The 85,545-nt window shown below is 42.4% G+C and carries 72 protein-coding genes, 3 tRNA genes, 2 pseudogenes and 1 riboswitch; of the genes and pseudogenes, 51 read left to right on the top strand and 26 right to left on the bottom strand.

Annotation, left to right across the window (positions count from 1 at the left end):
* Positions 1–348 precede the first annotated feature (348 nt).
* The 3 genes from I2I13_RS12255 to I2I13_RS12245 form a co-directional block, all read right to left on the bottom strand.
* The gene (locus I2I13_RS12255) at positions 349–777 is read right to left on the bottom strand and encodes an N-acetylmuramoyl-L-alanine amidase (protein WP_195401583.1); all 429 of its coding nucleotides are present in this window, start codon (positions 775–777) and stop codon (positions 349–351) included.
* A 3-nt stretch (positions 778–780) separates the two neighbouring features.
* Complete coding sequence (locus I2I13_RS12250; RefSeq protein WP_004303578.1) at positions 781–888, bottom strand: smalltalk protein; 108 nt, start codon at positions 886–888, stop codon at positions 781–783.
* A 176-nt stretch (positions 889–1,064) separates the two neighbouring features.
* The gene (locus I2I13_RS12245) at positions 1,065–1,553 is read right to left on the bottom strand and encodes a DNA-binding protein (RefSeq protein WP_004303576.1); all 489 of its coding nucleotides are present in this window, start codon (positions 1,551–1,553) and stop codon (positions 1,065–1,067) included.
* 219 nt (positions 1,554–1,772) lie between these two features.
* On the opposite strand from I2I13_RS12245, the gene I2I13_RS12240 reads away from it, so the two are divergent.
* Positions 1,773–1,991, top strand: a complete 219-nt coding sequence (locus I2I13_RS12240; RefSeq protein WP_004297475.1) for a DUF4248 domain-containing protein — start codon at positions 1,773–1,775, stop codon at positions 1,989–1,991.
* Positions 1,992–2,123: 132 nt separating this feature from the next.
* Here I2I13_RS12240 and I2I13_RS12235 read toward each other — a convergent pair whose 3' ends face one another.
* Positions 2,124–3,998, bottom strand: a complete 1,875-nt coding sequence (locus tag I2I13_RS12235) for a DUF3987 domain-containing protein (protein WP_195649612.1) — start codon at positions 3,996–3,998, stop codon at positions 2,124–2,126.
* A gap of 20 nt (positions 3,999–4,018) precedes the next feature.
* Positions 4,019–4,648: a BT4734/BF3469 family protein gene (locus I2I13_RS12230; protein ID WP_008022718.1), complete on the bottom strand. Its 630-nt coding sequence runs from the start codon at positions 4,646–4,648 to the stop codon at positions 4,019–4,021.
* Positions 4,649–4,814: 166 nt separating this feature from the next.
* On the opposite strand from I2I13_RS12230, the gene I2I13_RS12225 reads away from it, so the two are divergent.
* The 12 genes from I2I13_RS12225 to I2I13_RS12170 all read left to right on the top strand — a co-directional run bounded on the left by I2I13_RS12225 (position 4,815) and on the right by I2I13_RS12170 (position 14,856).
* Positions 4,815–4,967 (top strand): hypothetical protein, encoded by a 153-nt coding sequence (locus I2I13_RS12225; RefSeq protein ID WP_008022717.1) that lies wholly within the window; start codon positions 4,815–4,817, stop codon positions 4,965–4,967.
* 231 nt (positions 4,968–5,198) lie between these two features.
* The gene (locus I2I13_RS12220; protein ID WP_074557060.1) at positions 5,199–6,764 is read left to right on the top strand and encodes an ATP-binding protein; all 1,566 of its coding nucleotides are present in this window, start codon (positions 5,199–5,201) and stop codon (positions 6,762–6,764) included.
* 233 nt (positions 6,765–6,997) lie between these two features.
* Positions 6,998–7,423, top strand: a complete 426-nt coding sequence (locus I2I13_RS12215) for a SoxR reducing system RseC family protein (protein ID WP_004303573.1) — start codon at positions 6,998–7,000, stop codon at positions 7,421–7,423.
* A 7-nt stretch (positions 7,424–7,430) separates the two neighbouring features.
* Positions 7,431–8,312 (top strand): Fe-S cluster domain-containing protein, encoded by an 882-nt coding sequence (locus I2I13_RS12210; RefSeq protein ID WP_074636129.1) that lies wholly within the window; start codon positions 7,431–7,433, stop codon positions 8,310–8,312.
* 24 nt (positions 8,313–8,336) lie between these two features.
* A complete protein-coding gene (rsxC, locus tag I2I13_RS12205; RefSeq protein WP_195649611.1) occupies positions 8,337–9,674 on the top strand; it encodes an electron transport complex subunit RsxC in 1,338 nt (445 codons plus the stop codon).
* A 5-nt stretch (positions 9,675–9,679) separates the two neighbouring features.
* Positions 9,680–10,672 carry an RnfABCDGE type electron transport complex subunit D gene (locus I2I13_RS12200; RefSeq protein WP_074636126.1) on the top strand — a complete coding sequence of 331 codons (993 nt, stop codon included), beginning with the start codon at positions 9,680–9,682 and terminating at the stop codon, positions 10,670–10,672.
* Positions 10,669–11,415, top strand: coding sequence for an RnfABCDGE type electron transport complex subunit G (locus I2I13_RS12195; protein ID WP_004309218.1), 747 nt, complete (start codon positions 10,669–10,671; stop codon positions 11,413–11,415). Before I2I13_RS12200 ends, I2I13_RS12195 begins: the two co-directional genes overlap by 4 nt.
* 14 nt (positions 11,416–11,429) lie before the next feature.
* Positions 11,430–12,014, top strand: a complete 585-nt coding sequence (rsxE, locus tag I2I13_RS12190; RefSeq protein ID WP_004295586.1) for an electron transport complex subunit RsxE — start codon at positions 11,430–11,432, stop codon at positions 12,012–12,014.
* A 22-nt stretch (positions 12,015–12,036) separates the two neighbouring features.
* The gene (gene rsxA / locus I2I13_RS12185; RefSeq protein WP_004295587.1) at positions 12,037–12,609 is read left to right on the top strand and encodes an electron transport complex subunit RsxA; all 573 of its coding nucleotides are present in this window, start codon (positions 12,037–12,039) and stop codon (positions 12,607–12,609) included.
* A gap of 224 nt (positions 12,610–12,833) precedes the next feature.
* On the top strand, positions 12,834–13,868 hold the full coding sequence (gene galE, locus I2I13_RS12180) for a UDP-glucose 4-epimerase GalE (protein WP_004325755.1): 1,035 nt from the start codon (positions 12,834–12,836) through the stop codon (positions 13,866–13,868).
* A 326-nt stretch (positions 13,869–14,194) separates the two neighbouring features.
* A complete protein-coding gene (locus tag I2I13_RS12175; protein ID WP_049702616.1) occupies positions 14,195–14,488 on the top strand; it encodes a type II toxin-antitoxin system HigB family toxin in 294 nt (97 codons plus the stop codon).
* A 2-nt stretch (positions 14,489–14,490) separates the two neighbouring features.
* Entirely contained in the window at positions 14,491–14,856 is a 366-nt protein-coding gene (locus I2I13_RS12170) for a type II toxin-antitoxin system HigA family antitoxin (protein ID WP_049702617.1), read from the top strand.
* A gap of 8 nt (positions 14,857–14,864) precedes the next feature.
* Here the strand turns inward: I2I13_RS12170 and ispE are convergent, their stop codons facing one another.
* Entirely contained in the window at positions 14,865–15,689 is an 825-nt protein-coding gene (ispE, locus tag I2I13_RS12165; protein WP_195401578.1) for a 4-(cytidine 5'-diphospho)-2-C-methyl-D-erythritol kinase, read from the bottom strand.
* A 234-nt stretch (positions 15,690–15,923) separates the two neighbouring features.
* Between ispE and dnaB the strand changes: the two genes are divergently transcribed.
* Positions 15,924–17,504: a replicative DNA helicase gene (gene dnaB / locus I2I13_RS12160; RefSeq protein WP_195401577.1), complete on the top strand. Its 1,581-nt coding sequence runs from the start codon at positions 15,924–15,926 to the stop codon at positions 17,502–17,504.
* A 2-nt stretch (positions 17,505–17,506) separates the two neighbouring features.
* Here dnaB and I2I13_RS12155 read toward each other — a convergent pair whose 3' ends face one another.
* Together I2I13_RS12155 and I2I13_RS12150 are read right to left on the bottom strand one after the other, a co-directional pair.
* The gene (locus tag I2I13_RS12155; RefSeq protein ID WP_074557040.1) at positions 17,507–19,279 is read right to left on the bottom strand and encodes a glycoside hydrolase family 15 protein; all 1,773 of its coding nucleotides are present in this window, start codon (positions 19,277–19,279) and stop codon (positions 17,507–17,509) included.
* Between the two features lie 55 nt (positions 19,280–19,334).
* On the bottom strand, positions 19,335–21,500 hold the full coding sequence (locus I2I13_RS12150) for a bifunctional alpha,alpha-trehalose-phosphate synthase (UDP-forming)/trehalose-phosphatase (protein ID WP_195649610.1): 2,166 nt from the start codon (positions 21,498–21,500) through the stop codon (positions 19,335–19,337).
* Between the two features lie 346 nt (positions 21,501–21,846).
* Between I2I13_RS12150 and pheT the strand changes: the two genes are divergently transcribed.
* The 9 genes from pheT (at position 21,847) to I2I13_RS12105 (ending at position 31,625) form a co-directional block, all read left to right on the top strand.
* A complete protein-coding gene (pheT, locus tag I2I13_RS12145; RefSeq protein WP_195649609.1) occupies positions 21,847–24,309 on the top strand; it encodes a phenylalanine--tRNA ligase subunit beta in 2,463 nt (820 codons plus the stop codon).
* Positions 24,310–24,340: 31 nt separating this feature from the next.
* Entirely contained in the window at positions 24,341–25,075 is a 735-nt protein-coding gene (locus I2I13_RS12140; RefSeq protein ID WP_004295595.1) for a YebC/PmpR family DNA-binding transcriptional regulator, read from the top strand.
* Positions 25,076–25,084: 9 nt separating this feature from the next.
* Positions 25,085–25,330 (top strand): TIGR03905 family TSCPD domain-containing protein, encoded by a 246-nt coding sequence (locus tag I2I13_RS12135; RefSeq protein ID WP_004295596.1) that lies wholly within the window; start codon positions 25,085–25,087, stop codon positions 25,328–25,330.
* A gap of 199 nt (positions 25,331–25,529) precedes the next feature.
* Positions 25,530–26,783 (top strand): Nramp family divalent metal transporter, encoded by a 1,254-nt coding sequence (locus I2I13_RS12130; protein WP_004295597.1) that lies wholly within the window; start codon positions 25,530–25,532, stop codon positions 26,781–26,783.
* 29 nt (positions 26,784–26,812) lie between these two features.
* Positions 26,813–27,574, top strand: coding sequence for an exodeoxyribonuclease III (locus I2I13_RS12125; protein ID WP_195649608.1), 762 nt, complete (start codon positions 26,813–26,815; stop codon positions 27,572–27,574).
* Between the two features lie 64 nt (positions 27,575–27,638).
* Complete coding sequence (locus I2I13_RS12120; RefSeq protein ID WP_004295601.1) at positions 27,639–28,097, top strand: C-GCAxxG-C-C family protein; 459 nt, start codon at positions 27,639–27,641, stop codon at positions 28,095–28,097.
* Positions 28,098–28,251: 154 nt separating this feature from the next.
* Positions 28,252–28,452, top strand: coding sequence for a winged helix-turn-helix domain-containing protein (locus tag I2I13_RS12115; RefSeq protein WP_004295603.1), 201 nt, complete (start codon positions 28,252–28,254; stop codon positions 28,450–28,452).
* Positions 28,453–28,580: 128 nt separating this feature from the next.
* A complete protein-coding gene (lepA, locus tag I2I13_RS12110) occupies positions 28,581–30,362 on the top strand; it encodes a translation elongation factor 4 (RefSeq protein ID WP_195649607.1) in 1,782 nt (593 codons plus the stop codon).
* 84 nt (positions 30,363–30,446) lie between these two features.
* Positions 30,447–31,625, top strand: coding sequence for a sodium:proton antiporter (locus tag I2I13_RS12105; RefSeq protein WP_195649606.1), 1,179 nt, complete (start codon positions 30,447–30,449; stop codon positions 31,623–31,625).
* Positions 31,626–31,749: 124 nt separating this feature from the next.
* On the opposite strand, the gene I2I13_RS12100 is transcribed toward I2I13_RS12105, so the two are convergent.
* From I2I13_RS12100 to I2I13_RS12085, 4 genes and pseudogenes are all read right to left on the bottom strand, one after another.
* On the bottom strand, positions 31,750–32,985 hold the full coding sequence (locus I2I13_RS12100; protein WP_195649605.1) for a DNA recombination protein RmuC: 1,236 nt from the start codon (positions 32,983–32,985) through the stop codon (positions 31,750–31,752).
* Complete coding sequence (gene map, locus I2I13_RS12095; protein ID WP_195649604.1) at positions 32,985–33,839, bottom strand: type I methionyl aminopeptidase; 855 nt, start codon at positions 33,837–33,839, stop codon at positions 32,985–32,987. The genes I2I13_RS12100 and map overlap by 1 nt, the downstream gene beginning before the upstream one ends.
* A gap of 144 nt (positions 33,840–33,983) precedes the next feature.
* Positions 33,984–34,140, bottom strand: a pseudogene (locus I2I13_RS12090) (DUF4858 domain-containing protein); the annotation flags it as partial.
* Positions 34,141–34,254: 114 nt separating this feature from the next.
* Positions 34,255–35,895, bottom strand: a complete 1,641-nt coding sequence (locus tag I2I13_RS12085) for a B12-binding domain-containing radical SAM protein (RefSeq protein ID WP_195649603.1) — start codon at positions 35,893–35,895, stop codon at positions 34,255–34,257.
* 111 nt (positions 35,896–36,006) lie between these two features.
* Between I2I13_RS12085 and I2I13_RS12080 the strand changes: the two genes are divergently transcribed.
* Positions 36,007–36,405, top strand: coding sequence for a hypothetical protein (locus I2I13_RS12080; protein WP_148366982.1), 399 nt, complete (start codon positions 36,007–36,009; stop codon positions 36,403–36,405).
* An 81-nt stretch (positions 36,406–36,486) separates the two neighbouring features.
* On the opposite strand, the gene I2I13_RS12075 is transcribed toward I2I13_RS12080, so the two are convergent.
* Entirely contained in the window at positions 36,487–37,407 is a 921-nt protein-coding gene (locus tag I2I13_RS12075; protein WP_099145921.1) for an RluA family pseudouridine synthase, read from the bottom strand.
* 104 nt (positions 37,408–37,511) lie between these two features.
* Entirely contained in the window at positions 37,512–38,882 is a 1,371-nt protein-coding gene (gene rlmD, locus I2I13_RS12070) for a 23S rRNA (uracil(1939)-C(5))-methyltransferase RlmD (RefSeq protein WP_229128628.1), read from the bottom strand.
* Between the two features lie 247 nt (positions 38,883–39,129).
* Here rlmD and ppdK point away from each other — a divergent pair, with 247 nt between their 5' ends.
* From ppdK to I2I13_RS12055, 3 genes are all read left to right on the top strand, one after another.
* On the top strand, positions 39,130–41,850 hold the full coding sequence (gene ppdK / locus I2I13_RS12065) for a pyruvate, phosphate dikinase (protein WP_195649602.1): 2,721 nt from the start codon (positions 39,130–39,132) through the stop codon (positions 41,848–41,850).
* 244 nt (positions 41,851–42,094) lie between these two features.
* A complete protein-coding gene (locus I2I13_RS12060) occupies positions 42,095–42,610 on the top strand; it encodes an outer membrane beta-barrel protein (RefSeq protein ID WP_148366979.1) in 516 nt (171 codons plus the stop codon).
* A gap of 196 nt (positions 42,611–42,806) precedes the next feature.
* A complete protein-coding gene (locus I2I13_RS12055; RefSeq protein WP_148366978.1) occupies positions 42,807–43,379 on the top strand; it encodes a porin family protein in 573 nt (190 codons plus the stop codon).
* Positions 43,380–43,516: 137 nt separating this feature from the next.
* Here the strand turns inward: I2I13_RS12055 and I2I13_RS12050 are convergent, their stop codons facing one another.
* The 10 genes from I2I13_RS12050 to I2I13_RS12005 form a co-directional block, all read right to left on the bottom strand.
* Positions 43,517–44,125, bottom strand: coding sequence for a thiamine phosphate synthase (locus I2I13_RS12050; protein ID WP_148366977.1), 609 nt, complete (start codon positions 44,123–44,125; stop codon positions 43,517–43,519).
* A gap of 62 nt (positions 44,126–44,187) precedes the next feature.
* Positions 44,188–44,880, bottom strand: coding sequence for a HesA/MoeB/ThiF family protein (locus I2I13_RS12045; RefSeq protein WP_148366976.1), 693 nt, complete (start codon positions 44,878–44,880; stop codon positions 44,188–44,190).
* A gap of 4 nt (positions 44,881–44,884) precedes the next feature.
* On the bottom strand, positions 44,885–46,009 hold the full coding sequence (gene thiH / locus I2I13_RS12040) for a 2-iminoacetate synthase ThiH (protein WP_148366975.1): 1,125 nt from the start codon (positions 46,007–46,009) through the stop codon (positions 44,885–44,887).
* Between the two features lie 90 nt (positions 46,010–46,099).
* Positions 46,100–47,797, bottom strand: coding sequence for a phosphomethylpyrimidine synthase ThiC (thiC, locus tag I2I13_RS12035; RefSeq protein WP_195649601.1), 1,698 nt, complete (start codon positions 47,795–47,797; stop codon positions 46,100–46,102).
* A gap of 13 nt (positions 47,798–47,810) precedes the next feature.
* Positions 47,811–48,584: a thiazole synthase gene (locus I2I13_RS12030; RefSeq protein WP_004295706.1), complete on the bottom strand. Its 774-nt coding sequence runs from the start codon at positions 48,582–48,584 to the stop codon at positions 47,811–47,813.
* A 121-nt stretch (positions 48,585–48,705) separates the two neighbouring features.
* Complete coding sequence (locus tag I2I13_RS12025; protein WP_195649600.1) at positions 48,706–49,362, bottom strand: thiamine phosphate synthase; 657 nt, start codon at positions 49,360–49,362, stop codon at positions 48,706–48,708.
* A gap of 4 nt (positions 49,363–49,366) precedes the next feature.
* Positions 49,367–49,567, bottom strand: a complete 201-nt coding sequence (gene thiS / locus I2I13_RS12020; RefSeq protein WP_148366972.1) for a sulfur carrier protein ThiS — start codon at positions 49,565–49,567, stop codon at positions 49,367–49,369.
* 61 nt (positions 49,568–49,628) lie between these two features.
* A riboswitch (TPP riboswitch) is annotated at positions 49,629–49,722 on the bottom strand.
* Positions 49,723–49,777: 55 nt separating this feature from the next.
* Positions 49,778–51,757, bottom strand: coding sequence for a HAMP domain-containing sensor histidine kinase (locus tag I2I13_RS12015; protein WP_195649599.1), 1,980 nt, complete (start codon positions 51,755–51,757; stop codon positions 49,778–49,780).
* Positions 51,758–51,907: 150 nt separating this feature from the next.
* Positions 51,908–52,525, bottom strand: a complete 618-nt coding sequence (locus tag I2I13_RS12010) for a superoxide dismutase (protein ID WP_148366970.1) — start codon at positions 52,523–52,525, stop codon at positions 51,908–51,910.
* Positions 52,526–52,600: 75 nt separating this feature from the next.
* Positions 52,601–54,340, bottom strand: a complete 1,740-nt coding sequence (locus tag I2I13_RS12005) for an RHS repeat domain-containing protein (protein ID WP_148366969.1) — start codon at positions 54,338–54,340, stop codon at positions 52,601–52,603.
* A 146-nt stretch (positions 54,341–54,486) separates the two neighbouring features.
* On the opposite strand from I2I13_RS12005, the gene I2I13_RS12000 reads away from it, so the two are divergent.
* A complete protein-coding gene (locus tag I2I13_RS12000) occupies positions 54,487–56,799 on the top strand; it encodes an ATP-dependent helicase (RefSeq protein ID WP_195649598.1) in 2,313 nt (770 codons plus the stop codon).
* A gap of 25 nt (positions 56,800–56,824) precedes the next feature.
* Positions 56,825–57,517 (top strand): glycine zipper family protein, encoded by a 693-nt coding sequence (locus I2I13_RS11995; protein WP_148366967.1) that lies wholly within the window; start codon positions 56,825–56,827, stop codon positions 57,515–57,517.
* Positions 57,518–57,622: 105 nt separating this feature from the next.
* Here I2I13_RS11995 and I2I13_RS11990 read toward each other — a convergent pair whose 3' ends face one another.
* Positions 57,623–58,864 carry an ATP-binding protein gene (locus tag I2I13_RS11990; protein ID WP_195649597.1) on the bottom strand — a complete coding sequence of 414 codons (1,242 nt, stop codon included), beginning with the start codon at positions 58,862–58,864 and terminating at the stop codon, positions 57,623–57,625.
* Positions 58,865–59,112: 248 nt separating this feature from the next.
* On the opposite strand from I2I13_RS11990, the pseudogene I2I13_RS11985 reads away from it, so the two are divergent.
* The 18 genes and pseudogenes from I2I13_RS11985 to I2I13_RS11905 all read left to right on the top strand — a co-directional run bounded on the left by I2I13_RS11985 (position 59,113) and on the right by I2I13_RS11905 (position 83,119).
* Positions 59,113–60,681 (top strand): annotated as a pseudogene (locus I2I13_RS11985) (ATP-binding protein).
* Complete coding sequence (locus I2I13_RS11980; RefSeq protein ID WP_195649617.1) at positions 60,668–60,817, top strand: hypothetical protein; 150 nt, start codon at positions 60,668–60,670, stop codon at positions 60,815–60,817. Before I2I13_RS11985 ends, I2I13_RS11980 begins: the two are co-directional and overlap by 14 nt.
* A gap of 755 nt (positions 60,818–61,572) precedes the next feature.
* Positions 61,573–62,634 (top strand): helix-turn-helix domain-containing protein, encoded by a 1,062-nt coding sequence (locus I2I13_RS11975; RefSeq protein ID WP_195649596.1) that lies wholly within the window; start codon positions 61,573–61,575, stop codon positions 62,632–62,634.
* 174 nt (positions 62,635–62,808) lie between these two features.
* A complete protein-coding gene (locus I2I13_RS11970; protein WP_195649595.1) occupies positions 62,809–63,039 on the top strand; it encodes an NVEALA domain-containing protein in 231 nt (76 codons plus the stop codon).
* Positions 63,008–64,093: a BF3164 family lipoprotein gene (locus tag I2I13_RS11965; RefSeq protein WP_195649594.1), complete on the top strand. Its 1,086-nt coding sequence runs from the start codon at positions 63,008–63,010 to the stop codon at positions 64,091–64,093. Before I2I13_RS11970 ends, I2I13_RS11965 begins: the two co-directional genes overlap by 32 nt.
* Positions 64,094–64,294: 201 nt before the next feature.
* Positions 64,295–64,558, top strand: coding sequence for an NVEALA domain-containing protein (locus I2I13_RS11960; RefSeq protein WP_195649593.1), 264 nt, complete (start codon positions 64,295–64,297; stop codon positions 64,556–64,558).
* A 77-nt stretch (positions 64,559–64,635) separates the two neighbouring features.
* Positions 64,636–65,316: a hypothetical protein gene (locus tag I2I13_RS11955; protein ID WP_229128627.1), complete on the top strand. Its 681-nt coding sequence runs from the start codon at positions 64,636–64,638 to the stop codon at positions 65,314–65,316.
* Between the two features lie 76 nt (positions 65,317–65,392).
* Positions 65,393–65,638, top strand: a complete 246-nt coding sequence (locus I2I13_RS24510; protein WP_164727382.1) for a hypothetical protein — start codon at positions 65,393–65,395, stop codon at positions 65,636–65,638.
* Positions 65,635–66,639, top strand: a complete 1,005-nt coding sequence (locus I2I13_RS11950; RefSeq protein WP_195649592.1) for a hypothetical protein — start codon at positions 65,635–65,637, stop codon at positions 66,637–66,639. The genes I2I13_RS24510 and I2I13_RS11950 overlap by 4 nt, the downstream gene beginning before the upstream one ends.
* Before the next feature lie 2 nt (positions 66,640–66,641).
* The gene (locus I2I13_RS11945) at positions 66,642–67,517 is read left to right on the top strand and encodes a DUF1573 domain-containing protein (RefSeq protein WP_195649591.1); all 876 of its coding nucleotides are present in this window, start codon (positions 66,642–66,644) and stop codon (positions 67,515–67,517) included.
* Between the two features lie 51 nt (positions 67,518–67,568).
* Positions 67,569–69,524: a transglutaminase domain-containing protein gene (locus I2I13_RS11940; protein ID WP_370540827.1), complete on the top strand. Its 1,956-nt coding sequence runs from the start codon at positions 67,569–67,571 to the stop codon at positions 69,522–69,524.
* On the top strand, positions 69,515–71,395 hold the full coding sequence (locus tag I2I13_RS11935; protein ID WP_195649589.1) for a glutaminase domain-containing protein: 1,881 nt from the start codon (positions 69,515–69,517) through the stop codon (positions 71,393–71,395). The genes I2I13_RS11940 and I2I13_RS11935 overlap by 10 nt, the downstream gene beginning before the upstream one ends.
* Entirely contained in the window at positions 71,392–72,267 is an 876-nt protein-coding gene (gene lepB, locus I2I13_RS11930) for a signal peptidase I (RefSeq protein ID WP_195649588.1), read from the top strand. The genes I2I13_RS11935 and lepB overlap by 4 nt, the downstream gene beginning before the upstream one ends.
* Before the next feature lie 24 nt (positions 72,268–72,291).
* Positions 72,292–73,917: an O-antigen ligase family protein gene (locus I2I13_RS11925; RefSeq protein ID WP_195649587.1), complete on the top strand. Its 1,626-nt coding sequence runs from the start codon at positions 72,292–72,294 to the stop codon at positions 73,915–73,917.
* Positions 73,918–73,931: 14 nt separating this feature from the next.
* On the top strand, positions 73,932–75,023 hold the full coding sequence (locus I2I13_RS11920; RefSeq protein WP_195649586.1) for an efflux RND transporter periplasmic adaptor subunit: 1,092 nt from the start codon (positions 73,932–73,934) through the stop codon (positions 75,021–75,023).
* A gap of 100 nt (positions 75,024–75,123) precedes the next feature.
* Positions 75,124–78,216 carry an efflux RND transporter permease subunit gene (locus I2I13_RS11915; RefSeq protein ID WP_195649585.1) on the top strand — a complete coding sequence of 1,031 codons (3,093 nt, stop codon included), beginning with the start codon at positions 75,124–75,126 and terminating at the stop codon, positions 78,214–78,216.
* A gap of 30 nt (positions 78,217–78,246) precedes the next feature.
* Complete coding sequence (locus tag I2I13_RS11910; RefSeq protein WP_195649584.1) at positions 78,247–79,755, top strand: TolC family protein; 1,509 nt, start codon at positions 78,247–78,249, stop codon at positions 79,753–79,755.
* 118 nt (positions 79,756–79,873) lie between these two features.
* On the top strand, positions 79,874–83,119 hold the full coding sequence (locus I2I13_RS11905) for an efflux RND transporter permease subunit (RefSeq protein WP_195649583.1): 3,246 nt from the start codon (positions 79,874–79,876) through the stop codon (positions 83,117–83,119).
* 50 nt (positions 83,120–83,169) lie between these two features.
* Here I2I13_RS11905 and I2I13_RS11900 read toward each other — a convergent pair whose 3' ends face one another.
* Positions 83,170–83,727 (bottom strand): NAD(P)H-dependent oxidoreductase, encoded by a 558-nt coding sequence (locus I2I13_RS11900; protein WP_148366951.1) that lies wholly within the window; start codon positions 83,725–83,727, stop codon positions 83,170–83,172.
* 176 nt (positions 83,728–83,903) lie between these two features.
* Here I2I13_RS11900 and nspC point away from each other — a divergent pair, with 176 nt between their 5' ends.
* The 4 genes from nspC (at position 83,904) to I2I13_RS11880 (ending at position 85,457) form a co-directional block, all read left to right on the top strand.
* Positions 83,904–85,043 carry a carboxynorspermidine decarboxylase gene (nspC, locus tag I2I13_RS11895; protein WP_195649582.1) on the top strand — a complete coding sequence of 380 codons (1,140 nt, stop codon included), beginning with the start codon at positions 83,904–83,906 and terminating at the stop codon, positions 85,041–85,043.
* A gap of 118 nt (positions 85,044–85,161) precedes the next feature.
* Positions 85,162–85,234: transfer RNA gene (locus tag I2I13_RS11890), tRNA-Gly, on the top strand.
* A 34-nt stretch (positions 85,235–85,268) separates the two neighbouring features.
* Positions 85,269–85,350, top strand: a tRNA-Leu gene (locus tag I2I13_RS11885).
* Between the two features lie 23 nt (positions 85,351–85,373).
* Positions 85,374–85,457 (top strand) — tRNA-Leu (locus I2I13_RS11880).
* Positions 85,458–85,545 lie beyond the last annotated feature (88 nt).

The following is an 85,545-nucleotide window of genomic DNA, read 5'->3' as shown; positions in this document are numbered from 1 at the left end:
ATTTGTTACCCTTGACAATCGGACTGGAGTAATAACAAATATTAAAAATCAGTATCTTTTTTGACGTTATTTATGAGGGAACCGCCTTGTGGCGGCTTTCCTTGGGGTACACGTCAAAATTGGACGCTAACGAACATTTACAATGAGATGGAAAAATGTAGGTCCCTAGATTCATGTGACAAACATGAATCCCTACATTTAGTAGATTAGGAGCAATACAGTGGTATTGTCCTAATCTCGCTCTTCATATAAGTGTTAACACTTATATGATTTCCAAAAATACCAACTGTCTGTGAAGATCGTTGATATTTTTTATATAATAAGGCTGTGGTGAAAATCTAAAAGGAGCTACTTTTGATAAGAAATTACTTGAGAATACTCTTTCACCGCATCAAAGCACGGACATCCTTTCATTGGATTCAAGTCCCGGTGTCCCACAATCAACGCTTTCGGAAACTGTCTTTTCAACTCCCTCAACAAAGCAAGCAAAGCTCCTTTTTGCTCCAATGTACGCGTATCTTTCGGTTTCCCGTTCGCATCCAGTCCTCCCTCATAACAAACACCAACCGAATGGGCATTATGATTACGGCAGTGTGCCCCGACCTTTTCTAACGCACGTCCCCGGTGGATCTCCCCATCGCGAGTGATGTAGAAATGATAGCCAATATCACGGAAACCACGGTGCAAGATATGATCCTGTCGGCAAGCCTCCGCCGAAAGGGACTTTCCTTCCGGCGTGGCACTGCAATGAATGATAATTAATGTAATAGTCCGCATGGGTTACATGCAACTTTGTATTCCGAACACACCTCCGATGGCGGTGGCTACAGTGATAACGATTTTGAGGACTAAGCTCCATACAGAGCGGGGAGATGATGATTTACTCATACAATAACAGGTTTTAAATAAATTAATAATAGTTTTCTTTTACCACAGATTTACCGTAGATTTGTCATAGATTTACCACAGATCTACACAGACTCACACAGATAAATAATCGACTACTCAAGTAACTACCAATTCAATATAATCTGTGAAAATCCGTGTCCTCTGTGGTGAACCTTTTAGGCAGCCGGGTCAGGCGCTTCGCCGCCACCATCCGGTTTTGGATCAGGGTTATCACCCGAATCAGAACCTCCTCCGGCAGTTGTCGGTTTCTGATATTCCGCCTGCTGCTTCAACTGACTGTCGAGTTTCAGATTATTGGTCGACAGATTACCGGTAGCACGAGCTTTCAGACGCATACCGCTAATATTCTTTTCCAACGAGAACTCTTCCAGCGTATCGGCTGCCTTACTACGAATACCCACACCGAAAATGGCAAGATCATCAATTTTCACACATTTGCCGTCCAGCAACAATTCCTTGATGCAATCTACCATATCCGAAAGCACACCTTTGATGACCCCACCGGAATATGGTGAATTGTGCTTCGACATATGTTCGGCAAGCTTAGCCAAATCAAACGTCTCATCGCTTACTGCACGGGCGAACCACTTACCCGCATTCAAACCTTTCTTCTGCTGGTTCTGATAAATTTTGTAACGAATCATAAAACAATAAATTAAAGGGTTAAACAGATTGTCCGGGGATTCTTTTCCCTTTCGACGATACAAAGATACCACCCTCAAACTCTGGAAAATCAATAGTACACAGTTGCGTACGATTGTTGTCGGTTGTGTGCAATTATGATCGATTATTCAATGAAAAGGCGTTGGCTATGTAGAAATATTTTGCTATTTTTGTAACTGTAAATCAGAAATTTATCCATTATGAACGAATTCAAAATACGTGCCTACGGGCGCATGGAGCTGGCGCAACTCTATTCTCCGGAACTTACCGATATTGCTGCCTATCGAAAAATGAAGAAATGGATCTCTTTGTGTCCCGGACTTCTGCAACGCCTGTACGACTTAGGCTACGAATCAAAGCGACGCTCATTCACACCGTTGGAGGTGAGAGTCATTGTGGATGCTTTAGGAGAGCCTTAAATAAAGCGTCGCTTTATGGTGTCTAAAGCACCGCTTTACGATGTCTAAAGCTTAGCTTTACACCTTCTAAAGCGATGCTTTATACAGTAAAAACGGATGCGGTAATCAAAATGAGTGTACCAGTCCAAACGATTACAGTAAGTAAGGCGGGGACAGTGGGGACACTTTCCCTGTTTCACTCATACACACACACGCACGCGCGTAACTTCCTTTGCCGTCTACACTGATTAGCTTGCCTTGTCGGGTGAGACGTTTCAGCCAGGTGATGGCGGTGCTTTTGTTGATACCCAGAGCTGTTGCTTTTTCCAGCAACTCCGTGCGGGTAAATTCCTTACCCAGTTGCTGGAAGAGGAAATCCCGGTCGGCATTGGGCCGGTGGCTGACTTCCGTGTTGGGGAGGAATGACAGGATATGCATGGCGTGACAGTAGAGAGGTTCCGCCAAATTTAATACGGCGTGGAAGTCTTCCGCCGAGATGGATACGTTCCAGCGGGTGACGATGCCGTCCTTGCGGTTGTCCGAAGGAATAGACTTGTCGGGTGTGAAGGGGGAGGAGGAGGAAATTTGGAGGCTGTAGGGATTCGGGTGTTCGAGCGCGCGCAACACGGCTACTTCCGACATGATCCTGCACAAATTGATAGCCATACGCGCCACAAAGCTATACATTTCTCTGTCGTTGGCTATGCTCGAACGATCGAACAACTCCGAAAAGACGGCGTCAATTTCGTTTTTCTGCTCGTTCGTGAGCTGCAGCGTGTGGATACCATTCTTCTTTATCATGTCCAGTTGATTTTTCCATTCCAGTCCCAGAGCGTTGAATACCTCTTCCCAGTCTGTTTCGTCGTCTACAAACTGGCTGACCCATTTGTCGATTCCGTACATGTAGTAGTACAACTGGCGGGAGGATCCTCCGTCTTCTGTTGTCGGGATGAAAGCTTTCACCTGAAGTGGGGTGCCCGACATCAGGAGCGAAAGGCAGACTTTTTTTGTTTCCCGATATTCTTGGTTACCGCGACGGTTGTAGGACAAAAAGTCGTGGTCGAACGCTTTGCGCAGCGTGTCGCTCCAATGGCCGTGCTCCGATCCGATGGCGGTGGACAGTGTGTCGGCTTCCGACTCGAAGATAAGTCCTGTACCTTCGGAGTCCATAATGTTTTGTAGGATGCCTGTGCCGGTGTTGTTGCCCGAAATCAAGAACATTTTGTTAGGGGGCATTTGCGGGACTTCCATTTTCGACCGCTCTTTTCCCATCGCGTCGTATTCGGCTTTTTCTTTTTTATAGATCTTCATTTGCGCCGCCACTTTCGCGCGAATCTCGTCATGGATGGGTTGCACGAGCAGGCGGAGGTAGGAGAGGATGCCTTTGCCGGAAGCAGAGGGCGCCACGATGAAACATTGGAGGCTGGGATAATAGTATTTGCCGCCATAGAGGCATCGCACGTGGCGCGACATGCAAGCTCCCAGTGCGGTGAATGCTCCCATCAGCATGATGTCGCGTTGAATCTCATTTTTCGCAACTTTGATGATACGCTGCAGGAGTTTCGGCCAGTTTGCTTCCGGCAGAGTGGGGAGCGGGTGTTGCGGATCGCTACCGGATAGCAGTTGTTCTTCTTTTTCTTCCGTGATCGTTTCTTCGTCTGTTTCCTCATTTGCCACCTTATTATGCGCGCGTGCCTGTGTGAGAGTTTGAGGGGCTGTCCTCACTGTCCCCACTGTCTCCACATAGCTGATGGCGACTCCTGTCGCTTCGGCAAGATGGAAAGCGGTGCCCAGGTGCACTTCTCCACGTTGGGTGTGGAGTGCGTTGGAGAATACCCGTTCGGCATGTTCGCGCTGATACTTGGGAGAGACCCGGCATAGGCGGTGAAAAAACTCACGTCCTGCTTCACCGCAATCCGTTGCGATGGCGAATGACAATTGTACGTATTCAAGATAAGTGGGAGCAATGTCTGCTCCTGCCGTTTCGACTGCTTCGGTGAGACGGCATAAAGATTCAATATCAGTCATTTGGATTTATGATTTTTGATTTATTCGTTGGTGGTTCTGAACAATGCTTCCGGGTCGTAACTAAGGAAACAGGATCTCACGAGGTCTTTGCCGGAGAAATCTACTTTGGATTTCGTTTCGGAAGAAACTGCTGTTATCGTATTGTATGCCGTCTCTACGTACCGCATCGCCCAACTCATGTTGTCTGTGATATTTCTGGCATCATCTGTCGTGGGGGAATAATGGCAAGGAACAAATGCCTTTACACCTAGTCCGCTGGGGCTGACAAAGGTGAGTACAGGTTGTAGGAGAGGATCGTCATAGAGCATACGTCGCATTTCCATTGCTTCCTGATAAGAGTGGAGACCGTCCACATCTACTATCACCAGGTGAGACGGGGAGACGAAATCCTTACTGCTACGGCGGGTGAATGTGCCGCAGGGGGTCACATACGGTAGTAATGACGCTTTGGCGGTTCGTATATCTTCGGAGTTGCGTACTTGTTCGGTCAGGGCTTTGAGATTCTCGTTGCAAGTAATCATTTGGAAAACTTGTTCGATGGAGACTTCGCAGAAGGGGATAAGTGTGGGAGGAGTCATCAGTCGGCCTTGTTTGTCTTTGATAGGAGCGATAGGTGGCATGAAATAGGACATTCTGTAGTTGTTTGACATCATTTTCTTTTTATTTCAAGTTAAAATATTTATTTTTGCAAAAAATATGGGTGTGTTTCAAAACACGGCGTAAAATTAGTAAATGCAAAATAGACATCGTCCCGACATGTTGGGATGAAAGTGAAAATAATTAACCGTTACGGTTTAATTTTAACAATAAAAAAGAATGGAAAATGAAAAAGGTTTTTATGTAGCTTTAGGAGTTTACATAGGAGAGTTGCAAAAGCGTGCGGATTTGAAAAATGACGAAATATGCAAGAGCGTACACATCGGCCACTCTACTTTTAATGATTTAAAAAAGGGGCAAAACGCCCATTGAGTGATTACGTAAAAGTGGTGGAGTGCTGTCTGGATGCCTTCAATGAAGAGGAAGCCGGGGTTATCTGGGATGAATGGAGGAGAATGTATTTTCGATACAGGAGAAGAAAAGAGGAGGAGAGAGGAGAACGGTGAAAAACAGATAAAGTAAAAGCTGCAGGCGGGAAAAAGTTTCCCGCCTGCGGTCTTTATGAATGAATTTTTTTGTAGCTTTGTGAAAAATAAGATTGATATGGAAGATTTGCAAAGATTATATCCTATCGGGATACAGACTTTCTTTAAGATACGTGAGGGGAATTTTCTCTATATTGACAAGACGGAATATGTGTACCGGATGACGCATTCGGCTTCCAGCTATCTGTTTCTAAGCCGTCCCCGACGTTTCGGAAAATCATTGCTTACCAGTACCATTCACTGTTATTTCGAGGGACGGAAGGATTTGTTTGAGGGACTGGCCATGGAGACATTGGAGAAGGAATGGATACAACACCCGGTGTTGCACTTCGACATGAGTACCGCTAAACATGTGGACAGGGAGCAACTGAACGCGGAACTGGAATTGAAACTCATGGCATACGAGGAGATTTATGGACGTGTAGAAGAGGAACTGTATGTGAATCAGCGTCTGGAGGGACTTATAAAACGTGCTTATAAGCAGACCGGTAAAAAAGTGGTTGTCTTGATAGACGAATATGACGCTCCTCTGCTCGATGTGGTTCATGAGGAGAAAAATCTGCCGCAGTTGCGTAATGTGATGCGCAATTTTTACAGTCCGTTGAAGGCGTGTGATCCTTATTTACGCTTTGTCTTTCTTACGGGTATAACCAAGTTTTCGCAACTTAGCGTGTTCAGTGAACTTAATAATATCACCAATGTGAGTATGCTGCCTGATTATGCTGCCATTTGCGGTATCACTGCTGAAGAACTCCGTACTCAAATGGCTCCCGATGTAAAGCATCTGGCTACCCGGTTGGGAATTACTGCAGAGGAGATGTTGGACAAACTGAAGGAAAATTATGACGGTTATCATTTTTCGTGGCCGTCGCCCGACGTTTTCAATCCTTTCAGTTTGCTGAAGGCGATGGCTTTGGGAGAGATCGGCTCTTATTGGTTTGAGAGTGGCACGCCCACTTATATCATAGAGATGCTGCGTAAATATGCTGTGTTGCCATCAGAAATTGGTGGCGAGGAAGCGTCTCCCAGTGATTTTAACGTGCCTTTGGAGTTGGCGACTAATTATATGCCGTTGCTTTATCAGGCCGGTTACCTTACGATAAAGGGTGCGGATTTGGAATTTGACGCGTATATGCTTGATATTCCAAACAAAGAGGTGCGTGTCGGTCTGATGAAAAGCCTGATTCCCTCTTATGTGACGAGTGACAGTCATGAGGTGAATAGTGTGGTGCGTAACTTAGCGCGTAACATTGTGCGGGGAGATATGGACGAGGCTTTGAAGCTGCTTCAGGCTTTTCTTTCCACTGTGCCTTATTGCGACAACACGGATTATGAGGGACATTACCAGCAGATGCTATATGTGATATTCTCATTGCTGGGCATTTATACCGATGTGGAGGTGCACACGCTGAAAGGACGTGTGGACATGGTGCTTCGCACCCGGACTACTCTCTATCTGGTAGAACTAAAACTGAATCAAAGCGCGGAGGCTGCCATGAAGCAAATTGACTTGCAGCAATATTCTGATCGTTTTGCTCTCTGCGGGCTTCCTGTGGTGAAGGTTGCGATAAATTTCAGTGCGGAGACCCGGACGATTGCAGATTGGGAGATTTCAATTAAATAATGATGTAACGAATGCATTTTTTATACTAGCAGTTTGATTTATTGGCAGGCGGGAAACATTTTCCCGCCTGCTTTTTTAGTATAATATATCAAATAGTAGCCATATCTTTCCCGTGTGCGATAACGAAAACACAAAAAATAACAATTTATTATGTATAAAAAATAAGAGAGAATGCTTCGTAGTTCACAAATAATGATTAAATTTGCCGCGATTTGTAATGCGGAGTTTGCAAAATGACGAATAATACTATAAAGCATCTAGGTATTGTGGAAAACATACAGGGTTCTCATCTGTCGGTGAGGATTGTCCAGACATCGGCTTGTGCGGCATGTAGCGCAAAGGGGCATTGTTCCTCGGCGGATAGTAAGGACAAAATCATAGATATCATAGATACCGCAGCTTCTTCCTATCAGGTGGGAGAGAAGGTGATGGTGGTCGGCGAAACGTCGATGGGCATGATGGCGGTAGTGTTGGCTTTCGTACTTCCTTTCGTACTTCTTATATTTTCGTTGTTTCTTTTGATGGCATTGATAGAGAATGAACTGTATGCGGCTCTTCTTTCTCTGGCTGTCCTTATACCTTATTATTTCGTTTTATGGCTTAACAAAACGCGACTCAAACAACAATTTTCATTTACTATAAAACCAATAAATAACTAAAAACATTATGAATTTGATTCTGATTGCAGTGATTTCATTGGGAGCTATAGCGCTCGTGCTGGCCGCTATTCTTTATGTGGCTTCCAAGAAATTTGCCGTGTATGAAGACCCGCGGATTGCCCAGGTGGGAGAAGTGCTTCCCCAGGCTAATTGTGGTGGATGTGGCTATCCCGGTTGTAGCGGCTTTGCCGACGCTTGCGTCAAAGCCGGTTCGCTGGATGGTAAATTCTGCCCCGTAGGCGGACAGCCTGTCATGGCACAAATTGCTGATATCCTCGGACTTGCAGCCGGAGAAGCTGAACCGATGGTAGCAGTGGTAAGATGTAACGGAACGTGTATGAATCGTCCGCGTATTAATCAGTACGACGGTGCGAAGAGTTGCGCTATTGCCGCTTCGCTCTATGGTGGGGAAACGGGTTGTAGTTACGGATGTCTGGGGTGTGGTGACTGTGTGGCTGCCTGCCAGTTCGATGCCATCCACATGAATCCTGAAACAGGACTTCCGGAAGTGGATGAAGCGAAATGTACCGCTTGCGGTGCCTGTGTGAAGGCTTGTCCGAAGGCGATCATCGAAATCCGTCCGCAAGGAAAGAAATCACGCCGTGTGTATATCTCTTGTGTGAATAAAGACAAGGGAGCTGTGGCACGCAAGGCTTGTACGGTGAGTTGTATCGGCTGTGGCAAATGCGTGAAGACTTGTCCGTTCGAAGCTATCACGTTGGAGAACAACTTGGCTTACATCGATCCGCACAAGTGCAAATCTTGCCGGAAATGTGTGGAAGTCTGTCCGCAGAATACCATTATCGAGTTGAATTTCCCGCCGCGGAAACCGAAAGAAGAAGCTCCGGCTGCTCCGAAGGCTACAGAAGCTCCGAAAGTAACAGAATAATAACAGAATAAAATACAGAACTGTATGTTAAAGACATTTTCAATTGGTGGAGTTCATCCACACGAAAATAAATTGTCGGCACATCAACCTATTATCACAGCGGAAGTTCCTGCAAAGGCTGTTATTTTGCTGGGGCAGCACATTGGTGCGCCTGCAAAACCGGTTGTAGCGAAAGGGGATGTGGTAAAGGTAGGCACTAAGATTGCTGAACCTGCCGGCTTTGTTTCGGCGGCAATTCACTCTTCGGTCAGTGGTAAAGTGGCGAAGATTGATACTATTGTCGATGCCAGCGGTTATGCGAAACCTGCTATCTTTATCGATGTGGAAGGCGACGAATGGGAAGAAACAATCGACCGTAGCGCCACACTGGTGAAGGAATGTGAGCTTTCCGCAGAAGAGATCGTGAAGAAAATTGCCGATGCCGGAATCGTTGGTCTGGGCGGTGCTTGTTTCCCTACACAGGTGAAACTTTGTCCTCCTCCTTCTTTTAAAGCTGAATGTGTGATTATCAATGCCGTAGAATGTGAACCTTATTTGACTGCCGACCATCAGCTGATGCTGGAACACGCGGAAGAAATCATGGTAGGCGTTTCTATCCTGATGAAAGCGGTGAAAGTGAACAAGGCATTTATCGGAATCGAAAATAATAAGCCCGATGCTATCGAACTGATGGCTAAAGTAGCTTCCAGCTATGCAGGCATCGAAGTCGTTCCCTTGAAGGTGAAATATCCGCAAGGAGGTGAAAAGCAGCTGATCGATGCGATCACCAAACGTCAGGTGGCGAGCGGTGCGTTGCCTATCTCTACGGGAGCAGTCGTGCAGAACGTGGGAACGGCGTTTGCCGTTTATGAAGCTGTGCAGAAGAATAAACCGTTGTTTGAACGGGTGATTACCGTGACGGGAAAGTCGGTTGCGAAGCCGTCCAACTTCCTGGCTCGTATCGGTACACCGATGAAACAGTTGATTGACGCTTGCGGTGGTCTGCCCGAAGATACGGGTAAGGTGATTGGTGGCGGTCCGATGATGGGTAAGGCGTTGGTAAATATCGAGGTTCCTACTGCGAAGGGCAGTTCCGGCATCCTGATTATGAACCGGAAGGAAGCCAAACGTGGTGAAGCTCAAACCTGCATCCGTTGCGCGAAGTGCGTGAGTGCCTGTCCGATGGGACTGGAACCGTACTTGCTCGGAGCCTTGTCTGAAAACGGAGATTTTGAAACAATGGAAAAAGAAAGAATCATGGATTGTATTGAGTGCGGCTCTTGCCAGTTCACTTGTCCTGCCAACCGTCCGCTGCTCGACTATTGTCGTCTGGGTAAAGGCAAAGTGGGAGCTATGATTCGTGCACGTCAAGCTAAAAAATAACGAATATGGAAAATAAATTAATCGTATCACTATCACCCCACGTCCATGGCGGAGACAGCGTACAGAAAAATATGTATGGCGTGCTGATCGCACTGATTCCGGCTTTTCTGGTGTCTCTCTATTTCTTCGGACTGGGTGCCCTGATTGTCACGGCTACTTCCGTTGCGGCTTGTTTGTTCTTCGAATGGGCGATCGGAAAATATTTAATGAAGAAACCGACCACCACCATCTGCGACGGCTCTGCCATCATCACAGGTGTGTTGCTGGCATTTAATTTACCGTCTAACCTGCCTGTCTGGATTATCATCCTCGGTGCACTGTTTGCTATCGGTGTAGGTAAGATGTCTTTCGGCGGATTAGGCTGCAATCCTTTCAACCCGGCATTGGCAGGCCGCGTATTCCTGCTGCTTTCTTTCCCGGTGCAGATGACCAGCTGGCCGGTAGTCGGACAGTTGACCGCTTATACGGATGCTACCACCGGTGCCACTCCGCTGGCCTTGATGAAGCAAGCCATTTACGGTGACACTGCCGCTTTAAGCCAGATTCCGGACGCATTGACCTTGTTGATCGGACAGAATGGCGGATGCTTGGGTGAAGTGAGTGCGCTGGCTCTACTGATCGGACTCGTTTATATGCTCTGGAAGAAAATCATCACCTGGCATATTCCAGTGTCTATCCTGGCTACTGTGTTTGTCTTTGCAGGCATCATGCACCTGGCAGATCCGGAAAAATACGTTTCTCCGGTATTGCAGTTGCTTTCCGGTGGTCTGATGCTGGGTGCTGTCTTTATGGCAACCGACTATGTGACTTCTCCGATGAGTAAGAAAGGGATGCTGATCTATGGTGTATGTATAGGTCTGCTGACGGTAGTTATCCGTCTGTTCGGCGCCTATCCCGAAGGTATGTCGTTCGCCATCCTGATTATGAATGCGTTCACTCCGCTGATTAACACCTATTGTAAACCAAAACGCTTTGGGGAGGTAGCGAAGAAGAAATGAAAAAGTTAGAATCATCTTTAAAGAATATGTTGCTGGTACTTACGGGAGTGACTGCTATTTCCGTTGCGTTGCTGGCTTATGTAAATGAACTGACAAAAGGCCCCATTGCCGAAGCGAACGCGAAGACACTGAACGAGGCCTTGAAAAAGGTTCTTCCCGAATTTACCAATAATCCGGTAGCGGAAAGCGATACGATCTTCAGCGAGAAAGACGGAAAGAAGAATGTTGACTTTATCGTTTATCCGGCTAAGAACGGTGAAGAACTTGTAGGAACCGCTGTCGAAGCTAAATCAATGGGATTTGGCGGTGAACTGAAAGTGCTGGTAGGCTTTAATGCCGAAGGAAAAATCTATAACTACTCTCTGTTGGCTCACACGGAAACTCCGGGATTGGGCTCTAAAGCCGACAAATGGTTCGGAGCGTATGATCCTGCGAAAGGAGAAAAGGCAGTATCTCACGAAGAGAGTACGAAATCTATTTTGGGTATGAATCCGGGTGAAGCTCCGTTGACCGTCAGCAAAGATGGGGGAGCAGTGGATGCCATCACAGCTTCTACCATTACTTCACGCGCTTTCTTGAATGCCGTGAATGCTGCTTATCAAGCCTATAAGGCCGAAGGCGGGGAAGTGAATGGTGTAACCGGTGCTTCTCAAAAAGCGAAAGGCGCGGACGCAGATGCTGCTGACGCTGCTACGGGAGCTACGATCAAAGTTGAACTAACTGATTCAGTCAGTGCTAAATAAGAAAGGAGACAGATATGAATAACTTTAAAGTAATGATGAACGGGATTATCAAAGAGAATCCTACGTTTGTACTCCTGCTCGGTATGTGTCCTACATTGGGTACTACATCATCGGCTATCAATGGTATGGGTATGGGACTGGCTACCATGTTCGTATTGATCTGCTCGAATGTGGTGATCTCTTTAATAAAGAACCTGATTCCGGACATGGTGCGTATCCCATCGTTTATTGTGGTGATCGCATCCTTCGTGACCTTGCTTCAAATGGTGATGCAGGCTTACGTGCCGGGACTGTATGCTACACTCGGTCTTTTCATTCCGTTGATTGTAGTGAACTGTATTGTACTGGGACGTGCCGAAGCCTTCGCTGCCAAGAATAACGCAGTTGCTTCTATGTTCGACGGTATCGGTATGGGGCTTGGCTTTACCATCGCCCTAACCTTGCTGGGTGCTGTCCGCGAGTTTTTGGGAACCGGTAAAATCTTCGATTTGACCATCATGCCGGAAGAATATGGAATGTTGGTGTTTGTATTGGCTCCGGGCGCTTTCATCGCTTTGGGATACCTCATTGCGTTGATTAACAGTTTCAAGAAAGCCTAATTCAATTAAATAAGAAAAGAATATGGAATATATATTGATATTTATTTCGGCAATCTTTGTAAACAACATCGTGTTGTCGCAGTTCCTGGGTATCTGTCCGTTCCTGGGCGTATCCAAGAAGGTGGAAACTGCGATGGGTATGAGCGCTGCGGTTGCTTTCGTGTTGACCATCGCTACCATCGTCACTTTCCTGATTCAGAAATTTGTACTGGATGTTTTCGGACTGGGATACTTGCAGACGATTACATTCATCCTGGTGATTGCCGGATTGGTGCAGATGGTGGAAATCATCCTGAAAAAGGTGTCTCCGGCCCTGTATCAGGCGTTGGGTGTGTTCTTGCCGCTGATTACAACGAACTGTTGTATTCTTGGTGTCGCTATCCTGGTGATTCAGAAAGACTATGACCTGCTGACAGGTGTTGTGTACGCGTTTTCTACAGCTATCGGCTTCGGTCTGGCACTGGTGCTTTTTGCCGGATTGCGCGAACAGATGAGCCTTGTGAAAATTCCGAAAGGAATGCAAGGAACTCCGATTGCTTTGATTACCGCCGGTTTGCTTGCTATGGCATTCATGGGATTCTCCGGCGTGGTGTAAGGATTTACAGTTGATAATTAAATAGGGGATTGGAAGCTCTGCTGTGTGGCGACATACAGGTTAGAGTTTCCAATTCTTTTTTATACCTAAATGCTACCAAATCGTACCTTAATTATTTTTCAGCAAATAAATTTGTGGCAGATTATTGCAATTCCATTTTATTTCCATATATTTGTAACTCAAACAATAATAAGCCGAGAAACTAACCATTTTTTATAAAGTATATGAAAGAAAGAATTTTAGTAACAGGCGGGACAGGATACATCGGGTCTCATACTGTTGTAGAACTACAAAACAGTGGATATGAAGTAATCATCATCGATAATTTATCAAATTCAAGTGCCGACGTTGTTGACAATATAGAGAAAGTTTCCGGTATTCGCCCAGTTTTTGAAAAGCTGGACTGTTTGGACTTTGCCGGTTTGGATGCAGTATTTGCAAAATATAAAGGAATTAAGGCAATCATTCACTTTGCAGCTAGCAAAGCAGTAGGAGAGTCGGTACAAAAACCGTTGCTTTACTACCGTAATAACCTGGTTTCTTTGATTAACCTTCTCGAACTGATGCCAAAACATGGAGTAGAAGGTATTGTGTTCTCTTCTTCTTGTACAGTATACGGTCAGCCGGACGAGCTGCCGGTAACGGAAAAGGCTCCGATCAAGAAAGCGGAATCACCTTATGGAAATACCAAACAGATCAATGAAGAGATTATTCGTGATACGGTAGCTTCAGGTGCTCCGATCAATGCGATCATGTTGCGCTATTTCAACCCGATTGGCGCGCATCCTACTGCATTGCTGGGTGAACTGCCTAACGGGGTTCCTCAAAACCTGATTCCATATCTGACCCAGACAGCCATCGGTATCCGTGAGAAACTTAGCGTGTTTGGTGACGATTATGATACACCGGACGGTTCTTGTATCCGTGACTTTATCAATGTCGTTGACTTGGCTAAAGCACACGTGATTGCTATCCGTCGTATCTTGGAAAAGACACAAAAAGAAAAAGTAGAAGTATTTAATATTGGTACAGGACGTGGTGTTTCTGTATTGGAATTAATAAATGGCTTTGAAAAAGCCACTGGCGTAAAATTGAATTATCAGATTGTCGGACGTCGTGCAGGTGACATTGAAAAAGTTTGGGCTAACCCGGATTTTGCTAATAAAGAGCTGGGTTGGAAAGCCGTAGAAACTTTAGAAGATACTTTACGCTCTGCATGGAACTGGCAGCTGAAACTCCGTGAAAGAGGGATTCAATAAAAGAGAAACTTGTTTTAAATAACATAAAAGTTTAAACAAATCGTGCATGCGATTTGTTTAATTGATGCTAATCGACCTGAAGCTGTTTATGAGTATGTGAATATACGTAGATAGTACTTATGCCTCCCCGGCATAGACAGGAAAGATTGCATAGTAGTTTTGTCGTGTTTTATTTTGTGTTTGTGTTGTGACGGTACTACGACGTGAGTCGTGGTACCGTTTTTTGTGTTTATGCTTGGTGAATATTTCAAGTGCTTTTTGTTGAAAAATAATAGAATGTTTTGTATTTCAAAACCAAATAGCTACATTTGCATAAACTAAAGTACATGAGAATAATAGCCAGGAGTAAAATAATAGATTATTATACTGATAATCCGGATGCTGAAGTAGCACTTGAAGAGTGGTATCATAAAACAAAAAGAGCGGAATGGACTTGCTTTGCTGACATGAAAAAAACATTCAATAGTGTTGATAACGTAGGTAACCAACATTATGTGTTTAATATTAGAGGTAACAATTATCGGTTAGTAGTTGTTATTAAGTTCACTATAAAAACAGTGCTAATTCGCTTTATTGGTACTCATGCTGATTATGATAAGTTAGATGTTAAAAATGCATAGTTATGGCAAAGATTCAAAATGAAATAGCTTATATGGCTGCAATGGAAAGAATAGAAGAACTTCTTCCATTGGTAGATGATGATACTCCTTTGACGGACAGAAATCTTATAGAATTAGATTTATTGTCAGGACTTGTAGAGGAGTATGAAAAAGAACATTATCCTATCAAGTCTCCATCTTTGGTTGATGTCATGAAACTACGAATGTACGAGATGGGAATAAACCAAGCTAAGTTGTCGGAACTGCTTGGCGTAAGTCCTTCTCGTGTTAGTGATTATCTTACAGGAAGATGTGAGCCTACATTGAAAGTAGCTCGTGAAATGAGCCGGAAACTGAATATTGACGCTAATATAATACTGGGGATATAAGGTTATTCTTATAATGTGCCTTTGAAGCAGAACATGTCAGTTCCCCAATCAATTTCCGGTAAGACGAATCCGGGAGCAAACAGCCCGAATACGGATGAGCCGGAGCCGCTCATGGATGCGTAGATTGCTCCTTGATGATAGAGTTCTTCTTTGATTTCTCCAATGACGGGATGTTGCGGGAATACACTTGCTTCGAAATCATTGATTAACGTATCCTTCCATTCTTGTACAGGACGCTGGATTGCCTCCCTAACCGGATATTTCGGACGATGGGGATGAATGTTTGAAAAGGCTTCCCGGGTGGAAACAAAAACATTCGGTTTTATAATCATGATTTGGTAGCCGTTTAATGAAAGTTCGACCGGGGAGAAGATGTTTCCAATTCCCTCGGCAAATATCGGTCTGTTTTTGATAAAGAAAGCGCAGTCTGCTCCCAAAGTGGCAGCGTATACTTCCAATTGTTCTTCGGATACTCCCAGCTGATAATGATCGTTGAGCAACTTTAGCATGAAAGCGGCATCCGATGATCCTCCTCCCAGTCCGGCTCCTGAAGGGATGTGCTTGTATAAGTGGATTTCGATAGGAGGGAGATGAAATTCCTTATCCATCAATAAATAGGCTTTTACTACCAGATTGTCTTCAGGGTTACCGGCTATTTCCATTCCATGTTGGTGGAGAGTGAATTTTCGGTCAGCGTTAGGGGAGGTACGGATTTCCAGTGCGTCTTCCAGAGCCACCGGATAGAAAACTGTTTCCAGATTGTGGTATCCGTCCGGGCGTTTTTCCGTGATGGAAAGTCCCAGGTTTATTTTGATATTGGGAAAAGCGAGCATAAGGTTATTTACTATTTTACAATTTACGATTTACTATTTGCAGTGCCGCACATGACAATTAATCATGTGTTGAATGTAATTCGGGAGCAAAGTTAGTAAAATCTTCATTTTTCCTTATCCATTCTTCATGATTATATTCTATCTTTGTCGTCCCGACTGGAAAAACTCTGTTATAAAGGAGTTTGTCCGGTCGCAAAATAGTAAATAGTAAATCGTAAAATAGTAAATATCTCGATGGCCGAACAGAAAAGAAATACCCGCAATTCAAAGTCTACTAAAATACAACCGGTAAATGATTATGGTCGTATTCAGCCGCAGGCGCCTGAACTGGAAGAAGCAGTTTTGGGAGCTTTAATGATTGAAAAGGACGCTTATTCATTGGTGAGTGAAATTCTTCGTCCCGAATCATTTTACGAACGCCGGCATCAGTTGATTTATTCTGCTATCGTCGACCTTGCGGTGAACCAGAAACCGGTGGATATTCTGACTGTAAAGGAACAACTTAGTAAACGCGGAGACTTGGAAGAGGTGGGAGGTCCCTTCTATATTACTCAATTGAGTAGTAAGGTGGCTTCATCCGCACATATTGAATACCATGCCCGTATTATTGCACAGAAATCGCTGGCGCGTGAGTTGATAACGTTCACGAGCAATATTCAGAGTAAAGCGTTTGACGAGACCTTGGACGTGGACGACTTGATGCAGGAAGCGGAAGGTAAGCTTTTTGAGATCTCACAGCAGAATATGAAAAAAGATTATACGCAGATCAATCCGGTGATTGACGAAGCCTATAAACTAATTCAGAAAGCTGCGGCTCGAACCGATGGTTTGAGTGGTCTGGAGAGTGGTTTCACGAAACTTGATAAGATGACTTCGGGTTGGCAGAATTCCGACCTTATTATTATAGCTGCCCGTCCTGCTATGGGTAAGACTGCTTTCGTTCTTTCAATGGCTAAGAATATTGCGGTGGATTACCGGAACCCGGTGGCGTTGTTCTCTCTTGAAATGAGTAACGTTCAGTTGGTGAACCGTTTGATTGCGAATGTCTGCGAGATTCCGAGCGAGAAAATCAAAAGCGGGCAGTTGGCAAATTATGAATGGCAACAACTGGACTATAAACTGAAGAATCTGATGGATGCACCGCTTTACGTGGATGATACGCCGTCTCTGTCTGTGTTTGAACTTCGAACCAAAGCGCGTCGTTTGGTACGCGAACATGGGGTGCGAATCATCATCATTGACTACCTTCAGTTGATGAATGCGAGTGGGATGGCGTTTGGTAGCCGTCAGGAAGAGGTTAGTACCATTTCCCGTTCGTTGAAAGGATTGGCGAAAGAGTTGAGTATTCCGATTATCGCACTGTCACAGTTGAATCGTGGTGTGGAAAGTCGTGAAGGTATTGACGGTAAACGACCGCAGTTGAGTGACCTTCGTGAATCGGGAGCCATCGAGCAGGATGCCGATATGGTGTGCTTTATCCATCGTCCGGAATACTATAAGATATTTCAGGATGATCGTGGTAATGACCTGCGCGGTATGGCGGAAATTGTAATCGCCAAGCATCGTAATGGTGCGGTAGGCGAGGTGTTGCTCCGGTTTAAGGGAGAATTTACCCGTTTCTCCAATCCGGAGGACGATATGGTGATCCCGATGCCGGGTGAGCCTGCCGGGGCTATGTTAGGATCGAAAATGAATACAGGTAATGCAGGTAATGCGGGGAATACAGGAAACGGTGCCCCACTGCCCGAACCGGACTTTGTGCCTCAAAGCGGCAACCCATTCGGTGGACCTGGGGACGGACCATTACCTTTCTAAAATCAATCGTCATCTTCTTCAAAGATGCGGGCTGTATTGATGAGCGCCAAATGGGAATAGGCCTGAGGGAAATTTCCAAGTAGGCGCTTTGTTTTGAAGTCGAGGTCTTCACTGAACAACCCCACATGATTGGCATGTGAAAGGAGTTCGTCGAAGATCTCTTTTGCTTCTTCCTTATCTCCAATCTCATGGAGAGCTTGAATTAACCAAAACGTGCAAATGGTGAAAGCGGAAGTGGGGTGACCAAAGTCATCGCGATTGCGATAGCGATACATCAACCCTTCGTGATAGAGCTCTTTCCGAATGCGGTGTACAGTGTTGATGAACCGCAGATCCGTGGGCTCAATGAAACCGTATTGCGCCATGAGTAGTAGCGAAGAGTCGGCATGCGTGCTATCATACGACTGCGTGAAGCTCTGAATCTCCTCGTTCCATCCATTGAGCATAATATCTTCTTTTATCTTATCCGCTTCTTTTCGCCACGCCACCTCATAATCGGGCTGCTTGAGGTAGGAAGCTACTCTCACTCCACGATCGAGCGCCACCCAGCACATCACCTTAGAAAAGACGAAATGCTTCTCTTCATTCCTGATCTCCCAAATGCCCCTATCGGGTAGGCGCCAGATGCCATAGACCGTTTTCACAATGATCCGGACCACTTCCCACATCTCTTCTTTCTCGCCCACAGTGCCGGGGAAATTGAGGAAATAGTAATCGATGATATTCATCAAATAGCCGAAGATGTCGTTCTGCTTCTGATCATAGGCCGCATTGCCTACGCGCACCGGAAGCGAACCTTCGTAGCCCGCCAAATGCGGAAGAATCTCCTCGGTGAGTTTGCGTTCGCCATTGATGCCATACATGATTTGGAAGGAGTCTCCCTTAGAGCGGAGACATCGCTTGATGAAGGTGAGAAAACGGCAAGCGGTGTATTTATGCCCCATCTTGGAGAGGGTTTCGATGGACATGGAAGCATCGCGAATCCAGCAGAAACGGTAGTCCCAGTTGCGTACCTCACCGATGGTTTCGGGCAGACTGGTGGTAAGCGCTGCCAAGACGGCACCGGAATATTCGTAGCACATGAGTTTGAGTGTGAGCAAGCTACGCGCCACTAGGTTAGAGTAGTTGTTCAGTTTCAGCGAAGAACTGTTCCAGTCGAGCCAGTAGACCTTAGTGCGCTGATATTCCACGTACATCCGCTTGATGTCTACCACCTCCAACTTCTGGAAGTAGGAGAGTAGCAAGAACTCCTCCTGAACCAACTCCACCTCCCGACTCTCGAGAATCTGGTTGAAATCGAGGCTCGAATAGAGATACATATTATTGTTGCCATCTTCCTGCGAGAAGCTGCGGATATAGTCTTTAAAGATAAGGTGATTCACCTTCTCCTTTCCGTAGTTCATCACCGGATTATATTGCACCCTGAAGCGCGGTGTGCCCGCAATGGGGCGAATGTATCGGCAAAGCTCCGGGGGCGAATGATGTCCGAAATTAATGGTACGATAGCGAGGCATGAAGTCGAAAACCTCGAAGCTTCCCTCTTCCGATTCGAATAACGTGCGAAGAATGTTCGTCTCTTTCACATAGGTCTGCTTGCAGCGATAGTCCGCCGAAACGAGAAGGGTGAAACTACCTCCATGCTCATCGTCAATGAGTTTGGAAAACACAGAAGGGGAATCGAAAGAGGGAAAGCACAACCAGTCGATGCTTCCTCCCTCTGATATGAGTGCGGCCGTGCGGCAATTACCTACAACGCCGTAATTTAAATTGTTCATAAGGCTATATTGAATCGTTTATAAATTGATGTAATTAAATAATGAACGGTTCGGCTCAACCATTTAGGCGACTAAGGAACGGAACCACTCGCGACTGTTCGGGAAGATTGTAGCGTGCCACCTGCGAGGTTTTGCCCACCTTAATGGTGAAGGCCGTTGCCGGCAAGGCATTGAACATATCTTCATCCGTGGTATCGTCTCCGATGGCCAATACAAAGTCGTATTTATCTTCTTCCATCAAGCGCGAAGCTTCACTTCCTTTATTGCAATCGCTATGCTTCACTTCGACAATCTTGTTGCCTTTCATGATTTGCAAGTTCGAACGCATGCAAGGAAGCACCAAGGCATTGATCAACTGATTGGCACGCATCTCTGCCAACCACACGTCTACGTCGCGATAGTGCCAAACGAGCGCAGTCTCCTTGCTCTCCAGCTTGGAGTGCGGTGTCTTCTCCTGGGTGCGTTGCATGATCTCCATAATCTCGCTGTCCCATTCGTCATTATGGGCCTTGCTGTGCCATTCTCCATTCGTTTTATAGAACGTGCCATGCTCGGCCGATAAACCAATGGGAAGATCGCCAAACCATTCGTCGAGTGTCTGGCGGTCTCTACCACTACAAATCACCACTTTATTCAGCGGATCACTTGAGAGGTTGCGCAAGAGTTGAAGCACCTCGGGAGTAGGTGATGCAGCCGCTGGATCACTGAAGAACGCAGAAAGCGTGCCGTCATAATCGAGAATAAGCAATCGCTTCTTCGCCCAGCGATAAGCCTGCTTGACCGGGTTGGAACGAAAATCCTTGATGATCTTTGCCTGCAAACGCAGGTTCTTATCTCTCACCTCAAAGAGCTCTTGCACAAAGTCCTTGGCCCACTTGCCCACATTCTGCTTAGCGATGACGGCTTGCATCTTTTCAAGGTTTTTCGCCTGAAGAGATTCGGGCATCTCGAGCGCTTCCACAAAGGCTTCTTTTAGCTCGTTGATGTTGTTAGGGTTGACAATGATGGCATCGTGCAGTTCAATGGCGGCACCGGCCATCTCACTGAGAATGAGTACCCCTTGTTTGCCTTGCTTAGAAGCTACGTATTCCTTGGCCACGAGATTCATCCCGTCGCGATAGGAGGTGACGAGCCCAATGTCGGCTATATTGTACAAAGCGGCTAGTTCTTCGAACTTGAAGGAGCGGTAGAAGTAATAGACCGGTCGCCAACCCAATGTGGAATATTGTCCGTTGATGGAACCCACAGCTTTGTCTATTTCTTCTTTGAGATGGGCATAGCGTTCAACACTATCTCGAGAAGGAGAGACAATCATGGCTAACGACACTTTCTCCCGATATTGTGGGCAGTCGGCTAATAGCTTGTCGAAACTTTGTAGCCGTGTCAAAATGCCTTTTGTATAGTCGAGCCGATCTACCGACAAGATGAGTTTTCCAGCACCGAAGTTCTCTCTAAATTTATCTGCCTTTCGTTTGATACTAACTTCTTGTATAGCGTCATGGAATTGTTGGTAATTGATCCCCATCGGGAAAGCATCGACATTGATGACCCGATTTTCTACATAAATTTCGTCGAACACACAGTCGAGTTTAAGAATACGATAGATCGCACTAATAAAGTGACGCATGTAACTATGAGTGTGGAAAGCGATGAGATCGGCACCCAACAGTCCTTTGAGAATTTCTGAACGTTCGGGAAGGCAGCGGAATAACTCGTAGGAAGGGAAAGGAATGTGATGGAAATAACCGATACAGGCGTTGGGAATGACTTTGCGAATCAGGCCGGGGAGTAACATTAATTGATAGTCCTGCACCCAGATGATGTCGCCGGGTTCGAATATTTCGAGGGTTTTTTCGCAGAACAACTGGTTCACTTCTTTGTAGGCTTCCCAATATTCATCTTTGTGCTGCACATAACTAAAAAAATAGTGAGAGGAGGGCCAGATGATGCTGTTGCTGTAACCTTCGTAATAGTTTTCAACGAGATCCGGAGTAAGATAAACCGGATGGAATTGATGCTTCCTGAATTGAGATTCTATTCTGATTTGGGCAATATCATTCTCAAAATGTATGCCGGGCCAACCGACCCAATGCTTTTCCATCTTAGTTTCCAGTGAATGAAGTCCGGTAGTCAATCCGCCCGCGCTCGGGGTAATTTTATATTTATCATTTTTCTGGGTTACTGTCAATGGTAGTCTGTTCGATACAATAATCAATTTCATAGGCATATTTTATGATGAGTTTTATAAAAATAGATGATAATGAGGAGGTAATATGTGAAAGATTCTCCTCGAGTGATGATCCGGGGTAACAAACTTTTTGCAAGGTTACGCCGATACCGGATTTAACAAATATAAGGATTTTGGACTGGATACGCAACTTGTGTTAGAGGATTTAACATTTTAATGGAATAATTTTGTTTCACTTACGTAAATTCTGTCTCTTTGTACCCTTTTGTCAAGGGTTGTTTAGCCTCTCTTCACATTTTTATCTTAAATCGTTCTCCGCCAAACGAAAAATCTTATTAACTTTGCGAATCTTTTTGAGAAACAATAAAAAATTAAATATATGAATATTTCTTATAACTGGCTGAAAGAGTATGTCAACTTCGACCTGACGCCCGATGAAACGGCTGCTGCGTTGACGTCTATTGGCTTGGAAACAGGTGGTGTAGAAGAAGTGCAAACCATTAAAGGTGGTTTGGAAGGACTGGTGATCGGTGAAGTGTTGACCTGCACGGAACATCCTAATTCTGACCATTTGCATATTACTACTGTCAATCTGGGAGACGGTGAACCGGTACAGATTGTTTGTGGTGCCCCGAATGTGGCTGCCGGACAGAAAGTGGTGGTGGCTACTTTAGGTACAAAACTTTATGACGGTGACGAATGTTTTACCATCAAGAAATCAAAAATCCGTGGGGTGGAATCTACTGGTATGATTTGTGCCGAAGACGAAATCGGTATCGGTACGGATCATGCAGGTATTATCGTATTGCCGGAAAATGCTGTTCCGGGTACGCTTGCCAAGGATTATTATAATATCAAGAGCGACTATGTGCTTGAAGTGGACATCACGCCTAACCGTGCGGATGCTTGCTCTCACTATGGGGTGGCTCGTGACTTGTATGCTTATCTGATTCAGAACGGCAAACAGGCTACTTTGCAACGTCCGTCGGTAGACGGCTTTAAAGTGGAAAACCATGACTTGAATATTGAAGTGAAGGTGGAAAACAGCGAAGCTTGTCCGCATTATGCCGGTGTTACGGTGAAAGGTGTCACTGTGAAGGAAAGCCCGGAATGGCTGCAAAACAAATTGCGTCTGATCGGGGTGCGTCCTATTAATAATGTAGTGGATATTACTAATTATATCGTTCATGCTTTCGGTCAGCCGTTGCATTGCTTCGATGCCGGAAAGATAAAAGGCAATGAAGTAATTGTAAAGACAATGCCGGAAGGAACCCCGTTCGTTACGCTGGATGAGGTGGAACGTAAATTGAACGAACGCGACCTGATGATTTGTAACAAGGAAGAGGCCATGTGTATTGCCGGTGTATTCGGCGGACTGGACTCCGGTTCTACGGAAGCTACGACAGATGTATTCATTGAAAGTGCTTATTTCCATCCTACATGGGTGCGTAAGACAGCCCGCCGTCATGGCTTGAATACGGATGCTTCTTTCCGTTTCGAACGCGGTATCGATCCGAACAGTGTGATATATTGCTTGAAACTGGCTGCTTTGATGGTTAAAGAACTGGCCGGCGGTACGATTTCTTCTGAAATAAAAGACGTGTTCACTACTCCTGCACCCGATTTTATAGTTGATCTGGCTTATGAGAAAGTACATTCTTTGGTAGGAAAAGTAATTCCGGTAGAGACGATCAAGAGCATTGTGACCAGCCTGGAAATGAAGATCACTAATGAAACGGCGGAAGGGCTGACATTAGCTGTTCCTCCTTATCGTGTAGACGTGCAGCGTGATTGTGACGTGATTGAAGATATTCTTCGTATCTACGGATATAACAATGTTGAAATCCCGACTACACTGAACTCCAGCCTGACTACCAAAGGTGAACATGATAAATCGAATAAATTGCAGAACCTGATTGCAGAGCAATTGGTGGGCTGCGGATTTAATGAGATCCTGAACAACTCATTGACGCGTGCTGCTTATTATGATGGTATGGAGACTTATCCGTCCAACCACCTGGTGATGTTATTGAATCCGTTGAGTGCGGATTTGAACGCTATGCGTCAGACTTTGCTGTTCGGTGGACTGGAAAGTATTGCTCATAATGCAAATCGTAAGAATGCTGATTTGAAGTTCTTCGAATTCGGTAATTGCTATCATTTCGATGCTGACAAGAAGAATGAAGAGAAGGTATTGGCTCCTTACTCGGAAGATTATCACTTGGGCTTGTGGGTAACCGGTAAGAAGGTTTCCAATTCATGGGCACATGCAGATGAGAACAGTTCGGTATATGAATTGAAGGCTTATGTAGAAAATATATTGAAGCGTCTGGGACTGGATTTGCACAATCTGGTTGTCGGTAATCTGACGGACGATATTTTTGCTGCCGCACTTTCTATCAATACGAAGGGTGGTAAGCGTCTTGCTTCCTTCGGTATCGTGACTAAGAAGCTGTTGAAAGCATTTGATATTGACAATGAAGTGTATTTTGCCGACTTGAACTGGAAGGAACTGATGAAGGTTATCCGTTCTGTGAAGATCAGCTACAAGGAAATCTCCAAGTTCCCTGCTGTGAAACGTGACCTGGCATTGTTGCTTGACAAGAATGTGCAGTTTGCCGAAATCGAAAAGATTGCTTACGAAACAGAGAAGAAGCTGTTGAAAGAAGTGGAACTCTTCGACGTGTACGAAGGTAAGAATCTGGAAGCAGGCAAGAAGTCGTATGCGGTGAGCTTCCTGCTTCAGGATGAGAGCCAGACTTTGAATGATAAGATGATTGATAAGATCATGTCGAAACTGGTGAAGAACTTGGAAGATAAGCTGGGTGCCAAACTTAGATAAACTTAAAATTTCAATCTAAAAATATAAACCAATGGGAAGAGCATTTGAATATAGAAAGGCCGCTAAACTGAAAAGATGGGGCCACATGGCTAAAACATTTACAAGACTGGGTAAACAAATCGCGATAGCTGTAAAGGCAGGCGGTCCGGAACCTGAAAATAACCCGACTTTGCGTTCGGTGATCGCTACTTGTAAGCGTGAAAATATGCCGAAGGATAATATTGAACGTGCTATCAAAAACGCAATGGGTAAAGACCAGAGCGACTACAAGAGCATGACTTACGAAGGATACGGTCCTCACGGTATTGCTGTATTTGTGGATACGCTGACAGATAACACAACCCGTACGGTGGCTGACGTTCGTTCGGTATTTAATAAGTTTGGCGGTAATCTCGGTACAATGGGATCTCTCGCGTTCCTGTTCGACCACAAATGTGTATTCACTTTCAAGAAGAAAGACGGATTGGATATGGAAGAACTGATTCTGGATCTGATCGATTATGATGTGGAAGATGAATACGAAGAGGATGATGAAGAGGGAACAATCACTATCTATGGTAATCCCAAGAGCTATGCCGCTATTCAGAAACACCTGGAGGAGTGTGGCTTTGAAGATGTCGGTGGAGACTTCACTTATATCCCGAACGACATGAAAGAGGTGACTCCGGAACAGCGCGAAACATTGGATAAGATGATCGAACGTTTGGAAGAATTTGACGACGTGCAGACTGTTTATACCAATATGCAGCCGGAAGAGGGAGAATAAGACAAGGTTATGGAATATGTGTATAGAACCCAGGGAACTTGCAGCACCAACATCGAACTGAATGTGGAAGATGGAGTGGTGAAAGAAGTTGCTTTCTGGGGAGGATGTAATGGTAACCTTCAAGGTATTTCCCGCCTTGTGAGAGGAATGAAGGTAGCGGATGTTATCGCAAAACTTGAAGGAGTGCATTGTGGTGGCAGACCGACTTCATGTCCTGACCAATTGTGTCGTGCATTACATGAGATGGGATATTAATCGACTTCTTTTATTTTTGTAAAATTTGATATTTTTCAAGACCTTCGGCAATTTATTTTGTCGAGGGTCTTTTTTTTGTGGGAATCCATAGGGGGGGGGATCCGGGTGTTGTTTACTTACTTGTCGGTATTTTGAACTAAAATTGACCTTCACTCGTTATTTATAAGTATATTTGTAAGGTTAAAACTATTATGCAAAAATGAAGAATATTTTTCAAGACTTAAAACGCAAAGATCATAAACGCTATCTGGGTGGACTGGATGTTTTTAAATATATTGGTCCGGGGCTTCTGGTTACGGTAGGATTTATTGATCCGGGAAACTGGGCTTCTAACTTCGCCGCCGGTTCCGAATTTGGCTATTCCTTACTTTGGGTGGTTACATTGTCCACTATTATGCTGATTGTGCTTCAGCACAACGTTGCCCACCTGGGGATTGTTACCGGACTTTGCCTTTCGGAGGCGGCCACTAAATACACTCCCAAATGGGTGTCGCGACCTATTCTTGGTACGGCGGTATTGGCGTCGATTTCTACTTCTTTAGCGGAAATTCTGGGAGGTGCCATTGCGTTGGAAATGCTCTTTGATATTCCTATTATATGGGGAGCTGTGTTGACTACGCTTTTTGTCTCTATCATGCTTTTCACTAATTCGTATAAAAAGATAGAGCGTTCCATCATTGCATTTGTCTCCGTTATCGGGCTTTCGTTTATCTACGAACTGTTTCTGGTGGAAATAGACTGGCCGGCTGCGACAGCAGGGTGGGTGACTCCTTCTTTTCCGAAAGGAAGTATGCTGATTATCATGAGTGTGTTGGGAGCGGTAGTGATGCCTCATAATCTGTTTCTTCATTCGGAGGTGATTCAGAGTCACGAATATAATAAGAAAGATGATGCTTCTATTAAGAAGGTCTTGAAATATGAGTTGTTTGATACTCTTTTCTCTATGATTGTCGGCTGGGCGATTAACAGTGCCATGATTCTTCTGGCTGCCGCTACTTTCTTTAAAAGCGGTATTCAGGTAGAGGAACTGCAACAGGCTAAGTCATTGCTCGAACCTTTGTTGGGAAGTAATGCTGCCATCGTATTTGCACTGGCATTGCTGATGGCGGGTATTTCATCCACCATTACGAGCGGAATGGCGGCGGGTTCCATCTTTGCGGGTATTTTCGGTGAATCGTATCATATCAAAGACAGCCATTCGCAGGTAGGAGTCCTTTTATCTCTGGGAATTGCCTTATTGCTGATTTTCTTTATTGGAGATCCTTTCAAAGGATTGATTATTTCGCAGATGATACTTAGTATTCAATTACCTTTCACGGTATTTTTGCAGGTGGGACTGACGTCTTCCCGAAAGGTGATGGGAGATTATGTCAACAGTCGTTGGAGCACGTTTGTGTTGTATTCGATTGCCATTATTGTTTCGGTACTGAATATCATGCTTTTGTTTTCATAAAATGAATATAAATCAATACATATAGATCGATGAAGATTATTACTTATAATGTGAACGGACTACGTGCTGCCGTATCTAAAGGTTTGCCGGAATGGCTGGCGCAGGAGAATCCTGATATTCTTTGTCTGCAAGAGACGAAACTGCAACCGGACCAGTATCCGGGAGAGGTGTTTGAAGCGTTGGGTTACAAGTCTTATTTGTATTCGGCGCAGAAGAAAGGATACAGTGGAGTGGCCATACTTACCAAGCAGGAACCGGACCATGTGGAATATGGGATGGGAATGGAGGCTTATGATAATGAAGGACGTTTTATCCGGGCGGATTTCGGAGACTTATCGGTAGTCAGTGTTTATCACCCTTCGGGGACGAGTGGGGACGAACGCCAGGCTTTTAAAATGGTGTGGCTGGAAGATTTTCAAAAGTATGTGATGGAGTTGCAGAAGTCCCGTCCCAATTTGATTCTTTGTGGCGATTATAATATCTGCCATGAGCCGATCGACATTCATGATCCTGTCCGGAATGCAACAAACAGTGGTTTCCTTCCTGAAGAACGGGAGTGGATGACACGTTTCCTGTCTGCGGGGTATGTTGATTCTTTCCGTACGCTTTGTCCCGAAAAACAGGAATATACCTGGTGGAGCTATCGTTTTAATTCTCGTGCCAAAAATAAGGGTTGGAGAATTGACTATTGTATGGTCAGTGAGCCGGTACGCCCGCTGTTGAAACGGGCGTATATCCTGAATGAGGCCGTACATTCCGACCATTGTCCGATGGTGTTGGAAATATTATAGGATAGTAATACTCAATTTACGGGCGTCTTATATTTTTGTGCGAAATAAAAATGCAAAATAGTTTATGGAAGATAGAATACAGAAAGCAGTGGAGCTTTTTAAGAGCGGATATAACTGTTCGCAGTCGGTGGTAGCAGCCTTTGCAGATATGTATGGATTTACACAGGAACAGGCGTTACGTATGGGTGCTTCCTTTGGCGGGGGAATAGGACGAATGCGCGAAACGTGTGGAGCTGCCTGCGGCATGTTTTTGGTGGCGGGCTTGGAAACCGGCGCTACGGAAGCGACAGACCGGGAAGGAAAAGCTGCCAATTATGCGGTGGTGCAAGAACTGGCGGCTGAATTTAAGAAGCGTAACGGCTCGCTGATTTGTGGCGAATTGTTGGGATTAAAGAAAAAAGATCCCGTTTCAACGATTCCGGAAGAGCGTACTGCTCAATATTATAGCAAGCGTCCTTGCGCTAAAATGGTGGAAGAAGCGGCAAGAATTTGGTCTGAATATCTCGAAAAGCATCCTAAATGAGGTTCTAAAATGCTTTTTTATTACAAAAACGATAAAAAAGTGCTCAATAAAGTGTTATATAACATAAAAATAACTATCTTTGTCTCCGAAATAAAATCTGAAAGTCTTTTTGACCGGATGATTTTAAGCATGTCTAACTAAAATTGCAAAGCAAATGTTGAAAGAAAAAGCTGGTGTAATTGCAGGTACTATCTGGAATGCACTGAACGAAACAGAAGGAATGACTGCCAAGCAGCTTAAAAAAGCAACTAAATTGGTTGACAAAGATCTGTTCCTCGGCCTTGGCTGGTTATTGAGAGAAGACAAAGTCTCTGTGGAAGAAGTTGAAGGTGAACTCTTCATCAAATTGATCTAAGCGAGTAACTCACTTAAGCAATAAAAAAATGCGTTGGTACATGATCATAATGTTATCAACGCATTTTTTTTTATTCCGCCATTTACGTATCTTTGCACACCAAAAAGATAAAATAATAAGAATTCAGAATGAAGAATATTCGCAACTTTTGCATTATTGCTCATATTGACCACGGTAAGTCAACGTTGGCCGACCGTCTGTTGGAGTTTACTAACACCATTCAGGTGACTTCAGGGCAGATGCTTGATAATATGGATCTGGAAAAAGAAAGAGGGATCACTATCAAGAGCCATGCGATCCAGATGGAATATACTTATCAGGGGGAGAAGTATGTCCTTAACCTGATTGATACTCCGGGACACGTGGACTTTTCGTATGAGGTGTCACGTTCTATCGCTGCATGTGAAGGGGCATTGCTGATTGTCGATGCTTCGCAGGGAGTGCAGGCGCAGACTATCTCGAATCTGTACATGGCAATTGAGCACGACCTTGAGATTATTCCGGTGATTAATAAATGCGATATGGCGAGTGCCAATCCCGAAGAAGTGGAGGACGAGATCATTGAATTGCTGGGCTGCAAGCGGGAGGAAGTGATCCGTGCATCCGGCAAAACGGGTATGGGAGTGGAAGAAATACTGGCGGCCGTGATCGAGCGTATTCCTCATCCGGAAGGAGATGAAGAGGCTCCGTTGCAAGCTTTGATTTTCGACTCTGTATTCAACTCTTTCCGTGGAATTATTGCTTATTTCAAGATTGAAAACGGTATGATTCGCAAGGGGGATAAGGTGAAATTCTTCAATACGGGAAAAGAGTATGATGCCGATGAAGTGGGAGTGCTGAAAATGGATATGGTACCTCGCAACGAACTTCGTACGGGGGATGTGGGATATATTATTTCCGGTATCAAGACTTCTAAAGAGGTGAAGGTGGGAGATACCATTACGCATATTGCCCGTCCGTGTGACAAGGCTATTGCCGGTTTTGAGGAAGTGAAGCCGATGGTGTTTGCCGGGGTTTATCCGATTGAGGCGGAGGATTTCGAAGATCTTCGCGCGTCTTTGGAAAAGTTGCAGCTGAATGATGCGTCGTTGACTTTCCAGCCGGAGTCTTCGCTGGCTTTGGGTTTTGGTTTCCGTTGTGGTTTCCTCGGATTGCTCCACATGGAGATTGTGCAGGAGCGTCTGGATCGTGAGTTTGACATGAATGTGATTACTACGGTACCGAACGTGTCCTACCATATCTATGACAAGCAAGGTAATATGAAGGAGGTGCACAACCCCGGTGGTATGCCCGACCCGACGATGATTGACCATATCGAGGAACCGTATATCAAAGCATCTATTATTACAACCACCGATTATATCGGTCCTATTATGACGCTTTGCCTGGGTAAACGTGGTGAATTGATTAAACAGGAATATATCTCCGGTAATCGTGTGGAAATCTATTACAATATGCCTTTGGGAGAGATTGTGATTGATTTCTACGATAAGTTGAAGAGTATTTCCAAAGGGTATGCGTCGTTTGATTATCATCCGAATGGTTTCCGTACTTCCAAACTGGTGAAGCTGGATATCTTGTTGAACGGTGAGCCTGTGGATGCACTTTCTACTTTGACACATATTGACAATGCTTACGATATGGGACGACGGATGTGTGAGAAGCTGAAAGAGCTCATTCCGCGCCAGCAGTTTGATATTGCCATTCAGGCGGCTATCGGAGCGAAGATTATTTCGCGTGAAACCATTAAGGCGGTCCGTAAGGATGTGACAGCGAAGTGTTACGGGGGTGACGTGAGCCGTAAACGTAAACTGCTTGAGAAGCAGAAAAAAGGTAAGAAACGAATGAAACAAATCGGTAACGTGGAGGTGCCGCAAAAAGCCTTCCTCGCTGTACTGAAACTAGATTAAAATACTGCCGCAAGCAATTTTTCAGAGATATGTTCTGAACAAATTGACTTGCGGTTAGTTTTTAATACACAAACAACTATAAATATGAGAAAAGTTCTGTCTTTTTCGGGCTTCCTGATGTTGGGGCTCATCGTTTCGCAATTCCTGCCGGTGATGGCAGGAGATGGGTATGGAGCTGTTAAATCCATATCGAATGTACTGCTCTATGTATGCCTTAGTTTTATAATGATTAATGTAGGCCGTGAGTTTGTCCTTGATAAAACGAGGTGGAAAAGTTACGCTCAAGATTATTTTATTGCGATGGCGACGGCTGCTTTACCGTGGTTTATGATTGCTATTTATTATGTGTTTATTTTGCTTCCGCCCGATTTCTGGAATAGTTGGGAAGCATGGAAGGAGAATTTGCTGCTAAGCCGTTTTGCCGCACCTACATCGGCCGGTATTCTGTTTACAATGTTGGCGGCTATCGGACTGAAGTCCAGTTGGATTTATAAGAAAATACAGGTATTGGCAATTTTCGATGATTTGGATACGATTCTTTTGATGATTCCTCTTCAGATTATGATGATCGGACTGCGCTGGCAGTTGATTATTGTGGTGGTGATTGTATTCTTGTTATTGTCGATCGGCTGGCAAAGATTGAATAAGTATGATTGGCGTCAGGACTGGAAGGCTATCCTCTTTTATTCAGTGATTATATTTCTGGCTACTCAAATACTGTATCTGGGGAGTAAAGAATTGTATGGGGACGAGGGAAGTATTCATATTGAAGTCCTGTTGCCGGCATTTGTTTTGGGTATGATCATGAAACATAAGGAACATGATACACCGGTGGAACGAAAGGTGTCTACCGGAATTTCATTTTTCTTCATGTTTCTGGTGGGAATGAGCATGCCGCATTTTATTGGAGTGAACTTTGCGGAGACTCATGCAGGTTCTTATTCCGTAACCGGTTCGCAGGAGATGATGTCGTGGGGAATGATTCTGTTTCATGTGGTGATTGTCTCTTTATTGTCGAATATAGGAAAGCTTTGTCCGATGTTCTTCTATCGTGACCGGAAATTAAGTGAGCGGCTGGCTCTTTCCATCGGTATGTTTACCCGTGGCGAGGTAGGGGCCGGAATCATTTTCATTGCATTGGGATATAACTTGGGTGGCCCTGCATTGGTTATTTCAGTGCTTACTCTGGTATTGAATCTGATTCTGACGGGTATCTTCGTTCTTTGGGTGAAGAATCTGGCTTTGCGGAGTTATGCGGATTGACGTGATATGGAAATGTTGTGGAGTATTTTTTTAGGCACGGATTACACGGATTTCACGGTTTTTAGAAATACGATTGCATAAAGCAACAGCGTAATCCGTGTAATCCGTGCCTGAATAATATCAGTTAGTAATCTGTCGAATCGTCCTCTACGTCAATGGGGAGAATCTTTTGGCTTTCTTCATGCGGCAACTGTTCCACTTGCCGCAGTTTGCGTTCGATGGCACGTGTCCGTTTTCCCATGACTTCTTCGAGTTGGTCACCGGCGCTTTGCAGGTTCTTTTGTACTTTTTCAAGCAACCCTCCGAATTTACTGAATTCTGTTTTGACAGCTCCCAATACGGTCCAGACTTCTCCGGTACGTTTTTGGATAGCGAGCGTGCGGAATCCCATCTGAAGACTGTTGAGAATGGCGCCTAATGTTGTCGGTCCCGTAACTACAATCTTATACTCCTTTTGGAGTGTTTCGATGAGACTGGTACGACGGATTACTTCGGCATATATGCTTTCAAACGGCAGGAACATAATGGCAAAGTCTGTGGTAAACGGCGGGTCTACATATTTATCATGGATGTCTTTTGCCATCTTTTTGATTGTATTTTCCAATTGCTTGCCGCACGATTCCATCAATGCTGTGTCTCCCGCTTCGAATGCGTCGTAGTATTGTTCGTATACATCTTTGGGGAATTTGGCGTCGATGGGGAGGTAGACGGTGCTGTTGGCGTCATCTTTTCCCGGAAGTTTGATGGCAAACTCCACAAATTCGGTTCCGCTCTTTTTCGTTTTGACATTGGCGTCGTACTGTTCGGGGCTCATCATTTGTTCTAAGAGTGCACCCAATTGGACTTCGCCGAACGTGCCTCTCATCTTTACGTTGCTCAATACCTTTTTCAGCCCACCGACATCTTGGGCGAGAGATTTCATTTCTCCCAGTCCTTTTTGTACGTTTTCAAGTTGCGAACGGACGATTTCGAATGATTGGCCGATACGTTCGTTAAGTGTTTTTTGTAACTTTTCCTCTACCATCAAACGCATATCGTCGAGACGTTTTTCGGTGGATTTCAGCAATGCTTCCTGCTGGCGGGCCATCATGTCGAATTTCTGTCGTTGCAGTTCTCCGGTGGTCATCATATTCTTGTGCAGAACATCTTGAAGCTGTTGCATATTCTGGTTCAGCGTTTGCGTCATTTCCATGCGAAGTTCCCGGATGCTGCGGTTCAGTTCTTCCCGGTTTTCCTGCATTTGCTGGCGCAAGGCTATTTGTAATTGTTCTGCTTGAGTTTGATTGTTGCCTTTGGTTAGTGATAATACAAGTAGGACTATCACTAACACGGCAATAACAATAAGTAGAATCAGTTCCATCAATATGTCAGAATTTCGTTTCCGGTTTCCGTTATCAGAATCATATTTTCCCATTGGGCGGAAGGCAGTCCGTCGTCGGTGCAGACAGTCCATCCGTCGGCTTCGTCTATGAATACTTCATAGGTTCCCATATTAATCATAGGTTCGATGGTGAAGGTCATGCCCGGCACAATCATCATGCCCGTACCCCGGCGTCCGAAATGTTCTACGTCCGGTTCTTCGTGGAATTGCATTCCTACGCCATGTCCGCAGAGATCACGGACTACGCTGAATCCGTTCTTTTCGGCATGTTCCTGAATGGCAGCGCCTACATCACCCAGCTGTTTCCAAGGTTGGGCGGCGGCAATGCCTATTTCCATACATTCTTTGGTTACCTGTACCAACTTTTGCATTTCAGGGCTGACGTCACCGATCATAAACATACGGGATGCATCGGAGAAATACCCTTTGTAAATGGTGGAAACATCCACATTGATGATATCTCCGCTTTTCAGAATCTCATTTTTATTGGGTATTCCGTGGCACACTACATCGTTGATGCTGGTGCAGACGCTTTTGGGAAATCCTTCGTAGTTGAGTGGGGCAGGGATAGCACCATGACTGGTAGTATAATCATATACGAGCACATCAATTTCTTCGGTGGACATGCCTTCCCGGATATTTTCCGAAATATAGTCCAGCAGTGCAGTATTGATTTTGGCACTTTCACGGATGCCTTCCAGTTGTTCGGGAGTACGGAGTACTTTGCGCGGTGGGAGTTTGTAACCTTGCTTTCTGTATTTCTGTATTTTTGCTTCTACTTCAGCCGGATAATTAGAGGGAGTAAACCGGAATCCCTTGATAAAGTTCTTCATTATGATAGCATATTTAATCGTATGACAAAGGTACGAGAATAAATGGAAAATATGCTTCCTTGTTTTCTAAAACTTTTCGATTCCTGATTATCGGCAGGTTTTTACCATTCGTATGAAACGCTAACTTGAGGTATCCATTCCCGTCTTTTTCGATGAACTTTCTATTTATATTGATCTCCTGATCGGATTCCAGCATTTGCTGAAGTTTCAATGAATCTTGTTGGTTCCATTCTTGTCCTGCTGCGGATAAGGGGAACAATAATAAACAAAGAATATTCAATTGATATTTTCGAATGTCCATACTGCGTTGTGCTAGTAGAGTTTATTGTATGGACGATGGAAAACAGGAAATGCTGCTCTAAACGATCAATGAATAGTAATTATTTCACATAATATGGGAATACTTCTCTTTTATTTATGATAGTTTTTTAGCTTTGAAAACCGGTTGTATCTTCTGAATCTCCGATTCAAAACCAAACCAGTAACCATGTCCTTCTTCATCGGTGGGAAGGAAACATAATCGTAGATTCTCGCGATATGCTCCATATTCTATTTCCCAGCTTTCAGGTGGTAGCTGTCTTTTGGTCCTTACTTTTTCTGCCGGAGCCTTTTTTAATGACATACCCGCTTCTATCCATGCAATGCTGACTTGTGCCAGGTAGTCGGGATAATGATTCTTGCAGAAATCATAGAGGATTAATCCTCTTTTTTCCAGACTAAGAGGGGTGTCAATGACATCAGTTTGAACTAAATGGTCGAGTAACTCATGTATAAAATGAGGGTTTTCCAGAATGAGTATCCGTGTGATGCTTCGCCAAGTGGGAGTATTATAGAAACCGTCTAACAGGCGGGACAGATAATGTGCTGTCTGTAGTTCATCTACGGTGATTTCACGAGTTTGAAGAACTTCGTATGGAGGGAGTGGGGAGTACTGTATGCCTAACTCGTCCGCTCTTCTTTTCATTTCGGTGCCCGGAAGTAATTTGAGGGATTCCAGTTGAATTTCTCCTGCGCCATACTCTGCTAAAGTACGGACATCATCGAAAATCTCTGATAGATGGTAGAGTGGGAGTCCTGCTATCAAGTCGGCATGAGTTTCCATATTTTTAAGTGAACATAGATATTTAAGTCCGGCCAGAGCGTCGGAGAGTTTTCCTATTCTCCGGCTTTGTTCAAGCACGTTTTCCCGTAGGCTTTGGATTCCGGCTTCCAGATGCAGCAGTCCTTTAGGGAGGGTGGCTAATTCCTGTTGGAGTTCATCGGAAAGGAGTGCGGGATGAATTTCCAGATGGAAACAGATATCCGGGTATTCGCGGAATAGATTTAGTAATTCTTTTGCCCGTTTGTTGTTGTAATTGAACGTGCGGTCCAGTACCCTCACGTTCTTGATTCCGTGTTGGTGTATTACGTCGAGACGTTTCCGGGTTGCTTCAAGAGATAGGGTGCGAACTGGCTTTTCACCTCCACTGACACAAAAGGCACAGGTGTTAAAACATCCGCGGGTGGTTTCTAACTGTACAAAAGGTTTGCTCCAGTTGAAGAAACGGCTCTTTTCGGGGGGAACCAATTCGGAAAACTTCATAACGCGGGCGAGTCCGTTGTCATGATATCCTCCCGATTCGTCCAGATAACAGAGTCCTGTGATTGATTTCCATTCTTTTCTTGGCTGATTCCACACTTTTAACCATAAAGGAAATACTTCTTCGCCTTCTCCGCGAAACACTCCGCTTACAAATTTGTTCTTATATAAGAAAGCTTCATTATCTCCTAAAAATTCGGGGCCTCCGAGTATGGCACAACAGTGGGGTAGTAATGCTTTTGCGCGTGAAACGATGTGTAGGAGTTGCTCGTGATTAAATAGCCAGTTGGTAGCTGCGATGATGTCCGGTTGATGACGGTAGATTTGATTGACGACACTGCCCGTATTTTCATTGATAGTGGCGGAGACTACGCACCATTCAATAGTGGTATCGTCTGCTATTTGAGCATGGAGTGCAGGGAGTGCCAATGAGGAGTGTGCGTACGAACTATTTAAATCAAGCCAAAGAAGTTTCATGTGGAAAATTTAATATTATCTTTGCAAAGGTACAAAAAACTTGTGGCTTGTGATGTATAGTAAATATAAAATGCTAATTTTGTATTAATAAACGCAATAAACTAGAGAATTATGAAAATGATAAAAAGATATGCAGGTATCTTGATGATGCTGACTTTATTGGTTGGCTTTACTTCGTGTGAAGACGATGAAGATATTTATGACGATTTGATGGGACGCACCTGGGTGGGTGATTTGTGGTTCGGTTCTGATTATAATCCGATAGAAAGTGGTATTCGCTTGGATAATAATGGGCTGGGAATAGACTATCAGGTTTATGATTATAATGGTAAATCTGCAGGTGATTTGCCTTTCCGGTGGTGGGTTGATTATGGCACATTGTACCTTGATTATGGACGTGATTTTGCTTTACGTGAGATAAGGGGCGTTCGTGTCAGAGGGCGTTATTTGCAAGGTGACCTGTATCTTGATGGAGGATATATTGATTATATTGAGTTGCAAATGCAATAGAATAAGATCTGATTTTAATAGAAAAAGGAGTTAAATCAAAATCAATTGATCTAACTCCTTCTCTTTTTTTTGAGTATAGTTTTATTTTTTCAAAAATAGCTTCTTGAACTCTGCCGGATAAGGCGTCTCGAACTCCATCAAATCTCCCGTTACCGGATGATAGAAACAAAGTTTGAAAGCATGGAGTGCCAGACGTCCGATAGGATTGGGGGAATCTTCTCTTCCATATCTTCCGTCACCGATAATGGGATGACCTAAATCCTGCATATGCACACGAATCTGGTTCTTCCGGCCGGTTTCCAGATCGAGCTCCAACAGGGAATATCCGTTGGCACGTTTGATTGTCCTGTAGTGGGTTATAGATTTTGAGCCGCCGTCATCATACTCGCTGGAACTTACATAAAGCGTTTTATCAGTCAGCCAGGAAACGACTGTATCATAATCTTTCTCCATATTACCTTCCACTACAGCTACATATCGGCGGTCGGTCACTATATCATGCCAGTTGTCGCGCAGGGTCCGCTGTGTTTTTTCGTCTTTGGCAAACATCATCAGACCGGAAGTGTCCCTGTCCAGGCGATGAACGATAAACACACGGAATTGACGTCCGGAGCGTTGCACATATTCATTGAGTATCGTGTAGGCCGTGCGCTCTTTCTGGCGTTCCGTATTGACTGATAAAAGTCCCTGCATCTTTTCGACAACAATGATATAGGCATCTTCATACACGATTTTCAGCAGTCTGTTATTAAATTCTTTCTTTCCTTTCTCTTTGCTGATTTGTACCTTCATGCCCGGTTCCAACGGGAAGTTGAATTGCGTGGTTATCACATTATCAACAAACACCACCCGCTTGCTTAGCAACGATTTCAATTTGGTGCGACTTGCGTCCGGCATCTTGGCAGCGAGGAACTCCATTAGTTCCATAGGTTCTTTCACTGCATAATTTGTATATTGAGCGCGTGCTTTTTCAGCAGGAGTTCTTCTGGGTCTTTTTTTCATTTCTTTTTCTTCTTTTGAGATTTTATTTTTCACCACAGATTACACACATTATAATAATCAATAATAAAAATCTGTGTTAACCTGTGTAATCTGCGGTGAACTTTTTATCGAAGTTCCAGTAACACAACATTTTCTACATGATGAGTGTGAGGGAACATATCTACCGGTTGGACGGCTTTCACTTTATACTTCTCATCAAGCAACTGCAGATCCCGTGCTTGAGTGGCAGGGTTGCAGCTTACATAAACAATCCGTTTCGGTTCAGCAAACAAAATGACGTCAACCACATCCTGATGCATGCCGGCACGGGGAGGGTCTGTGATAATTACATCCGGACGTCCATGCTGATTGATGAAATCCTGTGTCAGCATATCTTTCATGTCGCCGGCATAAAACAGTGCATTCTTGATATCATTGATTTCTGCATTTACCTTTGCGTCTTCAATAGCTTCCGGCACGTATTCGATACCGATCACCTGACGGGCTTGGCGTGAGACGAAGTTGGCGATTGTTCCTGTTCCTGTATAGAGGTCGTATACCAATTCGTTTCCTGTTAGTCCGGCAAAGTCACGGGCTACTTTATATAAATTATAAGCCTGTTCCGAGTTGGTCTGATAGAATGATTTCGGACCGACCTTGAAACGCAGTCCTTCCATCTCTTCAAAGATATGATCTTTCCCTTTAAATACGTGCACATCCAAATCATTGATGGTATCGTTGCACTTATTATTAATAATGTATAGAAGGGACGTGATTTCAGGGAAAGAGTCCGCTACAAATTGGAGTAACTGCTTGAACAGTTCCATTTCGTGCTCTTCCGTAATCTTACAAATAACGATCACCATCAGTTCCCCGGTTGAGGATGTGCGTACGATCATATTCCGCAGCATACCTTCCTGCGTGCGCAGATTGATGAAAGAGTAATCATTCTCGTAAGCATAGTCACGTATTGCATTCCGGATGCGGTTGGATATATCATCCTGCAACCAGCATTTCTCGATGGCCAGCACTTTGTCAAAGGCTCCCGGAATGTGGAAACCCACCGCATTCATCTGGTCATATTTCACATCCTGACGGACTTCCTCATTAGTCAGCCAGCGTTTGTTTGAAAAGGTGAACTCCAGTTTGTTTCTGTAGAATTCCGTTTTGGCAGAACCGAGAATCGGGGAAATTTCGGGAAGTTCGATCTTTCCGATACGTCTCAAATTATCTTCCACTTGCTTTTGCTTATACCTGATTTGCTCCGAATAGGGGAGCACTTGCCACTTGCAGCCACCGCATACGCCATAGTGTTGGCAGAAAGGAACAGCGCGATTGGGTGACAGCTCGTGAAACTTCACCGCTTCAGCTTCGGCATATTTATTCTTTTTACGCTTGATTTGCAGGTCTACCACATCACCCGGCACTACATAGGGAACAAAAATCACCAGGTCGTTTACTTTTGCGATGGCTTTTCCTTCGGCAGCCACATCCATGATTGTTACCTTCTCCAATAAGGGAAGCTCTTTTTTCTTTCTTGCCACTTTTACACCAGTCTAATAATTACTTTGCAAAAGTAGGTATTTTTTTTGGAAAAAATTCGGGTATATAGAAATATTCCGGATTGTAATGTCGAAATTGCATTTTGATAGAAAGTTTTTTCGCAAAAAGTTTTCAAGTTTGCGAAATATCCTTAGATTTGCGAAAAGATAATAGTCATAATGTAACTTTAAACACAATATTATGGATAAAAAAAGAGTTTATACCTTTGGTAATGGTCAGGCAGAAGGAAAAGCTGACATGAAGAATTTGCTCGGTGGTAAGGGAGCCAACCTTGCTGAAATGAATTTAATCGGAATTCCTGTCCCTCCCGGATTCACAATAACTACAGATGTTTGTACGGAATATAATACGCTAGGGCGTGATAAAGTGGTTGAGCTGCTGAAAGATGAAGTAGTAAAAGCGATCGCCCATGTGGAAGCGTTGATGAAATCTAAATTCGGTGACATTGAAAATCCTTTGTTGGTGTCTGTACGTTCCGGTGCACGCGCATCTATGCCGGGTATGATGGATACGATTTTGAATTTGGGATTGAATGATGAAGTGGTAGAAGGAATTATCCGTAAGACTGGTAATGCACGCTTTGCATGGGACTCTTATCGTCGTTTTGTACAGATGTACGGTGATGTGGTTCTGGGCATGAAGCCTACCAATAAAGATGATATCGACCCGTTTGAAGCCATCATCGAAGAGGTGAAGAAAGCGAAAGGGGTGGAACTGGATAACGAGCTGAAAGTGGAAGACTTGCAGGAACTCGTAAAGAAATTTAAAGCTGCCGTGAAGGAACAGACGGGAAAAGATTTCCCGACTTGTGCATATGAACAACTGTGGGGAGCTATCTGTGCCGTATTTGATTCATGGATGAATGAACGCGCTATTCTTTACCGTAAGATGGAAAGTATACCTGATGAATGGGGTACGGCTGTCAATGTACAGGCTATGGTATTCGGTAATATGGGTGATACTTCGGCTACAGGTGTGTGTTTCTCACGTGATGCCGGTACAGGTGAAGATCTTTTCAACGGTGAATACCTGATCAACGCGCAAGGTGAAGACGTTGTGGCCGGTATTCGTACTCCGCAACAGATCACCAAGATCGGTTCTCAACGTTGGGCTGTGTTGGCTGGCGTTACCGAAGATGTTCGCGCGGCGAAGTTCCCTTCCATGGAAGAGGCAATGCCGGAAATTTATAAAGAACTGGATGCTCTTCAGACCAAACTGGAAAATCACTATAAAGATATGCAGGACATGGAGTTCACTGTACAGGAAGGTAAACTTTGGTTCCTTCAGACGCGTAACGGTAAACGTACGGGTGCTGCCATGGTGAAGATTGCTATGGATTTGCTCCGTCAGGGCATGATTGACGAAAAGACTGCTTTGATGCGTGTGGAGCCGAATAAACTGGACGAACTGCTTCATCCTGTATTTGATAAAGATGCTTTGAAGAAAGCCAAAGTGCTGACTCGTGGTCTTCCGGCTTCTCCGGGTGCCGCAACCGGCCAGATTGTATTCTTCGCCGATGACGCTGCTGAATGGCATGCTGCCGGTAAACGCGTGGTGATGGTTCGCATCGAGACTTCTCCGGAAGACTTGGCGGGTATGGCAGTTGCCGAAGGTATTCTGACGGCTCGTGGCGGTATGACTTCTCATGCTGCTGTGGTGGCTCGTGGCATGGGTAAGTGCTGTGTATCGGGTGCGGGTGCATTGAATATTGATTATAAGAACCGTACTGTAGAAATCGACGGCGTTGTTTTGAAAGAAGGAGATTATATTTCTTTGAACGGGAGTACAGGTGTGGTATATAATGGCAAGGTGGAAACGAAAGCTGCAGAACTTTCCGGTGACTTTGCAGAATTGATGACATTGGCTGATAAATATACCCGTTTGCAGGTACGTACGAATGCGGATACTCCTCATGATGCGGAAGTCGCCCGTAACTTCGGTGCGGTAGGTATCGGTCTTTGCCGTACGGAGCATATGTTCTTCGAGGGTGAAAAGATCAAGGCAATGCGTGAAATGATTCTGGCAGAAAATGCAGAAGGACGTCGGAAAGCATTGGCTAAGATTCTTCCATACCAACAGGAAGATTTTAAGGGTATCTTTAAAGCAATGGCAGGTTGTCCGGTAACTGTCCGTTTGCTCGATCCTCCTTTGCACGAGTTCGTTCCTCACGATTTGAAAGGACAGCAGGAAATGGCAGATACTATGGGGGTGAGCTTGCAATATATCCAGCAGCGTGTAGAATCACTGTGTGAGCATAACCCGATGTTGGGTCACCGTGGTTGCCGTCTGGGAAATACTTATCCTGAAATTACACAGATGCAGACACGTGCCATCTTAGGTGCTGCATTGGAACTGAAGAAAGAAGGAGTGGAAACTCATCCGGAAATCATGGTTCCGTTGACTGGTATCCTGTATGAATTCAAGGAGCAGGAAAATGTAATCCGCTCGGAAGCAAAGAAGTTGTTTGAGGAAGTGGGAGATAGTATCGACTTCAAAGTTGGTACAATGATCGAAATCCCGCGTGCAGCTTTGACTGCCGACCGTATCGCTTCTTCTGCCGAGTTCTTCTCATTCGGTACAAATGACTTGACGCAGATGACTTTCGGTTATTCTCGTGATGATATAGCTTCTTTCCTTCCTGTTTATCTGGAAAAGAAGATTTTAAAAGTGGATCCGTTCCAGGTTCTCGACCAGAATGGTGTGGGACAATTGGTACGTATGGCTACAGAAAAGGGCCGTGCTATCCGTCCGGATCTGAAATGTGGTATTTGTGGTGAACATGGTGGTGAGCCTTCTTCTGTGAAGTTCTGCCACCGGGTAGGTTTGAACTACGTTAGTTGTTCTCCGTTCAGAGTGCCGATTGCCAGACTGGCGGCGGCGCAGGCAGCAATAGAAGGATAGTCAAATACGCTGGTTAGGTACTTAACTATCTGATAAATAGACTGTAAATACTTGTGAAAGTATTTGCAGTCTATTTTTTATTGTCCGCTTTGTCTTGGGCATTCGTTCTCTTGGTTAAATAAATATTTGGTATTTATTATAAAAAACTAACCAAATGTTTGTTTAATCGTAAAAACAGCTTTACATTTGCACCCCAGAAATCGACCGAATTGGGGTCTAACGTTTAATTTAAAAAACAAAGAAGATGAAAAAGGGTTTATTATTGGTAGTTGTAATGTTGGCAACTATCGCTGTAAAAGCACAAGACATTTACGTAGGCGGATCTTTGAATCTGTGGCGTAACAGTACAGGCAACACTACCTCTTTTAAAATTGCTCCGGAAATCGGATACAACTTTAATGAGACATGGGCATTGGGTGCTGAATTGGACTATTCACACAATTATGTTACAGGACAAACTGCAAACTCTGTATTTGTAGCTCCGTACATTCGTTGGTCTTATTGTGAAACCGGTGCTGTCCGTCTGTTTCTGGACGGAACTGCTGCTATCGGCTTCGTGAAAATTAAAGATGGAGACACTACCAAGGCTGGACAAGTGGGACTTAGACCGGGTATTGCCGTTAAATTGAACGATCACTTTTCTTTTATTGCCAAGTATGGTTTCTTGGGATATCGTAGAAATGTAAATACGCTTGGAGATTCTTTTGGTCTTGAACTTACCAGTGAAGATCTTTCAATTGGTTTCCATTACGCTTTCTGATAAGAGGAAAACAGTTTAATCAAATAGGAAAGGGAGTTCTCAAAAATAGGGAATTCCCTTTTTCTATGTATAAACTCTATAAATTACGCACTTGTTAACGAAAAAGTTGTTTAATACGAATTACAATTATACATTTGTATTGTTAAATAGGGAGGGGTAATAAAATCCCTTAGTATTAATTTAAAACTTTAAAATTATGAAGAAGAGTGTTTTGTTTGTTTTATTTGCACTGATTTCAGTGGCAGGTTTCTCTCAAATTACAGGTTGGAATGCCAAAGTAGGTATGAACTTTAGTAATTACACCGGTGATCTTGACCTGAATGCAAAGGTTGGATTCAAACTTGGTGGAGGTTTTGAATATGCTTTTGATGATACATGGTCACTGCAACCTTCATTATTCCTGACTAGCAAGGGGGCAAAGAAAGACGGAAGTAGCATTAATGCAATGTATTTGGAATTGCCGGTAATGGCTGCTGCGCGTTTCAATGTAGCAGATAATACTAATCTGGTGGTTAATGCAGGTCCTTATTTTGCTTGTGGTATTGCCGGTAAGACAAAGTTTGACTTAGGAAACAATACGGAACATAAAGAGAATACTTTCGGTGATGATGGTTTGAAACGTTTTGATGCTGGTCTTGGTGTGGGAGTCGCATTGGAGTTTGGTAAGATCATTGCAGGTTTGGATGGTCAATTCGGTTTAGTTGACGTACAAAAAGTTGGCAATCCTAAAAATATGAACTTCTCTATTATCGTGGGATATAAGTTCTGATAAGAAAACACTGAAAATACAGAAAGCCGTTGCAGAAGATAATTTGCAGCGGCTTTTTTTAGTTCATGATTGAGAAAGTCATTTCTTTTATTGTGGGTATAATGGGAATGCACAGTCAGTTTACCATCGGCTTTTCATTAATCTGATAACTTCTTCAACTTTTTAAAGTGCTCGATTACGGCTAAATAGTTCTGATCCTGACAGGCATCGAATTTGTTCCAAAGATCTCCTAATACGACAGCCCCTCCAAAACCGAAATCTTTAATCTCCAGTAAATTATCTTCATTAATGCCTCCCAATGCCATTACTTTAGAGTCGATGATTTTCGCTCTTTGTGCTTCGCGCAATTCTTCGGCAGTATAGGTTGAATAGTAATTCACTTTAGAGATACTGTCATAGATAGGACTCATAAAAACATAATCATAAAAATGCTTTCTGTTTTTCACCTCTTCCACTGAATGGCACGAACAACTGATATGGCCATAATAGTCATGCGGCTCTTTGGGATTACGGGCATTCAGGTGGATTCCCATCAGATTGAATTCCTCTTTTAGATAAAAATGCTCATGCGTGACAATGCGGCGGTGATATTTCTCCGGAATAAGAGTCAGCAGCCGTTCTGAATACATAGCCGGAGTCTCCGGTTTCCTAAGATGTAGGACATCCAGCCCCTCTTCGAAAAGAGCGGTAATTATCTTATCTTCTTCGACAAAGAAGGTAGGGGTGGTAACTACAATTAGTTTCATTTCTTTCGTTAAAATTGGATTGTCTAGCAAAGTTACTAATTAACTATGTCAGAAACCAACCTTTATAGTGAAAATTTGTTAGATTGCAATGTCCGCAGGTCGATTGTCCATAGTTTACCGGCTAAAACATCACCAAAATCACAGATAATTTTCAACACTTCCGTAGCTTCCACACTCCCGACAATAGCAGGAGTAACTCCCATTACACCTTTAGGCGGAGGAGGCATCCGCTGCATTTCTTCTTCGTCAGGATAAAGATCCCGGTAGTTTTTCTTCTGATTTCCGTAATTGAACACAGAAACCTGTCCTTCAAAACCACAGATGGCTCCATATACGTAGGGTTTTTCCTGTTTAATGCAGATGTCGTTAATCAGGTAGCGGGTGGCAAAATTGTCGCAGCCGTCGACCACTATGTCGTATTTCTGAATAATATCATACGCATTATCTTTCGTCAGCCGGGTAGAGTAGGGATAGATCCTGATCCCACTGTTGAGAGCGGAGAGTCGTCCGGCTGCACACAAGGCTTTCGGTTTACCCAATTCCTTTTCGGAATAGAGAACTTGCCGTTGCAGGTTAGTGATGCTTACCAGATCATCATCTACCAGTCCGAGACAGCCCACACCCGCACCTGTCAGGTAAAGGGCGATGGGAGAGCCTAACCCTCCCACGCCTACAATAAGCACTTTGGCTTCCTGCAGTTTCTTCTGACCTTCTTCTCCGATTTCGGGAAGTATGATTTGTCTGTCGTACCGCATCTGCTTATCTTTTAAAGTCAAAAGACTGGTCCCAATCCTTCCAGACCGGTTCACGGCCTAATCTCTTTAAATCACGTTCCACTTCAACCGCTTTCCGTTCGTCACTTACATGAAATTGTTCCAGCGTTTGAGGATAACTGTAATATCCTCCCGGTTCTGTTTTACTCTCTGCACTCATGGTTGTGACGCCGAGTGTTGCCATGTGATTTCGAATTTCTGCACTCTCACGGGTGGAATAGGAGATATCTACGTCATGGTCGAAGATTCGCATAGCGAATGTAAGTTGAGCCAGTTCCCGGTCGTTCATGACTACATTCGGCTGGAATCCGCCATTTTCAGACGGGCGCATACGCGGGAAATTTACGCTGTACTTTGTTTTCCAGTAATGCTTCTGCAGATAACGCAGATGATAAGCCATCATCGTAACGTCTGTCCGCCATTCTTCCAGACCGATCAGGACACCCATGCCAATTTTGTGTACACCTGCCTGTCCCATACGGTCGAAGCCGTTTACACGCCATTCGAATTTGGATTTCATGCCTCTCGGATGGTACGTTTTGTAATTTGCTCTGTTGTAAGTCTCTTGAAAACAGATCACTCCGTTCAGGCCATGATTTGTCAGTTCCTTGTATTCCTCCGCTTTAAGAGGCATTACTTCAATTTGCAGATTGCTGAAGTAAGGCTTCGCTAAATCCAGTGCCTTGGCAATGTACGGAACGCCTGCTGCGGCAGGATTCTCACCAGTTACAAGCAGCAGGTTTTCAAAGGGAGCCAACCGTTTGATGGCTTTGTATTCGTTGACAATCTCTTCCTCTGTCAGTATTGTTCTCTTCATCGGATTGCTGATGTGGAAACCGCAATAGACACAGGAGTTGGTACATGAATTAGTCAGGTAGAGCGGTACGAACATGGAGATAGTCTTACCGAACCGTTCCATCGTATATTTCTGACTAAGGCGTGCCATCACTTCCAGATAAGGAGTGGCGGCAGGTGAAATCAGCGCCATAAAGTCGTTGACATCCAGATGCTCTTTTTTACCCAATGCACGGCGTACGTCGGCATCTGTTTTGGAATAGATGGCTTTTGTCGTCTCTTCCCAGGATATTTTTTCTAATTCGTCGGAGAACATTCTTATTAAATTGATAATTGAAAATTAAAAATTAAAATGAGGGGAGGGCAGGTTCGGTCAGTGGGCTGACTTTTTGTTTCTCCCCACTCATTATTTGTTGGTTTTAGCGCTTTTCTTTAAATCGCGTGACAGTCTCATTGCACAGAAATTGGGTCCGCACATCGTACAATATTCTCCGTCGATATGATGTCCTGCACGGAAATAGGTCTGTGCCCGTTCCGGGTCGAGAGACAGGTCGAACTGATCTTTCCAGCGGAACTCATAGCGGGCTTTACTCAATGCGTTGTCCCGTACCTGTGCACCCGGATGACCTTTTGCCAGGTCAGCGGCATGAGCGGCTATCTTGTAGGTAATGACTCCTACACGTACGTCCTCCTTGTCGGGTAAGGCAAGGTGTTCTTTCGGAGTGACATAACAAAGCATGGCCGTACCCAGCCATCCGATTTGTGCGGCACCGATAGCAGAAGTGATATGGTCGTATCCGGGAGCAATGTCCGTCACCAACGGGCCGAGCGTATAGAATGGGGCGTCATGGCATTTCTCAATCTGACGTTCCATGTTCTCTTTAATTTTATGCATCGGAACATGGCCGGGTCCCTCGATAAATGCCTGAACATTCTTGTTCCAGGCACGAAGCACTAATTCTCCCATGGTATCCAGTTCGGCAAACTGCGCTTCGTCGTTCGCATCATAGATGGAGCCCGGGCGAAGTCCGTCTCCTAAGGAAACGGCTACGTCATATTGTGCCAGAATATCACAAATATCATCAAAGTGATCGTATAAGAAGCTTTCCTGATCGTGTACGAGACACCATTTGCTCATAATACTTCCTCCACGGCTGACGATACCGCACAACCGCTTGTCGGCAAGATGAACATTATGGCGGCGGATACCTGCATGGATGGTGAAGTAATCTACGCCTTGTTCACATTGTTCGATCAATGTATCCCGGTAGATTTCCCAGGTGAGGTCTTCTACTATGCCGTTCACTTTTTCAAGTGCCTGATAGATGGGAACAGTACCGACCGGTACGGGACAATTGCGGATGATCCATTCACGTGTTTCATGAATATTTTCTCCGGTGGAAAGATCCATCAAAGTATCTCCCCCCCATTTACAGCTCCACAATGCTTTCTCCACTTCTTCATCTATGCTTGAAGTAGTAGCTGAATTTCCGATATTTGTATTGATTTTCACAAGGAAGTTGCGTCCGATAATCATCGGTTCGGCCTCCGGGTGGTTGATATTGGCTGGTAATACGGCACGTCCCTCTGCAATCTCCTGACGGACAAATTCAGGAGTAATATGAGTGTTAATTCCCAGTTCCTCGCAATTCATGTTTTCGCGGATCGCTACATATTCCATTTCAGGAGTGATCATCCCTCTTTTGGCATACGCCATTTGAGTGATTGCCTCTCCTTTTTTAGCGCGATAGGGCAGGGCGATGTGCTCGAAGCGTAAGTGATCGAGACTTTTATCATCCCTTCTCATACGTCCGTATTCCGAAGTGATTTCAGGGAGTTGTTCCACATCGCCACGACTCACAATCCATTCTTCGCGCATACGGGGCAGCCCTTTTTTAAGATCGATGCTCATATTTGCATCGCTGAACGGTCCGCTGGTATCATATACATATATCTCCGGATTGGGTGTTGCTATCTTTTCTTCGCCTTCAAAGCTGACACTGGGCACTTGTTCCACTTTCCGCATGGCTACACGGATATTCGGATAAAGTTTACCGGGTAAATAGACTTTCTGTGAGCGGGGAAATTTTATTTTTTGTTCCATAGTTTATTCGTTTTTAATCAAGAAAAGCCGTTAGAGGTGAACTTGCTTCTGCCACGAAGTCTACGGCTTGTAATCCTAATCCTGCTTCGTAAGCCTGTCTTCCGGCTTCTGTAGCCGCTTTGAATGCTTTTGCCATTTCTACCGGATTTCCGGCAACGGCTATTGCAGTATTTACTAATACAGCGGAAGCTCCCAGTTCCATTGCTTCGGCAGCATGACTGGGTGCACCGATACCCGCATCTACGACCACCGGGATACCTGCCTGTTCGATTATGATTTGCAGGAATTCTTTGGTCTGCAATCCTTTATTAGTACCGATTGGTGCACCGAGTGGCATAACGGTAGCTGCGCCCGCCTCTTCCAGACGTTTGCAGAGTACGGGGTCAGCCTGACAATAAGGCAACACGATAAAACCTAGTTTTACCAGTTCTTCCGTAGCTTTCAGTGTCTCGATAGAGTCAGGGAGCAGATAACGCGGGTCCGGGTGAATTTCCAGTTTCAGCCAGTTTGTTCCAAAGGCTTCGCGAGCCAACTGTGCGGCAAAAACAGCCTCTTCTGCATTACGTACACCGGAAGTATTGGGCAATAGCTGAATATTCGGATGGATAATATGTTTCAGCATGTCATCCTCTTTGTTGTCCATGTCGATTCGTTTCATGGCAACAGTAACCATTTCCGTGCCTGAAGCCAGAATAGCTTGTTCCATTACTTCATTGGAATTGAATTTTCCTGTTCCCAGGAAAAGACGGGAGTTAAATTCGCGTCCCGCAATTACTAACTTTTCCATTTTATGTATTTTAGTTGATTATTTAAATGCTAATTTATGAGTTCACCACAGAGGACGCAGAGGACACGGAGGTCTGATGATTTCTTATTCATTATGGAGTTACACAGAGTATATGTGTTTATCATTCTGTTTTAGGAAAGAACGAAAAACTCTGTGTACTCTGTGGTGAATCAATGATTCTACGTGTCTCTTCTACCGGATTGTCCGCTCCGAGAATGGTTCCCGACAGGGCTATCCCGTTGACTCCTGTATGAAGTATGGCAGGGATATCCTCATAAGTGATTCCTCCAATCGCTACTACGGGGATTTCGATATTCGCCTTTTTCATCTGTGAAAGGATGGAGGAATAACCTTCCAATCCCAGTACAGGGCTTAAATTCTTTTTAGTGGTGGTAAACCGGAAAGGACCGATGCCGAGATAATCGGCTCCGGCACGGTAGTGCTGTACGACATCTTCGAATGTATTTGCGGTGCCGCCGATAATGAAGGCTTCTCCAAGTATCTGGCGAGCTTGGTCGATAGGCATATCTTTTTTACCCAGATGCACACCGTCCACTTCCAGCTTTTGCGCCAGTTCGACGTGGTCGTCCAGAATCAAGATCGCTTCGTGTTCTTTGCAGAGCGGTTTCAGTTGCAAGGCTACTGCCTCCACTTCTTCGGGAGAAGCGTCTTTCATGCGTAGCTGGATCCATTTGCACCCTCCTTCGAGTGCCATACGTGCCGATTCGAGGTACGAATACCGTTCGGTCTGATGCGTGATAAATTGTAGACTGACCATTCCCTTATCCTCCGCAAGCAGCTTTGATAATCACCAGGTTGTCGTTCTCATGCAATATGAAACCTTCCCATTCGGTACGGGGAATCATTTTGTTGTTTACGGCGATAGCAATGCCTTGAACAGGAAGTTCGAGCTGTGCTGTCAGTTGTGTAAGGGTAGAATCAGGAATAATTTCCACCTCTTTGTTGTTCACTTGTACTTTCATTGTCCTATCAGAATAAATAAATTGAAAGTAAATACAAAGAGCGTGCTTGAATGGAAAGGCGATAACGAAGAAACACAATCCCTACGTCAGTACTAACTGCATCAGGTTCCTAGGGTATAATCTCAGCCCCTCGAGGGGCACCCCTTTGTCTTTACAGGGGCAAAGTAAGCGAAAAAGAAACAGAAAAACACTAAATCATCCGATTTTTTTTCATTTTTCTGTTGATTTTTGTTTTTTGATGGGATGGGAAAAGATAAACCGGGCACCATTCTTATAGCTTTTGTCAATCCAGATATCACCTCCCATATATTGGATGGTCAGTTTGCAGATGGCCAGTCCCAATCCCGTACCCTGCATGAATTCATTCAGCTTTTCGAAACGTTGGAATACGAGTTCCTGCTTGTCTTCGGGGATTCCTGTGCCGGTATCAGTCACGGAGAACAGCATACATTGCTTTTCCTCATCCACTTTATAATCCAGCGTGATACTTCCTCCGGCGGGAGTGAATTTCAGAGCATTATTCAGTAGATTGATAATAATCTGTTGCAGGCGTAACGGGTCTGTGTAGAGCTTATAGGGTTCTTTAGGCATTTGAAGTTTGATGTCTACATCCATTGTCTTGTTCCGGTTGGTCAGGGTAATCATATTCTGGCAATGGTTCACCAGCTCACACCATTCATAATTGAATTGCAGTTTCCCTGATTCCAGACGTGATATATCCAGTACGTCACTAATCAATTGTAGCAGTAAATTAGAATTGGTCTGGACAATATCTGCGTATTCTTTCAGTTCTTTATTTTGCTCAACAGAGCCGATAATCAGGCTGGAGAAACCGACAATGGCATTTAAAGGTGTCCGTATCTCGTGGCTCATATTCGAAACAAAGGCACTTTTCAACTGATTGGCTTCTTCGGCACGTTCCTTGGCGTCACGTAATTCAACTTCAGACTCTTCCAGCTTCTTTTTATCTTCCCGTAATTGTTTCGTCGTTTTTTCAAGGTGGTTCTTCAGGATTCTAGTCCGGTAATAGTAATACAAGGAAATCATCAGGCTTCCTACTAATACGAGAAATATGATCAGGATGAACTGCACTTCTGTCTTGTAAGCTACAAAGAACGGGATGGGCTGATTGATGACCATTGAGTTGACAGGTAACTTCTTGTCTTCAAATCCCCATTCTTTTAGTTTCTTCGCATCAAATTTATATCTGTTGGGCAAGATATTGATACTGCTGATATCAGTTTCCTTCTGGTCTAAAAAACGGTAAGCATATTCTCCCATGCTTTTTCCCACTCCTTCATATTGCGGGACATATCCTCCGATAGCCCAGTAACCAATGGCAGTGGAAGTCATACTGAACACAGGCAGGAGAGGATTGGCTTTGGAGAAAGCATAAACAGAGTTGCTCATGTAGGTGATACCCCGGCTGTCGATTCTCCAGATGCCAAGTAACATTGCCGTGTTTCTGGGAAGATTGCGCAATTGATTGACAGCCATATCAAGTGTATGGATGCGACCGTCGATGTAAGTGATAGATAACTGCGGGAAATGCTGCAGGTTTTTCTTGAACCATGCCAGTTCGGCAAGTCCGTTGTATGTATTATCCGATACAAATACCAGATGCTCGGTATCCGGATAGAAATCCTGTATCATTTCTATGTCTTTGCTGATATTGTATTCGTATGAATTACAGTATTTTACATTATATTCTTTCATTCGTTCCGTTAAGTCGACACTTACTGGATTATAGTCTCGGATATCGATCGAATCCTCCGGAATACGGATTCCGTTGCGTGATGCCATTGCGCAAAAAACAGGAAGCTGCTTGTATTTTTCATCTTCAAGATGGAGGAAACTGCTCCATGCTTCCCCACCCAGAAGAATCACTAATTTAGCTTTCGGATGCTTATCCAGAATATCGGTTAATGTTTTTTTCCATTGGTGTGCCTGCGTTAAGTCTGTTGCATTCATGTTTTCTACGATGGTCGAGTATTTTCCTCCCAATCGGGTGTAAGTTTCTATAAATGTACTTATGTTGTCGTAGGTATATTTAGTATCCGAATTATAAGAGGTGATGAACAGAATTTCTCCCGCAGATTCTTCTGTGGTGGAAGCATTGCAAAAAAGGGGGAAGAAAAGGATTGCAATGGAGACGATAAATCGTATTTTTTTTCTTTTATATAGTATCATAATTGTTTGTTATGTTGGATTATTAGTTGCAAAAATACAACTAATGCGTCTGATATACAATAAAAGTCAGTTTTTTTTAGTCTGTAAAAAAGGTCGCTGTGAAATACACAACGACCTTTTCATAAGTATAGTTTAGTCTATGAAATCCGATTACATTCTTTTTTCAACCACATCCCAGTCGATGATATCCCACAGGGCGTTAACATGGTCGGCACGGCGGTTTTGGTAATCCAGATAATAAGAGTGTTCCCAAACGTCAAATCCGAGAAGCGGTTTCAAACCGGCGCGTACTGGGTTGCTTCCGTTCACTTCTTTAGTGATTTTCAGTTTACCGTCTTTATCTACGGATAGCCAGGCCCATCCTGAACCGAACAATCCGACTGCTGCTGCATTGAATTCTTTCTTGAAGTTTTCAAAGCTGCCGAAGTCACGTTTGATGGCTTCTCCCAGTTTGCCGGTTGGCTCCTTTTTCGAAGGTTTCGGGGCAAATTGCAGGAAGTACAGATTGTGATTCAATACTTGTCCGGCGTTATTGAATATAGCTCCATCCGGTGCGGCTGCAACGATTTCTTCTACCGTTTTACCTTCATATTCTGTACCGGGCACGAGGCTATTCAGATTATTTACATACGTTTGTAGATGTTTTCCGTAATGGAAATCTATTGTTTGCTGACTGATTACAGGTTCCAATGCATTGTTTGCATAAGGAAGTTTAGGCATTTCGTAAGTCATGGTCATCATAATTAAAGACATTAATATAGTATTCATAATGTTACAAGTTTTAATCGGCTTGTTATACTATAATAACAGAAGCCCTCTGCAAAATGTTCACACTATCTTGCTTTATTTATAAATGTACTGTATACGTTCCACATCTTTCGGATGATCACGGTTGGTACGGCAGGTCCATTGGCCCGTATTGTCATATTCATAATAAGAATTACTATCGATCCGGTTTCCGTATTTATCGTACAGGCAGATCAGGCATCCGGATGTTTTCTGGTTATTGCCCAAAATCCGTTGGTAGACGATCTGTGTCAGATAGCCGTATTTATCGTATTCATAAGCATCTTTTTGTGATATAATCTGATCCGGAGAGTTGGCAAAAAGCAAATTTTGATGTTGCGATGAAATCAATCTGCCCTTATCATCATATTTGTTTGCGGTGTACGCCTGAAGTTCTCCATTCTTATTATACTCTTTGGTTTCGGTCAATAACCCCTGTTTATCATAGGAACTTATGATAACTCTTCCGTCTGTATACTTGAGTGAATCACTCTCGATACTTCCATCCGTACCGATACGGCGTGTCCGCCGGTAGAGGTCCGTTTTGGTTTTCGGATTCGTTTGCACTTCAAAGATGCAGTGGCCTTGCGGATCGTATAATCTGTTCGTTTGTATTTCATTGCTTGGCTGACCGTTTTTTATGGTAAGCGACAGGGTGGAAATGAGCTGTCCCTTATCGTCATACGAATAAGTGGTCGATATATTTCCTGTACTGTCATTTTCCGCAGACTTTATCAATCGTCCTCCATTATAGTATTTCACAGAGGTAGGGGTGGATACGATTGTTTGTAGGATAAACGGTGTCCGTAGTGCATTAGCCTGGTCACGAAATTCCTTGTACCTGTGTGTGCAAAGAAAATCCTGCAGCATGCTCAATGATTCGGAACTGACAATGGCAGCTTTTAAAAGCTCGAAATCAGCCTTTTCACTAAGATATTCAAGATCATCCAGATGAGTACGCGCAGTGGAAGTCAGGTAAGGTGATTGCTTATACTCGTCAATGATCTGCCGGATGGCTGTCGCATTTCCTTTTTCCCGGAGGCTGTCGATCCCTTGAAACAGAAAATCGTCGTATAGCGTGCGAACTTCCGGAAGGAATGGACGCGTATCTTTATCAGTGAAAAATTTCTGCATATCGGCATTATCAAAGAATGCCTTGAAATTCTCCGATGTCGGATTACTCTTTACAATCTGGTAAAGCCGTTTGTTTTCCGCAGCGTTGATTTGAGAGATAAATTTGCCGTTCGGATATTCCGTGATGTACGTTTGATAAATATTCAGCGTGGGTGTTTTCAGCATACCTTCCAGTAAGGCCATTTCACGGATGTCCCGTACCTTTTGTAAAATGGCGGAGTCTGCCGGATAACCGCTTGACTGGATGCTGTCCATCAATGTCTTGCTAAAAGGAATCTGGTCTTTCGAAGCCTCCAGAACAGAGATGACAGCTTGTTCCGCTTTGTCTTGCACGTTGGAAAGTTGTATCTTCTCTTCTTCGCAGATATTCGGGAAATAGGCTTTCGCAGCCTTTTCATAGCATCCGAAATAATTGGCGGCGGCTTGTTCGCTTTGCTCGTTCCATAATTCGTTGAGCACATCCAATAATGCCAGTTCTTCGGCGTAATAGCTTTGAGTCTCGGTGTCTATCTTATCACGGTTCTTCTGCCATTTGTCGGCGTCATTATCGTTCAGATACCTTAGCAGCTTTTCCAGGCGGCTCTGCTTTTGTGCCATTGCCTGTGGGATGCAGGCAACCAGAAACGAACTCAAAATAATCGATAAAAATATACTTCTTTTCATTGCTTTTTGGTGTTAGGTTAAAATAGTTAGTGATGAAAATTCATAAAAATACCTTCATTCTCGAATGAATATTATACTTTTGTATTGAGAACAAATTTGAGTGCCAAGGGTTTGTTAAAAATCCACATAGTTTTTATAATGCTGTTATGAATACCAATTATATAGAGGAATTAAACGAGAGTCAGTGTGCAGCAGTGACTTATAATGACGGTCCTTCACTGGTGATAGCCGGTGCCGGTTCGGGAAAAACGCGTGTATTGACTTATAAAATCGCTTACTTGCTGGAGCAGGAGAACGGGTATAATCCATGGAATATCCTTGCATTAACCTTTACCAATAAGGCTGCACGTGAGATGAAAGAGCGTATTGCCCGTCAGGTCGGTATGGAACGGGCACGTTATTTGTGGATGGGAACTTTCCATTCCATCTTCTCACGGATTCTTCGTGCCGAAGCACAATATATCGGTTTTACTTCCCAGTTCACCATCTATGATACGGCTGATAGTAAGAGTCTGCTTCGCTCCATCATCAAGGAGATGGGATTGGACGAGAAAACGTATAAGCCGGGAGTAGTGCAAGCACGCATCTCCAATGCCAAGAACCATCTGGTTACTCCCACGGGGTATGCTGCCAATAAAGAGGCCTACGAAGGAGATATGGCCGCCAAGATGCCTGCTATCCGTGATATCTATACCCGTTATTGGGACAGATGTCGTCAGGCAGGTGCAATGGATTTCGATGATTTACTGGTGTACACCTATATTTTATTCCGTGACTTTCCGGAAGTGTTGGCACGCTACCGGGATCAGTTCCGTTATGTGCTGGTAGATGAGTATCAGGATACGAATTATGCGCAGCATAGCATTGTCCTGCAACTGACTAAAGAAAATCAACGGGTCTGTGTCGTGGGAGACGATGCGCAAAGTATCTATTCTTTCCGTGGGGCGGATATTGACAATATTCTCTATTTTACAAAAATCTACCCCAATACGAAAGTCTTTAAACTGGAGCAGAATTACCGTTCCACGCAAACCATTGTTTGTGCTGCCAACAGCCTGATTGAGAAGAATGAACGTCAGATACGGAAAGCCGTGTTTTCAGAGAAAGAAAAGGGGGAACCTATCGGTGTGTTTCAGGCATATAGCGATGTGGAAGAGGGTGATATTGTAGCTAATAAGATTGCAGAACTGCGTCGGGAGTATCGCTACGGATATGCTGATTTTGCTATCCTGTATCGTACGAATGCACAAAGCCGTATTTTTGAAGAGGCTCTTCGGAAACGAAGTATACCTTATAAAATTTACGGAGGACTTTCGTTCTACCAGCGAAAAGAGATAAAAGATGTGATTGCTTATTTCCGTTTGGTAGTGAATCCGAATGATGAAGAAGCATTCAAGCGAATCATTAATTATCCGGCGCGTGGCATTGGAGATACGACGGTCGGGAAGATTATATCGGCGGCTACCGATCATGGTGTAAGTCTTTGGGCGGCACTCTGCGAACCATTAACTTATGGGTTGGATATAAATAAAGGAACGCATGCGAAACTGCAAGGCTTTCGTGAATTGATAGAAAGTTTCATTGTTGATCAGGCGGATAAGAACGCTTATGAAATGGGAACGAATATCATCCGTCAGTCCGGCATTATCAATGATGTCTGTCAGGACACATCCCCCGAGAATCTAAGCCGTAAGGAAAATATAGAAGAGTTGGTGAATGGTATCAACGACTTCTGCGCTTTGCGGCAGGAGGAGGGTAACCCGAATGTGTCTCTTACCGATTTCCTTTCGGAGATTGCATTGCTTACCGATCAGGATTCCGATAAGGCGGATGATGGAGAAAAGATAACGTTGATGACAGTCCATTCGGCTAAAGGATTGGAGTTTAAGAATGTATTTGTGGTCGGTCTGGAAGAAAACCTGTTTCCCAGTGGGATGGTAGGAGATTCTCCCCGGGCACTGGAAGAAGAACGTCGTTTGTTCTATGTAGCAATTACTCGTGCGGAGGAACATTGTTATCTGTCTTTTGCCAAAACCCGTTTCCGTTATGGAAAGATGGAATTTGGAAGCCCCAGTCGTTTCTTGCGTGATATCGATGTTCATTACTTGCAACTGCCGCATGAGGCAGGAGTGAGCCGGGCTGTCGATGAAGGTGCGGGACGTTTCCGCGCTTCCTTACAGCAACGTCCGAAAGCACAGATCATTGCTCCCAGCGTACCGAGGAATTTGAAGAAAGTTAGTACTGTTAGCCCAAGTAACGGTGCACAGGCAACCTCTTCCACTTCGGCATCGGTAGCAGGAGTACAGGCCGGACAGATGATAGAGCACGAACGTTTCGGATTGGGTGAAGTGATTAAAGTAGAAGGAACGGGAGACAATGCGAAAGCAACTATTCATTTTAAAAATGCGGGAGACAAACAACTATTATTACGTTTCGCTCGTTTTAAAGTGGTAGAATAAATAATAACACTAAATAGAGAGACTCATGAAGAAACAACTAACAGTAATTTTGCTTTCCGCTTTGATTTTGAGTGGATGTGCGTCGGGGCGTATGGGAAATCCGGGAGCTATCATGGCAGGTGCTTCTATCGGAGGTAGTCTGGGAGGTTCGATAGGTGGACTTATCGGAGATAATAATCGTGGCTGGAGAGGCGGTTACCGTGGTTCTGCTATTGGGAATATTGTGGGAACCATTGCCGGTGCGGCTATTGGAAACGCGTTGACGGCGCCAAGACAAGAGCAAATAGAGGAAGATGCGTATATTCCTGAAGTGAGGGAAGTCCGTGTGCAAAAATATAAGAAGCAGCCACAGGTGCAACAGCCTATTTCTCAACTGAAGTTGCGCAAGATCCGTTTTATAGATGATAATCGCAGTCATGTGATTGATGCGGGAGAAAATAGCAAGATAATCTTTGAGATTATGAATGAAGGGAGAAATCCAGTTTATAATGTAGTTCCTGTGGTAGAAACGGTGGGGAAGGTGAAGCATCTCGGCATTTCTCCTTCCGTGATGGTGGAGGAAATTCTTCCGGGTGAAGGCATCCGTTATACCGCTTCCATTCATGCAGGTGAAAAATTGAAAGACGGTGAAGTGACATTCCGTGTCGCAGTGGCGGACGAGAATGGAGTGATTTGTGATTCGCAAGAATTTACCCTGCCTACACAGCGCGGAAACTAGAAATAACAGCCCGGAATATCCGGTTCAAACATAGTGACGGTATATGCCTGGAATAGTGACGCTATCCTAAGCATATACCGTCACTATGTTGGTGGGATAGCGTCACTATTTTAATAGCCATCTCCATATAGGAATTATATGTATTGTTTTGTTGCCGATAGTTATTTCCTCGGTTTCGTCATCAGTCAAAATTATTCCTTCGGTGAGATTATAGGTATTGAGTGCGGAAATTAATCCATTTATTTTACGCTGCCTTGTTTTTTCATCTTTCATCGAACGGGTGACTTGGCAGGCAGATACAATATGTCCGTTTTCACGCATAATGAAGTCGCACTCTATTCCGTCATTATGATAATAGATATCTTTTCCCTGGCGCTTTATTTCTATAAATACCAAATTCTCAAGTAATTGCCCGATGTTGTCGGTCGCATTGAATCCCACTTTGCCAATAATGGCATTATCTATGAAATACACTTTCTTTTGGTTGTTCATCTGTTTTTTTACAGACCAGTCGAACTTCATTACCTGAAATAGCAGATAAGTATTTTCAAGATATTCCAGATAGTTTTTGACTGTTTCCGTATGTTTGATACCTATCGTTTTTGCTAACGAACTGTACGAGAAACGTTTCGTAGCATTGCTGGCTAAGTAATAAACCATTTCCAGCAATTCTCTTTCACCATTTAGTTTGTTTCGAGTGACAATGTCTTTATAAATAATATTCTCATAAAGAGTGGATAGGTAATTGTTGTTCCGGTCTTTTATATAACGGGGAAAACCGCCAGTTTTCAAGTATTCGTCGAAGTGTTTTTTTAGCATACTTTTTCCGGTAGTAGTATAAAAGTCCTTTTGTTGCGGATATGCTTCCTTCATTTTTAGAAATTCGGGAAATGAGAAAGGGTATAGTTCAATTTGGCAATAACGTCCGGTGAGGTGTGTGCCTAATTCTCTACTTAGCATATTGGCATTAGAGCCTGTAACAAATACCTTACATCCACTGTCATGCAACCTTCTTACAAATCTTTCCCAACCGGGAATATTCTGTATTTCATCAAAATAAAATGTTTTTTGTTCTCCAAACAATTCGATGAAAGCTTCATATAAGGTTTGAAAATCATCGACTTTGAAGTTGATAAGCCGCTCATCATCAAAATTCATGTAAAAGTCTTGTTCTGACTGTTGCGAACGTATTTGCTGTAAAAGAACAGATTTTCCGCATCTTCTTATACCAGATATGACTAGCACTTCGGGATTGTTTACACAACTCATGTCAATATCCCTTTCTATCATTTGGGATATGTCTTTTTCACGCTGGTCGAATATGATATGCTTTAATAATTCTTTCATGATAACTGGGCTTTTGATTGCAAAGATATAAAACTTCTCATTATAAACGAATATAAAATGCTAAAATTGCTCATTGTGAATGAGTGAAAAGTGATAATACTTCTCGTTGATAATGAATGATAGATAGCAACTTTCATTTTCAATACAACAATGATACGGTTAGAAATAACAAATTCAGTCTCTATCTGTGTAAGATACGCGTAAAAACATTATCTTTGTTCATGTTTCAACTAATGCATTAGGTTTATATGAAAGAGATATTCAGAAGATATCCTATCGGGATACAGAATTTTGAGCAGTTACGTAATATGAATTGTGTATATATTGATAAAACCGCATTGGTTTATCAATTAGTCCATACTGATACTGTGTATTTTCTTAGCCGTCCCCGCCGCTTTGGAAAAAGTCTTCTAGTCTCTACTCTAGAAGCTTATTTCTCCGGAAAAAAAGATTTATTTAAAGGACTGGCAATAGAACAGTTGGAACAGGAATGGACTGTCTATCCTGTGTTGCATATTGATTTCAGCAGAACAAAATATACCACTATCGAAGATTTGCAAGAGCAATTGAATCTTTATCTAAGCGAATGGGAGAGGACTTATGGGAAAAATGAAGAAGAAACGAGCTATGCAGCCCGTTTAACCGGTTTGCTTCAACGAATTTATCAACAGACAGGAAAGCAGGTTGTCGTATTGATTGACGAATATGATGCACCTTTATTGGATAGTAATAGTGACTCTGCTTTACAAGGACAATTGCGAACTGAAATGCGGAAGTTCTTCAGTCCTCTTAAAGCACAAGGGCAATATCTTCGTTTCTTGTTTTTGACAGGAATCAGCAAGTTCAGCCAGATGAGTATATTTAGTGAGCTGAATAACTTGCAGAATATCAGCATGAGCGATGATTATAGTGCTATTTGTGGTATTACAGAGCAAGAGTTGCTAAGTCAGATGCAACCGGATATTGAGAGGATAGCTCAAGCGAATAATGAAACCTATGAAGAAGCTTGTCGGCATTTGAAACGGCAGTATGACGGTTATCATTTTAGCAAGAATTGTGAAGATATTTACAATCCGTTCAGCCTTTTCAATGCTTTTTCGCAAAAAGATTATAAGAGCTTTTGGTTCTCTACCGGTACACCTACTTTCTTGATTGAAATGTTACAGCGAATGGACTTCAGTCTTAATCTATTGGAAAAGATGGAAGTGAAAGACGAAGATTTTGATAAAGCGACAGAGGTTATTGCCGATCCGATTCCCGTACTTTATCAGAGTGGCTATTTGACTATTAAAGGATATGAACCTCTCTTTCGTACATATACATTAGGTTATCCCAACGAAGAAGTTAAAATAGGCTTTATTGAGACGTTGATCCCTTCCTATCTCAATCAACCGACATGAGAAAGTAACTTTTATGTAGTCTCTTTTGTAAGAGACCTGATGAAAGGTGATATTGAGCAGTGTCTTCTTCGTACTCGTTCTTTCTTTTCATCTATACCTTATGATTTGGAGAACAATCAGGAGAAACATTATCAGACTATTTTCTATTTATTATTCCGTTTAATGGGTCAATATGTAGATGTAGAAGTAAAGAATGCTATTGGCAGGGCTGACGTGGTAATAAAGATGTCCGATGCAATTTATGTATTTGAATTTAAGGTAGATGGAACTCCCGAAGAAGCATTGGCTCAAATTAATAGTAAACAATATGCTATTCCTTACGAGATAGATCATCACAAGGTTGTCAAGGTCGGAGTGAATTTTGATAGTACAACACGGACTTTGGGAAAGTGGGTGATAGAGCATGAAACAAGGTAACAAGAAAGGAGACGAACCTATGCCGAGTAATTATATTCGTTTCGATTGGGCTATGAAGCGTTTATTACGCAATAAAGCCTATTTTGTAGTTCTTGAAGGCTTTCGTGGTATTTGTAAGTTACTGTTTTGTCCATAGAGGAAATAAAGAGGCTGCAATCAATTGCTTCTATCATATAATTGTTAATATCCTATATCATGTCTAAGATGTGATATAGGATTTTTTATATACGGAAATATTAGAATAAGAACATTCATAAAAATGGGATACTTTATGCGTTTCTTCTGTTTGAATTTGGAGCCAAGATATGATGTGCAAGTAAATATGCGAATGATGAAGGATTACAAAGATTCATAATGCTTCTGTTTGTATGTTGTCATGGTAACCATTGTTTGAAATAAATGACTAATCGTGGATATTTGTTTGTAAATTCGTCTTTTTATGGTATTTTGCTATATATGTTTTTGATAAAATAAAGTTTGAAATAGCAAGAAATATGTCAGTTATATTGAGTCATCCCGATGAACATCTCATTGGTCGGTGAGAAAAGAGTCGTTCCTCACCGATCAACGATACGTTCCTTTTAAAGGATTAGAGCTCGTTTAGTGGAGAATAGTTCGTTTTTTATCCCTTAATTATGCATTTATTAGTATGCAATTGTATATTCTTGCATTAATTTATACATTTATTTCTCTTTTTACTTCAGTTTTTGATTTGAAATAAAAGTGGAGAATCTTAAAAATAGAACAGATTTCTCACGATGACTAATAAAGTTCATATTTCATTCTCTAGTGAAAAATTGCAAGAGTCTTGTTTATTTATTGTATGGATATTACTTGTCTTGTTTAAATAATGTTATCTTTGTGCTTGAAAAGGATATAAAATGAAATACGATGAGAACTAAAAATATTATTCTGTTAGCTATTATTGCTTGTATTGGTGGAGTTGCATTTTTTTTTGCTTGCAAGTACATTTATGAATCTAAGTTATCCACCCTTAAAGAGGAGGCGAAAGAAGCTTTTATTAAGGCATTTAATCAGGAACTGAAAAGTCGGAATGTGGAAAGGGAAGGTCCTTTGATGCTTACTCTTCCGGATGTATCAAATGTGGGATTTACAGAATTACCGGATTCGGTAATCTATGCAGATTCTACAGGTGTATATAAGTTAAAGTTAGATAAGGCAAAACATTACAATAATATAGCGACAGATACTAGTGTTCGTTTGCTGCATAGCATTGCTTTTAAAGAACATCCCATTCAGCCGGATTCATTAAATCTTATTTGGAAGAAGTATTTAAACGAATCGGGTATCTTAATGGAAGCAGCATTATGTGTTTCCGTTGTAGATAGGTTTGGTGATGTGACATCGGTATCTACCTCTTATAGTGAATGGCGTAAGTTCTCAAATTTAGTGTTTATTGTTTCTATAGGCTATGCTTGTGAAATAGAGGTAATGGCTTATCTTCATTATTCCGTATGGAATATAATATACATGGAAATTATTTGGGGTTTATTGATATACATTGTTTGTATATATATGATTTATAAATTTATTTTATTTGTTCAAAATAAAATATTTTCTATGAGAAAGAAAGAAGTTATAGAAAAGCCTATTATAAAAATAGTGAAAGAAATGAATGATAGTTCTTCTATACGTTCTTATAAATTACATGAAGGTTTTATATTTCATGCAGATCAAAAAGTAATAGAGTTTAATGGGCGACAAAAGTATTTGCAGCCACAGCCTAGTAAGCTATTGGAGCTTTTTCTTAGAATGGAAGAAACAGGATATGTTTTAAAAAATAGTGATATTAGTGAGAATCTGTGGTCTGATGGAAGTGCTACAAATGATCGAATTCATAAAGCGGTAGCACGTTTGCGTTCTAACATAAAAGAGTTAGATTCTTCTATTGATATAGAAAAATGTGTAGATGGGTATCAATTGGTTCTATAATCTAAAATTCTTTTAATAGCTATAAACCTCGATGAAATGGCAATTTTTAGATAATTGTAATGTCCCTTTAGATTATAATTTATAGTAGGTCAGAAATGGTCAGCCACATTTTATAGCTTCTTTTTGTCAGTTTACTACCTTTGTTCACATATTAATCTTATTACAAAAAACAATATGAGAAAACTGGTATTATTCTTATTTTTATGTATAATGGTGTATTTAACAGTAAAACGTCCAGTTAATCACCACGTTTCATTCAATACATTACTCAATTATAATATAGAGGCTTTAGCTGCGGGTGAAGGTACAAATATGTATAAATGTTTGGGATCAGGATCTGTAGATTGTCCGATAGCTCATGCTAAGGTTAAATATGTTTTTGGAGGATATAGCCTTGAAGAGTGATATTAAGTATCTGTTTTTTTTCTTTTTATTTCTGATTTCTTGTAGTAAGAAACATAAAGAATATGCGGACAATGTATTTGCTTATTCTGAATTTCCACAAGAAAAAGAGCTAAAAGGAGAAGTAATAGAGCTTGATACAGCCTTGTTTCGTTATCCTTTTCGGATACGGATAGAAGGGGATAAAGCCATTGTGATGGATTTACATGGTCTTGATCATTATGGACACTTATTTCAATATCCTGGTTTTCAGTATTTATCTTCTTTTGGAAAGCGTGGTGATTCACCAACAGAAATGTTATCAATGGAAAACTTTCGTTTACAAAATTATGGAGTTTGGACATTGGATGCCAATAAAAGTGAATTAACTAGGTTAGACTTTTCTTCATCCGGTGATTCACTGCTTCGTGACGAAGCGGTAACATTGGATGAAGATATACTTCGGCCACTTGATTTTGCTATATATAATGATACAACATTTATTATTCCTGACTATTCCGGTGAAAATCGTTTATGTCGAGTTAACTGTAATGGGAAGCTTATAGATAAGATGGGGATTATTCCGACTATTGATGAAAAAGCATTGAAAAATGCTCGTCCAGCGTTAGCCCAAGCATGGAGGAGTTTCCTTGACTACAATCCTAATAACGGAATATTGGCGACAGTCACTCAATTGGGAGAGGTTGTTGAGGTCTATAATTTGAAAGATAATATCCATGTTATTCGTATAGGTGAGCATGGTGAACCTGAATTTAAAATATCAGATGGATATGGTATACCAACGGGTATTATGGGATTTAGTGATGTACAAGTAACAGATAGTGCCATTTATGCAGTATTTCATGGAACGTCTTTTAAGGAAATAGCAAGACAAAGCGGAAGGCTTTCTGATGGAGGAAAATATATTTATGTATTTAGTTTGAAAGGAGAACCGTTATGTAAATATGTACTTGACCATTATATATATGGTATTTGGGTGGACGAAGCTACTAAAACGATAATGGCGACAGATGTAAATAGTGATCAGCCAATACTAAAGTTTGCTTTGGTTGAATGAGAGAATTAACATGATTAAAGGAGCAGAATGATGAGTTTGTCCATCTTGCCGGATTTGCTTACATATCATCTGCTCCTAAACCTTTAAAAAAGATTCCGATGCAAACATAAGAATAAAAAGTTAATGTAGCAAACTATTGCTGTTCTGTTGAAATGATAGATACAGAAGAAAAACGAAAAGTACAAATTAAAAAACTACAAAATGAAAAAGAAAATAATGGGGCTTATAGCTGTTGTTGCTATTGCCGCTATTGCGGGATACAATATGCTTACTTCACCAAATGATGTGAAGCTGTCTGGTTTAGCTATGGTAAATATGGAGGCGTTAGCTCAAGGCGAATCTTCAGGAGGAAATTGTGAACCTTCATCTAGTAGAGAATGCTGTGTATGTAATGGTATTCACTATACTTATCAGGCATCTGTTAATAGAAGTTGTGATACAAAAAGTGGCTGTAGTCACTGGTAATAATTGAGTTGAATTAAGCTACCTTAAAAGAAAATCATCAGTATTTATCTAGTAAGGTAGCTTTTATAATTAATACTATGTGTAAAAATATAATTATAATAGCTAGTATTGCGGTCTTTATATTTAGTTCTTGTTCTTCTAATAGAACAGATGTGCAAAGACTATCTTTGAAATCGCAAGTCTTAAATGATGAAATATTTACCATGATGCCGGGCGATTTACTTTTGGCTGATGACTATTTAGTTTGGTCCGATCCATTTGCTCGAGACTGTTTTTTGCATGTGCATAGTGCATTAACTGGTGAAGAATTAGGAGTAATGGGAAAAGTAGGAGAAGGTCCTAAAGAATTTATTACGCCTATGACTAATAGATATTGTGTAGATAATAAACTTTTTGCTATAGATGCAAATGGGAAGACAGTTGGTTATTTATCTATTGATAGTCTGATAAATGGACAGGAACCATTTTGCGAATTGTCGGATAAAGAGAAAGAAATGAAGATGGAAAAAGTAGATAAGGACCTATATATAAAATATACAGAAAATGGTTCGGAAAATTATTTTCGAACAATAATAAATGGGCAAGAATCATCGTGGGGTGTTTATCCTATCCCTGAAATTAAGGAACATATTGGTATTTATGAATCTTATGATCCAATTGAAGGATTGTTTCTGATTTCGTCTTTCAAGTTTCCATATTTGGCTTTGTATAAAAAAAGAAAATTCTACTTTTGTTTTACAATGGGAACGGAAAGTTAATAAAGAAAAGAATTATACTATTGCAGATGATAGAGTTATATTTGATAGAAAAATAGTTGGAGCGTATGATGTATGTATGAGTAAGGATTATATAATTACTTTAGAACGGGATCGTGAGAAAGAGCCCGTAGACGAATCTACGGTTGGTCGCAATATAAGTAAGTGTCCTCATACACTGTTTTTGTATGATTACAATGGTAACTTGTTGAAAATAGTGGATATAGGAATGCCTGCAATTAGAATAGTAGCTAATAGAAAAAGTAATACTTTATATGCAATAGGAGTTGATCCTGATTATGTGTTGGCTAAATATGAATTATGAGAATTAGATTGTTGACCATAGTGATTTGGGGAGGGATTTGTTTGGTGGGCTGTATTCCATCTTCATCTACAGTGCCACTTGTATACAATAACATCTTTTCCAAAGATACTATTGTTACTTTAGAAAAACTACCGATGTATCCTGCTCAATTTAATCCTCGGTGTATCTTGTTTAATAATGAGAGAATTTTAGTACGTACTTCAACTTTGGATAATGCTGTCTATTCTGTATTTTCTTATCCCAAAATGAAACATCTGTCATATTTTGGTGAACAATCTGAGTTTATTGTCCCTTTGGAGCAGTTTAATGATGAATTTTATTTAGTTCATAATGATTCATTATATTTTTACAAATGGGTTGAAGGTGATTCATTGAAGTTGTTTTCAACTTCTTTCTTTAATAATATAATGGGACAACAAATGTTAGGAGTTGCTAAGCTAAATGATAATTTGTATGCTTATTCTGACAATTGTTTTGATAAAGGAATGAACGAATTTTTTATGATAAATTTATCTCGAAAACAAAAAGAACCTAAAGGCATATATCCAGATACACATGTAAATTTTAGTTCTATCAGTGATTTTAAATCAGCTTATGCTCATGAAATTATAGCAAAGCCTGATGGGAGTCGTTTATTGGTGTTTTATTATAGGACACGGCGTTGTCGTATTTATAACCAAAACGGTGTGTTATTTCGTGACATTTTGTTGAATTACGAACCTTGTCAGACTATTATTGATACTGACATAAAGAGACGATTCTTGCATATAAGAGATGCATATGTTACTAATAATATGATTTATTTGTTGTGTCCGGATACAAAGGAAGTAAACTCACCTTCCAGTTTACTAGTCGCAAATTGGGATGGAGAATTTAAAGCTATATATCATTTAGGGCAAACTATATCTTATTTTTTTATAGATGAGTTATTGAATTGCTTTTATGGTGTAGACTCTAATGATCCCTATCATTTTTATAAGTTAAAATTAAGTAAGAATTGATTATGAAATATTTTGTGTATATAATTTTTCTTTCCATTTGTATGTTCTCTTGTCAAGATGAAAAGAGTATACATGCTGAAAAAATATTAAAGAAATGGATAGATAAAGAGATTATTTTTCCTGAAAATCTTAATTTTAGTATTCAAGGAAGTGAAAGGGCTTCGAATTTTACTATACGTGATAGTGAATTTAAGATAATAGCATATGTAGACTCTATGGGATGTACCAGTTGTAAGTTACATTTATCTGAATGGAACAATTATATTAATAATATTGATTCTATTTATCCTAATAAAGTTCAGTTTTTATTTTTCTTTTTTCCAAAAAATGGACGTGATATATATCTTACCTTAAGAGTGGAAAGATTCGTATATCCAATTTGTATTGATACATTAGATGTCTTAAATAAAATAAACCACTTTCCTTCTGATATGCAATACCAAACTTTTTTATTAGATAAAAATAATAAAGTTATGGCAATTGGTAATCCGATGCAGAATCCGCGTATTAAAGAACTTTATTGGAATATAATCTCAGGTAGACAAGACTCATCTATGTTGGATAATCAACCGCTAACTACAGTTTCACTTTCTTCGTCTCAAATAGAAATGGGTAATTTTTCTTGGGAGCAGAAGCAAGAAGTAGAATTCGAAATCTGCAATACTGGAAAAATCCCATTAGTAATTAATGATGTGATTACATCTTGTGGTTGTATTACTGCAAAATACGTTAAGAAACCACTTAACCCTCATGAAACATCAAAGGTGAAAATAATTTATAAATCAGAGCGCCCGGAACGTTTTGATAAGACTATTACAGTTTATTGTAATGCATCTAATGCACCATTACGAGTGAAAGTTACTGGAAATGCTCATTAAAAATGTATGAACAGGAATTTTAAATATACTTTAGTTATTGTACTTGTTATCATGTTAATTGGAAAAGTAATAATAAACTCTCTTAGAAAAGAGTATGTTACTTCTTTGGAAACAGTATTACAAGTGGCTGGTGAAAATAGAAAAGAATTAGAAAAGGTGCTTCATTATTATCGAATAAATTTGGCAGACAGCCTAAAATATAAAGCAGCTTGTTTCCTTATAGAAAATATTCCTTTTTATACTTATTCCGATAGTGAACAATTTGAAAATTATAAATCTTACTATACATGGCTGAAGAAAAGTAAAGGAAAAACTCCGCAACAAGTAGCTGATTCTATTAAGAAGATATATGGTCCTATGAAGGAGCCCAGCAAGAAACGAGATATTATGGAAATAGATTCTGCCTACCTATGCCATAATATTGACTGGGCATTTAAGGTTTGGCAGGAACAACCTTGGGGAAAGAATATCTCATTTGAAATGTTTTGTGAGTACTTATTGCCTTACCGAATAGGTGATGAACCATTAACTTATTGGCGTGAAATGTATTATGACAAATATAATTCGTTACTGGATTCATTACGTATGTCTGATTCATTGGATATTGAAGACCCGGTGGTTGCCGCTAATTATCTAATAAGTAAATTGCCTGATAAGAGCTATTATTATACTTCTGTAACGCCCTATCCATTTGGACATATAGGGCCGGAATATGTACAATACTTATCCGGTACATGTAGGGAAGTGACCGATTTTGCTGTGTATCTATTCCGTGCTTTGGGCATTCCTTGTGCCATAGATTTTGTTCCTGTACGAAGTTACATAAATGCCGGGCATTTTTGGTTGACAACATGGAATAAGGATGGAGAGGAATATATGACTGATTTCCCGCAAAAATTGCGACCTGTACGGAAGAACTGGTGGTATCGGTGGGATGACAGTTCCAAAGTGTATAGATATACTTTTAGTGTGAATAGAGACCTGTATGAGCAAATGGCAAAGTATGGTGAAGAAGTATATCCTTTTTGGCGTTTGCCGAAATTTACAGACGTAACTTATGGATATGGCTATAATTTTAAGAAAGAATTGGTTATCCCTTTAGAAAAACAGTATAAAACGAAACGGAGCGGGAAAATGGCTTATCTATGTGTCAGTGACAGGGATCGTTGGACTCCTGTTGACTGGACTGCATATGATGCGGGGCATTTGGCATTTCAGTATGTACGGAATGGTTCGTTTATGAGAGTGGCTACTTATGAGGATGGAACATTATGCTTTCTGACCGATCCTTTTTATGTTGATAAACAGAGTAATGAGAACTGTTATTATCCTGCAGGAAAGGGGAAGGAAGATGTAGTATTATATGCCAAGTGTGATATTGGGAGAGAAAATATGTTCAGAGACCGGATGATAGGCGGTGTTTTTGAAGGGAGCAACCATCCTGATTTTTTGGAAAAAGACACTTTGTTCATAATACAGGGCAGACCTAATCGTTTGAATACAACTGTAAAGAGTTGGTCTGATAAAAAATATCGTTATCTAAGATATTTTGGTCCACCCAGAAGCGCATGTAATATTTCAGAAGTCGCTTTTTATGAGAAGAATGATACTGTTGCTCTGTCAGGGAAAGTGATAGGGACTCCCGGATGCTATCAACATGACGGAACGCATGAATATACCAATGTGTTTGACGGGAAAACATGGACTTCTTTCGACTATTTTAAGCCTACCGGAGGATGGGCAGGACTTGATTTAGGCAGAAAAGTCTGCGTAGACCGTATTGTCTATACTCCGCGCAATAGGGATAATTATGTTCGTCCTGATGATGTATATGAGTTATTTTATTGTGACCGGGATTGGAAGTCTGCCGGAAAAATAAAAGCAACTGCCGATTCACTGGTATTTCGGGATATTCCCGTAAATACACTGTTACTTCTGAGAAATCATACGCGCGGACTGGACGAGAGAATCTTTATTTATGAAAACGGAACTCAGCTATGGAAATAAGAACTCATATCAGGCTTGTCGTGGCATGGAGAATAATTATAATCTCGGGTATTATTTCTCTAATATATGCTTGTTCTTATTCGGATAAGAAGATTTCGCATCTTTCCGGTATTGCTCCTTCTGAACATACATTATTGGCGATTACTCCCGATGTTAGTATCAAAGTAATAGGTGATTCGCTAAATAAAAGTTATCCGCAGTTGAGAACCGGGAAAGTATTCCCGATAACAGGTCTTTTGCGTGTAGACGGTAAAGCTTATCGTTTCATGGGAGACGATTCTTTGCGTATATCTCCTTTAGCTCCTCTTTCAGAGGATACTATCGGATGGATGGGGAAATATTCTTTTTTGTATCCGGGAAAAGGATGGGAATTGAGAGAATATGATGATTCTTTGTGGAATGAAGGTAACGGAGCTTTTGGTCCGACAAAGGGATATTATTATCCGGCTCATACTCTGTGGGGAGCGGAAAATTTTTATGTTCGCAGGCATATCAAGGTGGACAATAAAGATGTTTTGAAGAATCATAAGGTGTATGCCCGTTATGTATGTGACGATCAAATAAAGCTTTTTTGTAATGGGGGATTTCTGTTAGAGAATGGATTTACGCATCGAACGAAATGTCAACGCTTGACTGATGAAGCTGTTAGTCAAATAGTTGATGGAGATAATGTTCTGGCTGCATACTGTCGTAATACGGGTGGTGCCGGCTTGTTGGATTTTGGCTTGTATATAGAAAATAAAACATATGCTGATGCAGAACCGGCAACTTTGAAAGAAATGGAAGTGCAAGCTACGCAGACTCAATTTATTTTCCAATGTGGAGATGTGGAACTTCAGATTGACTTTGTTTCCCCTTCCTTATCGGAAAAGTGGAATATGACAGGATGGCCTGTCGGTTTTCTGACCTATCAGGTTCGTACGAAAAGCGAAAAGGAACATACGGTGGAAGTTTTGTTCGACGTGGACACTGAATGGATGTTTGGCAAAAGGAAAATTGATAGTTGGGTCGATAAGGATTGGTGTTTTGTGAAGTCCGACAGTTTGTATTTGGCTATGGCAGCAGATGAAACAACCTTTTCGTGTGAAGATAATCATATCATTCTATCTCAAAAATTGTGTGCGGGAAATGAAAATAGGGGGGTATTGCTTCTCGGATATGAAGAAGGGAAAACTTTCCAGTATAGTGGTGAGAGTTTACGCCCACTTTGGAATAAGGATGGAACAAGAGAAATAAAAGAATTGATGATGTCTGTAGGAAACAGGTATCAGGAGTTGAAAGCAGAATGTAATAAATTGGATTATCGGTGGAATATCAAGGCGTTTCAAGCAGGGAATAAAGCTTTTGCCGAACAAATGCTTCCTGCTTATCGTAATTTTATATCCTCTCATAGGTTTGTGTTATCCTCGGATAATAAGCTTTTTTGTTTTGGTGATACTTTGAGTAATGTCAGAGAAGCTTATGAAAATTTTCCAACGTTGTTGTTTTTTAACTGTACTGACTGGATGAAAGGCTTGTTGAATCCAATATTTGCATATTGTGAAGATATTTATTGGGTGAAGAAGTATCCACCTTACGATATAGGTTTGTATCCTATTGCTAGTAAACAAGTAAAATTGGAAGACTGTGCTGTAGAAGCGGCGTCTAATATGTTGATGATGACAACTGCTATTGTAGAAGCGGAACAGGATTTCGGTTACGCTGATATGCATTGGAAACAGTTGTGCTTGTGGGCGGATTATTTGCAGGAAAGAATGAAGAAAATGACTTTTCCATCTGTTGGATTATTGGATAATGATGACGAACGTGTGAAATGTGTGTTAGGACTGATGGCTTATCACAAATTGGTTCAATTAAAGGGAAACTTATGAGTAAAGTAAAGAGAATTTGGGCGATACTGGAGAATTTAGCATTCTTCATATTCTGTATGGTAGTAGTTCTATTCTTGATGCAACTGTTCTGCTTTACTTCATTCAGGATACCTTCGGATTCTATGGAACCGGCGTTGAAGGATGGCGACCGGATATTAGTTAATAAGATGATAAAGGGGGCTCGTTTGTTCGATGTGTTTGCAGCTTTGAATAATGAGGATGTTGTTATTCACCGAACGCCCGGATTTGGGAATTTCAAGAGAAATGATATACTGGTTTTTAATTTCCCATATCAAATGAATCGTTGGGATAGTGTACGGATGGATGTAATGCAATATTATGTAAAGCGTTGTATTGCTTTGCCGGGAGATACATTAGAGATTCGGGGAGGATTTTATAAAATACGTGGTTGTGATGAACAGTTGGGAAACTATAAGGCTCAACAATATCTCGCTGGATTACAGTATCCGAAACAGCATGGCATTGTAGTAGGTACATTTCCGTATGACAAACAAATTGGATGGACTATTTGTGAGTTCGGACCTTTGCCGATTCCCAAGAAAGGTCAGATAGTAATGATGAACCGTACGAATTGCCTTTTGTACAGGCAGTTGATAGGTTGGGAACAGAAGAAGAAACTACGTATAAAAGACGGACAGATAGTATTGGGGGACAGCGTGATTATCCAGTATCGCTTTAAAAAGAACTATTATTTTGTTTCCGGTGATAATATGGCAAATTCACAAGATTCAAGATACTGGGGGATGTTGCCTGAAGAATATATTGTAGGTAAGGCTACCCGTATTTGGTATTCGGAAGATAAATTTACGGAGAAACCCCGTTGGGACAGAATTATGAAGAAAATCAAATAAAGAACGAAAATAAAGTTGGAATTGATGCGGATGACACAGAAGAATATGGCGGATGTAATAACTCTTACAGGAGTTGCGGCAATCTTGAGCGTAGTAGTTTTTGCTACTTCGAATGATATTCCTGTCGGTGAAATGGCATATCAAATACTATGGTTGGGACGCATGACTTTTGTTTTTGTCGTTTGCTGTCTATTATCCTTTTGTCTGAATAGAAAAAACTATTTGTCTTTTCCAACCATCGTGACATGGGTATTGATTATATTGGGAGGAATGGAAGCTATCTGGGGATTGAGGCAGATATATGGCTTGGCTGTTTCCAATCACTCTTTATATGCACTTACGGGCTCTTTCTATAATCCGGGACCTTATTCGGGATATTTGGCGATGATATTCCCGCTTTGCCTGTATGAATGGCTAAATTTGAAAGAAAAAACAGAACGTACATGGGGAGAACAGGGGGAATATTATATGGCATTGGGAGTGATGCTGTTGATTCTTTGTGTACTACCTGCCGGAATGAGCCGTTCGGCTTGGATTGCTGCCATTATATCGGGTGTATGGGTATATGGGATGCACGCTTCATGGGGAAGCAAATTAAAGGAGATTAGAGAGAGAGATAAAAGAAAGGTAGGACTGGTTTGTATCGCAGGCGGTGTTATAATCATAATGATTGGTTACGCACTTTTCCAACTGAAAGCCACTTCCGCCAACGGACGCTTGTTCATGTGGAAAGTCAGCACTCTTACTATTGCCGAAAGTCCCGTTATCGGACATGGAACTGGGAATTTTGTTTCGGCCTATGGCAGAGCGCAGGAAGATTATTTCGCCAACGGAGAATATTCGGAAACGGAAGAATTGGTGGCAGGAAGTCCGGAATATGCTTTTAATGAATATCTGCAAGTAGCAGTGGAATATGGGATTCCTTTCTTATTAGTTGTCTCTTTAGTTATTGGATTTTGTCTTTGGAAGGGGAGCAGTGAAGGAAGAATAGGTCTTTGTGGGAGTGTAATTTCTGTTATGGTATTTGCCTTTTCCTCTTATCCGATACAGATTCCTGGATTTGCAGTGACATTTTATTTTTTATTGGCGGCTTGTGTTATCGGGCGTTCAAAGATAATACTATTATTTTTTGTTTCGCTGATGGTCCTATTGGGAGCGTATTATTGGAAAAACAACCAATATGATGCGTGTAAGGACTGGCATCGTGGTAAGATGCTCTATAATATAGGGGCTTACCAGTCAGCTAAAGAAGACTACGAGAAGTTATATCCCGAATTAGCAAATCGTGGAGCATTTCTTTTTGAATACGGATATTCTCTGCATAAATTGAAAGAATATGATAACTCGACAAGGATATTGGAGGAAGCGATGACACACAGTAATGATCCCATGATTCTGAATATTATCGGCAAGAATTATCAGGCATCAGGAGATTATGAGCAAGCGGAAGAATACCTGATTCGGTCTACGCACCGGCTTCCGGGGCGGATTTATCCCTATTATCTGTTGGCGAAACTTTATGCGGAGCCAAAATATCGGCAACCTGAAAAATTAAAATATGTTGCTGAAATAGTGTTGACGAAAGAACCGAAAGTGCAGTCTACGGCAGTCAGAGAAATGAGAGAAGAAGTAAAGAAATTATTGAAATAAAAGAACCAATAAATATGAAGAAACACGATTGTATATGGTTACTGTTATGTTTGGCATTAGGAGCAAACACCTCTTGCTCTGGTAAGAAAAATAGTGCTGATGAACAGGAGAAAGGAGTGACTACCGTTCTTCCTGACACAAAGAATGAAGTTACTACCCAAATTCTGAAGAAGCGGAATTTTGACCATGAACTGGTAAGCAACGGAAAGGTGAATGCCCGCAGTAAAGCCGATTTGCGCTTTGAAACGGGCGAAGTCATTGCCCGTATTTATGTGAAGAATGGCGACCGTGTACATAAAGGGCAGAAACTGGCGGAATTGGACAGATTTCGTCTGGAGCAGAAACTGTCCCAGGCGGAAGACGCTCTGTTGAAAGCTGAGCTAGAATTGAAAGATGTACTCATCGGGCAGGGATATACGCCGGATGATTTCAGCAAGGTTCCTGTGGAGACAATGAAGATTGCGAAAGTGAAGAGCGGTTACGAGCAGTCGAAATCCCAGTACGAACTGGCAAAAAGGGAGACGGAGCATGCGACGCTTGCCGCGCCTTTTGACGGGGTGGTGGCTAATCTTTTTTCAAAGCCTTATAATCCGGCCAATACCTCGGAAGTATTCTGTACTATTCTTGATACCAAAGGAATGGAAGCTGAATTTACCGTATTGGAGAATGAACTTGCCTTTATTAAAAAAGGTGATAAGGTGACGGTCATTCCTTATGCCGGGGGAAGCTCGTCTGAGGGTAGGGTATCTGAAGTCAATCCGTTGGTGGATACCAATGGAATGGTGAAGGTGAAGGCTGACGTAAACGGTGAAGGCAGGCTGTTCAGCGGTATGAATGTGAGGGTCAGTGTCAGGCGGAATCTGGGTGAACAGTTGGTGATTCCCAAGACGGCTGTGGTACTGCGCTCCGGCAAGCAGGTGGTGTTCACATTGAAAGAAGGCAAGGCTATGTGGAACTATGTGCATACGGGACTGGAGAACGCAACGGAATACATCGTTTCTGATAAATCCCGGAAAGGTGTTGAAGACGGTTTATTGGAAGGAGACACGGTTATTGTGACCGGAAACCTGAATCTGGCGCATGAAGCGGAAGTAAATGTAAGATAATCAAAAAGGCACGGATTACACGGATTTCACGGTTTTAGAATTGTGATAGCATAAAGCAACAGCGTAATCCGTGTAATCCGTGACTAAAACTAAAGTAAGCATGATAAAATTTTTAATCCGGCGTCCTATCGCCGTATTGATGGCGTTCACCGCCTGTTTTATAATCGGTCTGGTGACTTATTCCACACTGTCGGTATCGCTGCTTCCGAATATCGCCATTCCGGAGATTACCGTACAAGTGTCTGCCGCGAATACATCCGCCCGCGAACTGGAAAACACGATTGTGAAACCTTTGCGCAGCCAACTGATTCAAGTTTCCACTTTGAAAGACATTCATAGCGAATCAAGGGACGGGGCGGGCATCATCCGCCTGTCTTTTGAGTTCGGCACTAATACGGACCTTGCTTTTATCGAGGTCAATGAGAAGATAGACGCTGCGATGAACTATCTCCCCAAGGAAACGGAACGTCCGAAAGTAATCAAGGCGAGCGCAACGGATATTCCCGTGTTCTACCTGAATCTGACTTTGAAGAATGACAGTGCTTATAGTACTGCTACCACGGGACAGCAATCCTTTCTTGACTTGTGTGAATTTGCCGAATCGGTTATCAAGCGCCGGATAGAGCAGCTTGAAGAAGTGGCTATGGTGGACGTGACCGGACTGGTGGAACGTCAGGTACAGATTGTGCCCGATGAGGACAAGCTTGCCATGATGGGACTTGCCATCGAGGATATTGAGTCCGCCCTGTCGTCCAACAATGTAGAACCGGGCAGTATGACGGTACGTGACGGGTACTATGAATATAATATCAAATTCTCGACATTACTGCGTACGGCGGAAGATGTGGAAAATATCTATCTGCGTAAGGGCGACCGCATTGTGCAGTTAAAGGATTTCTGCAAGGTCAATATCGTGCCTGTGAAAGAGAAGGGCGTGTCCTTATCGAACGGAAAGCGTGCGGTGACACTGGCTGTCATCAAGCAGGCGGATGAGAATATGGACAAGATGAAGAACTCCTTGGTAGGGACGATGGAGCATTTTAGGCGGTTATATCCTGATATTGACTTCAATATCAGTCGCAACCAGACGGAGCTACTGGACTACACCATCTCAAATCTGCAACAGAATCTTACTTTAGGTTTTTTCTTTATCTGTCTGGTAGCTGTCCTGTTTTTGGGAGATGTGAAATCTCCGTTGGTGATCGGACTTAGTATGGTGGTTTCTATCGTGATTAGTTTTGTTTTCTTCTATCTGTGCAATATGTCCCTGAATATCATCTCGCTTGCCGGATTAATTCTGGCATTGGGTATGATGATTGACAGTTCGATCATTGTGACCGAAAATATTTCACAATACCGGGAACGGGGATATTCATTGCGCCGCGCCTGTATAACAGGGACAAGTGAAGTGGTGACACCCATGTTGAGTTCTTCCCTGACTACCATTTCTGTATTTGCTCCCTTGATTTTTATGAGTGGTATTGCCGGAGCTATTTTCTATGATCAGGCCTTTTCGGTTACAGTGGGACTGATGGTTTCGTATTTTACCGGTATTATGCTTCTTCCGGTGCTTTATCTGCTGGTTTATCGGACAGGTATTCATACCCGGAAATGGAAATGGCTTTCTTTTAAATTTAATAATCCGATAAAGGATCATACATTGGATCGATTCTATGATGCCGGTGTGGATTGGGTGTTCTGTCACAAAACATTTAGTGTATTGTTTTGTATTATCTCTATTCCGCTTTGTGTATTCTTCTTTTTCTTTATAGACAAGCAGCGGATGCCTGATATAGAAGAGAATGAATTGATCGCCCGAATCGAGTGGAATGAAAATATTCATGTGGATGAAAACAGGCGGCGTGTGGATGAGCTTTTTAAGGATTTAAAAGAACAGGTATTGGAGCACACGGCATCGGTTGGCAGACAGGATTTTCTTCTGAATCGTGAAAGGGAACTTTCTTCTTCCGAAGCAGAACTCTATTTCCGAACGGAGACATCAGAAACAATCAATCCTTTGCAGCAGGAAATATATCATAAACTGAAAGAAGATTATCCGCTTTCCGTTATTTCTTTCTCTCCACCGGAGACGGTATTTGAGAAGCTTTTTGTAACGGGAGAACCGGATATCATAGCCGAATTTTACACCCGTAATAAGGCAAAAGCACCGGAAGCGGGAGATATCCGGATGCTGGAACAGGAGTTATTCCGAAGAACGGGAATCGCTCCTACAGGTATTGCTTTTGAAAATCAGTTGAACCTAAGTATCAATAAGGAAAAGCTACTGCTTTACCGTGTTGCTTACAATGAACTTTATCGAGTCTTGAAAACTGCTTTCCGGGAAAATAGTGTGACTATGCTGCATTCCTACCAGCAATATCTTCCGATTAACGTTGCGGGCAGTGAGAAGACTGTGAATGAAATATTACAGGAAACATTGATACAGACTGAACCGGACAATAAAGGCAACAGAGAGTATATTCCACTCCGGGAGCTGGTGACGGTCACTCCTGCCGAAGACTTGAAGAGTATTGCTGCCGGACGTAACGGGGAATATATCCCTTTTGATTTTTACGGTGTATCGGACGGGAACAAACTCATAAGAGAGGTGAAACAAACAGCGGAAGAAATGAAGGATTGGGATACCGGTTTTTCCGGCAGTTTCTTTTCCAATAGCGAGATGCTGGATGAATTGGTGGTAATCTTATTTATTTCGTTGTTGCTGATGTATTTTATTCTTGCCGCACAGTTTGAAAGTTTTTTGCAGCCTTTGCTTGTTCTGGCGGAGATACCGATTGACCTTGCATTTGCCTTGCTTTTGCTTTGGATTTGTGGACATACGCTGAATTTAATGTCTGCTATCGGACTTATTGTTACCTGTGGTATCGTAATCAATGACTCTATTCTGAAACTGGATGCTATTAATGAATTACGTAAGGAAGGTGTCCCGCTATTAGAAGCTATACATGAAGCTGGCCGAAGACGTTTACGACCGATCATCATGACTTCATTGACTACAATATTCGCAATGGTACCACTGCTTTTTTCTTCGGATATGGGTTCGGAATTGCAAAAACCTCTGTCTATTGCTATGATAGGAACGATGTCGATTGGTACGGCGGTGAGTCTGTTTATCATACCGTTGCTTTACTGGTTTATTTATAGGAACAAGAAAATAAGTATTAGGTATTAAGTATTAAGTATTAGTCCAAAAATGAGAGTTATGAATAGATTAAAGAAAAGAATTCCCGTTTTCCTCTGTGCCCTCTGTGTCCTCTGTGGTGAATCCCAGCTTCGAGCACAGAAACACCTGGTATTGGATTTGAACCGGACTATTTCTCTTGCCAACGACAGTTCGTTGGAGTCCTTCCGTACGCAGAATATGTATTTATCCGGTTATTGGGAATACAGGACTTACCGGGCAAATCGTTTGCCTAGTCTGACACTGGATGTTACTCCGGCACAATATAACCGGGATATAACGAAACGATACGATTCGGGACAGGATTTGGATGTATATCGTACGCAACAGTCTTACTATGCTTATGGAGGGTTGAGTGTGAAACAGAACTTTGATTTGACTGGAGGTACATTCTATCTGGAATCGAATCTTGCCTATATGCGTAATTTCGGAGGGAACAGTGCGACACAGTTCACGAGCGTCCCTATACGAATTGGATATTCACAAAGTCTGGTGGGATATAATTCCTTTAAATGGGAACGGAAGATAGAGCCGTTAAAATACGAACGCGTAAAAAAGGAATTTCTCTATAATGTGGAAAAGGTGTCGGAAACTGCTACTAATTATTTTTTCTCTCTGGCTATGGCACAGGCGGAATATAATCTAGCCAAAGAAAATCTGGCTTCTACGGATACGTTGTATCGTATAGGGCAACAGCGTCATCGAATTGCGGCTATTTCGCAGGCTGATTTGTTGACGTTGAAGCTGGATCGTGTGAATGCGCAGAATACGTTACAAAATAAAGCGAGTGATCTGAAACGGGCTATGTTCTCACTGGCATCTTTCCTCAATCTGGATAAGAATACGCAAATTGAATTAAAACTTCCTTCCCGTCCGGAAAGGATGGAAATTCCGATAGATGAGGCTTTGAAGTGGGGTAGGAATAATAATCCGCAATTGTTGGGCCTGAAACAGAATGTACTTGAAGCGGAACGAAGTGTGGATAAGACAAAAAAGGAATCTCGCTTTAATGCAAGTGTGAATGCAAGTATTGGCTTCAACCAGGTGGCGGATAACTTCGGGGATGTGTATCATAAGCCGATGCAGCAGGATTTGGTGGCAGTCAGTGTTTCTATTCCGCTACTGGACTGGGGTGTTCGCAAGGGAAAGTATAATATGGCGAGGAATAATCTGAATGTAGTGAAGATATCGGCACGTCAGGATGAGATAAGCATCGAGGAGGAAGTAATCATGACGGTAAGCGATTTTAATATCCAGCAGCAGTTGATAGCCAGTGCGGAAGAAGCGTTGGATCTGTCCATACTTGCTTACAATGAAACAAAACAGCGTTTTATTATCGGTAAAGCAGATATTAATAGTCTGACTCTTTCTCTCAACAGACAGCAACAGGCACAACGCAATTTTATCTCTGCCTTACAGAACTATTGGCTGAATTATTATAAGATACGAAGGCTCACTCTATTTGATTTTGCTTCGAAACTTTCGCTTTCGGACAGGTTTGATTTTGACGGAGGGAAGTTGATCAAATGATAATTTTAATTTAGGCACGGATTACACGGATTTCACGGTTTTCTGATATATGATTGTACAAAGCAACAGCGTAATCCGTGTAATCCGTGCCTAAAAATTCCCATTCATATAAATAATAATGCAAAATATAGATTCTGAAATAAAAAAGTCTTCAAAAGCCTCCGCTTTCACACTGATTGTGGCTTTTGTCTGTGTGGCATTGGTTGGGGTGGCGATTATTCCGTTGCTGCCTGTCAAACTGAATCCGTCACGCACATTACCCGGTTTCACGGTACGTTTCAGTATGCCGGGCACTTCGGCACGTGTGGTGGAAATGACGGCTACCAGTAAATTGGAGGCAATGCTCGCCCGTGTGAAAGGGATTCGGGGAATTTCTTCTACGTCAGGAAATGGATGGGGAAGCGTCAGTGTGAATCTGGATAAACATGTGGATGCGGCGGTTGCCCGTTTTGAGGCTTCTACTATTATTCGCCAGACATGGCCGGAACTGCCGGACGGGGTGAGCTATCCGTATATTCAGATGCATAGTCCGGGGCAGAGTAGTCAGGGACCTTTTATGGCATTTACGATCAATGCGCCCGCTACTCCTATCTTAATTCAGCAATATGCGGAGGAACATATAAAAACACGTCTTGCACAGATTCAGGGAATTTATAGGATTAATCTAAGTGGAGCTACTCCGATGGAGTGGAGATTGGAGTATGATTCAGAACAATTGCGTATACTTGGGGTAAGTACGGATGATATTCGTCAGGCCGTCCGGTTGCATTATCAGAAAGAATTTCTGGGTACTTATGATATGGAACAGGGAACTGCGGGCAGACAATGGATACGTCTGGCATTGGTTCCCGAGAATGAGATTCGGGAGTTTGATGCGGAGCAGATAAAGGTGAGAATGAAGGATGGTAAGATCATAGGTCTGAATGAGTTGGTAAAGGTTTCCCGCATGGAGGAACAACCTCAGAGCTATTACCGGATTAATGGGCTGAATTCGATCTATCTGTCGATTGTTGCAGAGGAAACGGCAAATCAACTGGCATTGAGTGAAAAGGTGAAGGCATCTATGGACGATATCCGGTTGTTACTTCCGGCAGGATATGAAATTCATGCCAGTTATGATGCAACGGAATTTATTCAGGAAGAACTGGGCAAAATCTATTTGCGTACAGGAATGACTGTAGCCATTTTGCTTCTGTTTGTATTGTTGATAACCTTCAGTCCTAAATATCTTTTTTTGATTGTGATTAGCTTGATTGTCAATATGACGATAGCTGTAATCCTTTATTATATATTCGGATTGGAAATGCAACTGTATTCGTTAGCTGGTATTACGGTCTCATTAAACCTGGTGATAGATAATACAATTGTAATGAGTGATCATTATCTGCGACGCAGAGACCGGAAGGCATTTATGTCTATTCTTGCAGCTACGTTGACAACAATGGGAGCCTTGGTTATCATTTTCTTTTTGGATGAGAAGATACGGCTTAATTTACAGGATTTTGCAGCAGTAGTCATTATAAATCTGGGGGTATCACTGCTGGTTGCCTTATTCTTTGTTCCTTCTCTGATTGATAAAATAGGATTGAAACGAAGAAAGAAGTCTTCTTTTTCAATAGTTAGATGGAGGATTGGGAATGTACATTTCTTTGTGTGGATGCGTTCAAGAATACGCCGGATTCCGGTTTATTTTAGCCGTTTTTACAGGTGGTTGATACAAGTTCTTTGCCGTTGGAGGGTGGCAGTGTGTATTTTGTTATTATTGGCATTCGGATTACCGGTATTTCTATTACCGGAAAAGATGAAAGGTGATGATAAATGGGCGACAGCTTATAATAAGACATTGGGTACTTCCACTTATAAGGAAAAGGTGAAACCAATAGTGGATAAGGCATTGGGCGGCACTTTGAGGTTATTTGTGCAAAAGGTGTATGAAGGAAGTTACTTTTCAAATAATGAAGAGGTAGTGCTTCACGCTAATGCCAATTTGCCGAATGGAAGTACACTTGAGCAGATGAATACACTGATTAAACGAATGGAGACTTATTTGAGTGAATTTAAAGAGATCAAGCAGTTCCAGACATCTGTGGAAAGTGCCCGCAGGGCATCTATTCATATCTATTTTACGAAAGAACACCAGAAAAGCGGTTTTCCTTATACATTGAAAGCTAATATGATTAGTAAAGCTCTTCAACTGGGAGGTGGAAATTGGAGCATATATGGCTTGCAGGACCAGGGATTCAGTAATGATGTACGTGAGAATGCGGGGTCTTTCCGGGTGAAGATGTATGGATATAATTATGATGAACTGTATGGTTGGGCTGAAGAGTTAAAAGCAAAGTTGTTGTCTCACCGTCGGATTAGAGAAGTGACAATCGGTTCTGATTTCTCTTGGTGGAAAGATGATTATATGGAATTCTATTTTAATCTGGATAAACAGCGAATGGCAGAGGAGGAGATTGGATCCGGAAAGTTGTTTGCCGCTATCCATCCGATATATGGACGGAATATGGAAATTGGTTCAGTGATGGCGGAAGAGGGTACTGAAAAGATAAAGCTTTCTTCGCGTCAGTCGGTGGATAGGGATGTGTGGGCGATGCAGTTTTATCCTTTTCAAATAGGAGGGAGAGAATATAAGTTGTCGGAATTGGCAACTGTGGAAAAAGGGCAGATGCCGCAGGAAGTGGCCAAGGAGAATCAGCAGTATCGGTTATGCCTGCAATATGAGTATATCGGCTCTTCGGAACAGGGAAATAAACTACTGAAAAAGGATTTGGAAGAGTTTAATGAGATCCTTCCGATGGGATATACTGCTAAATCGGAAGATAATAACTGGTCATGGGGCGGAAAGGATAATAAACAATATCGCCTGCTTTTGATTGTGATTGCTATTATTTTCTTTATTACGAGTATTTTGTTCAATTCATTGAAACAGCCATTGGCAATAATCTTTGTGATTCCTGTATCTTATATCGGCGTGTTTCTGACATTCTATTGGTTCAAATTGAATTTCGATCAGGGAGGATTTGCTTCCTTTGTTTTGCTTTGTGGAATTACGGTAAATGCGAGCATTTATATCTTGAATGAATATAATTCCGTTCGTAAACGTTTTCCGCGTCTTTCACCGCTTCGGGCTTACGTGAAAGCCTGGAATACGAAAGTGATTCCTATCTTCCTGACGGTGACTTCTACCATTTTAGGATTCATTCCTTTTATGGTAGGTTTGGAGAAAGAAGGCTTTTGGTTTCCATTGGCAGCAGGCACTATCGGAGGATTGATAATGTCTGTAATCGGAGTATTTATTTTCCTGCCGGTGCTGACGTTGAAAAAGAAGTGGTTGATGATACCTAAAGCTAAGCTTTAGCACTTGTAAAGCGTAGCTTTAGATAGGATAAAGCTACGCTTTGTATAGTCTTACCAATTATTCCCGGCATTACTGCTACCGATAAGCATCTCCACACGTTGTTTATACAGGTTTGCTCCTTCAGCAATATTTTTCCCTGCGTCTGCCGTTCCCATTCCGTAAACAACAATAGGAGTTTGCCATGACATTCCCGAATGAATGGCACTAACCTGATAAGGACGTAATAATTCGTCCGTAGTGAAACGGTTTCTGCCGCCACTACGATAGGCTTCGTATTCGGACCCCGTAGTTGTTACTACTGTCAATGTCTTGCCGGCGACTGCCGGAGTCTTGGATAGGAAAGTAAAGACTTCATCCTGCCATTTCTTTAGCAATGACGGTGCAGACATCCAATAGAAAGGAAATTGATAGATGACAGCCGAGGCATCGGAAATGATTTTACTCCATTCATCTACATTGAAAGCGATTTCCTGCGACAGCTCGTAAAGATTGAAAACTGCCACCCCTTCCATGTCACTGACAGCATCAATTAATGCTTTGTTTGCTTGGGATCCCTTTATGTTTGGATGTGCCAGCAGAATCACTACTTTTCTTAAATCTTTATTCATATTCAATCAGGTATTTAGGATGATATAACTACTTATAGATTATAAAGGTGTAAAAATAAGAAAAAGTTCGCGAAAACCAATATCTTAATTAAAAATAAAACAATCCCTCTTTGCTTTTGAATTTGTATTTTTGCATTCACGTTCATAAGGCGTTATTTTAGATAATATTTTTATATATGATAGATTTTAATCAGTTCCCTTCTCCTTGTTACATCATGGAAGAAGAACTTTTAAGAAAGAACCTGTGTTTGATAAAAAGCGTAGCCGACAGGGCGGGAGTGGAGATCATCCTTGCTTTCAAGTCATTTGCCATGTGGCGTTCTTTCCCTATATTCCGTGAATATATAGATCATTCTACGGCAAGTTCGGTGTATGAAGCCCGTTTGGCATTGGAAGAGTTCGGTAGTAAGGCGCATACATATTCTCCTGCTTATACGGAACAGGATTTCCCGGAAATCATGCGTTGCAGCAGTCATATCACATTCAACTCAATGCAGCAGTTTGAACGTTTCTATCCGATGGTGGTTGCAGAAGGAAGCGGTATTTCTTGTGGTATCCGCGTAAATCCTGAATATTCGGAAGTGGAAACCGAACTTTATAATCCATGTGCACCCGGCACACGTTTTGGGATAACGGCCGATCTGCTCCCCGAAGCATTACCGCAAGGGATTGAAGGCTTTCATTGCCATTGTCACTGTGAATCTTCTTCTTATGAGTTGGAACGTACATTAGAACATCTCGAAGCTAAATTTGCCCGCTGGTTTTCACAGATCAAATGGTTGAATCTGGGTGGTGGACACCTGATGACCCGCAAAGACTATGATACTGATCATTTGATAAGACTGTTGCAAGGGTTAAAAGCACGTTATCCTCATTTGCGCATTATTCTGGAGCCCGGTTCGGCCTTTACCTGGCAGACGGGAGTGCTGACTTCCGAAGTAGTGGATATAGTGGAAAGTCGTGGCATCAAGACGGCAATTTTGAATGTAAGTTTCACTTGCCACATGCCGGATTGTTTGGAAATGCCATATCAACCTGCCGTGCGTGGTGCGGAAATGGGAAATGAAGGAAAATATATTTATCGTCTCGGAGGAAATTCCTGTTTGAGCGGTGATTATATGGGGCTGTGGAGCTTCGATCATGAGTTACAAATCGGAGAGCGTATTGTGTTCGAAGATATGATTCATTATACGATGGTCAAGACAAATATGTTTAACGGAATTCATCATCCTGCCATTGCCATCTGGACAAAAGAGGGGAAAGCTGAAATATACAAGCAATTTTCTTATGAAGATTATCGTGACCGAATGAGTTGATAATCAAAATGATTGTTTTGCGGTCGATGCAAAGTGAACAGATTTCTGTGAAAAAAGTAGGCAGAATGTTTGCAGGTTTACGGAAAATCCCTACCTTTGCAACCGCAAACGGAAAAATGCGGAAATAGCTCAGTTGGTAGAGCATAACCTTGCCAAGGTTAGGGTCGCGAGTTCGAGTCTCGTTTTCCGCTCATGTTTCTTTGAAATGTTGGAACAATAATCTTTGCCCAGGTGGCGGAATTGGTAGACGCGCACGTTTCAGGTGCGTGTGTCGAGAGGCATGCAGGTTCGAGTCCTGTTCTGGGCACAAAGGTTAAACTTTAAAATTATGGAGAGGTGGCGGAATTGGTAGACGCGCTACTTTGAGGGGGTAGTGACAGTTATGTCGTGGGAGTTCGAGTCTCCTTCTCTTCACAGTTTATAAAAGTGAAATGCGGAAATAGCTCAGTTGGTAGAGCATAACCTTGCCAAGGTTAGGGTCGCGAGTTCGAGTCTCGTTTTC

It is taken from the genome of Bacteroides sp. D55t1_190419_B8, from assembly GCF_015558905.1.
In the GTDB taxonomy this organism is placed as follows: Bacteria; Bacteroidota; Bacteroidia; order Bacteroidales; family Bacteroidaceae; genus Bacteroides; species Bacteroides vicugnae.
The sequence above is the reverse complement of the archived record's forward strand: the minus strand, read 5'-3'. Positions and strand labels throughout refer to the sequence as shown.

What these genes read in the sequence shown, in the direction of transcription:
- I2I13_RS12255 (WP_195401583.1), bottom strand. Translation starts at nt 777, where the DNA reads ATGCGGACTATTACATTAATTATCATTCATTGCAGTGCCACGCCGGAA.
- I2I13_RS12250 (WP_004303578.1), bottom strand. Translation starts at nt 888, where the DNA reads ATGAGTAAATCATCATCTCCCCGCTCTGTATGGAGCTTAGTCCTCAAA.
- I2I13_RS12245 (WP_004303576.1), bottom strand. Translation starts at nt 1,553, where the DNA reads ATGATTCGTTACAAAATTTATCAGAACCAGCAGAAGAAAGGTTTGAAT.
- I2I13_RS12240 (WP_004297475.1), top strand. Translation starts at nt 1,773, where the DNA reads ATGAACGAATTCAAAATACGTGCCTACGGGCGCATGGAGCTGGCGCAA.
- I2I13_RS12235 (WP_195649612.1), bottom strand. Translation starts at nt 3,998, where the DNA reads ATGACTGATATTGAATCTTTATGCCGTCTCACCGAAGCAGTCGAAACG.
- I2I13_RS12230 (WP_008022718.1), bottom strand. Translation starts at nt 4,648, where the DNA reads ATGTCAAACAACTACAGAATGTCCTATTTCATGCCACCTATCGCTCCT.
- I2I13_RS12225 (WP_008022717.1), top strand. Translation starts at nt 4,815, where the DNA reads ATGGAAAATGAAAAAGGTTTTTATGTAGCTTTAGGAGTTTACATAGGA.
- I2I13_RS12220 (WP_074557060.1), top strand. Translation starts at nt 5,199, where the DNA reads ATGGAAGATTTGCAAAGATTATATCCTATCGGGATACAGACTTTCTTT.
- I2I13_RS12215 (WP_004303573.1), top strand. Translation starts at nt 6,998, where the DNA reads ATGACGAATAATACTATAAAGCATCTAGGTATTGTGGAAAACATACAG.
- I2I13_RS12210 (WP_074636129.1), top strand. Translation starts at nt 7,431, where the DNA reads ATGAATTTGATTCTGATTGCAGTGATTTCATTGGGAGCTATAGCGCTC.
- rsxC (WP_195649611.1), top strand. Translation starts at nt 8,337, where the DNA reads ATGTTAAAGACATTTTCAATTGGTGGAGTTCATCCACACGAAAATAAA.
- I2I13_RS12200 (WP_074636126.1), top strand. Translation starts at nt 9,680, where the DNA reads ATGGAAAATAAATTAATCGTATCACTATCACCCCACGTCCATGGCGGA.
- I2I13_RS12195 (WP_004309218.1), top strand. Translation starts at nt 10,669, where the DNA reads ATGAAAAAGTTAGAATCATCTTTAAAGAATATGTTGCTGGTACTTACG.
- rsxE (WP_004295586.1), top strand. Translation starts at nt 11,430, where the DNA reads ATGAATAACTTTAAAGTAATGATGAACGGGATTATCAAAGAGAATCCT.
- rsxA (WP_004295587.1), top strand. Translation starts at nt 12,037, where the DNA reads ATGGAATATATATTGATATTTATTTCGGCAATCTTTGTAAACAACATC.
- galE (WP_004325755.1), top strand. Translation starts at nt 12,834, where the DNA reads ATGAAAGAAAGAATTTTAGTAACAGGCGGGACAGGATACATCGGGTCT.
- I2I13_RS12175 (WP_049702616.1), top strand. Translation starts at nt 14,195, where the DNA reads ATGAGAATAATAGCCAGGAGTAAAATAATAGATTATTATACTGATAAT.
- I2I13_RS12170 (WP_049702617.1), top strand. Translation starts at nt 14,491, where the DNA reads ATGGCAAAGATTCAAAATGAAATAGCTTATATGGCTGCAATGGAAAGA.
- ispE (WP_195401578.1), bottom strand. Translation starts at nt 15,689, where the DNA reads ATGCTCGCTTTTCCCAATATCAAAATAAACCTGGGACTTTCCATCACG.
- dnaB (WP_195401577.1), top strand. Translation starts at nt 15,924, where the DNA reads ATGGCCGAACAGAAAAGAAATACCCGCAATTCAAAGTCTACTAAAATA.
- I2I13_RS12155 (WP_074557040.1), bottom strand. Translation starts at nt 19,279, where the DNA reads ATGAACAATTTAAATTACGGCGTTGTAGGTAATTGCCGCACGGCCGCA.
- I2I13_RS12150 (WP_195649610.1), bottom strand. Translation starts at nt 21,500, where the DNA reads ATGAAATTGATTATTGTATCGAACAGACTACCATTGACAGTAACCCAG.
- pheT (WP_195649609.1), top strand. Translation starts at nt 21,847, where the DNA reads ATGAATATTTCTTATAACTGGCTGAAAGAGTATGTCAACTTCGACCTG.
- I2I13_RS12140 (WP_004295595.1), top strand. Translation starts at nt 24,341, where the DNA reads ATGGGAAGAGCATTTGAATATAGAAAGGCCGCTAAACTGAAAAGATGG.
- I2I13_RS12135 (WP_004295596.1), top strand. Translation starts at nt 25,085, where the DNA reads ATGGAATATGTGTATAGAACCCAGGGAACTTGCAGCACCAACATCGAA.
- I2I13_RS12130 (WP_004295597.1), top strand. Translation starts at nt 25,530, where the DNA reads ATGAAGAATATTTTTCAAGACTTAAAACGCAAAGATCATAAACGCTAT.
- I2I13_RS12125 (WP_195649608.1), top strand. Translation starts at nt 26,813, where the DNA reads ATGAAGATTATTACTTATAATGTGAACGGACTACGTGCTGCCGTATCT.
- I2I13_RS12120 (WP_004295601.1), top strand. Translation starts at nt 27,639, where the DNA reads ATGGAAGATAGAATACAGAAAGCAGTGGAGCTTTTTAAGAGCGGATAT.
- I2I13_RS12115 (WP_004295603.1), top strand. Translation starts at nt 28,252, where the DNA reads ATGTTGAAAGAAAAAGCTGGTGTAATTGCAGGTACTATCTGGAATGCA.
- lepA (WP_195649607.1), top strand. Translation starts at nt 28,581, where the DNA reads ATGAAGAATATTCGCAACTTTTGCATTATTGCTCATATTGACCACGGT.
- I2I13_RS12105 (WP_195649606.1), top strand. Translation starts at nt 30,447, where the DNA reads ATGAGAAAAGTTCTGTCTTTTTCGGGCTTCCTGATGTTGGGGCTCATC.
- I2I13_RS12100 (WP_195649605.1), bottom strand. Translation starts at nt 32,985, where the DNA reads ATGGAACTGATTCTACTTATTGTTATTGCCGTGTTAGTGATAGTCCTA.
- map (WP_195649604.1), bottom strand. Translation starts at nt 33,839, where the DNA reads ATGAAGAACTTTATCAAGGGATTCCGGTTTACTCCCTCTAATTATCCG.
- I2I13_RS12085 (WP_195649603.1), bottom strand. Translation starts at nt 35,895, where the DNA reads ATGAAACTTCTTTGGCTTGATTTAAATAGTTCGTACGCACACTCCTCA.
- I2I13_RS12080 (WP_148366982.1), top strand. Translation starts at nt 36,007, where the DNA reads ATGAAAATGATAAAAAGATATGCAGGTATCTTGATGATGCTGACTTTA.
- I2I13_RS12075 (WP_099145921.1), bottom strand. Translation starts at nt 37,407, where the DNA reads ATGAAAAAAAGACCCAGAAGAACTCCTGCTGAAAAAGCACGCGCTCAA.
- rlmD (WP_229128628.1), bottom strand. Translation starts at nt 38,882, where the DNA reads ATGGATGTGGCTGCCGAAGGAAAAGCCATCGCAAAAGTAAACGACCTG.
- ppdK (WP_195649602.1), top strand. Translation starts at nt 39,130, where the DNA reads ATGGATAAAAAAAGAGTTTATACCTTTGGTAATGGTCAGGCAGAAGGA.
- I2I13_RS12060 (WP_148366979.1), top strand. Translation starts at nt 42,095, where the DNA reads ATGAAAAAGGGTTTATTATTGGTAGTTGTAATGTTGGCAACTATCGCT.
- I2I13_RS12055 (WP_148366978.1), top strand. Translation starts at nt 42,807, where the DNA reads ATGAAGAAGAGTGTTTTGTTTGTTTTATTTGCACTGATTTCAGTGGCA.
- I2I13_RS12050 (WP_148366977.1), bottom strand. Translation starts at nt 44,125, where the DNA reads ATGAAACTAATTGTAGTTACCACCCCTACCTTCTTTGTCGAAGAAGAT.
- I2I13_RS12045 (WP_148366976.1), bottom strand. Translation starts at nt 44,880, where the DNA reads ATGCGGTACGACAGACAAATCATACTTCCCGAAATCGGAGAAGAAGGT.
- thiH (WP_148366975.1), bottom strand. Translation starts at nt 46,009, where the DNA reads ATGTTCTCCGACGAATTAGAAAAAATATCCTGGGAAGAGACGACAAAA.
- thiC (WP_195649601.1), bottom strand. Translation starts at nt 47,797, where the DNA reads ATGGAACAAAAAATAAAATTTCCCCGCTCACAGAAAGTCTATTTACCC.
- I2I13_RS12030 (WP_004295706.1), bottom strand. Translation starts at nt 48,584, where the DNA reads ATGGAAAAGTTAGTAATTGCGGGACGCGAATTTAACTCCCGTCTTTTC.
- I2I13_RS12025 (WP_195649600.1), bottom strand. Translation starts at nt 49,362, where the DNA reads ATGGTCAGTCTACAATTTATCACGCATCAGACCGAACGGTATTCGTAC.
- thiS (WP_148366972.1), bottom strand. Translation starts at nt 49,567, where the DNA reads ATGAAAGTACAAGTGAACAACAAAGAGGTGGAAATTATTCCTGATTCT.
- I2I13_RS12015 (WP_195649599.1), bottom strand. Translation starts at nt 51,757, where the DNA reads ATGATACTATATAAAAGAAAAAAAATACGATTTATCGTCTCCATTGCA.
- I2I13_RS12010 (WP_148366970.1), bottom strand. Translation starts at nt 52,525, where the DNA reads ATGAATACTATATTAATGTCTTTAATTATGATGACCATGACTTACGAA.
- I2I13_RS12005 (WP_148366969.1), bottom strand. Translation starts at nt 54,340, where the DNA reads ATGAAAAGAAGTATATTTTTATCGATTATTTTGAGTTCGTTTCTGGTT.
- I2I13_RS12000 (WP_195649598.1), top strand. Translation starts at nt 54,487, where the DNA reads ATGAATACCAATTATATAGAGGAATTAAACGAGAGTCAGTGTGCAGCA.
- I2I13_RS11995 (WP_148366967.1), top strand. Translation starts at nt 56,825, where the DNA reads ATGAAGAAACAACTAACAGTAATTTTGCTTTCCGCTTTGATTTTGAGT.
- I2I13_RS11990 (WP_195649597.1), bottom strand. Translation starts at nt 58,864, where the DNA reads ATGAAAGAATTATTAAAGCATATCATATTCGACCAGCGTGAAAAAGAC.
- I2I13_RS11980 (WP_195649617.1), top strand. Translation starts at nt 60,668, where the DNA reads ATGAAACAAGGTAACAAGAAAGGAGACGAACCTATGCCGAGTAATTAT.
- I2I13_RS11975 (WP_195649596.1), top strand. Translation starts at nt 61,573, where the DNA reads ATGAGAACTAAAAATATTATTCTGTTAGCTATTATTGCTTGTATTGGT.
- I2I13_RS11970 (WP_195649595.1), top strand. Translation starts at nt 62,809, where the DNA reads ATGAGAAAACTGGTATTATTCTTATTTTTATGTATAATGGTGTATTTA.
- I2I13_RS11965 (WP_195649594.1), top strand. Translation starts at nt 63,008, where the DNA reads ATGTTTTTGGAGGATATAGCCTTGAAGAGTGATATTAAGTATCTGTTT.
- I2I13_RS11960 (WP_195649593.1), top strand. Translation starts at nt 64,295, where the DNA reads ATGAAAAAGAAAATAATGGGGCTTATAGCTGTTGTTGCTATTGCCGCT.
- I2I13_RS11955 (WP_229128627.1), top strand. Translation starts at nt 64,636, where the DNA reads ATGTGTAAAAATATAATTATAATAGCTAGTATTGCGGTCTTTATATTT.
- I2I13_RS24510 (WP_164727382.1), top strand. Translation starts at nt 65,393, where the DNA reads ATGAGTAAGGATTATATAATTACTTTAGAACGGGATCGTGAGAAAGAG.
- I2I13_RS11950 (WP_195649592.1), top strand. Translation starts at nt 65,635, where the DNA reads ATGAGAATTAGATTGTTGACCATAGTGATTTGGGGAGGGATTTGTTTG.
- I2I13_RS11945 (WP_195649591.1), top strand. Translation starts at nt 66,642, where the DNA reads ATGAAATATTTTGTGTATATAATTTTTCTTTCCATTTGTATGTTCTCT.
- I2I13_RS11940 (WP_370540827.1), top strand. Translation starts at nt 67,569, where the DNA reads ATGTTAATTGGAAAAGTAATAATAAACTCTCTTAGAAAAGAGTATGTT.
- I2I13_RS11935 (WP_195649589.1), top strand. Translation starts at nt 69,515, where the DNA reads ATGGAAATAAGAACTCATATCAGGCTTGTCGTGGCATGGAGAATAATT.
- lepB (WP_195649588.1), top strand. Translation starts at nt 71,392, where the DNA reads ATGAGTAAAGTAAAGAGAATTTGGGCGATACTGGAGAATTTAGCATTC.
- I2I13_RS11925 (WP_195649587.1), top strand. Translation starts at nt 72,292, where the DNA reads ATGCGGATGACACAGAAGAATATGGCGGATGTAATAACTCTTACAGGA.
- I2I13_RS11920 (WP_195649586.1), top strand. Translation starts at nt 73,932, where the DNA reads ATGAAGAAACACGATTGTATATGGTTACTGTTATGTTTGGCATTAGGA.
- I2I13_RS11915 (WP_195649585.1), top strand. Translation starts at nt 75,124, where the DNA reads ATGATAAAATTTTTAATCCGGCGTCCTATCGCCGTATTGATGGCGTTC.
- I2I13_RS11910 (WP_195649584.1), top strand. Translation starts at nt 78,247, where the DNA reads ATGAATAGATTAAAGAAAAGAATTCCCGTTTTCCTCTGTGCCCTCTGT.
- I2I13_RS11905 (WP_195649583.1), top strand. Translation starts at nt 79,874, where the DNA reads ATGCAAAATATAGATTCTGAAATAAAAAAGTCTTCAAAAGCCTCCGCT.
- I2I13_RS11900 (WP_148366951.1), bottom strand. Translation starts at nt 83,727, where the DNA reads ATGAATAAAGATTTAAGAAAAGTAGTGATTCTGCTGGCACATCCAAAC.
- nspC (WP_195649582.1), top strand. Translation starts at nt 83,904, where the DNA reads ATGATAGATTTTAATCAGTTCCCTTCTCCTTGTTACATCATGGAAGAA.